Origin of the sequence: Tunturiibacter gelidiferens, assembly GCF_014201335.1 — a bacterium.
GTDB lineage: Bacteria > Acidobacteriota > Terriglobia > Terriglobales > Acidobacteriaceae > Edaphobacter > Edaphobacter lichenicola_E.
The window spans coordinates 1-115343 of the sequence record NZ_JACHEB010000010.1 but is presented as its reverse complement, the minus strand read 5'-3'; the positions used below and the strand labels follow the sequence as shown (position 1 = coordinate 115343).

The 115343-nt window shown below is 53.2% G+C and carries 103 protein-coding genes and 2 pseudogenes; 47 read left to right on the top strand and 58 right to left on the bottom strand.

What is annotated here, in order from left to right; all coding sequences use genetic code 11:
- The first annotated feature begins 282 nt into the window (after positions 1 to 282).
- From HDF14_RS19210 to HDF14_RS27690, 8 genes are all read left to right on the top strand, one after another.
- A complete protein-coding gene (locus HDF14_RS19210; RefSeq protein ID WP_183979888.1) occupies positions 283 to 1302 on the top strand; it encodes a LacI family DNA-binding transcriptional regulator in 1020 nt (339 codons plus the stop codon).
- 392 nt (positions 1303 to 1694) lie between these two features.
- Positions 1695 to 5003: a TonB-dependent receptor gene (locus HDF14_RS19205; RefSeq protein ID WP_183980158.1), complete on the top strand. Its 3309-nt coding sequence runs from the start codon at positions 1695 to 1697 to the stop codon at positions 5001 to 5003.
- A gap of 216 nt (positions 5004 to 5219) precedes the next feature.
- Positions 5220 to 7688 (top strand): glycoside hydrolase family 2 TIM barrel-domain containing protein, encoded by a 2469-nt coding sequence (locus tag HDF14_RS19200; protein ID WP_183979886.1) that lies wholly within the window; start codon positions 5220 to 5222, stop codon positions 7686 to 7688.
- Positions 7689 to 7856: 168 nt separating this feature from the next.
- Entirely contained in the window at positions 7857 to 9035 is a 1179-nt protein-coding gene (locus HDF14_RS19195; RefSeq protein ID WP_183979884.1) for a ComEC/Rec2 family competence protein, read from the top strand.
- Positions 9036 to 9116: 81 nt separating this feature from the next.
- Positions 9117 to 11489, top strand: a complete 2373-nt coding sequence (locus HDF14_RS19190; RefSeq protein ID WP_183979881.1) for a hypothetical protein — start codon at positions 9117 to 9119, stop codon at positions 11487 to 11489.
- Positions 11490 to 11748: 259 nt separating this feature from the next.
- A complete protein-coding gene (locus tag HDF14_RS19185) occupies positions 11749 to 13113 on the top strand; it encodes a tetratricopeptide repeat protein (RefSeq protein ID WP_183979879.1) in 1365 nt (454 codons plus the stop codon).
- Positions 13114 to 13864: 751 nt separating this feature from the next.
- Positions 13865 to 13999, top strand: coding sequence for a hypothetical protein (locus tag HDF14_RS27695; RefSeq protein ID WP_183980156.1), 135 nt, complete (start codon positions 13865 to 13867; stop codon positions 13997 to 13999).
- Positions 13942 to 14160: a flavoprotein gene (locus HDF14_RS27690; protein ID WP_406707250.1), complete on the top strand. Its 219-nt coding sequence runs from the start codon at positions 13942 to 13944 to the stop codon at positions 14158 to 14160. Before HDF14_RS27695 ends, HDF14_RS27690 begins: the two co-directional genes overlap by 58 nt.
- 21 nt (positions 14161 to 14181) lie before the next feature.
- Here the strand turns inward: HDF14_RS27690 and HDF14_RS19175 are convergent, their stop codons facing one another.
- Both HDF14_RS19175 and HDF14_RS19170 read right to left on the bottom strand, forming a co-directional pair.
- Positions 14182 to 16068, bottom strand: coding sequence for a PP2C family protein-serine/threonine phosphatase (locus HDF14_RS19175; RefSeq protein ID WP_183979878.1), 1887 nt, complete (start codon positions 16066 to 16068; stop codon positions 14182 to 14184).
- A gap of 886 nt (positions 16069 to 16954) precedes the next feature.
- Positions 16955 to 20536 (bottom strand): TonB-dependent receptor, encoded by a 3582-nt coding sequence (locus HDF14_RS19170; protein WP_183979875.1) that lies wholly within the window; start codon positions 20534 to 20536, stop codon positions 16955 to 16957.
- A gap of 1434 nt (positions 20537 to 21970) precedes the next feature.
- Here HDF14_RS19170 and HDF14_RS19165 point away from each other — a divergent pair.
- Both HDF14_RS19165 and HDF14_RS19160 read left to right on the top strand, forming a co-directional pair.
- Positions 21971 to 22552: a TetR/AcrR family transcriptional regulator gene (locus tag HDF14_RS19165; protein WP_183979873.1), complete on the top strand. Its 582-nt coding sequence runs from the start codon at positions 21971 to 21973 to the stop codon at positions 22550 to 22552.
- 404 nt (positions 22553 to 22956) lie between these two features.
- A complete protein-coding gene (locus tag HDF14_RS19160; RefSeq protein WP_183979871.1) occupies positions 22957 to 23802 on the top strand; it encodes a hypothetical protein in 846 nt (281 codons plus the stop codon).
- Positions 23803 to 25400: 1598 nt separating this feature from the next.
- Here the strand turns inward: HDF14_RS19160 and HDF14_RS19155 are convergent.
- Both HDF14_RS19155 and HDF14_RS19150 read right to left on the bottom strand, forming a co-directional pair.
- Positions 25401 to 25586 (bottom strand): hypothetical protein, encoded by a 186-nt coding sequence (locus tag HDF14_RS19155; protein WP_183979869.1) that lies wholly within the window; start codon positions 25584 to 25586, stop codon positions 25401 to 25403.
- Between the two features lie 303 nt (positions 25587 to 25889).
- Positions 25890 to 26351: a glycosyltransferase gene (locus HDF14_RS19150; RefSeq protein WP_260698405.1), complete on the bottom strand. Its 462-nt coding sequence runs from the start codon at positions 26349 to 26351 to the stop codon at positions 25890 to 25892.
- On the opposite strand from HDF14_RS19150, the gene HDF14_RS19145 reads away from it, so the two are divergent.
- The 3 genes from HDF14_RS19145 (at position 26350) to HDF14_RS19135 (ending at position 27367) form a co-directional block, all read left to right on the top strand.
- The gene (locus HDF14_RS19145; RefSeq protein ID WP_183979867.1) at positions 26350 to 26622 is read left to right on the top strand and encodes a hypothetical protein; all 273 of its coding nucleotides are present in this window, start codon (positions 26350 to 26352) and stop codon (positions 26620 to 26622) included. The two genes, HDF14_RS19150 and HDF14_RS19145, sit on opposite strands and share 2 nt — an antisense overlap.
- 160 nt (positions 26623 to 26782) lie before the next feature.
- Positions 26783 to 26935 (top strand): hypothetical protein, encoded by a 153-nt coding sequence (locus tag HDF14_RS19140; protein ID WP_183979865.1) that lies wholly within the window; start codon positions 26783 to 26785, stop codon positions 26933 to 26935.
- Positions 26936 to 27202: 267 nt separating this feature from the next.
- Positions 27203 to 27367, top strand: coding sequence for a hypothetical protein (locus HDF14_RS19135; RefSeq protein WP_183979863.1), 165 nt, complete (start codon positions 27203 to 27205; stop codon positions 27365 to 27367).
- A 596-nt stretch (positions 27368 to 27963) separates the two neighbouring features.
- Here the strand turns inward: HDF14_RS19135 and HDF14_RS26810 are convergent.
- Together HDF14_RS26810 and HDF14_RS19125 are read right to left on the bottom strand one after the other, a co-directional pair.
- Positions 27964 to 28233, bottom strand: a pseudogene (locus tag HDF14_RS26810) (DUF763 domain-containing protein).
- A 38-nt stretch (positions 28234 to 28271) separates the two neighbouring features.
- A complete protein-coding gene (locus tag HDF14_RS19125; RefSeq protein ID WP_313899634.1) occupies positions 28272 to 29189 on the bottom strand; it encodes a DUF72 domain-containing protein in 918 nt (305 codons plus the stop codon).
- Positions 29190 to 29382: 193 nt separating this feature from the next.
- On the opposite strand from HDF14_RS19125, the gene HDF14_RS27685 reads away from it, so the two are divergent.
- Positions 29383 to 29733 (top strand): DUF2934 domain-containing protein, encoded by a 351-nt coding sequence (locus tag HDF14_RS27685; protein ID WP_183979861.1) that lies wholly within the window; start codon positions 29383 to 29385, stop codon positions 29731 to 29733.
- 1142 nt (positions 29734 to 30875) lie between these two features.
- Here the strand turns inward: HDF14_RS27685 and HDF14_RS19115 are convergent.
- The 4 genes from HDF14_RS19115 to HDF14_RS27680 form a co-directional block, all read right to left on the bottom strand.
- On the bottom strand, positions 30876 to 31994 hold the full coding sequence (locus HDF14_RS19115; RefSeq protein ID WP_313899633.1) for a Fic family protein: 1119 nt from the start codon (positions 31992 to 31994) through the stop codon (positions 30876 to 30878).
- Between the two features lie 331 nt (positions 31995 to 32325).
- A complete protein-coding gene (locus HDF14_RS26805) occupies positions 32326 to 32970 on the bottom strand; it encodes a tyrosine-type recombinase/integrase (protein ID WP_260698404.1) in 645 nt (214 codons plus the stop codon).
- A 20-nt stretch (positions 32971 to 32990) separates the two neighbouring features.
- Positions 32991 to 33584 carry a hypothetical protein gene (locus HDF14_RS26800; RefSeq protein WP_260698403.1) on the bottom strand — a complete coding sequence of 198 codons (594 nt, stop codon included), beginning with the start codon at positions 33582 to 33584 and terminating at the stop codon, positions 32991 to 32993.
- The gene (locus HDF14_RS27680; protein ID WP_183979857.1) at positions 33581 to 33838 is read right to left on the bottom strand and encodes a helix-turn-helix domain-containing protein; all 258 of its coding nucleotides are present in this window, start codon (positions 33836 to 33838) and stop codon (positions 33581 to 33583) included. Before HDF14_RS27680 ends, HDF14_RS26800 begins: the two co-directional genes overlap by 4 nt.
- Before the next feature lie 692 nt (positions 33839 to 34530).
- Between HDF14_RS27680 and HDF14_RS19100 the strand changes: the two genes are divergently transcribed.
- A complete protein-coding gene (locus HDF14_RS19100) occupies positions 34531 to 35232 on the top strand; it encodes a hypothetical protein (protein ID WP_183979855.1) in 702 nt (233 codons plus the stop codon).
- A 193-nt stretch (positions 35233 to 35425) separates the two neighbouring features.
- Here the strand turns inward: HDF14_RS19100 and HDF14_RS19095 are convergent, their stop codons facing one another.
- Positions 35426 to 36385, bottom strand: coding sequence for an alpha/beta fold hydrolase (locus HDF14_RS19095; RefSeq protein WP_313899632.1), 960 nt, complete (start codon positions 36383 to 36385; stop codon positions 35426 to 35428).
- A 676-nt stretch (positions 36386 to 37061) separates the two neighbouring features.
- Between HDF14_RS19095 and HDF14_RS19090 the strand changes: the two genes are divergently transcribed.
- Positions 37062 to 37706, top strand: coding sequence for a pyridoxamine 5'-phosphate oxidase family protein (locus HDF14_RS19090; RefSeq protein WP_183979851.1), 645 nt, complete (start codon positions 37062 to 37064; stop codon positions 37704 to 37706).
- Positions 37707 to 37717: 11 nt separating this feature from the next.
- Positions 37718 to 38182 (top strand): DUF1348 family protein, encoded by a 465-nt coding sequence (locus HDF14_RS19085; RefSeq protein ID WP_183979849.1) that lies wholly within the window; start codon positions 37718 to 37720, stop codon positions 38180 to 38182.
- Positions 38183 to 38190: 8 nt separating this feature from the next.
- Here the strand turns inward: HDF14_RS19085 and HDF14_RS19080 are convergent, their stop codons facing one another.
- Positions 38191 to 39153, bottom strand: a complete 963-nt coding sequence (locus HDF14_RS19080) for a helix-turn-helix domain-containing protein (protein WP_183979847.1) — start codon at positions 39151 to 39153, stop codon at positions 38191 to 38193.
- A 96-nt stretch (positions 39154 to 39249) separates the two neighbouring features.
- Here HDF14_RS19080 and HDF14_RS19075 point away from each other — a divergent pair, with 96 nt between their 5' ends.
- From HDF14_RS19075 to HDF14_RS19065, 3 genes are all read left to right on the top strand, one after another.
- Positions 39250 to 40032: a DeoR/GlpR family DNA-binding transcription regulator gene (locus HDF14_RS19075; RefSeq protein ID WP_183979844.1), complete on the top strand. Its 783-nt coding sequence runs from the start codon at positions 39250 to 39252 to the stop codon at positions 40030 to 40032.
- A 293-nt stretch (positions 40033 to 40325) separates the two neighbouring features.
- On the top strand, positions 40326 to 41021 hold the full coding sequence (locus HDF14_RS19070) for a bifunctional transcriptional activator/DNA repair enzyme AdaA (protein ID WP_313899631.1): 696 nt from the start codon (positions 40326 to 40328) through the stop codon (positions 41019 to 41021).
- A gap of 129 nt (positions 41022 to 41150) precedes the next feature.
- Positions 41151 to 42611 carry a dihydrolipoyl dehydrogenase family protein gene (locus HDF14_RS19065; protein WP_183979842.1) on the top strand — a complete coding sequence of 487 codons (1461 nt, stop codon included), beginning with the start codon at positions 41151 to 41153 and terminating at the stop codon, positions 42609 to 42611.
- 107 nt (positions 42612 to 42718) lie between these two features.
- Here the strand turns inward: HDF14_RS19065 and HDF14_RS19060 are convergent, their stop codons facing one another.
- Positions 42719 to 42976 (bottom strand): hypothetical protein, encoded by a 258-nt coding sequence (locus HDF14_RS19060; protein WP_183979840.1) that lies wholly within the window; start codon positions 42974 to 42976, stop codon positions 42719 to 42721.
- 8 nt (positions 42977 to 42984) lie between these two features.
- Positions 42985 to 43254 carry a hypothetical protein gene (locus HDF14_RS19055; protein ID WP_183979839.1) on the bottom strand — a complete coding sequence of 90 codons (270 nt, stop codon included), beginning with the start codon at positions 43252 to 43254 and terminating at the stop codon, positions 42985 to 42987.
- 89 nt (positions 43255 to 43343) lie between these two features.
- On the opposite strand from HDF14_RS19055, the gene HDF14_RS19050 reads away from it, so the two are divergent.
- Positions 43344 to 43529 (top strand): hypothetical protein, encoded by a 186-nt coding sequence (locus tag HDF14_RS19050; RefSeq protein WP_183979837.1) that lies wholly within the window; start codon positions 43344 to 43346, stop codon positions 43527 to 43529.
- Between the two features lie 202 nt (positions 43530 to 43731).
- On the opposite strand, the gene HDF14_RS19045 is transcribed toward HDF14_RS19050, so the two are convergent.
- On the bottom strand, positions 43732 to 44616 hold the full coding sequence (locus HDF14_RS19045) for an alpha/beta fold hydrolase (RefSeq protein ID WP_183979834.1): 885 nt from the start codon (positions 44614 to 44616) through the stop codon (positions 43732 to 43734).
- 283 nt (positions 44617 to 44899) lie between these two features.
- Between HDF14_RS19045 and HDF14_RS27675 the strand changes: the two genes are divergently transcribed.
- Positions 44900 to 45211 (top strand): DUF1427 family protein, encoded by a 312-nt coding sequence (locus tag HDF14_RS27675; RefSeq protein WP_406707242.1) that lies wholly within the window; start codon positions 44900 to 44902, stop codon positions 45209 to 45211.
- 44 nt (positions 45212 to 45255) lie between these two features.
- The gene (locus HDF14_RS19035; RefSeq protein WP_183979831.1) at positions 45256 to 46146 is read left to right on the top strand and encodes an alpha/beta fold hydrolase; all 891 of its coding nucleotides are present in this window, start codon (positions 45256 to 45258) and stop codon (positions 46144 to 46146) included.
- 97 nt (positions 46147 to 46243) lie between these two features.
- On the opposite strand, the gene HDF14_RS26795 is transcribed toward HDF14_RS19035, so the two are convergent.
- The 7 genes from HDF14_RS26795 to HDF14_RS19005 form a co-directional block, all read right to left on the bottom strand.
- A complete protein-coding gene (locus HDF14_RS26795; RefSeq protein ID WP_313899630.1) occupies positions 46244 to 46402 on the bottom strand; it encodes a 2Fe-2S iron-sulfur cluster-binding protein in 159 nt (52 codons plus the stop codon).
- Positions 46403 to 46436: 34 nt separating this feature from the next.
- Positions 46437 to 47996 carry an MOSC domain-containing protein gene (locus tag HDF14_RS19030; RefSeq protein ID WP_260698402.1) on the bottom strand — a complete coding sequence of 520 codons (1560 nt, stop codon included), beginning with the start codon at positions 47994 to 47996 and terminating at the stop codon, positions 46437 to 46439.
- 190 nt (positions 47997 to 48186) lie between these two features.
- Positions 48187 to 48687 carry a peptide-methionine (S)-S-oxide reductase MsrA gene (gene msrA, locus HDF14_RS19025; RefSeq protein ID WP_183979829.1) on the bottom strand — a complete coding sequence of 167 codons (501 nt, stop codon included), beginning with the start codon at positions 48685 to 48687 and terminating at the stop codon, positions 48187 to 48189.
- A 2-nt stretch (positions 48688 to 48689) separates the two neighbouring features.
- A complete protein-coding gene (gene msrB, locus HDF14_RS19020; protein WP_183979827.1) occupies positions 48690 to 49148 on the bottom strand; it encodes a peptide-methionine (R)-S-oxide reductase MsrB in 459 nt (152 codons plus the stop codon).
- A 206-nt stretch (positions 49149 to 49354) separates the two neighbouring features.
- A complete protein-coding gene (locus HDF14_RS19015) occupies positions 49355 to 49798 on the bottom strand; it encodes a hypothetical protein (protein ID WP_260698401.1) in 444 nt (147 codons plus the stop codon).
- A gap of 252 nt (positions 49799 to 50050) precedes the next feature.
- Positions 50051 to 50695, bottom strand: a complete 645-nt coding sequence (locus HDF14_RS19010) for a response regulator (protein ID WP_260698400.1) — start codon at positions 50693 to 50695, stop codon at positions 50051 to 50053.
- Between the two features lie 78 nt (positions 50696 to 50773).
- Entirely contained in the window at positions 50774 to 51172 is a 399-nt protein-coding gene (locus tag HDF14_RS19005) for a YkgB family protein (RefSeq protein ID WP_221304777.1), read from the bottom strand.
- Between the two features lie 550 nt (positions 51173 to 51722).
- Between HDF14_RS19005 and HDF14_RS19000 the strand changes: the two genes are divergently transcribed.
- Positions 51723 to 52031 (top strand): GNAT family N-acetyltransferase, encoded by a 309-nt coding sequence (locus tag HDF14_RS19000; RefSeq protein WP_183979820.1) that lies wholly within the window; start codon positions 51723 to 51725, stop codon positions 52029 to 52031.
- Positions 52032 to 52131: 100 nt separating this feature from the next.
- Here HDF14_RS19000 and HDF14_RS18995 read toward each other — a convergent pair whose 3' ends face one another.
- Positions 52132 to 52758: a response regulator gene (locus HDF14_RS18995; protein WP_183979818.1), complete on the bottom strand. Its 627-nt coding sequence runs from the start codon at positions 52756 to 52758 to the stop codon at positions 52132 to 52134.
- Positions 52759 to 53110: 352 nt separating this feature from the next.
- Here HDF14_RS18995 and HDF14_RS27670 point away from each other — a divergent pair, with 352 nt between their 5' ends.
- The 7 genes and pseudogenes from HDF14_RS27670 (at position 53111) to HDF14_RS18955 (ending at position 58916) form a co-directional block, all read left to right on the top strand.
- Positions 53111 to 53947 (top strand): sigma-70 family RNA polymerase sigma factor, encoded by an 837-nt coding sequence (locus HDF14_RS27670; protein ID WP_406707249.1) that lies wholly within the window; start codon positions 53111 to 53113, stop codon positions 53945 to 53947.
- Between the two features lie 46 nt (positions 53948 to 53993).
- Positions 53994 to 54278 (top strand): annotated as a pseudogene (locus tag HDF14_RS27665) (helix-turn-helix transcriptional regulator).
- 189 nt (positions 54279 to 54467) lie between these two features.
- Entirely contained in the window at positions 54468 to 55379 is a 912-nt protein-coding gene (locus tag HDF14_RS18975) for an alpha/beta fold hydrolase (RefSeq protein WP_183979812.1), read from the top strand.
- Positions 55380 to 55453: 74 nt separating this feature from the next.
- Positions 55454 to 56161 carry an alpha/beta fold hydrolase gene (locus HDF14_RS18970; protein ID WP_183979810.1) on the top strand — a complete coding sequence of 236 codons (708 nt, stop codon included), beginning with the start codon at positions 55454 to 55456 and terminating at the stop codon, positions 56159 to 56161.
- Between the two features lie 105 nt (positions 56162 to 56266).
- Entirely contained in the window at positions 56267 to 57973 is a 1707-nt protein-coding gene (locus HDF14_RS18965) for an FAD-dependent oxidoreductase (RefSeq protein WP_183979808.1), read from the top strand.
- Entirely contained in the window at positions 57970 to 58317 is a 348-nt protein-coding gene (locus tag HDF14_RS18960) for a DUF488 domain-containing protein (protein WP_183979806.1), read from the top strand. The genes HDF14_RS18965 and HDF14_RS18960 overlap by 4 nt, the downstream gene beginning before the upstream one ends.
- Entirely contained in the window at positions 58314 to 58916 is a 603-nt protein-coding gene (locus HDF14_RS18955; RefSeq protein ID WP_183979804.1) for a DNA-3-methyladenine glycosylase, read from the top strand. Before HDF14_RS18960 ends, HDF14_RS18955 begins: the two co-directional genes overlap by 4 nt.
- 110 nt (positions 58917 to 59026) lie before the next feature.
- On the opposite strand, the gene HDF14_RS18950 is transcribed toward HDF14_RS18955, so the two are convergent.
- The 7 genes from HDF14_RS18950 to bioB form a co-directional block, all read right to left on the bottom strand.
- A complete protein-coding gene (locus HDF14_RS18950; protein ID WP_221304776.1) occupies positions 59027 to 59992 on the bottom strand; it encodes an isocitrate lyase/PEP mutase family protein in 966 nt (321 codons plus the stop codon).
- Entirely contained in the window at positions 59940 to 60563 is a 624-nt protein-coding gene (locus HDF14_RS18945) for a methylated-DNA--[protein]-cysteine S-methyltransferase (RefSeq protein ID WP_183979802.1), read from the bottom strand. Before HDF14_RS18945 ends, HDF14_RS18950 begins: the two co-directional genes overlap by 53 nt.
- Before the next feature lie 167 nt (positions 60564 to 60730).
- Complete coding sequence (locus HDF14_RS18940; protein ID WP_221304775.1) at positions 60731 to 61723, bottom strand: beta-ketoacyl-ACP synthase III; 993 nt, start codon at positions 61721 to 61723, stop codon at positions 60731 to 60733.
- On the bottom strand, positions 61720 to 62997 hold the full coding sequence (locus HDF14_RS18935; protein WP_183979800.1) for an adenosylmethionine--8-amino-7-oxononanoate transaminase: 1278 nt from the start codon (positions 62995 to 62997) through the stop codon (positions 61720 to 61722). Before HDF14_RS18935 ends, HDF14_RS18940 begins: the two co-directional genes overlap by 4 nt.
- Complete coding sequence (gene bioD / locus HDF14_RS18930; protein ID WP_183979797.1) at positions 62997 to 63635, bottom strand: dethiobiotin synthase; 639 nt, start codon at positions 63633 to 63635, stop codon at positions 62997 to 62999. The genes HDF14_RS18935 and bioD overlap by 1 nt, the downstream gene beginning before the upstream one ends.
- The gene (locus HDF14_RS18925; RefSeq protein ID WP_183979795.1) at positions 63632 to 64777 is read right to left on the bottom strand and encodes an 8-amino-7-oxononanoate synthase; all 1146 of its coding nucleotides are present in this window, start codon (positions 64775 to 64777) and stop codon (positions 63632 to 63634) included. Before HDF14_RS18925 ends, bioD begins: the two co-directional genes overlap by 4 nt.
- A complete protein-coding gene (gene bioB / locus HDF14_RS18920; protein ID WP_313899629.1) occupies positions 64774 to 65793 on the bottom strand; it encodes a biotin synthase BioB in 1020 nt (339 codons plus the stop codon). Before bioB ends, HDF14_RS18925 begins: the two co-directional genes overlap by 4 nt.
- A 129-nt stretch (positions 65794 to 65922) precedes the next feature.
- Between bioB and HDF14_RS18915 the strand changes: the two genes are divergently transcribed.
- Complete coding sequence (locus tag HDF14_RS18915) at positions 65923 to 66537, top strand: GntR family transcriptional regulator (RefSeq protein WP_183979793.1); 615 nt, start codon at positions 65923 to 65925, stop codon at positions 66535 to 66537.
- Between the two features lie 39 nt (positions 66538 to 66576).
- Here HDF14_RS18915 and HDF14_RS18910 read toward each other — a convergent pair whose 3' ends face one another.
- The 4 genes from HDF14_RS18910 to HDF14_RS18895 all read right to left on the bottom strand — a co-directional run bounded on the left by HDF14_RS18910 (position 66577) and on the right by HDF14_RS18895 (position 73337).
- Positions 66577 to 67335 carry a haloacid dehalogenase type II gene (locus tag HDF14_RS18910; RefSeq protein ID WP_183979791.1) on the bottom strand — a complete coding sequence of 253 codons (759 nt, stop codon included), beginning with the start codon at positions 67333 to 67335 and terminating at the stop codon, positions 66577 to 66579.
- A 121-nt stretch (positions 67336 to 67456) separates the two neighbouring features.
- Positions 67457 to 68917 carry an efflux transporter outer membrane subunit gene (locus HDF14_RS18905; protein WP_183979781.1) on the bottom strand — a complete coding sequence of 487 codons (1461 nt, stop codon included), beginning with the start codon at positions 68915 to 68917 and terminating at the stop codon, positions 67457 to 67459.
- Positions 68914 to 70140: an efflux RND transporter periplasmic adaptor subunit gene (locus HDF14_RS18900; protein ID WP_183979779.1), complete on the bottom strand. Its 1227-nt coding sequence runs from the start codon at positions 70138 to 70140 to the stop codon at positions 68914 to 68916. Before HDF14_RS18900 ends, HDF14_RS18905 begins: the two co-directional genes overlap by 4 nt.
- A 20-nt stretch (positions 70141 to 70160) precedes the next feature.
- The gene (locus HDF14_RS18895; protein ID WP_183979777.1) at positions 70161 to 73337 is read right to left on the bottom strand and encodes an efflux RND transporter permease subunit; all 3177 of its coding nucleotides are present in this window, start codon (positions 73335 to 73337) and stop codon (positions 70161 to 70163) included.
- Positions 73338 to 73845: 508 nt separating this feature from the next.
- Here HDF14_RS18895 and HDF14_RS18890 point away from each other — a divergent pair.
- The 3 genes from HDF14_RS18890 (at position 73846) to HDF14_RS18880 (ending at position 75569) form a co-directional block, all read left to right on the top strand.
- Positions 73846 to 74241 carry a RidA family protein gene (locus tag HDF14_RS18890; RefSeq protein WP_183979775.1) on the top strand — a complete coding sequence of 132 codons (396 nt, stop codon included), beginning with the start codon at positions 73846 to 73848 and terminating at the stop codon, positions 74239 to 74241.
- A 52-nt stretch (positions 74242 to 74293) separates the two neighbouring features.
- Complete coding sequence (locus HDF14_RS18885) at positions 74294 to 74962, top strand: antibiotic biosynthesis monooxygenase family protein (RefSeq protein WP_183979773.1); 669 nt, start codon at positions 74294 to 74296, stop codon at positions 74960 to 74962.
- Positions 74963 to 75023: 61 nt separating this feature from the next.
- The gene (locus tag HDF14_RS18880) at positions 75024 to 75569 is read left to right on the top strand and encodes a carboxymuconolactone decarboxylase family protein (RefSeq protein ID WP_183979771.1); all 546 of its coding nucleotides are present in this window, start codon (positions 75024 to 75026) and stop codon (positions 75567 to 75569) included.
- 52 nt (positions 75570 to 75621) lie between these two features.
- On the opposite strand, the gene HDF14_RS18875 is transcribed toward HDF14_RS18880, so the two are convergent.
- Complete coding sequence (locus tag HDF14_RS18875; protein WP_183979770.1) at positions 75622 to 76518, bottom strand: helix-turn-helix transcriptional regulator; 897 nt, start codon at positions 76516 to 76518, stop codon at positions 75622 to 75624.
- 174 nt (positions 76519 to 76692) lie between these two features.
- On the opposite strand from HDF14_RS18875, the gene HDF14_RS18870 reads away from it, so the two are divergent.
- Positions 76693 to 77397, top strand: a complete 705-nt coding sequence (locus tag HDF14_RS18870; RefSeq protein WP_183979768.1) for an ArsR/SmtB family transcription factor — start codon at positions 76693 to 76695, stop codon at positions 77395 to 77397.
- A gap of 147 nt (positions 77398 to 77544) precedes the next feature.
- Positions 77545 to 78087, top strand: coding sequence for a hypothetical protein (locus HDF14_RS18865; protein ID WP_183979766.1), 543 nt, complete (start codon positions 77545 to 77547; stop codon positions 78085 to 78087).
- A gap of 299 nt (positions 78088 to 78386) precedes the next feature.
- Here HDF14_RS18865 and HDF14_RS18860 read toward each other — a convergent pair whose 3' ends face one another.
- A complete protein-coding gene (locus HDF14_RS18860; protein WP_183979764.1) occupies positions 78387 to 79205 on the bottom strand; it encodes an isocitrate lyase/PEP mutase family protein in 819 nt (272 codons plus the stop codon).
- Between the two features lie 555 nt (positions 79206 to 79760).
- On the opposite strand from HDF14_RS18860, the gene HDF14_RS18855 reads away from it, so the two are divergent.
- Both HDF14_RS18855 and HDF14_RS27660 read left to right on the top strand, forming a co-directional pair.
- Positions 79761 to 80831, top strand: coding sequence for a DUF4331 family protein (locus HDF14_RS18855; protein ID WP_183979762.1), 1071 nt, complete (start codon positions 79761 to 79763; stop codon positions 80829 to 80831).
- Positions 80832 to 80935: 104 nt separating this feature from the next.
- Positions 80936 to 81463 (top strand): DinB family protein, encoded by a 528-nt coding sequence (locus HDF14_RS27660; protein ID WP_406707241.1) that lies wholly within the window; start codon positions 80936 to 80938, stop codon positions 81461 to 81463.
- Positions 81464 to 81490: 27 nt separating this feature from the next.
- On the opposite strand, the gene HDF14_RS18845 is transcribed toward HDF14_RS27660, so the two are convergent.
- From HDF14_RS18845 to HDF14_RS18810, 8 genes are all read right to left on the bottom strand, one after another.
- Positions 81491 to 83023: a DHA2 family efflux MFS transporter permease subunit gene (locus tag HDF14_RS18845; RefSeq protein WP_183979758.1), complete on the bottom strand. Its 1533-nt coding sequence runs from the start codon at positions 83021 to 83023 to the stop codon at positions 81491 to 81493.
- 237 nt (positions 83024 to 83260) lie between these two features.
- Positions 83261 to 83872 carry a short chain dehydrogenase gene (locus tag HDF14_RS18840; RefSeq protein ID WP_183979756.1) on the bottom strand — a complete coding sequence of 204 codons (612 nt, stop codon included), beginning with the start codon at positions 83870 to 83872 and terminating at the stop codon, positions 83261 to 83263.
- Positions 83873 to 83944: 72 nt separating this feature from the next.
- Complete coding sequence (locus HDF14_RS18835; RefSeq protein ID WP_183979754.1) at positions 83945 to 84883, bottom strand: aldo/keto reductase; 939 nt, start codon at positions 84881 to 84883, stop codon at positions 83945 to 83947.
- 130 nt (positions 84884 to 85013) lie between these two features.
- Positions 85014 to 85670 (bottom strand): nitroreductase family protein, encoded by a 657-nt coding sequence (locus HDF14_RS18830; RefSeq protein WP_183979752.1) that lies wholly within the window; start codon positions 85668 to 85670, stop codon positions 85014 to 85016.
- 222 nt (positions 85671 to 85892) lie between these two features.
- Positions 85893 to 86285 carry a cupin domain-containing protein gene (locus HDF14_RS18825; protein WP_313899628.1) on the bottom strand — a complete coding sequence of 131 codons (393 nt, stop codon included), beginning with the start codon at positions 86283 to 86285 and terminating at the stop codon, positions 85893 to 85895.
- Between the two features lie 142 nt (positions 86286 to 86427).
- Positions 86428 to 87213 carry an SDR family oxidoreductase gene (locus tag HDF14_RS18820; RefSeq protein WP_183979750.1) on the bottom strand — a complete coding sequence of 262 codons (786 nt, stop codon included), beginning with the start codon at positions 87211 to 87213 and terminating at the stop codon, positions 86428 to 86430.
- A 151-nt stretch (positions 87214 to 87364) separates the two neighbouring features.
- Entirely contained in the window at positions 87365 to 88225 is an 861-nt protein-coding gene (locus HDF14_RS18815) for a ferritin-like domain-containing protein (RefSeq protein WP_183979747.1), read from the bottom strand.
- A 265-nt stretch (positions 88226 to 88490) separates the two neighbouring features.
- Positions 88491 to 89177, bottom strand: a complete 687-nt coding sequence (locus HDF14_RS18810) for a sigma-70 family RNA polymerase sigma factor (RefSeq protein ID WP_183979744.1) — start codon at positions 89175 to 89177, stop codon at positions 88491 to 88493.
- Positions 89178 to 90538: 1361 nt separating this feature from the next.
- Between HDF14_RS18810 and HDF14_RS18805 the strand changes: the two genes are divergently transcribed.
- The 3 genes from HDF14_RS18805 to HDF14_RS18795 all read left to right on the top strand — a co-directional run bounded on the left by HDF14_RS18805 (position 90539) and on the right by HDF14_RS18795 (position 93198).
- The gene (locus tag HDF14_RS18805; RefSeq protein ID WP_183979742.1) at positions 90539 to 91669 is read left to right on the top strand and encodes a lactonase family protein; all 1131 of its coding nucleotides are present in this window, start codon (positions 90539 to 90541) and stop codon (positions 91667 to 91669) included.
- Between the two features lie 230 nt (positions 91670 to 91899).
- Entirely contained in the window at positions 91900 to 92589 is a 690-nt protein-coding gene (gene rpiA / locus HDF14_RS18800) for a ribose-5-phosphate isomerase RpiA (RefSeq protein ID WP_183979740.1), read from the top strand.
- An 87-nt stretch (positions 92590 to 92676) separates the two neighbouring features.
- Entirely contained in the window at positions 92677 to 93198 is a 522-nt protein-coding gene (locus HDF14_RS18795; protein WP_183979738.1) for a beta-class carbonic anhydrase, read from the top strand.
- 501 nt (positions 93199 to 93699) lie between these two features.
- On the opposite strand, the gene HDF14_RS18790 is transcribed toward HDF14_RS18795, so the two are convergent.
- The 6 genes from HDF14_RS18790 to HDF14_RS18765 all read right to left on the bottom strand — a co-directional run bounded on the left by HDF14_RS18790 (position 93700) and on the right by HDF14_RS18765 (position 100360).
- Positions 93700 to 94527: a glycerophosphodiester phosphodiesterase gene (locus HDF14_RS18790; protein WP_183979735.1), complete on the bottom strand. Its 828-nt coding sequence runs from the start codon at positions 94525 to 94527 to the stop codon at positions 93700 to 93702.
- A gap of 103 nt (positions 94528 to 94630) precedes the next feature.
- Entirely contained in the window at positions 94631 to 95026 is a 396-nt protein-coding gene (locus HDF14_RS18785) for a hypothetical protein (protein WP_183979733.1), read from the bottom strand.
- Positions 95027 to 95062: 36 nt separating this feature from the next.
- Positions 95063 to 95872: a hypothetical protein gene (locus tag HDF14_RS18780; protein ID WP_183979731.1), complete on the bottom strand. Its 810-nt coding sequence runs from the start codon at positions 95870 to 95872 to the stop codon at positions 95063 to 95065.
- A 152-nt stretch (positions 95873 to 96024) separates the two neighbouring features.
- On the bottom strand, positions 96025 to 97962 hold the full coding sequence (locus tag HDF14_RS18775) for a carboxypeptidase-like regulatory domain-containing protein (RefSeq protein WP_183979729.1): 1938 nt from the start codon (positions 97960 to 97962) through the stop codon (positions 96025 to 96027).
- A gap of 42 nt (positions 97963 to 98004) precedes the next feature.
- A complete protein-coding gene (locus HDF14_RS18770) occupies positions 98005 to 99750 on the bottom strand; it encodes a hypothetical protein (protein WP_183979727.1) in 1746 nt (581 codons plus the stop codon).
- Entirely contained in the window at positions 99743 to 100360 is a 618-nt protein-coding gene (locus tag HDF14_RS18765) for an RNA polymerase sigma factor (protein ID WP_183979725.1), read from the bottom strand. The genes HDF14_RS18770 and HDF14_RS18765 overlap by 8 nt, the downstream gene beginning before the upstream one ends.
- An 863-nt stretch (positions 100361 to 101223) precedes the next feature.
- On the opposite strand from HDF14_RS18765, the gene HDF14_RS18760 reads away from it, so the two are divergent.
- The gene (locus tag HDF14_RS18760; protein WP_183979723.1) at positions 101224 to 104466 is read left to right on the top strand and encodes a hypothetical protein; all 3243 of its coding nucleotides are present in this window, start codon (positions 101224 to 101226) and stop codon (positions 104464 to 104466) included.
- Positions 104467 to 104764: 298 nt separating this feature from the next.
- On the opposite strand, the gene HDF14_RS18755 is transcribed toward HDF14_RS18760, so the two are convergent.
- From HDF14_RS18755 to HDF14_RS18730, 6 genes are all read right to left on the bottom strand, one after another.
- Positions 104765 to 105757, bottom strand: coding sequence for a nitrilase-related carbon-nitrogen hydrolase (locus HDF14_RS18755; protein WP_183979721.1), 993 nt, complete (start codon positions 105755 to 105757; stop codon positions 104765 to 104767).
- Between the two features lie 19 nt (positions 105758 to 105776).
- Positions 105777 to 106274 carry a cysteine hydrolase family protein gene (locus HDF14_RS18750; protein ID WP_183979719.1) on the bottom strand — a complete coding sequence of 166 codons (498 nt, stop codon included), beginning with the start codon at positions 106272 to 106274 and terminating at the stop codon, positions 105777 to 105779.
- A 22-nt stretch (positions 106275 to 106296) separates the two neighbouring features.
- Positions 106297 to 106623 (bottom strand): DMT family transporter, encoded by a 327-nt coding sequence (locus HDF14_RS18745; RefSeq protein WP_183979718.1) that lies wholly within the window; start codon positions 106621 to 106623, stop codon positions 106297 to 106299.
- Positions 106624 to 106698: 75 nt separating this feature from the next.
- On the bottom strand, positions 106699 to 107160 hold the full coding sequence (locus tag HDF14_RS18740; protein WP_183979716.1) for a carboxymuconolactone decarboxylase family protein: 462 nt from the start codon (positions 107158 to 107160) through the stop codon (positions 106699 to 106701).
- Between the two features lie 51 nt (positions 107161 to 107211).
- Complete coding sequence (locus HDF14_RS18735; protein ID WP_183979714.1) at positions 107212 to 107697, bottom strand: DoxX family protein; 486 nt, start codon at positions 107695 to 107697, stop codon at positions 107212 to 107214.
- Positions 107698 to 107749: 52 nt separating this feature from the next.
- Positions 107750 to 108133, bottom strand: coding sequence for a cupin domain-containing protein (locus HDF14_RS18730; protein ID WP_406707248.1), 384 nt, complete (start codon positions 108131 to 108133; stop codon positions 107750 to 107752).
- Between the two features lie 172 nt (positions 108134 to 108305).
- On the opposite strand from HDF14_RS18730, the gene HDF14_RS18725 reads away from it, so the two are divergent.
- Positions 108306 to 109811: a PLP-dependent aminotransferase family protein gene (locus HDF14_RS18725; protein ID WP_183979710.1), complete on the top strand. Its 1506-nt coding sequence runs from the start codon at positions 108306 to 108308 to the stop codon at positions 109809 to 109811.
- A gap of 130 nt (positions 109812 to 109941) precedes the next feature.
- Here the strand turns inward: HDF14_RS18725 and HDF14_RS18720 are convergent, their stop codons facing one another.
- Positions 109942 to 110547 carry a TetR/AcrR family transcriptional regulator gene (locus HDF14_RS18720; protein ID WP_183979709.1) on the bottom strand — a complete coding sequence of 202 codons (606 nt, stop codon included), beginning with the start codon at positions 110545 to 110547 and terminating at the stop codon, positions 109942 to 109944.
- Between the two features lie 117 nt (positions 110548 to 110664).
- Between HDF14_RS18720 and HDF14_RS18715 the strand changes: the two genes are divergently transcribed.
- The 3 genes from HDF14_RS18715 to HDF14_RS18705 all read left to right on the top strand — a co-directional run bounded on the left by HDF14_RS18715 (position 110665) and on the right by HDF14_RS18705 (position 113770).
- The gene (locus HDF14_RS18715) at positions 110665 to 111417 is read left to right on the top strand and encodes an SDR family NAD(P)-dependent oxidoreductase (RefSeq protein ID WP_183979707.1); all 753 of its coding nucleotides are present in this window, start codon (positions 110665 to 110667) and stop codon (positions 111415 to 111417) included.
- Positions 111418 to 111498: 81 nt separating this feature from the next.
- The gene (locus HDF14_RS18710) at positions 111499 to 111984 is read left to right on the top strand and encodes a DinB family protein (protein ID WP_183979705.1); all 486 of its coding nucleotides are present in this window, start codon (positions 111499 to 111501) and stop codon (positions 111982 to 111984) included.
- An 853-nt stretch (positions 111985 to 112837) separates the two neighbouring features.
- Positions 112838 to 113770: a hypothetical protein gene (locus tag HDF14_RS18705; protein WP_183979703.1), complete on the top strand. Its 933-nt coding sequence runs from the start codon at positions 112838 to 112840 to the stop codon at positions 113768 to 113770.
- A gap of 106 nt (positions 113771 to 113876) precedes the next feature.
- On the opposite strand, the gene HDF14_RS18700 is transcribed toward HDF14_RS18705, so the two are convergent.
- Positions 113877 to 114809: a carboxypeptidase-like regulatory domain-containing protein gene (locus HDF14_RS18700; protein WP_183979701.1), complete on the bottom strand. Its 933-nt coding sequence runs from the start codon at positions 114807 to 114809 to the stop codon at positions 113877 to 113879.
- Positions 114810 to 115343 lie beyond the last annotated feature (534 nt).

Here is a 115343-nt window from a genome sequence, read left to right as displayed (position 1 = left end):
AAATGTACTTAATAGAAACAGCCAGGCGAGCGTTGACTGATAGTCTGGTGCAGGATAGTCGAATTTCTTCGGCAATTTGGTATGAATCGACAGACGCTCCGCTCTTACAGAAGCTTATCGTCAGGCCTGACTAACGAAAAACGTGGGACACACAATGCCCAGCTTTGTGTTACTTAACGGGTATTCACACCATTCGATGGTACGCATATGCAGAACGTCTATTCTTTGTGTCATCGGTAAAATTCTTGCGTGAAACTGATAGCGGGTGATTCACTAATGCGAATGACGGATATAGCAAGGCTCGCGGGAGTATCGACGTCAACAGTATCGAGGGTCTTCCACGGTTCACCACTCGTAAATGAGGAGACCGCACAGCGCGTACGAGCCGTACTCAACGACTCGCGTTACATTCCCGACGGATTGGCGAGGGGCCTGAAATCAGGAATTACCAATATCTACGGTCTAGTGATTACTGACATCACGAATCCATTTTTTCCCGAGATCGTGAAAGAGTTCGAGTCTATCGCGGCCGAACGAAGTCGCGAGATCATGTTGACGAATATAGATTTCCATAAAAACGGAATGGGTGATTCTGTAAGACGGCTGTTGACCTGGAAGGTAGATGGGGTTGCGATCCTCACTTCCAATCCCGATCGCAGGTCTATGGACGATCTAACAGCGAACTCCATCCCCATGGCGACGTTGGACCGTAGGCTTTTGGGACCTGGTTTAAGCGACATTGCTGTCGACAACCTTCCAGGCATGATTCAAGGAATGGCTTATCTCGACAATCTTGGCCATAAGAAAATTGGCTATATAGGTGGCTTGCCGGGGGAAGCAATTTCAAAGCATCGCCGTGGCGAATTCATTCACGCCTTGAAGAAGCAAGGCTTCGCAGTGCGGTCGGAATATATCAAAGCAGGGGACTTCAGGATAAGCGGAGGCGCAGCAGCCATACAAGAGTTACTAGTGCTGAACGATCCACCGACAGCAATCTTCACTGCCAACGATATGACTGCAATTGGCGCGCTGCATGCGGCACAAAAAATGGGGTACAAGGTAGGTGAAGATATCTCGATCATAGGCCTGGACGACATTGCCTTCGCCGAAATGACGACGCCTGCCCTGACCACCTTACGTCTCTCTCGTCCCCGAATGGCCCGGGCGTTTTTCGACGCATTGGATTATTTCGGATCGCGGCCGTCAAGTATAGGGCAGCAATACACCGTAAAAACAAGTCTTGTGATACGTGATTCGACAGGCCCGGCCAAAGTGAAGAAAAACCAACGCTCCAGTCGATGAATGTATGGGGTGGTTCTAGCCCTTTCAGATTGAGACAAGGCTCTTCGGGCACCTTATGATTCCACCTGACAATGTTTAGGCTGATGCAAACCACAGATAAATGAACTTCCAGCTGTTTCATTTCTTAGGATTGTAGACTGCGCAATGCAGTCCTGCATGAGGTGAATGGTGCACTGATTGCGTCTAGAACGCGTAGTAGTTACTTCACAAAAATAGTTTTTGTTCAACAAAAAATTACTTCTTGACAGCCTCTCCTTGAGATCAGTATAAAGTTCGGGTCCAAGACTCTTGCAAACGATTGCAATGATTTCCTCGCATGTAGGAAATCTATCTCGCGGAAGCCTGATTAGAAATTGATAAGGAGATTACTTGTGCGAACAAAACGGTCAGTCATGTTATTGTCAGCGCTTTTATCGGCGGCTTGGTTGGGAGTCGCATTCGCGCAGAGTACCAACTCGGGCGATTTACGCGGTACTGTCACCGATACATCAGGAGCATCTTTACCCGAGGTAAAAGTGACCGTTACGAATACCGCCACCGGTATCTCGAAAAACTACATGACGAACCAAGAAGGTTTATACGACACGTCTTCGATCGTCGTAGGCAACTATCAAATTCTCTTCGAGAAAGGTGGATTCTCGAAGTTTGAACGATCAGGTGTCACGGTCGAAGTAGGAACGACAATGGTGAATGCTCAACTAACGATAGGTTCGGTCAATCAATCGGTCGTGGTGGACAGTGAGAACGTTCCATTACTGAATACGACGGATGCGGAACAATCCACGACCTTAGACGCCAAGACAATGCGCGAACTTCCACTGGTGGGATCACCGACTGTCGATTGGGAGAACTACACCACGCTGATGCCCGGAACTACAACGACGTCCTCCTACACGTATGGAGCAACGGGAATAGAGAACGTGTCATCGAACGGCAATCTGCCTTACAGCAGCATGCTCAACGATGGTGCGTCCGCCATACTCGCCCAGAGCGGAAACGCAAATGCCCTCATCTTTGAGACGATCGACCAGGTGAAAGCGAGCACCTCGACGTTCTCTGCCCAATACGGAGTCGGAGGCATCATTTTTAACCAGATTACGAAGGGCGGAACAGATAGTTTTCACGGCGCAGCCTACGAATTTTGGCAGAATGACGCCCTCGATGCGCGGAGCTACTTTAATTTGAAGACAGTTCCGCTTCTTCGATACAACAACTTCGGCGCTTCTATCGGAGGCCCGATTCTGAAAAAAAGACTTTTTTTCTTCTTCGATTACGATCAGATCGTAGATCACACTCAATCCACCGGTTTCGAGACCGAACCTACGCTGGCTATGCGTGCCGGCGATTTCACTGGCCAGCGAACGGTCTACGATCCTACAACTCAGACCGTCGTTCAAACTGCAAGTGGTCCTGTAGTTCAACGCCAGTCTTTCGCGAGCGAATATAACAACGGCAATAAGATCCCTTCGGGCCTCTTCGATACGGCTGCGGTCGCGACCGCTAACTATTTCCCGCTACCCAATGTTCCCGGTACAACCATAAATGGGATCACAACTAACAATTATTATTACCAAGTTGCGAATACTGCACCTCAAGTGTCATATTTTGTGCGCTCGGACTATAACGTCAACTCGAACAACCGGCTTACGTTCAGCGTCACTCAGCGCCACTCTCCTTCGGCTTTGGTCCCTGGCGACGGCAACTGTCCTGTCAGCTGCTATACCGGCAGGACCGACAGGACAAATGCCCAGATCAGTGATGTCTGGACAATTAGTCCGAAGTTAATCAACGAAGCTCGTATGGGCTATACCGGGGAAGACATTACAGATGCGTCCCAAACGCTTGGCCAAGGCTTCCCTTCCAAGCTTGGCATCGGATACTCGAAAGCCGATATCTTTCCGAACGTCAATATAACGACACTTACCGGCCTTGTTGTGGGTACGAACGCGGCATTTCGACAACATGTCTTTGATCCATCGGATGTGATAAGCATGATCCGCGGAAAACATATATTGCATTTTGGCGGCGAATTGTTGATGTATGAATCCAATTCGGCCCCGTGGAACAACATCAATGGAGCTACGGTGGGATATACCGGAGCTTATACACAAGCAACCATTGGGGATAGTTCCACCGGAGTGTCATATGCTGATTTTCTTTTGGGACAAACCCAGAACTGGTCGGCGAGCGTATCGCCGGAGTATGCCGCACGCCAAAAGGGGCCGCAAGTTTTTATCCAGGACGATTATCAAGTCAGACCGAATCTGACACTGAATATCGGACTGCGGTATCAGATTCAGACAGGTTGGAGCGACGCCAAGAAGAATCAGAGAATCTTCGATCCGACTATTTCTAACCCTGCTTCCAACAACCTCGGCGCGATGTGGTATGCGCAGACAGCTGCCAACGGCCGAACTGCGTTGCAGTCCACAATCTACGATACATTTCTGCCGCGGCTAGGTTTCGCCTATCAGCTACGTCCCGATCTCGTTGTTCGGGGTGGATGGGGACTGTATGCCTATAACTGGAGTCTAGACAGCTACGGCGTCGGTCAGGGCCAGGCATTCAATTCGAGCGGAAGCCTCACTGATCAAACAAATGGTGTTACACCCATACTCATACTATCCGGCAATGGTTCTAATCTGCCCTATAACGCACCGACCACATCGCCAACCGCATTCAATGGACAAAGCGTTAGTTACAACCAGTACCACACCCCGGTGCCCAAAATATACCAATGGAACGTTGAAATACAGAAAGAGTTGGGATCAAACCTGTCGGCAACAATCGCGTACGTGGCTAGTCATGGTGTAAACCTGAACTTCCCGGTCGATATCAATCAGATACCGGAGGCAGATCTGTCTGCACACGATCTCGCCTTTAGGCCTTATCCCCAATTCCAAGGAATCTCCGGTAGTACTAATAATGCAGTCTCAAACTACAACTCGCTACAGATGACGATGCAAAAGCGCACGAGTCACGGTGTGAGCTTCAATGCGAATTACGTCTGGTCGCATTTTTTGGATGACATGGATTCGGGATCTCAGAACGGGCGAGGCGGTGTCCAGCCGTTCCAGAATTCTTATAATCCCAGCGCAAACTATGGGTCGTCAAACTTCGACATCCGCAATGCAGTTAAGGGAAGTGTGATCTATAACTTGCCGTTCGGGAAAAGTGCGATGTTCCTGAACAACAATCAGCTCGCAGATCGGATAGTAGGTGGGTGGCGAGTATCCGCCGATTTCATCGTACAGAGTGGCAATCCTTTCACCCCATTGATTGGCGGCCCCAATAACTCTTTTTCCCAAGCCGGAAATTGGTATCCAAACATCGTGGGGGGTTCACAGTCGCAACATCATTCCCTTACGCAATGGTTCAACAGCTGCACCATTCTGGCCAACGGCAGTCTATCGACGCCCGGTTGCACACCAGCATGGGCAGTTCCAGCACCGGGTACGTTTGGTAACTCTCGCCGGAATAGCTTGATCGGTCCGGCGTTTACCAGCTTCAACGCCTCTTTGGCTAAAACCTTTCATATATGGGAAAGCGTTAACTTTGAGACAAGTATATCTGCAGTCAATGTGATCAATCACCCCAGTTTCGGGCCGCCGAGCCAAGACGTCAATCAGGGTGGCGGAGTGATCAGTACAACTACGGTGGGAGGTCGAACCATGCAACTGTCCGGACGTCTGACCTACTGATGATTGCGCTAGATGACGGAGCCTCCGTTATTGATCCTTATCCATTAGTGGTTAGCCGAATCGACCGCGCCATTTGAGCAGGAGCGCATCGCTTGCATATGAATGAAAGCAGGGGGGATGTTTGCGCGATTAGATTCGCGTGTGAGTTGTTTATCTCAATAGAACGCAAGGGGGAATGACAGATATATGCCATACGAGCTGACGCGAAGAGCGTTTTTGGAAAAGGCATCGATTATCGGGGTCGCGTCGGCGATAGGACTGGACAACGATCCTGTTCATGGCGAAATCCTACTGCACGATACGCCTGCTCGTCTATCGACCTTCGATGACGGATGGAGCTTTTCGAAAGGAGACATCGTCAATGCGCAATCTCCGATTATTAAAGATGGAAACTGGACGCCTACGAGGCTGCCCCACGACTGGAGTATTGCCGGACCTTTCAACGAAGATGAACCTTCAGGGAGTGAGGGTGCTTACCTCCCTACCGGCATCGGTTGGTATCGCAAGTCTTTCCGGCTTCCCCGTAGCTTTAAAGGCCGGCGTATTCTGCTGCAATTTGACGGCATCTACCAGTGCAGCGATGTTTGGATAAACGGCGAGCATCTCGGGATGCGTCCCTACGGTTTCACGACCTTCTACTATGACCTCAGCTTGCATCTTCGTTTTGGCGGGGAGTCAAACGTTGTCGCAGTGCGCGTAGATAACTCACATCAGCCAAATCTGCGTTGGTACTCGGGCTCTGGGATCAACCGTCATACTTGGCTAATCAACACGGGAAGGGTCTACATCGAGCAGTGGGGTACAGGTATCACCACTCCTCAGATCAATCTACAGAGCGCAATGGTCGAGGTTTCCACACGTGTACGGAACGAGCTTGCAAATCCGGCAACTTGTAGGTTGACCACGGCCATCGTCGACCAGAGTGGCAGCGAGATTCAGTCTGCGCAGATTGAATCGGAGATTCCGGCAGGTGGCGATCATGTGTTTGTACAACATATGGAGGTACCGAAACCTCAGCTGTGGTCCACTTCCACGCCCATACTTTACTCCGCTCGCCAAGCGCTGAGTCATGGAGGTGTAGAGGTGGATGGCGTGACTACTCGCTTTGGAATTCGTTCGGTTGAATTTGATGCGGACAAGGGATTTCTTCTAAATGGAGAGCGGGTCAAGCTCAATGGCGTATGTGTGCATGACGATGGGGGGTGTGTGGGAACTGCGGTTCCGGTGAGAATCTGGGAGCGAAGATTGTCGGTTCTTAAAGAAATGGGCTGTAATGCAATCCGTGCCAGTCACAACCCACACGCGCCCGAGTTTTTCGATCTCTGCGACACTATGGGCTTTTTTGTGATGGCCGAGGCTTTCGACGAGTGGCGCGAGCCTAAATCACAGACGCCTGTCTTTGGCTACCATCGGTATTTCGATGAATGGTCGGTGCGTGACCTTACAGACATGATCGCCCGAGATCGCAATCATCCGTCGATTATCATCTGGAGTGCTGGAAACGAGGTTCCGGACCAGGATGTGTCCCGAGGCACAGAAACGTTGAAGGGCTTGGTGGATATCCTTCACAAGAACGATCCAACACGCTTGGTTACTGTGGCGTGCGACCAGATCGCCGCAGAGCCTAATTCGGCGCTCCCGCAGTTTCTCGCTGAACTCGACGTTGTGGGATACAACTACGTCAGCCGCTGGCGTGACCGACGCGAGAAGTTCTACAGCATCGATCGCCACGATTTCCCCCACCGGCGTTTCATTGGAACGGAAAATGGAGCGATGCCCAGCTTCTCACCCGGGCACAACACTTCACCTTACCATGGGAGGCCCTTCTCGAACACACGTATCGAGGTCGAGCAATTGCAACGAATCACGCAAATCAATGATTACGTGAGTGGCGACTTTATGTGGACTGGCGTTGATTACCTCGGTGAAGCAAAATGGCCAGCGAAGGGATCTAGTTCCGGTGTGATCAATACCTGTGGCATGCCGAAAGATGGTTATTACTTTTATCAAAGTATCTGGACGAAGTCCCCTGTGCTGCACCTCTCCCCCCATTGGGACTGGGCCGGCAAAGAAGGAGAGATCATTCCTGTGATTTGCTTTACGAACTGCGACACGGTCGAGCTATTCCTGAATGATAAGAGCCTCGGTGCGCAGGGTTTCATGTTTCCGGAAACCGGGATGGAGGGTAAGTACTCAAATTTTCCACTCCGGACGAAGGCACTGCAAACCACGGGCGATCTTCATCTCGCATGGTATGTGCCATATCAGCCAGGTACCCTGAAAGCCGTCGGCACGAAAGACGGTCAGGTTGTGCTGACAGTGGAACAAATCACCACAGGCGAGCCAGCGATGATTCGGCTGACCGCCGACCGAACACACATCAACACCAGATGGGACGATCTTTCCCATGTTTCCGTTGAGATTATCGACAAGAACGGCCGCGTCGTTCCTACTTCCGACAACGATGTTGTCTTCGAACTCAGCGGGCCAGGACGAATAGTCGGATTAGACAACGGCCAGCAGGACAGCCACGAAAGTTATCAGGGAACCCAACGCAGAGCTTTCCTTGGCCGAGCATTGGCTTTGGTCCAATCGAACGGCCGGCCGGGTGAGATCCGGCTCACGGCGTCGTCGTTGTCGCTTACCGGCGCATCAGTCACGATCACGACAGAGGATCGTGCGTGATGCAGATGGAGGTCGACTGAGTATGATCTGGAGATCTCAAATCTTTATTGCCGAGCATGGTCGCACTCCTCTTTCGAGGAGTGCTGATCTATTAATACAGACAAGCTAAGTGTCCCTGCTTGATCGTCTGGAAATGAAGCTTCAACCGTGAGAGGTGAAGGTGAGCTTATGATTGCAGCGATCAAAAAACTATTAGGTGCCCGGACGTGTCGCATGAGAGCATCTGCACACTTTCAGGTGCGGAGGTTGAAGTCAAAGCGATTCACTCCGATGGCGGCGCTTTGCTTGGTTCTACTGGGACCACTATCTGCTAAGGGAAAAGATGGTCACGGTCGGGCTGCGCTGCGAATCTATTTTGTCGATACGGAAGGCGGCCAGGCGACCCTCTTCATAACACCTAGTGGACTGTCGCTGTTGATAGATACAGGATTTGCGGGCCACGGCAGCCGCGATGCCGATCGAATTGTTGCTGCGGCCCGAAAGGCCGGTGTACAGCGATTGGATTACGTCCTGATTACTCATTATCACGGGGACCATGTGGGAGGGGTCCCCGAACTCGCTGCACGAATACCCATAGGAACATTTTTAGATCATGGGCCAAATCGGGAGCAAGCTCCGGAAAAGGGCTGGCAATCTACGCAGGCCGGTTACGATGCATATCAAAAAATACTCTCCACGATGAACTACACGCACATCATTCTTCACCCAGGACAGAGGCTGCCAGTTCGCGGTCTCGACGCAATGGTGGTCAGCGGTGATGGGGACGTGATTGATCATTCGCTCCCTAGGGCGGGCGCCGCGAATCCTTCCTGCGGAGTAATAGATCAGACTATCGCCGGTCTTGAAGACCCAGATATGACGGAGAACCGGCGATCCCTTGCGGTGGTCATTCAGTTCGGGCGCGTGCGCATATTGGATGCGGGCGATCTGACTTGGGATCGCGAGCGTATGCTGATGTGCCCCATGAACAAGATTGGACATGTCAATATCTTTATTGTCGGCAACCATGGAATGATGGCGAGCACCAGCCCAGCGCTTGTAGACGGCATCGCTCCGCAGGTTGCCATTATGGACAACGGATCCACAAAAGGCGCTACCGTACGTGTGCTCGATCTGATCCGCACTGCCCCTAACAAGCCGGTCCTGTGGCAGCTTCATTATGCTCAGGAAGCTGATGGTCACAACACAGAAGCCCCGCGAATTGCCAATCTCGTGGGTCCAGCAGGATATGGCGCTACACAAACCGACGATAAAGGATTCATGCTCGAAGCGAACGTGTTTCGAGAGGGGCAGTTCAATATAGTGAACGATCGAATTGGAGAAGCCATTACATATATCGCGCGTTAGAAAAGGCCGTGCTTGCAGGCCGACAATAAATAGACCGCTATAAGCGGATGCCATTAGGAGAGGATTCGCGGAGAAATTTACATGTCGGAGAAAAAGAGCGCTTCAGGCGAACCGTTTACACGAAGGAAAGTACTTACGCAAGCCGCGCAAGGCGCAGCTATGGTATCGATTTCATTTCTGAACAACCTGCTTCCGGCGGAAGTTGCTTCGGCGCCCAGCAATAAGACTAGTTATCCGGCAGAGAAGATCATCGAGTTCGAAACTGACAAGCTTAAAGTGACCGTGGATCCTGTTACATGCCGATGGTCCGCTGAATTAAAGGGAAGCGAAATGCAAATCAACAACGTACATTTTCTTCCTGGCGACGATTTTGTGGGATGGAAAGTAAGCAGTTCGTTTCGCAGGAATGAATCAACCAAATTCGGGTCATTCGATAAAGTGACGTTGCATGGCGCGAAGGCGGGGCACCTCGACTTCGAGTTTGAGCTTTCTTGCAGCAAAAGCGGAAGCGATATCTTGGTAAGTCTGGGTCGCAGCAACCAGACCGAGGTGCCGATCGATCTCGAGGATATGGATTATTTTGTTTCGTCGGACGTGCGTCTCGGTGGAACCACGGACAAATGGATCAGCTTCGGCACTCAGTCCCGTAATCGTGATTACTACGATCTCTTGCCAGTGGAGTGCTTGATTACATCCAAAGTTTATGCCGTGAACCATGTGGTACGAGATATGGATACGGGCAATTCTTTGCTGATGGGGCATATAACAACGTCGAAGGGCGCATCAAGGTTCGAAGTGACGCAGGGCTGGCGAGGGAAAGGCCCAGACCGAATGAAGGTTCGAGGATACTGCAGCTATAAAGTGACCGTCCCCAAGGGAGCTAATTTCAAGGGGGAGAAGCTGCTGATCAGCTTCAACTACGATGCGTTGCGTGCGATGGAGCATCAGGCTGACCTGATCTCGATCGCACATGACATTCGGCTGAAGGAGAGACGGCCGATCAATTTAGACGACCAAGAGCTGGTGGCGAACAATTATAGTCGGTATCACGGGTGGATGTCAGGCGGAAGCGCTGCCAATGCCAAGAAGTTTTTTGAGGATAACGGCCTGGGCAGTTTTTACTGGGGCATGGGTGGACCCGGGCAGCAGGGGACATTCGGATTTTATGGTTCTGGCGGAGCAACACAGGGCCGGCCTTCACGAGTCACATACCCCGTCGAGTGCTTCTTGCCTATTCGCACACCAAAATACGGGGGCCAACGCGTCATCGATTTCTCCAATCCCCTAACCATCAGGCTTGAGCGAGAGCGTGCGCTTCAATGGGCCTGCACGGATCCGGGCGAGACGGGTAGGGCAGAGATGGACTTTGCAGATTGGTGGGATAGGTGGCCGGGACAGTTCAATCCCTATATGAGTTCAATGGAGACCTATCACGCGGGCGGCATGCCATGGCGTGAAGCTATCGATCAGAGGTCTCCTCGCAAAGTTGTCCGTTCAAACATGCAACCGGTAGATCATTCTTACGGCATTGTCGATATCTGCCGAATCTCAGAAGATGCTGACCATGGTTACGAGGCTAGCATCTCTCCGCTCACGCAGACCGAGTTCACTGGACTCTTCACCGAATCGGTTTTAGGCTCTGCCAACCGCGCCTTTTACAATGGTCGGGTGTTCTGGAACGATGGTGACGGCTTCCATATTTATAAATACAACTCATCGGATGGAAAGCTTTATAGCTATGGCGAAGCGAAAGTTACAGCGGTGTTTCATGCGATTGCGGGAAGCACTCTTTTCATCTCAGAGGCGTTCGACGTGCCATATCCTGAAGATCGGATTGAGTTGATGAAACGCATCAGCCCGCCCACCATGGACGTGGCTTATCCAGTGGACTTATTCATTCGCAAGCCGGCTCATATCTGGAACATGCCCATAGAGCGGGCGTTTGGGCAATGGAATGTTCTAGCTGTATTCAATTTCACCGGAAAAGTGAGTCGCGATATCTTCGAAGCGAAGTTAGACGCGGCGGACGATCTTCGCCTCGCCCCTGACAAGGAGTACATCGTGTATGAATTCTGGACCAAGAAGTTGATTGGGAGCTTCAAAGGAACGTTCACGATCCGTCCTTTGAATCCCTACGATTGCGACGTGTACAGCATCGTCGAGAGGCAGCCTTATCCGACGCTAGTCTCGACGAGTCGGCATGTCCGTCACATGGCGTTCGACGTGAAAGATTCAAGATACGATGCAGAGAAAAAAGTGCTCCAAGGGATCTCGCGAGCAGTTGCGGGAGATCCTTATCAGCTGCGCATTTATGTTCCAGACGGCTTCAGCGGGAAGTCTGTGAAGATGGGGAACCGCCCGGAGGGCGCGACAATGCGAACGGATGGAAGTCTACTTACGGTGGACTTCACAGCTTCAGTATCCAAGGATGTGGAATGGAATGTGTTTTTCTGACGACGAGTGATTTCTACTTGCATTCGCATGGTCGTCATTAAACGCGGAGAAAGCAGCACGAAAATTCCCGGCGAAATGTTCACTAATTGGCACATCTAAACGATAAGAGCAGGTAGTTCCTATGAACCCAGCTGCCGACCGATTGGGATTTACGACACGCCGAAGGTTTTCTGCGCGGAAAGTTATTACATTAATAATTTTTTTGGTCCAGATGGTTAGACCTTTACAATCTCAAACGGATTTGGATAATCAGCGCCGAGTGGAAGCTCATGCCCTCTCAGCGCAACACTATCTGGCTGAAGGAAAGCCAGAACTGGCACTTTCGGAACTTGATGCAATCATTTCGCTCGATCCAAAGAATATTGTGGCACGTGGAAATCTTGGTGTACTGCTTTTCTTTCGTGGCGACTATGCAGGCGCTTTACCGCATCTACGGGTCGCGTTGGAATTGAAGCCTAACCTGTGGAAGATTCAGGCGTTGCTTGGTATCTCTGAGATGCGCGTTGGGGAGGACAGTGCGGGCCGCAACGACCTTGCAGCAGCCTTTCCAAACCTGACTGATAAAAAAATACAAATTGATGTCGGTAATGATCTGATAACAAGCTACTCGTCGACGGGGGATCTCGATAAGGCCGCCGAGATCATCTCTGCCATGCTTAGTGTAAGTGCCAAGGACGCGAAGCTGCTGTACACAGCCTTCAGAGTCTACTCGGATCTCTCCAGCCAAGCTGTGCTGACGATGGCAATGATGGCGCCCGACAGCGACGAGATGCATCAGGCGGCGGTGCACGAACTTGCCGAGCATCTAATGGCACAGAAATTGGCTAAGCACCCGGATAGCGCAGAGGTTGCCGAACAGCTTCGTCTGTCACTCATTGCGAACCCCCAACCTCCGAGGCCCGATTCAAACAACTACCTCTCTACAGCCTCCGACCCGACGAAGCTGGATAGCAATAGCCTTTTTAAGGTGTACCGGCTGTACTCTGATCTCATTGATCAAACAATTCTCCAGCTGGCGACGTGCTCACCGAACACTCCCGAAATATACCAGGCAGTCGCACATATTTTAGCCAAACAGGGATTCTCAACAGCAGCGATTGCAAGCTACCATCAGGCCTTGAAACTGAGCCCAAATAACCCAAATCTTCATTTTGAACTAGGAGAAATGCTTTACACCTCCGACTCTCCGACCCTCCAGGAGCAAGCGGAGGCGGAGTATAACGCCGCGCTCATTGAAGATCCGAATCAAGAGAAGGCGCAAGTCAGATTGGGAGAGATAGCCGCGAAGAGCGGTGACACTAAAACTGCCTACGCTGACTACTCGCACGCATTCGATCTTCAACCCAAAGATGCAGAAGCGGCGATGGGGTTAGCTAGTGCACTAAAGCGGATGGGCCAGTCCGAGAAGGCACTGGCGCTTATGGAGCGAGCTGTAGAGCTAGATCCTACAAATGCTGGTTCTCACTATAGACTCGGCTTGCTGTATAGAGATGCACGCAGAACCGAAGATGCCAAGCGCGAAGTTGCTGAATACAAGAAGTACAAGATCATGAAGGACAACCTTGGAGAACTCCTTCGCAAATTGCGAATTGCAGAACAGCTCAAACCAAACCAAAGCTTTTGACAACACCGAAATGTACGCGCATGACATCGAGGTGGCAGGCCGCCCAGAAATGCCAGGAATCGCTAAATGTTTACCGATTTACTTGAAGTCCCGTGTTACAGTTCAGCCATCGGCCCAGAGAATAATTTCTTCAGGACGAGTAATCGGGGGTTACCTCTTGAGCTTTACACCCAAATGCTTTCCCTGCCGCTCGCAGGGCGTGCGTGCGGTCTCTCTGCCACGTCGCGAATCATACAGCCCACCTCCCGCGGATCGGCGCGATCAAGTCATTTACTTCATGCTCGTAGATCAGTTCAGTGATGGCCAGTAATTTACGCCGCCTTTGCTGATCAGCCACCGGCTGCATATCGCACTACGGCGAAACTCTCGATCTCGCACAACTGCCGGAAGGCACCTACCGCGTCGTCCTTCAACGCCGCGCGAATCTGATTGATGGCACAGGTTCAAGGCACGAAAGGACGCGATCGTCTCACGCGAAGGGAATGCGTGTGTTGTTGGGTATAGTTTTAACCACACCTCTGAACTGGTTCTATGCCACAGATCCGCGCGAGCAGGCCCCTTATCTTCCGTGGCCCAAACAACGTTGCATGTCAATCTGTTCTAGTCATCCACCATCCTTCCGTCTATTGGTCTCGGTATCGTAAATCCATTCAGGCACGACTCGTCGAGGATTGTTTTCCCGGCAGTCGCGGATCAGGTTGGTAGGTGATACCACAGTGGCGACAGAACTCATTCCCCCAACTACGCTCGCATCAATGGCGTCGTCTCGAATCTCCCGGAGTTTGGAAAGGCCTTTGATGCAAAGCCACGATCGCCGCGGGCACCAGCATTGACCTGCTTACTCGCGCCGCTGACGTATGCCTTAAGGAGCGCCGCAAGCTCGTAGCCGTCACACGCGAGACTCCGCTGAGCCTGATCCACATACGTAACCTGGAGACGGTCACCCTCGCTGGGGCGACCGTACTTCCACCAACCCCGGCCTTCTACCATCAACCAAGACAATCGACGATCTTCTCAACCAGACTAAACATACGACGAGTGCGTTGAGGCAAGGAAATTTTCAGGCCATTAAAGCCTACTCAGAGTAAGGACGGTGATGTCGTCGTCCTGTCCGAAGGCCTGTGCGGCACGCGCGATGGTCTCTGCCGATTGTGTGCTGATGGCCGCGGTGCGGTCGAAGCCGAAGAGTTCGCCGGAGGCGCTGCGAGCTTCGAGGATTCCGTCAGAAAGAAGGGTCAATTGGTCGCCAGGAGCGAGCTGCAGCGTCGTCTCAGAGTATGAGACAGTTTCAAGGATGCCTAGCGGAAGACCGGGATCGCATTGAAGCTCCTTGCCATTGCGATAAGGGGCAAGTTGGCCGGCGTTGGCGAACGTGGCTTGACCGTCGGCACGGACATCGAGACAGAGGCAGGTGGCGAATCCGCCGAGACCGCTGTGTTTGAAGACGTGATTGAGATGGCCGAGAAGGGTCGACGGCGAATCGTTGTCATGGCCTTCGGTCGCGCCAAGCAGCATGGCCGCAGTCATGGCTGCGGCCGCGCCTTTTCCGCTGACGTCGCCGAGCAGGATGCGCTGAGTGCCATCCGGCAGCAGGCGGCAGCGATAGAAATCTCCGCCGACTTCTCTAGCAGGATGGAAGACGGCTTCCATGGTCAGTCCTCGCGCCACTTGCACCGTGGAGTTGACGAGCAAGCCCTGGATCTCCCGCGCAGCCTGCATCTCGCCGGCGAGCAGAGCCCGCTCCTGAGCTACGGCGCGCTGGCTGCGGAAGAGCAGCGCCAGCAATGCAATCACAGCCGTTACGGTGGTAAAGACGCGAGCCTCAAGAAGAGGGTCTTCCCAATACCGATGAAACGCCGCTTGTAAGGAGGTGTTGTCTGCGAGAAAAACGCCAGTGAAAAAGACAGCATCTGCCGTTCCCCAAGCCATGCAGCAGATGGCAACGGCACGCATTTCAGACCCGGACGACGTTCGGTTCCGGAACAGCGGCGCGAATGCAAAGAAGGGTGACAGCGAGATCAGAACTGTGCACAGACCGAGCTTTTCATAGATGGGAGCGAAGCCTGCCTGCAGATGTAGGCTAGCGGCAGCAGGCAGAAAGGCCGAAACGTGCTCCAGTGGGGTGAGAAGTCCTAAAAGCGCCGCGACACGGGTGAACCACGGAACGGGTCTACCTGCAAGCCGGAACATAAACCAGGGCTGCACGACAACTAACGACGCCTGGCCGATCGCTACAATAACCAAGTACGTGACGGAGGAGAATGGGACCCCAAAACTCGTACAAGCTCCTGCAATGCGAAAGATTGCCACGCACCAGCAGGCGATGGCCAGAAGAAGAAACTCGAGACGGCTGCGGTCATTCAAATAGAGACCGAAGACCACGCAACCGGTAAGTCCGACGATCCCGAATATTATTACAAAAAACGAATACTTCTTGATTGCCCCCAATACGAGTGCGTCATACCGTTCGCCAAGGCTTCGCTGCTCCCCCACGAAAAGTTCAATAGGATCGGACGCATCGAGGTTGCCGTACACTGCGTGCACCGCGATGACGTTGTTGTCGCCGGATGGAGTTGCGTTATTGCGGCTTGCCACTGCGAAGGTCTGAGCTCTGGCTTCAGAAAACTGGCCGGTCCTCAGATTGCCGCTGGCGCCGATCGATGTGCCCTCTAGAAAAAGCTCGTAACCGGCGCTCGCGCTGACCTGCAACGCTGGATGAGACAAGCTTTGCAACGTCGCTCCGGCTATATGACAACGAACCCAGAGGGAAGGCTCGTCCGGCGTCAGCTTCCAAGTCTCATAGGGCTTCCATTGCGATTGATCGAGACTCGGATCCGCCCATCGAGGATTGTCGCCAGCGCGGAAGACACACTGCCCCGGAGCGACCAAGTGATAAGACTGAGCGTTGAGCCAACTCATCGGAGCAAGGAAAGGCGTCAGCGCCAAGGCAACCATCAGCGGTCTTCGCATGCTCCGCAACCGCCGATAAAGCCGGCGAACTCCTGTCATCCTCTGAGCGAGCCTGTCTGACGCTGCCTTCGAAAATCGATTTGGGAGTTGGTAAGACCCACATGGTTTCGATGGTTTTTCAGGATATATTCTCATCTTTGGTTACAAATCCTACTGCCATGAGGTCATGATCGGCCCACGGCAGCGCAATGGCCGCGCGCCGCCGATCCTGTAAGGATAGATTTCATAGCGCTACGGGGGCTGTGTCGCAGTTGTTCGATATCCGCCGCGAGCTCTTTGGACTGTAAGAAATAACAGAGCGGCTCAACCCGCAATCTCTATGGTATGCGTCCCGATCAGGCTTGATGCAATTATCAGGGATGGCATCTATCGATCCTTGTTTGCTACGCCACTGCGGTTTATACCGTTCCAACCTCGCTTTTCGCTGGCATCATTATGATGCGTCCCTCGACACGTTTACTAATGTTGTTCCAAACTCAAGGAGAAGGTGTCAGCTAATTGTCTTAAACTATGTCAGACTTTGAATCGAATGCTTCCACGCTGCCCAAACTCTATTTGCGGTCTTAATCTTTTCGGATCGACCGCCTGCAAGCGGCACACGGGATGCTTCCTCAATGTTGGTCAGTGCTCTGCAGTGTCTTGATCTAAGAGACGTTTTATCTTCTTCTTCACAAGCTGTGTTGTATTTTCGAGTGGGTCTGGGAGTGCAGCACTGTGGGGTTTCATAAGCTTCAATTGCGGCCGCCACTTTTACTCTGACAGTAAGCAAGTACCGGTGTCCTGCTGTCGACGCGGTGAAGAACTCTTTGAACAGTGTCTAGGAAAAAAAGGGGAGATCGAAGTCTCCCCTTTGGGGGCAGATGAATAACAATCAGAAGTTCAACTTAAGTTGGAATTCGGTCGTACGGGGACCTCCGATGTCTGACGTACCTGAACCGCGCTGGACGCGATTTTGATCGTGAACATCGAAGCCATTTGGACCATTTAGCAGGCCAATGGAACTGCCGGTTGTGGTGTTTGCCAAGGTGCCATTGCTATAGTCGGTGAAGTTTGAGAAATTACCAACGTTGTAGAATGCGATTGCTGGTACCAGCGACATGCCTTCCCGAAACCTACTTAGTCGGATGGGGTAGGCAGCGTTCAAGTCAAGACTCCGATAAAACGAATTCTGAGGTCCGATCGCTTCCTGTAACGGTGCGATCGGCTGCTGTGTGGCCCGAAGAGCGCTGAGTTGCCCCTGTGTGAACAACCCTGCGGCGACCAGAGCCTGACCCGCCGGCGTTAGCTGCCCAGCCTGCGTTGCGTTGTATTGAGAGATCAACTTATTTAGGTTTCTCCCATTGAACTGATGCATAAACGCCCCAGGATTCGTTCCAGGAACCAGGTCGCCGATGGTACCGTCGCCAGTCACATCGGACATGAAGATGCCAGCCGTAGGATCGCCAGTAATTCCACCGTTGTCGAGGTTCAGATCAGACGCTGCTGCCGTATAAAAATGGCCAATGATCCCGATCTGCGGGCCGTACTTCAAAGTTGCCGAACCGCCGAAAGAAACCTGGTGGGTATGATTCAATCCATTCCGCCCCTGGAATGCTGTGGGATGGTCGTAGTCATACGATGAAGACGAGAAGAACTGATCGCCGATGCCGGTATTACCGTTGTTGATCGCAGGATTTGCCGTGGAAACGATACGCGACAACGAGTATGAGATCTGCACATTGGAAGACATGATTCCGGGAGCCGGGTGTGCCTTCTGTTGACGAAGAACGACTTGCAACGCATCGTACCCTGAACGACCGACAGGAAGGAGAAACAGGCCTTCGCCCAGAAGCGGATTGATCCCCGGAAACGCTGCCCCTGTTGCAACAGTCTCGCCTTTGAAGGAAGCAGGGTTGGCGCTGAGAAAGTTGTTACCCGAATCAAGACCATTTCCGGCAAAGTCAATAATCGAAGCTCCGGCGGCAATAGAACAGTTGATCGCCGCGCCACTTGCTCCTCCGGCGCAGCCCCGGGCGATGGTTGTGGCGGTTATGGCGTTTCGAGCCGCCGTAGGATTAAGTGTACGGGCGGCGCCGTCACGGTTCACATCGATCTGCTGTGGGATCTTAAGCGTTGAATTGTGGACGTAATCGACCGACAGTATTCCCCCCTTAAAGAGTTCGCGTTGAATACCGCCATTCCACTGTTCAGAATATGGGGTTCGATAGGGAGCAGCGTAGGCTGAACTACTAACAGTGAGGGTGTTTCCAACGAAGCTGCCGTTACTGGCAGGCCCCACCGATTTCGTCACAGCTTGGAATCTGTTCTGTAAATTAATAAAGTGCTGACCGGATTGGCTAAGAGGCTCTGAGCAAATTGTTGCGATAGAAACTCCACCATCCTCAGACACTACCGTGCCATCAGGCAAACTCAGTGTATTGGCGCCGCCACAGATGGATAGATCGTTTTCAAACAGGCCCGTCTTGATCATATTTGCGCGCGCGTTAGTAGTATTGTTGAAGACGTCGCTTTCGTAGAAGATACCAAAAGCTCCGCGGACGACAGTCTTATGGTCACCAGGGCTAAACGCGAAGCCAAGCTGAGGTCCGAAGTTCGCGTAGGGTTGGTGCACTTTCTTGCCAAAGCCGGGGAAGAACTGGTCAAGAAGAGGTGCATTTCCGGAACAAGGAGCGGTAAGCGAGGGGGCCACATCGGAGCAAAGCGGAGTCGGCAGATCCTGGTTCGCTCGATCTGTGTCCACGCTCCAGCGGAGACCCGCGGTCAGCGTGAAGCTTGGTCGGATCTTCCAGTTATCGGATATATAGGCGCCCTGACGCCAGTCTTCAGTTCCACCGCCCGGCAGATTAAAGCCCGGTTTCTCTGTAGAGAAGCCTTGACCATTTCCTAAACGTGCTGTCGACGCAGAATACCCATTCAAAGGATCTGAAGGACAGGATCCTTGACTAGGATCCCCCCCACAATTCGCAAGTTGTGTGCTGGTGAGGAGCGTAATACGGGGAGCGAGCGCAAAGAAATTCGCAAAGCCACCGCCAAGAATGCGATTGAAACTATAACCATAGCGAATAAGGTGGGAGCCTTTAGTCCAGCTACCGTCGTAGCGAACCTGCTTGTCCGACTGGAAAGTATTTTGAGGAGCATCGACGTTCGGGCCCGAGAAGAGATTGGCCGTTGCCAGCCGGAAGTTCAAACCAGGGAAACCGTTGTAGACGGCATTGTTTCCTAGGGTTCCGTCGAGCAGGAGGTTATGAAACTTCTCATAGCTGCCTCTGAAAGAGTGGGTGAAATGTCCAGTGGAGAAGTCGGCTCCGCCGGCAAGACCTGGTGTGTTATCCCGATTGTTGTAAATCTCGTAGCCTTGGCCGAAGTTCGAACTGGAACTATTCACGTCGTAGTTGGCGCGAGCGAACAAATGAACCACTTTAGGTCCATTATAGTCGATACGAACTGTCGAATATGTCTCTCTATAGGGAGACGGAACCGACGGAAAAGCAGCCTTGATTGCAGCAAAGGTAGAAGCCAGCGGAACGGCAAGTGGGGACTCCTGCTTAATACGCTCCGCATTTCCGAAGAAGAAGAGCTTGTCCTTGATGAGGGGCCCACCAACACTCCCACCGAATTGATTGCGTTGGAATGGGGTATCGAGGCCGCCCAGAGTTCTCGCAAATAGCGCATCGTGGTCCTGGAATTGATAGAAGGCTTGGCCATGGAAGGCATTTGTTCCGGAATTGGTGGAGACCAGCACTTGACCGGTGGAAGTGACATCACCTGAAACGTCTTGCGTTGAGCGGTTAAGCTGAAAATCTCCGATAGCGCCTTGCGACACATTGAAGATCGTCGTTCCAACAGTTTCGTCTGTAATATCTTGTCCATCCAGAAGGATGCGGGTCGTACGACCCGAAATGCCGCTGGTCGAAATAGCAGAATAGCCAGCTTTCGTCGGATCAAACGACTCACCGCTCTGAAGAATGACACCCGGCTCAATCTGAGCAAGATCTAAAAAGTTACGCCCGTTCACTGGTAGCGAATCGATCTGTTCTTTGGTGATGACGTCACTAACCCCAGCTTGGTCGGTGTTCACCTGAAGAGCGGTGGCGTTCACCTCTATCGTCTCAGTGGTCGAACCGAGCTGCAGCCGAAAGCTGCCGCTCGTGGCCGTGCCAGTACGTATCACCGTCTTAGTAGACAAGCGATTAAAACCCTCTGCAGTCACATTGACCGTGTAGTTGCCTGGATTGAGCGGGCCCACGCTGTAGAAACCAGCTGAGTCCGTCTTTACCGCCTTATTCGAACCGGTATCCGGATCGACAATAATAAGAGTCGCACCGGCTACAACTGCGCCTGAAGAGTCCGTGATCGTTCCTTGGATCGATCCGCCATTTACCGACGTAGCCTGTCCCCAACTGATACCAACCGTAACGAAGAAGAAGACTGCGTGCACTATTAGTTTTTTCATTTATTCTCCGAACTTCTAGTAAGAATTCATGCATTCAATAACCAAGTAGAGAAGATGCTCAATCCCACGCATGTAATTGAGAAGCTATTCTCAAATATTGGTCACTATTTGAGATATCCGATGTCAGGGGTTTAAACACGTTTTGGAAATATCGATTCTGACGATTGGACCAATATGCCTTTCTGTACATCGAATTCTCTCCATGAAACTCCGGGCCACCCAAGAAAACAAGAGCCTCCGCAAAAAAACCAGAGCTCTTCCGACCAGTCGGTTGTTGCAAAAGCAAAAACACCATTAGAACTCAAATGAGTTTCAACGAAAAAGAACAGCTACCTCGCCCTCACTGAACGTTCAGTAATCAGATCCGATCACCGTGATCCAAGTATCCCTAATCGCTATGCCGGAAGTGGTTGCTCAGCTAGCCTGCATTTTGAATAAGCATCGCCCGCGAAAACGGGCAAGAAGTACAGCAGAGCGATCCGTCCAAGACCATAGGAGACGAACCTTCAGATGCCGCAGGCAGGATTGCTGAAAACGCATTCGCGTAGCAGCAAGTCACGTGCTCAGGAAAACCGACTGAATAATAGTATTAACAGCAGGCCGGCTTTTAGTTGTCACGTTTTTGTCTACTTGTATAGAATTATCGAACGGTCGGTAATTATGTATCCGATGCGTTTGAGGCAACGTCTGTGGTGAGGTGCTGAGATCGCGAGATCCTACCGGCGGCAGGATCCGCCAGTTATTCTAGAGGGCACAATCGGCGCCTCTCTTCCCTGTTCGGCTAGAACATCTCTCTTTAGAATTCATACCTGACTGGCTTTAGTCTTCTGATGCTCCGGAGAAACGCGGTCTTGGACCCATAAGCCTCCCGAAACTATAGCTTGACCATGAAGCTCACCAACCCGAGCGCATCCTCGCCAGCACAAGTAACGGTCATGCAGTGTCGTCGAACTCTGCACTATATCAGCAGTGGCGTCCGTGACGAGGCCCGTTATTTCCGCCGCTCGCTCGAATCGCCGTCGACGAGACCAACTCTTTTCCGGCCAAGGTTGTCGATGAACGGCTACGTCTTCTGCGTCTTTCCGTCTCACACAACAATTCCTACGTCATGAACAAAGATCATTTTCTGGTGAGGATTTATTCCTGTATGAATCTGAAGACAGCCCCCGCTACTCTGCGCCGATGCTGCCACCCATTCCGCACGGTTGGATGATAATGTCAGTCTCGGTACAAAAGTTGGGGACGCTGTCGATGGTCTGAAACATCTACCTGAGGTCATTGACATCAAAATGTGAAGTATTAAACCAAGTCGTGACAAATAACGTAGGTACCGCTATATCAAGAGTACGTTCGCCTAACCAGCGTGATTGGTGTCGGGGCGCCTTCATCAAGCCAGTTGTCATGTCACACTAAAAGGAAGAGATTAAGATCGATATGAGCAAGGGAACGGAGACTCGGAGCAGGATCATCGCCAAGGCTGCACCGCTTTTCAATCGCAAGGGATACGAAGGCTGTACCATGCAGGATATTGTGGAGGCGGTCGGGTTGGAAAAGGGAAGCCTTTACGGCCATTTTCCCAATAAAGAGGCTCTTGCTGTTGCAGCCTTCGAATATGCGTGGAACGAAACCAGCAGCGCGCGAATGGCGAGGATGGATAATGTTACGAATACGATCGAGAAGCTGAAAGTCCATGTCGCAAACGTTGTGACACTCCCGTCTTTTGACGGTGGGTGCCCCCTGCTCAACGCGATTACCGACAATGATAACGGCAACCCGGCGCTCAAGAAAATGGCCCGAAAAGCTCTTAAGGAATGGCGCCTGTATCTACAAAAAATCTTTGAAGATGGTCAGGACAGAGAGGAGATAAGGGCGGCAGTTGACCCTCAAGAAGCGGCTACCCTTATAATCGCTCTGCTTGAGGGAGCGATGGCCCTAGACCGAGTAGATGGGAAATCAGGCTTTCTCAAGGGAGCCGGGAGGCACCTCAACTCCTATCTCGATACAGTAGCTCCCTAACCTATTAGTCGGCAGGGCGCTCCAAAGAGCACGAGGTAATTGCCGATCTGCCAATCGTGCCAGCGTTCCCACAAGGCTTGCCTTAGTGCGCAACGCTTCGCAGGTTTGAAGATTGTCTATGACAACTGCAGGTCAGACGGGCGTCGCCAGCGGAGGCTTCTTCCCTAAGGTCTGAGCAAGGCAGGGTGATCGGATCAGTTGACCCAGGAGCAAAGAGATGCTGAAGTAAAGTGAGTAAGCGGAACTAGGAATATAAAGAACGCCTGGCCAAGGATACAATGATATCGAACTTTTGCAATTCTGAGATTTCAAGCTGCTCACGGACGAATACTGAGTACAAAGATAGCAATCGCAATGGTTCTCACAAATCTAGAGCATTTTTTCGATGGACGAGCCGGCGGATTTTGATCGCCGCACTGGGCATCGCCTTGATGCCGTTGGCGCACGCAACGCAGCAAAATTCTCCGCTGAGCGAACCCGTCGGAGTGGAAGCGTTGATGGCCCGAATAGGGCCACCATCTGACGAGGCTGTCGACGAGTTCAAAAAAGCCGGAATGGAAGATGTCAGACCACACATGCTAACTGCCGCCGAGCGAGCTAAGATTGAGGCCGTGCTGGTTTCCCTGCCTACTCTGAACAGGCGGGTGCTCGAGAACGATATGCACCTCCTCGCGTTTGTCGACGGCATTCCGGGTGAAGGCACGGGGCTGACTTCGCAAACTGCAAAGACAGGGTTCTATGAAATTACGCTTCGCGCCAGCATTTTGGAAGAGTCGCTTTCGACTTTTCTAACAACCAAAGAGCGCAGGGTCTTCACAGACGATGGTTCCGGCATTACAGTCACGGTCGAAGGTACAGGCACCGATGCTCTGACTTACGTGCTGCTTCATGAATCCACGCATGTGATGGACAGGATTTGCGGCATCACGACGGAGCCGCGCAGCCGATTTGTTGCCGATATCTGGACGAGTCAAAGAAGGATGGTCCCCCAGCTGGCGTCTTCGGTCGCGGCGACAACGTTCTTCCGTGGAGGGCGCCCGTTTGCGGTTAGGCAGGCTGCAACCTTATACGATGCGCTTGCTCAGACTCCATTTGTGAGTTTATATGCGACGGCGTCAGCCCAAGAGGATTTTGCGGAGCTCGTTGCGTGGCATCAGGTCCTGAAGCAACATCATGGAGATCTGGTCATACAAGTGAACGATGTGAACGCAAAGACCCTGAGACGCTGGGAGCCGTTGATCTTCCCATAAGTACAGAAGCGCTTCGCGGAGGTAGACAAACTTCTTGCGCCGCACACCCACTGTGGCGGTCTGTCGTCGTTCAAGAACGGACCTGGGACAGCCTAGTCAGAATCCCGGGCACGCTCCTTCCCCACCCTCAACCAACCGATACGCGAATATTGATGCTTCACAAGGAAAGACTATTAGCCCTCTGTCTTTTCCACTCGCAAGTCATCAAGCTGAAGGCACAGTGGGTAAAAGTTGGAACCACGTTGGCAAGATATCGGTCGCAGCATCCCTGACATGCGCCATCTGAGTCGGTCAACAGCCAAGGTGACTATCTCAAGGATGTGGTGGTGGCAGGACGACCAAGACTTGCTAACATTCTCGATCGACTCTGACCACTGCATCTCGTGTCACCTCTTAACCCGATGCCTAGGCAGCGTGCTTAAAATCACGACAGTGATTCCGCGCTTTTTCGAGTTCCTGATCTATATCGACGGGCCGGATTTTGTTTCAATAAGGATACGGCCCGATGCTGTGCAGATCGATATCGCCACATATGTATGAGACGGCGGGATAAGTCAGACGCTTTTCAATGGCATCCGGGGTGTCTGTCCAGAACTGACTGGGCTGATCAAAACCAGCGAGCAAACTGCAGAGACAATCTGCTTGTTGGGCCATCGAGACGTTGGTTCTCCGGACAAACAAGCTATCGCATCTCAGTATGCCCCGACTTGATTTGTTAGAGGATAAATGTCGCGCGCGGCGAAACACTTATCTTGTGGGGCCGACTAGTTGTCAGACGGGAAACACGAGAAGTTTACTGATCTCTCGAACATTTCTAAATCGGTTCCATTCATCGGCACTAAGGACAGCAACTTGGCGTATGGAATAAATAGCGCGGACAAGTGTTTTTTTTGCAGAGGAAGATTAAATGCGATCAACCATGATAAAAACTCTACTAACATTCGCGCTCTTCGGCGCGATTGCTGCAGCGGCGGAGACCGATCTACGAGTGAAGTGGCGGGTAATTTTGTGGCTAAGGGTCACACGTTACCAGCCGGCAATTATGAACTCATTGTAGATTCAGGCTTCGTGACCATGGTCAATCAGAACGACCGTAGCAAAATAATCAGAGAGGTACTTCTCTCCGCTGATCCAGCGGAGCATTATTTCAACTTGAAATTCGAGATTTGTGCTGATGCGTATTATCTCCGGTCAATTCAGGCCGGACAGCGGATCACTGAGAATCTCGAGGCATCACGCAGCCGAGGAGCGGCAAGTTGTCCAAGTCCAACTCGCTAAGCTCGTGTCATCCTTCGATAACGACAAGAACAGATCGAACATTTTATGTCATAGGTCAGACTCGGCTGGGGTTGAATGAAAAATGGTCTCAGGGAACTCGCTCACTGTTGGGCTGAAGTTCAACCTCGGTCGGTCATCTTATACACTGCTGGACCTCGGTGACATGCCGCTCTATCCCTGCTGCACTAAGGTGTCGCCCCATAAAAAGCACTTGCTTGTGACGACGTTCGTCGTGCAACAAGTCGGCACTTCCGTCGATTCCTTCAAGTTTCGACTCTATGCCACCGCCGCGGTTATTGTCCTTCCCAAGTTGTTTCCCTTTACTGACGCCCGCTGCGGCGACTCTCCCTCTTCTGAGGCTTCGGCGATTGAGTCGCCCGAACGACCACGCTGTTCTTGCGCTCGATCAAGGGGTTGCCGACCTTCGAGGTTGGCGCATTGCCGACTACAAGGTCGCGGTTAAACTCGCTTCGCTCCTGCTGGCGCTCCGCCGGTCGGCCACGCATTGGTCTTGGGAGTCCTGCTAGCACGAGAGAATGCACCGCAGGGCAAGCGAACCTGGCTTCCCGCAGCTGGGGTGCACCTATCGGTTTCTTCTTTTCTCGTGCCACCTTTCTCACGTGCTGTCAAAAAGGCCCAGCAGCGTGCAGCTCCTAAGACGCCGCTGTCGGCTGCCGTTATTTGCCAGCGGTATCCTCGCTCTGCTCGGCTTCTATATGTGCGTCTCACGATCGTCGAGGCCTAGTCTCGCCGCCACATGTATCGACCTTAGTTTGGCGGGTTTGTTCGTGGGGGCTAAAGGTCTTTCCTTAGGTACGGGAAAGCTCCAGAGGACGGTTCGCAATAGCTTGTTCGAAGGCACGCTCGATCGCTTCGGGGGCAACGTCGAGCCCACGGCGCTTCGCGATCACTTCGCTGAAGTACGGCGCCTTCTCGAGATACGACGGGGTGCGCAGAACTTTTTGAATTGACTCGTGGAGGCTATCGATACTGATGTTATCCACTTCCAGAAACTCGCCGACTCCGTGATAAGCGATGCGGGTTGCGACGCCGGGCTGGTCATAGCTAATGGGAATGGCCACCATGGGCACGCCCTGTATGAGCGCCTCAAGCGCCGTATTGAGTCCGGCGTGCGTAATGCAGAGCGCGGAATGCTTGAGAAGCTCCATCTGAGGCGCTTTGTCGACGACGATGACGTTGGACGGGATGACACCGAGATCGGCGAGCTCGATGTTGCTGCCTTTGGCGAGGACGACTTGGATTTCGGGCATGAGTCCGACTGCCTCAGCGCGAAGATCTGCGAAGAGTCACGCTGCTCAGAATCATTGGATCGCAGAACGCCTACTCGACCGCTCAGGAGTTCCGGTCACCCATCTGCGTCCGACCTTATTTTCTGAATGGATCATGTATATGGCAGGTGCCATCCGGGATAAGAAGATCCTCCCCCTCGCATTTGGCGACGCCCGGTACGCCCCTGCCGCAGGAGAAGACCTCGGCAGAGTCATCGCCGCCATCCTCAAGGATCCAGCCCAACACGCCTGAAAGACCTATCCGCTCTATGGTCCTAAGGAACTGAGCCAGTACGAAATTGCGGACATGCTGACGCAGGTCTTGGGAAACAAAATCACCTACATCCCTATGGAGATAGAAGCGTTCAAGACTCTCTTAAAAGAGTGGATTTACGCCATACTTCCAACAGCACATGGGATACGTCTGCCAGGATTGCCTCGACGGAGTCTTCTCCGGAACCAACGACATGGTGAAGAAGCTCACCGGCCGGGATCCACTCGAGATGATGGACTACATAGTCAAGAACGAGGCGCTGTTTCGCGCGCCTGTTGCCGTACACGAATAATCTTCAAGCTTTATCTATTGGAGAAAACTATGAAGGTAATGGCAGTCGGCACATTGAAGCCTCTCTCGCAGGAACAACGACAGCAATATGAACGTCGACTCGGTCGACGAGGCGGACAAGCTTCTTAAAGGCCTGCCACTTGGGCAAGCTAATCTGTTGACCTTTGAGCTGATGCCGATCGGACCTCTGCTGCCTCTCGGTATGTTGTGACTCCAAAATCGCAATGATGCACAAAGAAGTCGTCTAGATCAGGAATGAGGATTGCAGATGACCTCCGCGCTCTTTCTCGGATTCGTGGCGTTGATGACAGCATTCGTCGTCGCGATGATTGACCGTTACATCAATCGTCGAGTCGCACTTGGCGTGCTGGCTGGCCTCGTCGTATGGTTTCTCTACGCCGGCCTGATGGCACACTTCGGCATTCTCGGGTAATTCAAAAATGCGGCGGCCGGGAATCGCTTTCATCGTGGGTCCTGTCCTTTTGTTCCTCATCTTTGTCATTGTGCGACCGTCTATTAGCGCACAGGGCATACTGGCCTTTCCGCTCTGGCTAATCCTGGGCACGCAATGCTTTCGCGTCGGCGTGGAGTTGTTCCTGCATCAGCTCTGGATCGAGGGCCTGGTACCGAAGATGCTGACGTTCGGTGGAGCCAACGTCGACATTTATATAGGACTGTCGGCACCCCTGATTGCATGGTTGTCGATACGCGAACGATGGGGGCTCAAACTTGCGGGCGCCTGGAACATCCTGGGGCTTCTCGCACTGCTAAATGTTGTCACTCGCGCCGTACTGACAGCTCCCGGACCACTCCATCTTATCCACTCCGAAATTCCCGATCGAATGATAAGTACATTTCCGTTCCTGCTCATTCCAGGATTCTTGGTACCGCTTGCCGTCGTTCTGCACTTGCTTGCAATTCGTGCCATTGGAAGTCGATTACGCACGGGGAATAGAACAAATTCGATCGATGCGTTACGAGTCCGCTCGGGCTCGGGGTCAACATCCGTTTGAAGATCCCGTAACAGTTTTACAAATCTGAGTAACCCGAATTCATTCCTTGCTTTAGCGCGCCGAGCACCGAGGTTGTAATACCGGAGGAGTGCCAGTCCATACCGATCACGGCACCATATGCCTCGAATCAGAACGGATCGCTCAGTCGCGTAAGGAACTCGGATTGCCCGTAGTTCAGGATGACCTGTTCGGCGATGGCAGTCCCCAGCTCTGTCATCCGGCTGGCGAGCCAAGGAGGCACACGTCCGCCGTGAAGTGGAAGATCGGCAGTACCTGAGCGCTTCATATCGTCGCCTCGTTGACTATTTTCGCTCTTTATTCGCTTCAAATCAAGCGACGCTCGATCGTTGTCTGCAGATCCAATCGCCGCTGTACCCGTTCCCGCAGGCTCTTTGCATCAAAAGGAGCCCGCACCTTCGTGTCGTTATCAAAGTAAACATAAATATCGCGTGCCGAAATCTTCCTGCACCGTTCCCCGCAAGCGAACCGGCCACTCGGCGCATCCTCTCCTCCCGCCCAAGCAGCGACACGGTCGGCCCAGAGATCAAGTGCTGCATCGCCGTAGCCGCTGGCGTAAAGCTGTTCCGACCCATGTAGCCTGCAATAGACGAAGTCGGTAGTCACGTCCATCAATAAGGGCCACTCCACCGTGTCGGCCACGACCGAGCAAATGCGATGTCGTCGTAGTAGTTGAATGAACTCCGGGACAGCAAAACTCTCGTGCCGAATTTCGACGCAATGCCGGATCTCCTGCTTTGCGGTTCCTCCTTCGACTGTTGTATGCGCCCGGCCATGCAACTTCGGCCCATGTGCGCCTGCGAGTTGAGCTGCTTGCTTCATCGTCCTCGGTAGCATTTTGAAGAAAGTCTCCAGCTTTACTGGATCGAATACAAACTGTGGCGGAAACTGCCATAGCACCGGGCCCAGCTTCTTCCCAAGACGCAGAACCCCTTGTGCGAAAAAGTTCGCAAGAGCTTCTTCAACGTCCCGGAGCTTTTTCATATGCGTGATGAAGCGGGATCCCTTCACCGCGAAGACAAAATCATCTGGCGTCTCTGCGGCCCATTTTGCGAAGTATTCGGGCTTCTGAAGGGAGTAGTGCGTCCCGTTGATCTCAATGGAGTTGAAGTTGTTCGCCGCGAACGTTAGCTCGCTGCGTTGCGGCAGTTTCGGCGGATAGAACACGCCCCGCCAACCAGCATAGCGCCATCCTGAAATACCAATATGAACTTTACCGGCCACTAATATGGTTTCCTTCCACCCGTTGCGGGGAACACTTCCGCGGTGACATAGCTTGCATCGTCCCACGGATCGATGCCCACGGCGATTCTCCCTTGCCATGCTGTGATGCGCTCACCGCAACAAACGTTCCAGGGTGCATTGTGCAGATACGACTGACCGCTGTACTAGGCCTTAAATCCGCAGTTGTTGATACATGAAGTTCTCTTCATCCACTATTCTAGAACTGGCCATGTACGCGGGAGTCTATCCAAATCAGGAGATCAGCATGAGCACTACCGAAAAAAAGCCAAAGAAGGCGGCAAAGAAAACAGCGGGAGGCGAGGAGAAAACACCCGCCGCGCCAGCGGTTAGGGCCACAAGTACACCAAAGTCTGGCTCTGCCAAGTCTAGCAACGAAGCAGCTTCATCAAAATCGCGCCGGGAGCCAAGTCACGAAGAGGTATCCTCGTTGGCGCATCGGTTTTTCGAGCAACGTGGAAGGCAGCACGGCTCTCACGAGCAGGATTGGTTCCGGGCTGAGCAAGAGTTAGCCGCGATTCCCTAGCGCTCAGCATGAAGCGGCTCTCTAAACTTGAGGGCCGCTGATGATTCTTAGGACGCAATTGTCGACGAGTAGTAGTTGACCCTGGCGGGTAGCTTCGACTCCTTTACCTTATATAGGAGCACACCCTCAATCATTCGTCAGCAAGCAACGCCGACTCCATCGAACCAAATACTCAATACCAATGTTGATGAGCCCGCCAACTCGTGAGAAGCGGAGTCGGCGGCCTCGATTTCCGGTGACCATTTCTCGTATGTTCCTTATGGCAACCGCGCAAGATCTAAGGCTTCGATGCAAATTTCATGCATTTTGTGGGACATCGTACGGTGCGTACGAAAGCACGAGTACCCTTCCTCCGTTCTAGTGAACCGATCTCTGACTGTTTTCGGAGCGGAGCACTGATATTCAAATCTTCGAGCCATGTGCCGTCGCTGATCTCCCCCGCGAAGAAAGTTTTCCCGCACTGAAGCCAAGCATGGACGGCAATCTTTACGTCCCGGCCGCTCGCGTACTCCTCTTTGAATCTGCTATGCCACCGCACTGTGCTGATATGAATATTGCGGGATTGAAAATCCACTGTTTTACCGAACACCAAGGCGCGACGGCGGGACTGGTCGGTCATGTATGAGCCACTGTTTTAAGGAGTAGGATATTTGCTCGAATCGAGAGGACAAAAGCATGAGGAAAGCAGAACCCGCAAAGCTGCCCGATAAAAAGACACCTCCAAAACTGATAATGAAGCGCACGAAGGACGGCGGAACGGAAATCGGTCCAATTCCACCACCGGTCCCCGAGCCGAAGATCCCGAAGAAGTGAGGCTCATGACTCACCCCGCTGCGCTATGACATACAGTCCGCCCAGAACCGCCCGATAACCTTCCTAAGCGCCAATGCTCAACGCCTTCCTCACTCGCTACTTCCTCTCTGGATATAGCGGAACAATCTGCGATGCTAAGCTCCACGGTGGAGCGGATGGGCTGAGTTCCTGTAATCTGTGAGGTTCTGATGAACCGACATATGATCTGACGGCTCAGGAACCCTTTGCTTGAGAATGCCGCTGACCCTGTTCATTTGTGCCACGCAGATTCTCAGACTCTGGTCGCTATTCCTTGTATGGCAAGTTCCGCTGATCGTTCATCAACGGATTTATGGTTGGAGAGCAATTGAATAGCTCGTGCTTCTACCACCCTCGGCATTGCGCTTCAGGACACCTTGGTGGACGAGGGCAAGGATGTCGCGAGTGGCCGTATCCTGTGAGCACTTCGCCAGCTTCGCCCACTTTGACGTCGTGAGTTTTCCCTCAAATCCGTCCAGAAGGCGATTGAGGACGAGCCTCTGGCGCTCATTGAGGGAAACGGCGGCGATGGATTCACAGAAGCGGGCTTTGACAAGTACGGTCGCGAGGGTCGTTTGCGCGCCGTTAATGGCATGACCCAGACAGTCGAGAAACCATGCCATCCAATTCGTGATGTCCATCGTGCCGCGCTGGGCCTGCTCAAGATGATCGTAGTAAGCGCGTCGTTCTTGTTGGATCTGCGCCGACATGCTGTAGAAGCGCCGTGAACTTCGTTCCGACCGAGCAAGACTCATATCTGCGATAGCGCGCGCGATGCGGCCATTGCCATCGTCGAATGGATGAATTGTTACGAACCAGAGATGGGCCAGGGAGGCTTTCACGACCCAGTCTTTTTCGTTGGCTTCGTTGAACCAGTCGAGAAAGGTCTGCATCTCGTGATTCAGCAGCTTGGCGACCGGCGCCTCGAAGTGAACATGTTGCCGGCCTACCGGACCTGAGACTACTTGCATGGGACCTTCAGCATCGTTGCGCCAATTGCCGACAGCGATCTTCTTCATTCCGCTCCGGCCGGTTGGGAAGAGCGAGGCATGCCATCCAAAGAGCCGCTCCCCAGTCAGGGGCTCGTCATATTGGCGCGTCGCATCGAGCATCATCTCGACCACACCCTCGACGTTTCGATCGACGGTCTGGAGGCCGCCGATATCCATGCCCAGTCGTCTTGCGATGGAGGACCGAACCAGTTCTTCGTTGAGCTTTTCGCCCTCGATCTCACTGCTCTTGAGAACGTCTTCCGTGAGGGTCATCAAGAGGGCCTCCTGCTGAAGCCGAAAGCCGAGATTTTCCATCCGGCCCAGTAATCGCCCCTGTTCATGGCGCACGGTAGCTAGTGGTTCAATCAGGCGTTTGCGATCCCAATCGAAGTTGGGACAGGCCTTGAGCTCATGGATGTACCTGCTCAATCTCCGCACCCCTTGCGGAGATTATAGGCCTAATCTCCGCATTAGGAAAGATTGTCTCCGCGGGACATGCGGAGATAACTTGGGCAAATCTCCGCAAAAAATCGCTAACGAACCCACGACCTCTGCCTTAAGGCAGAGGTCGTGGGCAGAGGTCTACAGGAAAGAGGTCGTGGGTTCGATAAGGGTGCAATAAGGGTTACTTTGGGTGTCTCAGGGCGCTAAAGGAGCCATCCGCTACGCCTGTTTCCAATAAGTTACGTATTTCCAGTTCACTGTCACGGCAGAGGTCGCGGGTTCGAGCCCCGGCTTCCCCCGCCATAAACCAAAGAAAATAAAAGGTTTATGGCACAGTGACAAGATTAGTTGTAGCCCGCGAGGGTGCTGAAGGGTGCTGAGAGTTTACGGCACCTTTTTTGCTGCCTTCTAATGAGTGGGCTTCCCGTCGCGAGGGTGCGGGCGAGGGTGCTGAAAGCCTGGTCTTGCCGGCCTCAATCACCATCTCCATGACTTTATTGTTGGCCTCACGTTTGGTCGCTGAGATCGCCCGTGTATAGATGTCGAGGGTGATCCGCGAGTTCGCGTGACGCACGAGTTCCTGGGCTGTCTTCAGATCCGCACCAGCCGCTCTCAGGTTCGTCGCCAGAGAGTGACGGAAGCTGTGCCATCCGATTCTCTTCCCTGTAATCTTCGCCCGGACGAGTGCGGGGCGAATGATCTTTTTCAGAATCATGTCGGGAGTCACCGGCGTTCTTCCCTCATTTCGAACTGACGGAAAGAGAAAATCGTCGTCGCCGTTGTACAGCGACTCCCTCCTCCAGGCGTCGAGACACTCGACGACTGACGTGTGCAATGGAACAGGTTTTGGGCTCGCTTCGGTCTTGGTATCCCCGAAGCGGCCCCGAACGCACGAGCGAAGGACGTTGACCTGCATCAGGAGCGTGTCGACATCTCGCCATGTAAGGGCAACAAGTTCCGACCGTCGCAAACCCGTACTCCCCGCCAAAATCACCATCGCTTTACGCGAAGTGGCAGTTCGTCCACCAAGGCTGCGAATTCGGCGGGCGTCAGTACATCTGGCTCCCGAAGCCGCATTGACGAAGCCCGAACCTTGGTGATGGGGTTGCGAAGCATCCATTCATACCGGATGGCATGGTTGAAGACCGCAGACATGATGTTCCGAATTTTGCTCCTTGTGGCCGGAGCGTATTGGAGAGAGTGTAGCCACTCTTCGACTTCCACGGTTCGAACATCTGACAACCACTTCTCACCCCACTTCGGAGCGATGTGGTTGGTCAGATAGATCGAGGTTGATGCAATCGTGGCGAATGCTTTCTTATTCTCGGTTAACTCGTGTTTGCGATAGTGGGCGATGAGTTCAGAGACCGTAAAGGGAACTCTGACCTCGACGTTGATGTTTGCGCGAAAGTCGGCCACGGCCTGCTCCGCATCCCGGCGTGAAGGAAGATCCTTCACTGTGCCGAGGTTGCGTTTCTTGCATGTGCGCTTACCGCTGGTCTCGTCATACCAGCGAAACACCCATACGTCCGGACCGCTTTTACGCTTCTGTTTCAAGAGACTTCCTTGTTGAAAACGGCTCATGCTGTTCTCCTCGCATGAGCGCTGATGACTGTCTCGATGGTACTCCCGGGCGGTCGCCGTTCCGAGCTGATTGTACGGGCTTCAACCCACTGTAGAAGCTCATGTTCTACGAAGCGCCAGAGCTTCCGTTCGCCCTCTCCCATAGGATGAGCCGGGACTTGGCCGAGACGTGCCCATCGAACTAGCGTCCGCCTATCCATGCGGAGCATTTGTGCAGCTTCGTGTGCATCGAGAAGGTAATGCGTCTGTGCCATTGGGCCACTCCAAAGCCAAGCGTCGAAATGCGTCATCATCAAGACTTCTGAGGTCTGCCGCTCAACACTCGAATTGAGCCAATGATCGTGACAAGTGTGGCTACACGTCCAATGAAAATCAGGGTGAGCGTTATTCCAACTAGGAATACGAGCTGTGCCGAGCAGCGCAATCCATAGCAAGCAGCACCGCAAACGTCCTAGAAGGCTTGGGTCCTAATTGACGATTGACTGCCGTCCATCTGCTTGCCGTCTCCCACTGATGAGTTCGAAGAACGGTCATAGCCCTCCTATGTACAAACTCGGCGGCGCGGGATTGAGCCATGCCCATTGAAGAGGTCTCCTGGTTGGTAAAGGAGAGATTGTGCCATACACCACCTTCGGACTAACCGTAAAAACTACAGGTCTAGAGCCGTGAAATTATCCGGTACAGTCTGGTAACAACTGGGAAGCATCGCTTCATGACCTGGCAATCCCGCCCGGACTATTTGCAGGAAAGTGATTCATTTCTTGTGAAGAATAGACATTGATAGTTGTAGGCTGATACCGCACGATCGCTCCAAAGCGGCGCATTCGACAAGACCACTCTCCCCATGGGGCGTACCCTCTTTAGGAGAGAGCCCTTTGTTGCTGTCGCCTATCGTTTTAGATTAACTACTAAAAGCAAGTGACCAGCCAGGCGGCTGTAGGAGAGTATGACAACAAAGCGAACGAGCGTCCTGGAACGCTATTTCTATCTCTTCATGTCGTTGTTGATTACGGTCGTTGTTGTCTACGGCTTTAGCTATACCATCAACGAAAATCTGCTCCATCCTCGTGTCCGGCCTCCGCAGATCGTTTATCTGCACTCCTTTGTCTTCTCTGCGTGGTTGCTTTTTTTCATCCTGCAATCCGCCCTTGTACGCTCGCGCAATGTGCGTCTGCATCGCACGCTGGGCTGGGTAGGCGCTGGGCTCGCGGTCTCCATCGTCGTCCTCGGCTATACGACGTCGACCGCCGTTCTGAAATTGGCGATTCAGCGCCAAGTTCCATTTCCAACCGTATCCTTCTTGATTGTTGAAGTGATGGAGTTGGTCTGCTTTGCGGTTCCATTTGCTTTGGCGATCTATTGGCGCAGGCGTCCAGATTTTCATCGCCGTCTTATGCTGATCGCCACATGTGCACTCACGGAAGCAGCTTTCGGACGCATTCCAAGTCTGCCCAACCTCTTTGCTCCAGCTGGGGTGGATGCTTTGATTCTCTTAGGCGTACTCCGAGACATGATCGTGGAACGCCGTATTCACAGGGTCTATCTCTATGCTCTCCCCACGATGATCTTCATGCAAGTCATCGCAGAGTATACGTACGCTCACCAATCAACCTGGTGGATCGAAATCGGCAACTACCTCGTACGATGATGCAGTTGACTTTTAGCTTGGCGCGATATCGCCTGGCCGCTGCGGAGCGTGAAGAGGAGGCTGACCCAGACGAGTGGTAAGGGTTACTGCGTACCCAAGCGACATCGGGAAGATCAAAGCTGCGACGAAAACTTCCCCCGTTTTGTTACTATTCCATGGTTCCGTATCGGAATCTGACGGACCGCCAATCATGTCAGGTCAGCTTGGCGGCGAACTGCTGTTGAAGCAAGCTTGCAATGTCTTGAGGGACCTCGTCGGCCAAAAAGTGTGCATGTCCGGGGAGCTGGACAAACTGATACGGCCCAGAGCAGAAGTTCGCCGTATTTACAGCCGACTCTTTCAATAAAAATGGATCCTGGCTTCCCCAGATATAGGTCACCGGCGCAGTGACAACCGTGCCATCCTCAGCCGTGAAGTTCTCGGCGCGATACCAGTTCAATGCGGCAGTCAATGCGCCAGGATCGTTCTGAAACCGACTTACAAACAACGTTGCATCCGGCACCACTCCGCCATAGGAACCGTAGAAATTGGCCAACATGAATGCTTCCCCTCCACTTCCTTGCAATACGGAAATGTAGCTAGATGCCGCCTGCTGGGGATTTCCGCTCATGTTATACGCGGCCGCGAAGGCGTTTTTATGTGGCGTCGAAAGTACTGTCGTAGAAATCAACAGCTCCGGGTGCTGCTCTGCAACAGCCCACGTTACCGAACCACCCATATCGTGACCGACGAGATGAAACTTCGTATTGTTCCCAGTTTGGGTTAAGAGCGTAGCCGCCATTCCCACAATATCGGAAACAAGATTGGCAATGGCATAGTCCGCTATTGAGTCTGGACGAGCTCCCGCTGAATAGCCTCGCTGATCGACAGCCACCGCGTAATATCCAAGCGCTCCCAGTGACTCTAGTACCGGTATCCATGCTTCCTTGAATTCTGGAAATCCATGGAGACACAATACCAGCTCACCAGTCGTTGGACCGCAGGTAATCGCGTAAAATACAAAGGGTCCAACCGGGAGAAGGAGGTTTTGTATCGTAGGTGCAGCGGCATTCAATCTTGTAGCCGCACTGGCAGATGTCGTGGAAACGGATCCGAGTCCGAGTGCGCCTGCGAACAGTCCAGTCCCTTTTAGCAATACTCTCCGATTGAACACGTGTCCTCCCAACAATCGCTAACCTTCGACCAACGAACACCAAAAACTCCACGCCTTTTGTGCAATGGCGGCTAGCCTATTAATGTCAATGTGACAAGTTGCCTTAATTTAAGGCAGGCCTTAGCTGTGAGTTTGAGGTACGGCCGCGTAGGCTTCGTACAGTATCGCCGCATTTTACGGTCTGGCCAATCTTGAAACCATTAGGCGTCGACCTGCAAAATATGCAGGTATCTCACTTTTCTCTTACCTACTCTATTGGCGCCACGTTCGATCGGCGATCATTCTCTATTGTTCACGCATTATCCAAGTACAGAGTGCCCTTGTTCGAAATAAAACCAATCGAGCTTCGTTCTTTTGAAAAACGCGCATAACGCAAATTGTCGCGCGTCTATTCACAAATCCAATCAATCCTTTCAAGCAATTCCAGGATTGTTATGTCTCGCATCATTCGAGAGGATCGCCTTGCGAAGCCTGTTGGGAACAAACATGAGCGGATGCTGAGGCCGCACGATCATTCTAAAGTGGCCGATTAGACAAGACCATCCTTCCCTATCGAGCATAAGCTTCTCAATGGTGGGTCTTCTGCAGCGTCTCGCGCCGTTGCCGCTGCAATGTGGCGGCGTGCGAGCGTCGAGGACATTACAGGCCTGATAGGTCATTATGGATGGAGAGATGCATGGGGCGGCGATTCGCACAGATTGCTTTTACTCCTCAAGTGAAGCGCAACCAAGAGATGCATGGGAGTCGGCGACAATATCAGCGTGTCGAGGACTTCGCGGAGGATGGGAACGTCCTAAGTCCTTATGAAAAGGAATTCATCATGGAGCGCGATGGATTTTACATGGCATCCGTCAGCGAGTCCGGATGGCCTTACATTCAGTATCGAGGGGGTCCAAAGGGTTTTCTGCGCATCCTTACCGACAATACGATTGGATTTGTCGATCTGAGAGGCAATAAACAATACATCAGTGTCGGGAATCTCCAGACCGATAGTCGGGTAGCGTTGTTCCTCATGGACTACGTTCGCCAACAACCGTTGAAGATACTCGGTCATGCGCGAATCGTTGAAAACACATCCGAAGCCGATGAATTGATTCGCACGTTAAAGACGGCTGAGCGTTCCGCCGTACCGGAGAGAGTGATTACGATCCAGATCGATGCCTTCGATTGGAATTGCCCTCAACACATCACACAACGCTTCACCGTCGACGAAATCCTGCAATTCCTACCTCTGGATGAACTTGCACAGATGAAAGCAGCGAAGAATCCGCCGAAGTCGAGAAGAACACCACAACAACAATCCAACTCAAAAACGAAGTGAAGGAGGTTTCCATGGATACGCCACTAGTCCCACCATTTACCTGTGAGACTGCGATCGCCAAGGTGCGCAAAGCGGAAGATGGATGGAATTCGCGCAATCCGGAGCAGGTTGCTCTCGCATATACAGTCGACAGCCTCTGGCGCAATCGAGCTGAGTTCGTGAATGGGAGAGAAGCAATCGTCGCTTTTCTCAAAAAGAAATGGAGCCACGAGCTCGACTACCGGTTGATCAAGGAGCTTTGGGCCTTTGGGGAGAACCGAATTGCCGTACGTTTCGCGTACGAATGGCGTGACGACGCCGGTCAGTGGTATCGCTCGTATGGAAATGAAAACTGGGAGTACACCGAGCAGGGCATCATGCGTCACCGCCACGCCTCCATCAATGATCTGCCGATCAAGGAAGACGACCGGCTCCACCAGTGGCCTCTTGGTCGACGTCCCGACGATCATCCGGGACTTTCGCAGCTAGGTCTCTAGCGATGAACTTACCTCTTTTGGTCTCTTCGCCACGTCGCGGGCGTCGCCCCCACTGCTCTTCGGAATGCTTTGGTCAGATGGCTCTGATCGGCAAAACCGACTTGGATCGCGATCTCCGAGAGCGGCGTGTTTGTGTTCGCTAGCAGTTGTTCAGCAGCTGCAATACGGCGTCGCAGAGCCCACGAATAAGGTGGTATACCCGTGGAAATCCGGAATGCACGTGCGAAACGTGATTGCGAGAGCCGCGTCAGCTTCGCCAGCTCTGCCAGGCTAATGTCTTGTCGGAAATATTCTTCGATATAGGACTTCGCGAGCCTTAGTTGCCACGGCACAAGGCCGCTTTCGTTTGAGGTTGCCTCTCGACTCAACTCCTTGTGAGTCGCTGCGAGAAAGGCAGTCACAAGACTATCCCCATATAGTGTGTCCTCCGCTCCCGCCAGACATGCGTTTGAAAGCAAATCGGCGCAGGTTGTGATTCGCTCGTCGTGACGCGGGTCGCTCGGGCGGTTGATCCGCTTTAAATCAAGATCATCGCCGAGAATCCGTTCGAGCTGCTGAAGGTCAAATTGCACCTCGAGATATCTTAGGGCTCGAACCTTCTCTGCCCAACTCCAATAGGTCACGTTGGGCGGAATCCAGAAGAAGAACCCCGGTCGCTGACTCGCCATAGGAAGCGGTTTTTTGGGATCGAGCCTTGGGCTAAGTCTGCCTCCCGCACGCCCCAATAATGTAACTACTTTGAAAGTATTGCAGGAGAGATCCAGGCACGAGAGCTCTGCGGTTGGAAGACAGTGGTTGTAGCGGATGCTGACCTCGTTCCACGTACGATTGAGCATGTAATACTCCCGATCTCCGATCAGCTCATGGCTGGTGTCAATGCTCTTCGGGATTCGTGAAATCACGCTCATCGTCTTCTTATTCCATCCGCATACTCTGCTCTCGAAGATTGGCTTCCCTGAGCCGTTTTCCATCGATCTCCGAGTTTAGACCCCCTGGCAATCTCAATTACCAATTATTGCACGTTTCTGCCTGTTGCTGCATGTTCTTGCCTGGGATAGAGTTATGGTATGGCCCAAATGGACCTCATGGCCGCCGAACGTCAGGCCGCGATTCTTGAGCGGGTACGCCGAAACGGCCGTGTCCTGGCCAACGAACTTGCGATCGAATTCGAGACCTCGGAGGACACGATTCGGCGCGCTCTTCGTGAACTAGCAGAACGAGGGCTCTGCAAACGCGTCTACGGTGGTGCCTTAGCAATTTCGACAGGTTCCGAAGCAATCGCGGTGCGAAATGCAGAGAATACGGATCGGAAAGCCGCATTAGGAACGGCACTGGCAGGACTAGTGACAAAAGGACAATTTGTATTCATCGATGGCGGCACAACGAATCTGGCTGCTGCCCGTAAGATCCCTAAACACTTCGGCTTGACGGTGGCGACACAAGACCCAGCCATCGCCGCAGTTCTCGCTACGCGAGAGGATGTCACACTGATCTTGATCGGTGGACAGATAAAGCCTCACCTCGGTTCCGCCGTGGGAGTTGAGGCGACACGACAGATGATGGATCTTCGGCCTGACCTGTTGCTTTTGGGACTATGTGCGATGGACCCCAAAACTGGAGTATGGGCTTTCGATGCCGAAGACGCTGCGTTTAAGCAGTGTCTGGTAAAAAACTCGCGGCAGACGGTGACGGCCGCCTTGAATGAAAAGCTCGATGCGTCAGCCCCCTTTCGTGTCTGCCCGGTTAAATCGATTACGGTATTGATCGTCGAGCCGGATGCACCACGAGGAGCGATCAAACCTTTCGTTGACCGTGGGATTCACGTAAAAAAAGCCAAGCGACTAGGCTGAGCGCAACCCAAGCGACCAAAATAGTTATTCTCTGGCGAACTAAGGGTGGTGAGCCTCATAGAGTCCGGTATAGCGCGCTTTCGAAATGATCTTTGCTTCTCTACGGTACGTCTCAAATTCCATCCTGCACTGTCCCCTTTCGATCATTGAATTCAAAAGCAAGAATCGGAGTGTGGCGTTCTAAGAACGTCGCTAAAGTTGGTTATGTAAGCAGAAAGGAACCTCCGATGAGCAAGGCAGCGACAAACCTTGAACTCGCAAACAGTACTCAGCAGGATCCACGATGGCACTCCGTGGTCGATCGTGACTCCAAGGCTGACGGAAAATTTTTCTATTCGGTCAAAACAACCGGAGTGTACTGTCGCCCTTCCTGTGGTGCTCGCCTTGCTCGCCCCGAAAACGTGCAGTATCACTTATCGTGCGAAGACGCGGAAAAAGCTGGATTTCGAGCATGCAAACGCTGCAAGCCAGATCGGATAGGGTTGGCTGCAGAGAACTCACTCAAGATCGCCAAAGTATGTCGTTTGATCGAGAGGTCCGAACAGGTGCTGACGCTGAAACATCTTGCGAAACAGGCTGAGATGAGCCCGTTTCATTTTCACCGAACCTTCAAGTCAATAACCGGACTTACACCCACGGCCTATGCGAAGGCGCACAGGAATCAACGGGTGCGAGCCTCATTAGAGAGGAGTACCACCGTGACAGACGCTATTTATGACGCAGGTTTTAATTCAAGCGGTCGTTTTTACGAGACTACAAACCGCGTCCTCGGGATGACGCCGACCAAGTTTCGTGAAGGTGGATCCGACACAGACATTTTTTTCGCGATCGGCAAAGCTTCGTTGGGCTCGATCCTGGTGGCCCAAAGCAACAAAGGTGTTTGTTCGATTCTGATGGGGGAGGATCCGGAAGCCCTAAGAAGGCCTACCCAGCCAATATTCCAAAGGCGCAACAGGCGCTCTTCGACTGTGCAAGCCAAAACAGACTAGCCCGTCGCGGAGAGTACGATCCGCCCCTGGACGCTGACTGATATATCCCCCAACTTTGGGGTGGTCCCAACCATCTCAGCGATCTTTCCAAGACAAAGGCGATTGTGCCAGGATTTATGAGGATTTTCCATGGATTCAAGGAGTCAGGAAGCTCACGTTACGTCGACGGCCGTTCAGACCACGCCTGAAGTCTCGCCTGAAAAGTACGATCTTGTCATCATAGGCAGTGGTACGGGAGCCAAACTTTCCGCATGGACGCTTGGCAAGCTGGGATGGCGCATTGCAGTCATTGAACGTCAGTACATCGGAGGTGCCTGTAACAACATTGCTTGTCTTCCTTCAAAGAACCTGATTTACACAGCGCAGATATCTTCGTATGCGCATCGGCTCAAGGAATTCGGGATGGAGGCCACAAACCTCACAGTTAATATGTCCGGAGTCCGCGAACGAAAACGGCAGATGGTCAATGGCGAGATCGAAGGGGACTCGAATCTGTTTCGCTTGACAGGAGGTGAGCTCATCCTAGGAGTCGGGCGCATGGTCGGTCCGAAGCTGGTAGAAGTCATCACTAATGACGGCAAGAAGCGCCTTCTCGAGGGAACTCAAATATTGATCGGTACGGGTAGCCGCGCTGTCATCGATGAGACGCCTGGGTTACGGGAATCGAATCCCCTAACCCACATTGAAGCACTCGAGTTGGGCATTATTCCAGATCATCTCGTGATTCTTGGAGCTGGTTATGTTGGGTTGGAATTTGCACAGGCTATGAGACGCCTCGGCAGCAGAGTTACCCTCATCGATCGGGGCGAGCGGATCTTGAAGCAGGAAGACCCGGACGTCAGTGAGGCAGTCCTTGATCTGCTGCGCTACGAGGGTATCGAATTGCTTCTTGAGGCGACAGTTGCCTATGTCTCCGGTGAATCAGGGAAACAGGTGTCTCTCACGATCGATCAGAGCGGCAGACAAGTAACCCTCAATGCGACTCACATCTTAGTTACGACGAAGAGGATCCCAAACACAGACGGACTTGGACTGGACTCGGCAGGCGTCGAGACCAATGCGGAGGGATACATCCGGGTCAACGAACACCTTCAGACGACGGCCTCCGGCGTCTGGGCAGTGGGCGATGTTGCCGGAACCCCAAAGTTCACTCACGCGGCCTTCCACGACTTTCAGGTATTCACGGACAACGTCAGCGGCGGCCACAAGAGTACCGAAGGAAGACTGATTCCTTTCTGTCTCTTTCTTGATCCGGAGCTGGCCCGTGTCGGATTGAATGAGACGGAAGCCAAGGCCCGCGGTATCAAGTATCGTCTTTTCAAATTGCCGATAGGTGTCGTACTTCGCGCACGAGCAACGATGGAGAAACGAGGGTTCATGAAGGCCCTGGTGGCACCCGACTCCGGTAAGATTATCGGCTTTCTGTCGTTCGGTGCCAACGCAGGCGAAGTCATGGCAGCGGTACAGATGGCAATGATTGCTGGACTTCCCTACATCGCGCTTACGGATGCCATTCTTACCCATCCGACGATGGCAGAAGGGCTGAAGTTCCTATTCTTGTCGCAGCTGACCGGTAGCGAAATAACGTAGATCATGTCGTCGCCAGATTCGCAAGGGTCATCGCTTCTATCAGACTATCCAGCTGTCTAGCCATTCACGCGGCAGGCTAGGCTTGAAGACCCACCCTGTCCCGATGTTTAGTAGGTAATAGATTGTTCCAGTTCCTCGAGTGACAGCGGGGTAGCATGACGCTCGAACCGGGCGAGGAGTTGCTGCTCATCGAGTGTGCGTTCTGCCAATAGATAGTCGGCGAGATGATCAATTGCAGCTTCGTCCACTCTGATGAATCGCGAAGCGAGCTTGTAGCCGACATGAGCAAATGGGTTGGTGTCTCTGAGACTGGGAACAAGCCCCCACTGCACTGCAGCTTCACGCGCCTCCTGCGCGCTCGTCATGTCGGAGTTCAGTGCTTCGAGATCGACTCCGATAGCGGTTCCGTCTGTTTCTGATCAACGATCGTACCGACATAGACGAAAGCAAAGCCTCGTTGTATCAGCTTCATATCGTTCCGATAAGGCTCCCTCGCCTGCGTCCAGTCACAAGTGATTCCGCTTGTTGGTTCGCCCGCGTCGACTACGGCAATGCGTTCAACGCGGAAGTTCGCACGCAGAGCGACCAGGGCGCGTGCAGCAAGATGTCTGGCAATCTGTTTATGTTGATCGATATCGTTCATATTGACTCCGTTCTGGTTCGTTATTGCTACTGCTGTCTCGGATAGGATGCCGCTGATCTGGCGAATATGTTTGTGATACTCTCGCTCACATGAGTGCCAGCGACGACAAGATCATCATCCGCAAAACGATACTAGCCCTCCAGTCACAGATCGCAGATCTCGACATTGAAATTGACGAAGAAGGTAGCGGAAATTCGACTACTCTTCAAAAAGTAGAGGCCATCTTGCAGGATGCCGTGAAACACCTCGAAGATGAATTCGCCAAACTAAGCTGACTGGCCGGTAAGAGTGCAGCCTCCTGTTTGCTTCCAACAATATCCTCCGCCCCTTGTTAGAGCTCGCTCGGGATGCGTTGAAATGATTGCCTGCGATCCAGTCGAACGACCAGAGGCCGCTCTGAAACGTCATTTCAGAGCGCCCTCGGAACACCTTTGGTCGTCCGTACACGCCTTTATCGCAGGATCTTTCGCGTCGATCTTATATCTTGGCTGATTCGAAGAAACTACGCATTGCTTCCGCAATCTCCACAACATGCGTTTCGAGCGCGAAGTGTCCTGCGTCAACAAATTGAACTGTGGCCTTTGGAAGGTCCTTCTTAAAGGCTTCTGCCCCTGCAGGTATAAAGAAAGGGTCGTTCTTGCCCCAGACTGCAAGGAACGGAGGCTGATGTGTCCGGAAGTACTCGTGGAACTTCGGATAAATCGTTACATTATTGCGGTAGTCGAAATGAAGATCTAGCTGGATGTCGATATTCCCAGGACGCTCAACGAGCGCGATGTCGAGGGTGTAGCTCTCTGGCGAGACCCGGTCTGGCTCAGGCATACCGGTAAAGTACTGAAATCGAATTCCGTCCGCCCCAAGAAACCCTCGAATCACGTCGCGATTCTCAGCCGTGTCTTCTTTCCACCACTTCTTAAGAGGTGCCCATGGCTCGCCCAGGCCTTCCTCATATGCATTTCCGTTTTGCGAAACGATCGCGGATACTCGCTCGGGACGTGAGAGTGCCAGACGAAGTCCGGTAGGCGCGCCAAAGTCGAAGATGTAGAGAGCATATCGCTGCAAGTTGAGCGCATCTGTAAACGCTTCGATTGTCTTCGCGAGGGAGTCGAACGTATAGGTGTACTTTCTCTCGGCTGGTACTTCGGTGAATCCGAAACCGGGAAGATCCGGAGCGATCACCCTGTACTTGTCCGCAAGACGGAGGATCAATTCCTTGAATTGAAATGAGGACGTTGGAAATCCGTGAAGCAGCAAAACGACCGGGCCATCAGCCGGCCCCGCTTCACGATAGAAAACGGAAACGCCGTCCGCTGACACCCGGCGCAGGGATGTGTGAGGGATCATGCTCTTGGAAGTTGACATAGTAGAAAGCCCCAATCGAAAGTATGTTGTGCAATACGGTATGAATTGCCCAGATAAGAGCCTGGAATAGGTGCGCGGGTTACAAAATCTTTGAGTTGATCCGAAGCAGTCCCAGAGAGACTCGACAGTTTCGGGATCTGGTTTTTGAATCTTGAAGCGATTCTGGTCATTCCATGTCCGAGAGCTAACGTGAAAATTCGCAAATAAAATGTAACCCCGCATCCAACGTGGAGCTCTCATCTCGGACAAAAGATTCAGTAATCGGTGACGGAAGTCTGTGCCCATGAGAAAGGGAGTTACGCGCCGGAACCTGGATATTCAGTCCACGATGGGAGCACGAATGATAGGGAAACTTGCAATTGGATGTGCATTGTCGCTCGCGATTGGAGCGATGTGCCGCTGGGTCGATATTCCATTACCTAGTCCGCCAAAGATTCAAGGGGCGCTTCTCGTCGTAGCCATGACCCTCGGCTATCTTGCCACTGATTGGGTCATTTCCAGAAAGATCCTCTCCAAAGGGGCCGCGACAACGCAATCCCTTTGTGGCGGGCCGACGGGAGTTTCCTGTGCGCCGAAACAACCGCAAGAGCAGTAGTTTTTGCGTTGACCATAACCAACAGCATCCACCGGAGAAGCCTAATGACGACCACTGCCACACCATCATCCCCAACCAAGTCTTATCCCGTCCACTACAAGACCGTAGCCATAGATGAGCAGGAGGTTTTCTACCGTGAAGCAGGATCACCCGATGCTCCGGTGATGCTCCTTCTGCACGGATTTCCAACCTCCTCGAACATGTTTCGGAACCTGATTGCGAAACTCTCCCCGAACTTCCATGTAATTGCGCCCGATTACGTCGGATACGGACTCAGCAGCATGCCTGATCCGAAGAAATTCGCTTACACCTTCGAAAACCAAACTAACTTTGTCGAGAAGCTTGTAAAGCATCTTGGACTCACAAAGTTCTTCATGTACGTTATGGACTACGGCGCTCCAATCGGCTATCGGCTTGCATTGCGCCATCCTGAAAAGGTCGCGGGCTTCGTCATTCAGAACGGGAACGCCTATGACGGTGGTCTTCTAGAATTTTGGGACCCCATCAAGAAGTATTGGAACGATCATTCCCCCGAGAGCGAAGCTGGTATTGCGCATCTCGTCAAACTGGACGCGACGAAATGGCAATACCAGAATGGCGTCTCCGATACTTCCCTACTCGATCCAACGGCCTGGATACTGGATCAATACGGACTTGATCGGCCCGACAACGACAGAGTTCAACTCGACATGTTTTACGACTATAGGACGAACGTTCCTCTTTACCCCCAGTTTCAGGAGTTCTTTCGCAAATACCAACCCCCGACATTGATCGTCTGGGGGGAGAAGGATTTCATCTTCCCGCCGCCGGGTGCCGAAGCCTATAAGCAGGACCTGAAGAACCTTGAGACGTATATGCTCCCCACCGGGCATTTCGCGCTTGAGACGCACTGCGACGAGATCGCGGACCACATCAACCGCTACTTTCACAAGTAGGCGTAACCCGACGATATGGCCGCAATTGCTCGGCCCACAACGTTCTGAGAAGACATACTTCTTTGAGCGCCTTCATCCGGAGGCGCTCGAAGAAGCCTCACAAATCCAACTCGATATCTGAAGTCGGACACGCGCAGCAGATAAGAGCCCGATCAGAGGAGGGTGGATCGATTGGCTCCGGCGAATACTTCAACTCGCCACTAATGACGCCACTCTCGCAGTTATGACAGACTCCCGAACGGCAAGACCACCGCACAGGAACGTCACATGCTTCCGCTGCCTCAAGCAGATTATGAAACTGCGCAGCCCAATGAAAGGAAACGCCACTCTTGACGAAAGTTACGAGTGGACCGGATTCCCCCGGGTCTTGAGGTGGATGGTTTGGAGTGCGCGGACTGACCGGCTGGTGCGGCAGATGGCCCGAAGGCTTCGACGTGGACATCAGAGTTCGCAATGCCGCATACGAGAAGGAGTTCTGAAAGACTCGTGAGATAAGCACCAGGTCCGCACATGTAAAAAGCAGCGTTCTTCGGCACCCCGAGCCTCTCGAGCATCGACATATCAAGATGGCCCAGTTCTTCGAAATCGCGTCCCTGGAGTTCTTCACCGGTTGGCCGACTAAAGATCCGGGCAAAATGCACCCGTGTGATGCCGGCGATGAGATCGGAGACCTCCTTCGCGAAGGGATAGTGACTGGAATTCTGTGCCGAATGAATCCACCAGATCTCCCGTGACATTCGAGAGAGGTTCGAGACCGCCGAATGCAGCATCGCCAGCATTGGCGTAATCCCAACGCCCGCGCTTAAAAGGACGAGTGGATTCGATTCTTCGACGAGGACAAATGTTCCCCTTGGTGCACTTGCTTCGATCAGATCGCCAGTTTTCACGCTCTGGTGCAAATACCCGCTCGCCACTCCCTGTTTTTCGCGCTTTACTCCGATTCGATAGATTGGGTCGCCCACTGCTCCGCTTAAGGAGTACATACGGGTGATAGGTGAGCTCGATGCAGTGATCCGCAACTTCACTGCGATGTGTTGTCCGGGAAAGAAATCGGGAACGTGGGTACCATCTTCCATTGCCAGTTCAAAGGAACGAACGTCTTCACTCTCCTGTTTCACCGCTTGCACTCGTAACTTACGAAACCCAGTCCAGGCTGGAGGAGCAAGAGGCTGCGCGACCAGATCCGCATTCCCCGATGTTTCACCTGAGGCAGCGGAATTCAACAGATCCTTGAACGAATTCTGCCATCCCTGGCTCAACGAAGGGATACTGAGGGCCTTCGCGAGGGAAACAGCCGGATGGTCTGCGGTGTAGAGAAGTGAGTCGATCTCGGCCACTGTCATTCGCTCGGGGCCGTCCAAAATCTTCTTAATCAAATCTCCGGCCTCGATTATCCCCTCTTCAATTACGCGGAAGTAGAAACCCGGACGCCGATGCGCTACCAAGAGTGCGGGCATCCGAGACTCATTCATCCGGATGCCGACTTTGTAACAGGTGACCCTGGGCTGTGTAATCTCAAAAACGGCACCTCCGATGCGAAACCGGTCACCAATACAGACTTCGTTGTCTGCCAAACCGTCGACGGTGAGATTCTCTCCGAACTGGCCGAACACGAAATCGCTCCGTTCCAAATGAGCTTCCCAATAACGGTAGGATTCGAGTTGATAGACCATTAAGGCGCGATGTTCTCCACCATGCCCTACCAGATCCGCTTGTCCATCTCCTTCAAGTCCGTGCTTTCCCGCAAAGACACGCCCACTGACGGCAACTTTCCAAATTCCCGTCCTGACTATCTTGCCTCCCCACTCCACATCGCGAGGAAGACCAGCGTTGATTGATACCAGCTTCATCGCATGTATTACCTTCCAACAGGTTTGCGGCAGATAGCTTAGCGTTCTTATCGCGATGAACGCTACCCGTAAACCAAGAGTTTTGAGGACGCCCGCATTACGAGTCCATTTTTCATCGAGGTCACACTCAGAAGCCGTGAGCGCGCAAATGGACTGCCCTCTGCTTCGCTGCTGAAGCTCTCCAATGTGCTTAGCTGGCTATCTTCCATGCCGGTCGAATGAAATGGCACGTGTAACCGTTGGGATGACGCTCGAGATAGTCCTGATGTTCTGGCTCCGCTTCCCAAAAGGGCCCCGCTGGAGCGATCTCGGTGACGATCTTGCCCGGCCAGATTCCAGAGGCTTCAATGTCTGAGATCGTCTTCTCCGCGATCTGCCGTTGTTCCTCATTGCGATAGAAGATGGCAGATCGATAGCTGGCTCCCTGATCGTTGCCCTGCCTGTACGGCGTCGTCGGATCGTGGATCTGGAAGAAGAATTCAAGGACGTTCCGATAGGTTAGCTTTTGGGGATCAAAAATGATCTCAATGGCTTCCGCGTGGGTGCCATGGTTGCCATAGGTCGCGTTAGCAACATCTCCTCCGGTATATCCCACCCGCGTCGAGATGACTCCAGAGTAACGACGGAGCAGATCCTGCATCCCCCAAAAACAACCTCCGGCCAAAATTGCGGTCTCATTAGCTTGATTCATGTTTAGACTTTCCCTTCGGATGATTCGAATAGCTTGTTGAACTTTCCGTAACCCTCGCTCTCGAGCTCGTCGAGGGGGATAAAACGAAGAGAAGCGGAGTTGATGCAATACCTCAATCCACCGGCTTCTCGGGGCCCATCAGGGAAAACATGTCCGAGGTGGCTGTCCCCGTGAGTTGAGCGCACTTCAGTGCGCGCCATCCCCAGACTTGTATCCGTATTTTCGATGACATGATCGGAATCGATAGGTTTTGTGAAGCTCGGCCATCCGGAATGGCTTTCAAACTTGTCGGTCGAGGCAAAGAGTGGCTCGCCAGATACAACATCCACGTAGATGCCAGGCTTCTTGTTATCCCAATATTCGTTCTCGAATGGGCGTTCCGTACCATCACGCTGCGTGACACGATACTGTTCCGGAGACAATTTGGACAGGGCGTCTGGATTCTTCTGATATTCGGGCATATTTTCCTTTCTCTAACGGTTGATCTATCTTGAAATGGCTCGAAGCACGATCCGCAATCGAGGTCTTGACAAGTTCACAGTTCTAAGCTCACGAGGCGAGTAAACGTTCAAGGGCATTTGGATTGTGTCTCGAAGCGTTCCGGTTCACAAATCTAAAGATTCAGTACATTTGCTGTAGTTTTCATCGGACCCTTCCTGATACCGACCTAAAGAATATTGATTGCGCGAGCCGCAAGTAGTGCCACCGTGGTGAAAGAAATCAGAGCCTGAATCATCACCAAAGTCTTTGCCCAACGCGAGAGAATGGGCGAATCGCTGGGCGAAAATGCTGTACTTACGTTGAACGCGAGAAACAAATAATCGATAAAACCTGGACTCCACTGATCCTCGCCCATATCTCGCTTTGCGTCCCGATCGAGCGTCATCTGCGGAAACAGGAAAGCCCCATCGGTGTGAACACCACGCATCTCGCGTTCGCGAGGGCCACCCGCATCGAGGCGCCAATACCAGGATGCGAAGACAAGGATATTAGCTATCCAGAGAGCAGCAGCGGAACGAAGCATCTCCTGAGGAGCGATTTTGCGATCTGGAATTGTCGTGATCAGCAAGGATAGGGACCAGATCATGTCGGCCGTGACGATCGAGGTCACTAAGTGGCCAAGGATTCTGTTGAGAACGTCCAGACCTCCGTAATGAGCCCAAACGATAGGAACAACCAACAATCCGACCACCACAAGGAGCACCCAATTTGGACCAAACGAAAAGGCCCTGGGTAAGATCAGACGCAACCCGCCCACTGAAAGGAGAGCAATAGATGCAGGCCATCGAGGCTCCAATCGGTTCACGGTGGATGTCATACGTGGACTCATGCAAGTTCGCCAAGACAGACTCGAAGATAGTGACTACATCTCAAGCAAACCTCTACGGACCGCCAACGTTACAGCATGCGTCCGGTCTCTCGCCTGAAGCTTGTCCGCGATGTTTTTGATATGGAAGTTGACTGTCGTCTCCGAAATACCCAACTGACTTCCTATCTCTTTGTTTTTCGTGCCATCCCGGATGAGCGACAGCACTTCGGTCTCGCGGAGAGTGAGTTCTTCCTTTCCCCAATGTTCAGCCACCATACCGGCAACCTCGGGAGGGATATATTTCTTCCCTTTCGAGACGGTTCGGATGCTCTTGATCAACTCATCTTTAGATGTGTTCTTCAGGACATAACCAGCGGCTCCGGCCCGTAGCGCACGTTGAATCTCGATGTCTCCTCGTGAAGTTGTCACGATGATAATGCGACTGTCGCGGGATAGCTTACGGATCGCGAGCAGAGTTTCTGTACCGTTCGTACCTGGAAGCCTCTGGTTCATGAGAACAACATCTGGCTTGAGACGCCTGTATTCACTGAGTGCCCCATCAGCTGTTTCTGCCTGGGCAACCAGTTCCATATCCGGTTGAGAGGATATAAGCGTTTCGAGACCACTCCGAAAGATGGGGTGGTCCTCAACCGTCATGACTCGAATTGGCTTCTTGCGGTCATCAAGTTGTTGCATCATATTCGTGAATCACGAACCGCTTTCTAATTGTCTACGCCAACCCTGTCCTCGTTCACAGTGGGGGACATGGCATCGAAGCTAGAAGCTGCTTCTTGTATCTGCCGGCAGAGAATAAGCAGCCCTTAGGGAATCAGCTAAGGTCCAGATCGCGGCGCCAAGCAAAACAAAATCTTTAATCAAAAACTCGCCGACGCCACCGGACAGAGCTGGAAATCCGCCAAGGCTTGGTTCCCAACCTGGTGTCGTGAGGATGAAGGAAAGCGTTGTCAGAAACATGCATATGGCACCCAGGCTTCCAAGTGCCGAAGCGCGTGGGAACCATGGTCTTACCGCGAGCAGCGCAACAATGATGAGTTCTGTCGCCCCAATAATCATCGTAAAGTGATCCAAGCTCCAGATGCTGTACCCCCAACTCAGAAGGGGGCTGTGGGCAATCAATGGCTGGATTCCAACCGCCTCGTAGTGCGTGATTTTCACGCACCAATCCACCCGATCGCGACAACAAGTCCATAGCGTAGGAGCAACTTGGCAATCAATTCGAATCGAGCTACTCTGCGCGCCATGACGTACGATTCTGAAGCTGATGTATTCATTGAGGTCCTTTCGTCTGGGAGAGCCATATCTAGCCGCCATCTTATTCTTGATCCGAAGAATGCCAGTTCGGTATGAGCCGAGTAAGCCCCTTCTCTCCTTTCGTATTCTGCCGACTGCTCATGGCAGACGTCTTCCGAAAAAGTGCAGTAATCAACCTGCAGTTTCTTTAGGATTCATTGAGGGTCTAGCGAGGACGATTGAGCGAGGAGACAGATCAACGTAGGATACACCTGCATAAAAACACAGGTCCAAACCTGCAAGAAGTTCGATCTACGATCTTTAGGCTTGAAGTTAAATAGAAGGAGGAATCCGTCATCTTTGCGTAGATGATGACGTCACAGTCAGGTAGAAGACTCATCTGACTACTACACGCCTAAGTCGCGCTGATGAATCCTGAGGTTCATCAGCGAAAACACAAGTCCCAGGTACCTTTATGGCTGAAACGATGGAAGCAACGAAGGGAAGATTTGAAATCGAACGAGATGGCGGCATCTCATATCTCGCCTACGAAACCGACGGAGAAGGATGGATATCCCTTCTCCATACGGAAGTTCCTCCAGTACTCCGCGGTCATGGCATAGCCAATGAGCTTGCTCAGATGGGACTCGAATATGCAAAGGCCCATAAACTTAAAGTGGATATCGTCTGCCCTATTGTCTTCCATTTCCTCACCAAGAATCCCGAGTACAGGCCTCTGGTAGGGAGACGTGGCTATCAACCAGCCAAGCCCCAGTCGGCGTGAGTACTACCGGAACGATGATTGATGTCACATCAGCCGTAGCATTTGCGGTGGCCGCGCGGCCTCAATGTACCTCAGAACGGCATGCCATACGCTGATGTCTTCACATATGCAGCAGACCTCTTCGTAGTGCCACCGTTACCGCATGGGTCCTGTCGTTTGCCTCGAGCTTATCGACTACATTTTTGATGTGAAAACTCACGGTTGTTTCGGAGATTCCGAGGTCACTGGCAATTTGTTTGTTGCGCAGGCCAATGCCAATAAGCCTAAGAACATCCAGTTCACGAGCCGTCAGGCTCTCATGTCCCATGTGTTCCGCCAATCTGGTCGCAATATTTGCAGGAATGCATCTTCGGCCACTGTGCACCTTGCGAATAATATCGAGCAGCTCGTTCTTCGCAACACTCTTCAGCACGTAAGCGAGAGCACCTGCTCGTAGGGCCTGTTGGATCTCTATGTCTCCATCGAAGGTCGCAAGCATGATGATCTTTGCTTTTGGAAATTCGCCGCGAATGGTGGACATTGTTTCGATTCCAGAGCAGCTCGGCAGACGAGGATCGATGAGCGTTACATCTGGCTGATGTCGACGATACTCCGCAATCGCCTCAGCCGAGTCGGAAGCCTGAGCAACGTTCAACATGTCCGGCTGCGTCGCGATGATCATTCCCAAACCTTCCCGATATACGGGCATGTCATCGACCGTAAGGATTCTGATTTGTCCCGACATCATGCCACCCCCCCTTCTTGATTCCTACCGCTCGTCCAACCTCCTAGACCTGCACAAATTGCAGTGTGATACCTAATGATTTTCAGGTGTGCCGGTTCCTGATCTCAGCGCACACTCAGAAAGTGTTCCTAACCAATTCGCTTGGATCGTTGCTGAACCGGTTTGACGAACGGAGTAACAAGCAGTGCCAACTCAGAGTTTAGTGGAGATAAATACGCTCCGGAGTAACTGACCATGACGCCACAGCAAAAACAGACCAAACGGCAATTTGAGACAAAAACGGAGAAGCGCGACTCAGCTATATCCCTTGAATCGTCGAAACCAAAGATCACGAGATGTCAATCCAGTTATCACTATGAGAGTAAGCATGTGCATTGAAACACCCACGGTAAGCGATGAAATCAGACTCATTTCGCTTATCGTTTCCGGTGAGACGAATCTCTTCTATGATCTGATTCGCCCCCATGAACACCGGCTTCGCCGCGTGGCGCTCGCAGTAGTCAGGAATGAGACAGATGCAGAAGATGTAGTTCAGGAAACGCTCGTGAAGGCGTTTCAGAATCTGAGCGGTTTTCGAGCGGACTCGAGGTTGAGTACCTGGCTCATCAGCATTACGCTCAACGAGGCAAAGGGTCATTTACGCCGTCGCGGACTTCTTGCGTTCGAACCAATCGAAGCCTATTGCGAGCGGTTTTCGAGTGTCAGAGATGAAGCGTCCAACCCGTATTACATGGCCGAGCAAAGCCAGACCAGGGAGATTGTTTCGCGAGCGCTCTCAGGGCTTCATCCTCGCTATCGTAATATTTACTTCCTGCGCGAAGTTCACGAGCTCTCGACGCAAAAGGCCGCTGAACAATTGGGCATATCCCTTTCCGTAGCGAAGACTCGGCTTCACCGTGCACGCCATCTCCTTCAGGAACGTTTGGAAGTGATGATGAATCTCCCGGTGACACGGAGAGTTCATCCGTCCTCGATCTCCGCTCCTGACGCTCAACCCTCTAGTTCTGCAGCAAACCGATGTGAGATAGTTCCATGCGATGCCCCGGACAAGGAAGAGCGCGATACCGTTGCATCCGAAGCGTGCCGCAACCATCAAATCGGGGTTAAGGACTGCCTGCACGCTCCGATCATGAGTGATATCGGATTTCAAACAATACGAACAGCTTTTTCGAGGGATACAGCACATGTCTGATACGGAACGGATGATTCTTTCAGCGCTTCAATCGTGGAGCTAGGTTATTGCTCGTCTTGGTCAGAGGCTGCTCGCTGAAGTCGCGAAGATTGCAAAACGTTCTCAATCCCAGTTCGCCCGCGCATTTCGTGACTCGACCGGTATGCCGCCTTATCGATACATCCTTCAGGCACGTATTCAACGAGCTCAACAAATGCTTTAAATAACGAATCTCACTATCTCCGAGATGGCCATAAGCGTAGGCTTCGCGGACCAGAGTCACTTCACCAGAGCATTTCGCCAATTCGTTGGAGCGATGCCAAAGAGGTGGCGACAGGACTGTCAGCGTTAAAACGAAGTCAATGCCCTTTATATGGCTAACTGTGACCTCCTTGTTCACTTTGCAATGGTGCAAATTGTCCCTGTAAATGGAATATTTTGTAACGTTGAGTCGGCCCGCAACTCCAATCTGCGTCTCGGCTGTCTGGTGAAGCCGCGAACAAAAGAGATTTGCCTTCTGGGCGAGGAGATGGGAACCAATATGCGCATTGAATACGATCCTTCTGTTTCATCGAAAACGGTGTCTTTCAAAACAATCGAGATCGATGGGCTCAACATTGCTTATCGAGAGGCGGGCGACCCCAAAAGTCCTAAACTTGTGCTCCTGCATGGCTTTCCTTCGTCGTCGCACCAGTATCGCAATCTCATGCGCGAGCTATCGGGGAGCTTTCATGTCGTTTCCCCCGATTATCCGGGTTTCGGTAACTCCGACATGCCCGATCCAAAGTCGTTCGCATATACCTTCGACAACACGGCGGCGATCGTCACCAAGTTTCTTGAGAAGACCGGCTTCACTCGGTTTGGCCTCTACGTTCAGGACTATGGGGGCCCGGTCGGCTTCCGCATTCTCGATAAGCATCCTGACTGGCTGGAATGGCTCATCATCCAGAACACCAATGCCTACGAGATCGGCTTTACTGAGGTTTGGAGCGGGCTGCGGAACAGCTACTGGAAGGGTCGCTCGCCTGAAGCTGAGAAAGCGATCGCCGGTTTTCTCGAGCCGCCCACCGTCCACGCTGTTTACACAACCGGGCATCCCAAACCAGAGCTGATCAGCCCCGATAACTGGAACATGGACAATCATTTTCTCGAACGCCCGAACGCAAAGCAGGTACAGCTCGACTTCTTCTATGATTATCGGACCAACGTAGAGCTTTATCCGAAGTGGCAGGCGTTCCTCAAGGATCACCAGCCCAAGACGATTATCTTTTGGGGCCAAGGTGATATCTTTTTCACGCCGGCTGGTGGTGAGGCCTTCCTCGAGATCCTGCCCAAGGCGGAAATGCATCGGTTGAACTCAGGTCACTTCGCTGTTGAGGATTGCCTGAACTATATCGCGAAGCATATGCAGGACTTCTATCAGACGAACGTGGTCGGCTCCCTGAAACGCTGAGGAACCGGTCCTCGATACATCCGCCGGGTCTTCTCCTTTATGGCCCGGCGGTACTTCAGGCTTGAGGGTTTTGCATGGAATCGTGTTTTGCAGAAAGAGCAACGGTCGTCCTCGTTCACGGCCCCTGGCTTGATGCGGGGATGTGGAATAGCGTGATTCTTCCGCTTCAACAACATGGTCTTCAGGTCGTTGCCGCCCAACTTCCTCTTACATCCTTCGAGGATGATTTAGCGGCGATCGAACGAACGTTGGAGCTGACAGACGGTCCGCTTATGCTAGTGGGACATTCCTATTCCGGCGCCCTCATTGCAAACGCAGCACTACGCTCAGAGCTTGTACAGGCTCTGGTATTCATCTCCGCTATTACTCCGGATAGCAATGAAACCGTAGCGGATGTATTGAAATCGGATCTCTCGCCCGCGGAATCGCCACGAATGATAGCGGATCGACACGGATTCATCTGGATGTCTGAATCTGAATTCAAGACATTACTCGCTCCCCATGCGGCTGCGCACCAATGGGCTCTCATGACCGCCGCACAAAAGCCGATCTCAGTACGATGCCTCAACGGTGGTATTCCGAATCCTTCCTGGCAGCGTCTTCCATCTAGCTACTTGATCGCGGAACAGGATCATGTTCTTAGCGCAAAGACGCAAAGAATGATGGCGCAGAGGATGAACGCGCACATTTATACCCATCCCCTCGACTACGCCGCAGCGATGACCGAACCCGAAGTGGTGTTGGACGTTATTCTCGAAGCTGCTCACGAACATCTGGCTTAGCAAACAGTTCAAGCGTGCGGCAGCCAACTCGTCTGTATAAGGGCGCCTACGCTTTGTTCCGGGGCAACACAACGGCCATTAAATAACTCTGCGGATATCTCTCCTATGTATGAAGAACTTAATAACGCGCTACCAGCATCGAGTGTTCCACCCTTTCGACCCGATCTTGCCTACCCCGACCTCACATACGAGATGCTCGATCGGCTACGAGCATATGGAACTGTTGAAGCTGTCCCCGATCGAACAACGCTCTTTGGGCGCGATGAACGTCAGGTCGATATGTTTGTCATCATCGAGGGCAGCATAGAGGTTTACACGCGGGCTAAGCAAAATCATGAGTGTTTCCTGCAATTGCTCACCCCACGACAGTTCTCAGGAGAGCTGGATCTGTTTAACTACCAGCGGACACTGACCGGATGTCGAACCAAGGGCGATAGTGTCTTGATTCGGATCACTCGGCCACAGCTTCAACATCTCATGCGCGCTGAAGACGATATCGCAAATCTGATCATGCAGGCTACGATCTGGCGCAAGCTGCGATTGATCGAAGAACAAAAGGGTGGTGTCATCCTTGTCGGTCAGCCAGACAATGCCGACTATCTGCTTCTGGAGAGCTTTTTCATCCGGAACGGCTATCCACATCAAACGTTGGAGGTGCACCGGGATTGCCCAGTGATGCCATCTGTAGTGCTGGCCGATGGGCGTGTCCTTCAGAAACCAGCAATTGCCACCCTGGCAGATGATCTGGGAATCACTGAACTTCCCGATCCGAAGTCGGTTTACGATGTTACTGTCGTCGGTGCTGGACCTGCCGGCCTTGCGGCTGCGGTTTACGCGGCCTCTGAAGGGCTTTCAACGCTCGTGATTGAAGGCATCGCCCCGGGCGGACAAGCCGGCACCAGCTCCAAAATAGAAAACTATCTGGGTTTTCCAACCGGAATCTTCGGCCAACGCCTTGGACATCGCGCCCATGTTCAGGCACTTAAGTTTGGTGTTCGTTTTGCCATTTCGAGAAATGCAATCTCGGTGCGCCCGAATGGTGGACTTCACATGCTTGTGCTCGAAGGCGGCCTCGAAGTGCAGACTCGCGCCGTCGTCGTCGCGAGCGGCGCAAGGTATCGGAGACTCGATCTCGACAACTACCTTCGCTTCGAGAATCAAGGGATCTACTATGCCGCAACTGCAATGGAGTCGCTCCTGTGCAGGGATCACGAGGTGATCGTTGTAGGCGGGGGAAACTCCGCTGGGCAAGCCGCGGCGTTTCTCGCGGGCGTTTCTGCTCACGTGCACTTGATTGTCCGGGCGAAATCACTAGCGAAAACCATGTCCCAGTATTTAGTTTCACGAATTGAAAGCTCCGCGCGCATCACGCTCCACGTTAATAGCGAGATTGAGAGACTCGACGGAGATGAAAAACTCGAAGGCGTCTCCTGGGTCGATCGGAGAACAGGCGCGAGAACAACGCGTCCAATCAAAAACGTGTTCGTCATGATCGGTGCCCAGCCAAATACGGGATGGCTCTTCGGAACTTTGCGACTCGACCGCAAGGGGTTCGTGGTAACAGGTGAGTCGACCGGCTTTGAGAACTCACGTTACGCGACGAGCGTTGCAGGAATATTTGCTGTCGGAGATGTGCGCTCGACCTCCGTAAAACGTGTCGCGTCCGCAGTAGGAGAAGGTTCAGTTGTCGTCTCGGACGTGCATCGCTATCTCGCTGACCATCGCGACCTTGTGGCCGCTGCCCCCGATTCCGCGCTGGCCGCGATACAGTCGGCAAGCAGCGCGCCTCACAACGATGAGATAAGCCTATGACAGTCAAGATCAAGCGGATTTATGAAGTTACCGATGTGGAAGATGGCACGCGGATTCTCGTAGATAGGCTCTGGCCCAGAGGTGTCAAGAAGGAAGATGCCCGGATCGATTTGTGGCTCAAGGACATAGGTCCAAGCTCTGATTTGCGCAAGTGGTTCGGGCATGATCCAAAACGCTGGCCGCAGTTCAGGGCAAAGTACATTCAGGAGCTCGGGTTCAAAAACGAGGACCTGTCAGCCATCATTCGCGCTGCGACCGAAGGTCCGGTTACGCTTATCTACGCTGCCAGGGACGAAAGCCATAACCAGGCGGTGATCCTCCAGGAAATCGTGAGCCGGGCTTGAAAACAAGGCCAAGTTCCACACAAATCGTCCCGCGTTCGTTCTACGCTCGCTCACCCAAGATCGTCGCGAGGAATCTGATCGGCAAGGTCTTGATCCATGACCTGAATGGGGAACGATTGGTCGGACGCATCATTGAGACCGAGGCCTATCTTGGTTTGGCCGACCCAGCCTCCCATGCGTTTCGGGGCGAGACTCCGGCCAATGCAGTATTGTTCGGCCCACCTGGCTTTACACATGTCTATCTGATCTATGGGATTAACGATTGCCTTAGTATTTCGAGCCATCTCGATGGGAAGGCTGGCGGTGTCTTGCTTCGCGCCCTGGACCCGATTGCCGGCTTGGAGACCATGACACGACTACGTGGACTATCGGGAACACAAAATGCGACGGCGCTCACGGGAGGACCGGGGAAACTGTGCAAGGCTCTTGGAATTAACCGCATGCATCACAATAATATGGACGTGACCGATAGCGGCTCTCCGGTTCGAATTCTGGACGACGGGTATCGTCAGAACAAGATACAAACTTCGATTCGAATCGGAATCACTAAAGCCACGGAAAAACTTCTCAGATTCAGGGCAATCATCGAAAAACCATGAGGATGGAGAATCGCACTTTCGTCCTCTCATTCTCGGACATGCATGCCAATAGAAACGGGTCAGACCCGGTTGGGAACCCGAATCTAACCCGTTTCCTGACAGCATCGAAGCTATTCAAACTTTGCAAAGATTTCGTTGAGCTGACCGCCAGAGGTCGCGCCTCCTAAACCGTCGAAAAATCCTGCCTTGAGTTTTTCACTCGCTGCAACCATGCCCCCCCATCCTGATAACGAAAGGGCTCCACCTACGCTGATCCTACGAACGCCGAGGTCTTCCAATTCTCTTGCCGTCGTGCCCGGTCCCATAACTAGAACATTCACAGGTTTGGGCGCTACCGCTTTCACCATCGCGATGATGTCTTCTTTCTTGCCTACACCCGGAGCGTACAGGCAGTCGGCGCCTGCGGCAGCGAACGCGACCAATTTATCGATAGCTTTCGTGATGGCTCCAGAGTCAATGAGTAGCCCTTCGGTCCGTGCTACCAGGATGACATCCTCACCTGTCTCATCAATCGCAGAACGAGCGGCCTGAATTCTGGCAACGGATTGAGAGACGTCGTAAAGATTTGAGAGATCCCCCATCTTGCGATCCTCGATCGAAACACCCGCGATACCCGTCCCGACCGCAAGTTTTACGTTTGCCGCGACGCCATGCGGATCTGCGGCGAATCCGGATTCGAAGTCTGCATTGACGGGAAGATCGGTCGCATCGCAGAGCGATCTTAAGTGGCCTAATACGTTATCCATCGTCATCGCATAGTCGGGTTTGCCCATTGTCCAGGCAAAGCCTGTACTTGTTGAAGCGAGTGCGGAAAAGCCCAAATGTTGGAGGACACGCGCGCTTCCGATATCCCATGGGTTGGGCAGAATGAAGCAGCCATCTTTGTGAAGAGCGCGAAATGCTAAGCGTTTTTTGGCGGTTGTTTCTTTCATGGGGATCTCCTTTATTCTGTGCGTGGAACGATTAAATTTCGGCTCAAACATAGCTGCTGATACGCGTGAGCAGGAGCAGATAGCGATAGTTTTACCGTTTTGTGACTCTTGCTTCACGGTCGACCATGGGACGTTGTCGATCATTTCCACGGTTGGGGCTAAAGGAGAGCGCGCGTTCCTTATGCAAGACTCGATGGCACGGAACTGCAAATGCAAAGGGATTGATCGAGCACGCATTGGCAACGGCGCGTATAGCTTTCGGGGCTCCAATAGAACGAGCAAGATCGGTGTAAGTCGTCGTTTCACCTATCTTTATCTTGCGCACGGCCCGCCATACCTTTCTCTGGAACTCTGTACCTCGCAGATCCAGATCGAAATTGACATCCTCTTTTGCAGATTCGATGTAGTTGATTAACTGTGAAATCTCTATTGCGTGCATCTGATCGTCACGAACCAGATGTGCCTTGGGGAATCGCGTACGAAGATCATCCATCACCACCGTCGGAGATTCGCCGATCAGGACGGCAACCACTCCTTTGTCCCCGCTAGCGACGAGAACGTGCCCCAAACTTGATTTCGCGATTCCATAGGTGAGCGACTCGTAATCATTATTTCGATGGCTCCCTTCGGTCTGTTTGCTGGTCGACTTCTGTGCACTCGACGCCGCTCTACGCTTTTGCATGGTCCGGATTCTCCCTTCTTTTGAGAGCTTCAATTGGAATGCTGACGAATGAGATAGGTGACAAATTATTTCAGGGTCTTAGAGTTTGTTGGAGCTTTCGGCCGCTGGTAGGGGCGGCGCTAAATGCATAAGTGTGCTCGAGGGGATGTCGAGCAATTCGCGGTCATTAGCGCACTACCAGTAGCTACCGGACCTGACAGCTAGCCTATTCCTAAAACGACACTTCCCCCGGCCAGGCCCGCTCCCGCCGTAGTCAAAAGAAGCCGTTCACCGGTGGCGAAAGGGCGACTTATGTTCGATAGGGACAGGGATAACGGGATGGTAGCTGCGGAAGAGTTTCCGAATTCTTCAATGGTGTGGACCGTTTTGCTGCTTGCAATACCGAGGTTTTCACAAACGGCGTCGAAGATACGGATATTGGCCTGATGTGGAACGAAACGATCGACCTCCGCCGCAGCCATATCCGCCTGTTGCATGGCGCGCATAGAGCATTTCGTCATCATGCGTACTGCCTGGGAGAAAACTGATCTGCCATCCCTCATTGTCATCAATAACTCTCGCGGGTCCATGCCTTCAATAAATGGTCTCCTGCTCCCACCGGCAGGAATGGAGATCAGATCATAGTGGCTTCCGTCAGCGGCCAGATCGACTCCGAGCAACCCACTCCCTGCAGAATCGGAAGGTGCCAGAAGGACCGCCCCCGCAGCGTCTGCAAAGAGGATAGCGCTTCCCTGCTCCTCGGGATTGATTCGTCGGCTCAATATGTTCGCTGCGACGATGAGCACGGGCTTACCCTGTGTCCTCACAAAACCATCTGCCAGGGTCAGAGCGTAGAGAAATCCAGAGCAAGCACCGGTGAGATCGAGCGCACCCGAGTTTGGAAGGCCCAGGCGATGGGACAGCAAAGGACCAGATGGAGGCAGAAGGTGGTCAGGAGTGGAGGTTGCCAGAAGCGTTAAACCCACATCGGCTCGCGCCATACCAGCATTGTTAATCGCCATAGCTCCCGCTTCGACAGCCAGATCCGTCAGTGCCTGGTGAGGAGCAGCCCAGCGCCTCGCCCGGATGCCCGTGCGCCTCTCGATCCAACCGGCCTCAAGACCAAGTCTCGTTTCAATCTCTCCATTCTCAACACGCCTTTCTGGAACATAGTGGCCCAGACCAGCAATGCGGCTCGATCGGACTAGCATCATTTATTTGCCTTGCGAATCATGTCAGCGACTTCGTCGATCGCCGCGTAGGCACGATCGAGTTCGTTTGGGACCACGCAGTAGGGTGTCATGAGGTAAATCACATTTCCGAGTGGGCGGATGAGCAGATCTCGGTCTCGGAAGAAGCGTCTGAGCTTCGGCCCGACGTCCGAGAGATAACCTGCAGTCGAGACGTCGAGATCGAGGGCAGCGATGGTTCCAGTTTGCCGGACGTTAGCAAACCGCGGATCAGTCCGGAATGGTTCTAACCGTTCCTGGTGCAGACGCCCCAGCTCCTCGATGCGTTGTGCAACTGGCTCAGTCTGCCAGATCTTGAGATTCGCTACGGCTGCAGCACAGGCAATGGGGTTTGCCGTGTAAGAGCTCGAGTGGAAGAACATTCGGCTTCGGTCGGTGGAGAAGTGAGCATCGAAGATTTCGTGGGAACACAGCGTCGCCGCCAGTGGCAGCGCGCCGCCAGTGATCCCCTTGGAGGTGCAAAGGATATCCGGGCTGATAGCTGCCTGTTCGCAGGCGAAGAGCGTCCCCGTTCGCCCCCAACCGGTCATCACTTCGTCGACGATCAGCAACGTATGAAACCGCTCCGCGATTTGCTTCAGCTCGGTGAGAATACGAGCCGAATACATCTTCATGCCACCCGCGCCCAGCACCAAGGGCTCGACGAGAAGCGCCGCGATCTTGCGGTCCCTGCAGAGTCGCTCGAATGCATCGAGTGTGTCTTGCTCCCGGCTGGCCTCAGGGAATGGCACCCTGTCCACATCGAACAACAATGCCCCATAGGGCGCATTGAAGACCCCTCGTTCTCCCGCGGACATCGTGCCAATAGTGTCCCCGTGATAGCTGTGCTCCATGACGGCAATGCGCGAGCGTGGGTCTCCTACATGATGAAAAAAGCCGAGTGCCATCTTCAATGCCACTTCCACTGCGGTAGAACCGCTGTCGGAGTAAAACACGTGTGCCAGGCCGGGTGGGGCAACGCGGAGCAGACCCGTTGCAAGTTCTTCCGCCGCCTCATGGGTGTACTCGGCGAAGATAACCTGATCGAGGGTCTCGGCTGCCACTTGAATCGCTTCCGCAATGGCCGGATGTCGATGACGATGAGTGATGACCCACCAGGACGAGATTGCATCGAGAACCAAACGGCCGTGTTCATCGATCAGATAAGCGCCTTCCGTCCTAACGATCTTAGTAGTTACAGGATCGAGGCCGTGCTGGGTAAATGGATGCCAAACAGGAGACTGCAAATCGGAATGCATTACGTGATTGCCTCTCTGATCGATGGAACGTCGAAGCGCTCTCGCATGGCTTGTCGTAACGCCTCCGCCGTCAAAGGATTGAGATATGGCAATCTCCCAAGAATGCGGACATCTCCCATCTCCACAATCGTTCTTTGTGTATCGGGGTAATCCTCCCCAATGAATGCGATGCCCAGCACCGGAATGAGGCGACGTCGCATAGCCTCCAGGGAAAGCAACGTATGGTTAATCGTCCCGAGACTTGTACGGGCACATAAAATTGCCGGGATCTGCCAGCGCGCGAAGACATCGGCGAAAGTACTCTGGCGGGTTAGAGGAACTAGTAGACCTCCAGCCCCTTCAATAACGAGAGGCAAGCCCGTAATCGGCGGCTGGAGCACCTCCGGAGCGAGCATCACGCCGTCGTTCTCCGCCGACAGGTGGGGAGACACCGGGGTATTGAGCCGCCACACTTCGGGAAGAATCCGTTGAGGTGATATATGTCCGAGCCGGGCTACAATCTCGCTGTCAGTCTCTTCATCCAGTCCGGACTGGATAGGCTTCCAATAGCAGCCACCAAGCGCGTCAGTCAGTCCAGCAGAGAACACCGTCTTGCCGATTCCTGTGTCAGTGCCAGTGATAACGATTCGCAGGCTCATTGCTGGGTTTCCGCGATCACCGTTGCCAGACGATCGAACATACGAGAAATGGTTGACAGATCCACGTTGAGTGTCACGGAGACTCGCAGCCGAGCGGTATTTGCTGGAACTGTCGGGGGACGAATGGCTCGAATGTCGAATCCATCCGCCTGCATCTGCTCCGCGACGCGTAAAGTACGAGCATTGTCGCCGAGGATGACTGGCAGAATCTGAGAGCCGCTAGATTCGCGTCCGAGAACACTGAGGACCTTCTCATTCGCGCAAGCGATCATGCTGTGGAGCTTTCGCCGCCGCTCCGGTTCGTCAGACAGGATCTTCAACGCTTCACGTACAACCGCTGCCATAAGTGGAGAAGGCGCAGTGGCGTAGATGAAGGGCCGTGCGTGATTTATAAGGTAGTCACACAATATGCCACTTGCTCCTACAAGCGCACCCTCCGCCCCAAGTGCTTTCCCGCAGGTGTGAAGTACGACGACGTTGTCCCGGCCTTCCAGTTCGGCGGAAAAACCGCGGCCGTCTGTGCCGTGAACGCCTGTTGCATGTGCTTCATCGACGAAAAGAAATCCGTCATACCTATCGGCTAATTCCATTAGCCCGGCAAGCGGAGCCTTGTCTCCATCCATCGAATAAAGACTTTCAACGACGATCCAGGGATGCCCCTTGCCGTCCGCCTGCCGCCATTTACGAATGACATCTTCCGTCGCATCGAGATCGTTGTGTGGCACACTCGCCGACGAACTCCGCCCGGCCGCTATCCCTGCGTGTGCGCTCGTGTGGATCAATTCGTCGTAGACAATCAGGTCATTGCGCTGCGGAAGCGTGGCAAGAACCGCGAGATTGGCTGCATAGCCGCTCCCGAAATACATCATGCGTTCGGAACGGAAGAAGGTGGCACCTTCTGACTCCAGCGTCTCGTGCTCGGAATGATTGCCGCGAAGGAGCCGCGATCCGCCCGCTCCAACAGGAACGCCTCTTTCGAGTGCCGAGACTACGCTCTCGCGCAGCCTCTGCGATTCGGCAAGGCCAAGGTAATCGTTCGAGGTGAAGTCCTTGCCTTGTTGTGCAGAAAGCTTGCGACGCCTTCCCTTCCCTTCGAGTTGATTCAGTATGGCCTCATAGCGACCCAGTAACTGCTTCATCATTTGGCTGTTGCCATGGGCTCCGGTGACATCCCAAGCCTTTGAAGTAGACTCGTATCCCGATCGCTTCCAGGATTCGCAGCCGTGAGTAATGTATCCCCAACGAATATCGAATTCGCACCTGCAAAAAAGCAGAGCGCCTGCAGTTCGTCGGACATGTCCTTTCGTCCTGCGGACAGGCGTACATGAGATTTCGGTATGAGTATCCGCGCGAGCGCGATAATCCGAATGAATTCGATCGGATCGACCGGTGCTGAATCGGATAGTTTTGAGCCCGGAATTGGAATGAGCATATTGACCGGCACGCTCTCAGGCGGCGATGGCAGGTTAGCTAGGGTCAAAAGCATGTCGACGCGATCTTCCGGGTTTTCCCCCATACCGATAATGCCGCCAGCGCACACCTTCATCCCAGCCTGTCGGACATTCTCTAGGGTTTCGATACGATCCCCGAAAGTTCTGGTGGTGATGATCTTCGGGTAGAACCGCTCGGAGGTATCGATATTGTGGTTGTAGTAATCAAGCCCGGCTTCGGCTAAAGTTGCGGCCTGCTGCGTTGAGAGCATGCCAAGTGTCATGCACGTCTCGAGATTCAGCGCTTTTACGCCCTTTACCATCGCGATCACAATATCCATATCGCGCTCTTTCGGACTGCGCCAGGCTGCCCCCATGCAATAGCGAGTAGCGCCCCCATCCTTCGCCTTGCGTGCCTCGTCAATGACCTGGTCGACGCCCATCAACTTTGAAGCGTTGAGACCTGTCGCGGAGCGTGCAGACTGACTGCAATAACCGCAATCCTCAGGACATCCGCCAGTCTTTATGCTCAGCAATTTGCTGAGCTGAACTTGATTGGGATTGAAGTTCTCGCGATGAACGGAATGTGCCCGAAAGAGAAGATCGTTGAACGGCAATTCGTATATCGCGCGGGCGTCAGCCCCTGACCAGGTGCTATTCGCAGGTGAACGGTAGGGTGTGGAGGCAGGCCTTGCGGACGGCATTATTAGCTTTTTTTCCAACAGCACAGTATGTCTCCTCTGATGGGAGCAAATCATAGATAATGATGTTGCATCCGAGGTTATTTCTGTCTCAATGTAACAACGAGAGCGGTATGGAAACCACAGATCGTAGATTATCTATGATAAAAGTGACCGATGGCTGAAACTACGGCAGAACGGATCGCGCGCATCCTTGCGGAGCGCATTGTCTCTGGAACGCTCGTCCCCGACGCTCCTTTGCGGCAGGACCGGATTGCGGAAGAATTTGACGCGAGTCACGTTCCGGTGCGAGAGGCATTCCAGCTCTTGCGTGCCCAATGGCTGGCCGTGAGCGAACCGCGTCGTGGCATGAGGGTGGCTCCTCTCGATCATGTCTCCATGCAGGAGATCGTTGAGGTTCGTGCTTCGCTTGAAACATTGGCACTTTCTCATGCGGCTCCCAGGTTGAATGCAGCCTGCTTCGAAAAGATCGAACACGCCATGCTGAAAGGTGATCAGGCACAAACGATGACCGAGTGGGAACAGGCGAACAAGCTATTTCACCGGGAATTGGTTGCGCCTTGCAAGATGCCAAGATTGCTCGAAATGATTGATCAACTCCAACTCGCGAACTCCCGCATCATTTTGTCCGCAACCCGCTCCGGCGGCTGGAAGCCCACGTCCAGTCACGCTCATCGACAAATTGTTGACGCTCTAAAGGTGAAGGACTTTCCAGAGGCCATAGAGCTACTCCGGCGCCATATTCGCGGCTTAGAACGCGTGACGAGGTAAGACGCTCGGGGGCTTTAGAAATAAGCCTCCGAGCATGAATCAAACACCCTTCACTGAGGGAAGAATCTTTGCCAGATGAATCAGGTCTTTGGCAACGAAGTTTGGCTGAGGCAATCCGGGAGTTGGCAAGAGTGCATTTCCCGGGCGCGTGATGAGTGCGGCCGAGAATCCTGCGCTTTGAGCTCCGATTGTGTCCCATACATGAGCCGCAACCATGCAGCACGAGGAAGGTTGGACATCGAGCTCCTGCGCAACCATGTGATACACCCCTTGAGAAGGTTTATAAGAGCGTACGGCTTCGATGCTGAATTGACGCTCGAAATATTCGGCAAGACCGGCCTGCTCGAGTGGACTCTTGCCGTTGGGATTCGGTGGCGAGTTTGTCAAAGTCACCATGCGATACCCCAGCTTCTTCAAATGCTTCAACCCTTCGACGACATCCGAATGTGTCGGCATGGTCATCATCGCGGTTTTGATCTCTTCATGGTCCTCGGGACGTATGTTAACCCCTTTGATCGAGCCAATCATTTGGAGCAGCCCCTGTCCCAGGGAATAGTAGTCCACATAGAGTCCCGATAACGTAAGTGTCATCGAGTACATGATCAGATGGCCTAGCCATTCGCGCATCACGTGTTTGTCACCGTAGATCCGTTCGAACAGCGCATTCATTGATTCGAAGTTAATCAGCGTCTCATTGACGTCGAACACAAGCACTGAAGGCTTTTCTGAGTTCCACTGATATTTCGGGTTGATCTCGTCGATTTGGTCAGATGGTCCTTTGTTGGGTTTGGTGGTCATTGGTCGTGTTCCTCTCGCTTCTATTTGCGGGCGCGCATCAGCGATTGTTTAAATGATCGCGAATGCAACTTCGAATGCCACGATCTCTGGCGCGGCGGATTTTCACCGATATCTCAGCAAGTTAGTAATTAGGAAGCTGAGTAGCGTCCCAACCCCCTCCAATAGCCTTAATCAGCAGGACACTCGCGTCCATCTCGCGCTGACGTAGATCGATATCGTTTCGCTCATTCTGTAAGGCGGTTGTCTGAGACGTCACGACCTGGAGGTAGGTATCGACCCCGTCCTGATAGCGTTTTGTGAATAAATCGAGTGCTTTTTCCGCGGAGATCGTCGCACTCCTTTGTTGTTCCACTTCCTTGGCTAGAACATTGAGGACAACAAGATTATCTTCGACCTCCTGAAATGCAGTAAGGCTGTCCTGTCGATAAATGGCGATCGTAGCATCATAGTTGGCACGCGCCCCCTCGGAGATTGCACGGCGCCGTCCACCGTCGTAGATCACTTGAGATACAGACGGACCTACGGCCCAAAGCCTGCTGGGCCAGCTGAACCAATTGGAAGCCTGGGCAGACTGAAATCCTGCAGCCGCACCGATGGTCACCTGAGGGAAATAAGCCGCCTTGGCAATACCGATCTGTTCATTGGCTGCGGCTACTCTACGTTCTGCCGCCGACACATCTGGCCGGCGTTCAAGAAGGGTTCCGGCGACTCCAACGGGTATCTGAGGTGGTTGAAGCACAAAATTCTCGTCGAGGGCGATCGAGAACTGGGCAGGAGTCTTTCCGACCAGAACTGCAATCGCGTGCTCATAGTTAGCCCTGGCTTGAACGATGTCTGTCTCTAGAACTTGTGCTGACTGAAGCTGAGTACGGGCCTGCTCAACATCTGCGCGAGGTGATGCCCCGCCGTTGTATCGATCTTCAGTAACCTTTAGCGCGTGTTCATACGTTTTCACAGTATCTCGAAGCAGCCGCTCCTGAAGATCTGCACTTCGCAGGCCGAAATAATCACGAGCAAGCTCCGCATGAAGACTCAACTTTGAAACTTCCACATCGCCGGCTGAAGACTGTGCTTCCTCTTTCGCCGCAGTCACCGAACGGCGAACGCGTCCCCAGAGGTCTACCTCGTAGGAGAGCTCGAGAGGAAAGACGAAGTTGCCTGTACCGTTGTTGACCAGAGCCTGATTGAAGTAGGGCTGGTTAGCTGAGTCTCTCTCGTTCAGAATGCTTGGAGACAAACTGATGGACGGAAACTGAGAAGCGCGGTTGAACCGAATGGCTGCCCGTGCCTGCCGAAGACGCGCTTCCGCGAGTTGGAGGTTCTGGTTCGCCTGAGTGAGCTGGTCTTCATAGTCATTCAGCCGGGCATCACCAAAGACCATCCACCACTTTCCTCGCTCTACCTGATCATTAGGACTGGCTGTCTTCCAATCTGATGAGTCAGTGACATTGGAAGGCAACGGCTCCTTAATAGCTGGTGGCGATGGTGGTGCAGATGGTTTGACATACTTCGGGCCAACCTCGCAGCCTGTCGCGAAGAGTCCGCCTAACGCCAGAAAAATAGCGACCCGCTTATCGATCATTTCCCGCCCTCACGATTCTCCGGGGCAATCCTCACTGGCGTTCCAGAGGTGAGGGAGTCAGAAGGATTCAGAATAACCTTGTCCCCCATGGAGAGCCCTGATGTGACCTCTAAAGTCGAACCAAAGTCTCGGCCGATTGTTATTGGAACCAGTTGCGCTTTGCCGTCGCGAACCACAGCGGTTCGCATACCTTCGGAGCGGAACAGAATTGCATTGGCAGGAACGGTGAGAGGCCCCGCCGCTGGATCTTTAGCGTTTGAGGCCTTAAAGTGTGCCAGAACATAGGCCCCAGTCTTGATCTCATCCTTTGCGTTGTCGATGTCGATCTCGACATTGAGAGTTCTGGTTGTCTGGTCGATCGCATCCGACGTCCGAGCTATCAACCCCTGAAACGTTCGGTTTGGATATTCATCGAGAGTAAGTTCAACCGGAGCCCCTAACCGTACTACGGAGGATTCTGCCTCGGGGACAGAGACGAAGATGCGGAGGCGCGACACAGACGCCATGTGAAATAGCTCCTTGGGACCACCGGATCCGGAGTCGATGAGGGCGCCAATATCTGTATTGCGCGCGGTAATCACACCATCGAAGGGAGCGTAGACCTTTTCAAACGACTGGAGTTGCTGCAATCGATCGAAGTTAGCGGAGGCGGAGCTCGTCGTAAACTTTTTTGCTTTGTAATCGCTCTCGTATTGTTCGGCTTCTTGCTTCGACACGGCATCATCATTTACCAGTCGCTGCCACCGAACGGTGGTCGTATAAGCGAGCTCTTCGTTCTGCTTAGCCGTGAACAAGTCCTGCTGGGCTTGTTTTAGCTGCTGGTCAAGTTCAGGCGTTTCGATTTCCACCAGCAGCTGTCCCTTCCGAACGTGCGCGCCGATATCGAAGTACCACTTTTTAAGATAGCCGTTTGTGCGGGCGTAAATCGGCGTTTCAATAAATGACTGCGTCGTCCCAGGCAATATCAGTTCGGTCGCTCCTTTAGCTGGCGCAATCGAGGTCACATTGACGAGTGGAACCGCCGCGCGATTCGTCGTCTCAGTGAGTTCGGCCGAAGCCGACTTGCGGCTTAGAAGTCCGATGACAACGACAATCAGCACAATTACCGCCGCAGCGATTGCGAACAGCTTCTGTACGGCCGAGAATGGTTTGCGTTCAACGGCCAGAGTAGACTGATCGATCTGGTTTCCACTATTTGTGTTTGCGGAGCTCACGTTTTCCATTTCTTGGTTACTCCCTTTCGCTACGTACGCGCTGACAGTTCCTGTTCTGGATGGTTTTCTTCAGGGATCTTCTCGATCCGTTTATGGACGAGACTGAATACCGAAGGAACAAAGACAAGCGTGGCAACGGTAGCGATGAGAAGGCCTCCAATCACTGCGCGGCCGAGAGGAGCATTCTGTTCTCCACCGTCGCCAAACCCCAACGCCATTGGGATCATTCCGATGATCATCGCGAGGGCGGTCATGAGGACCGGGCGAAAACGCGTACTGCCAGCCTCGATCGCCGCGGCGACCGGATCGCCGTGATGGCCTAACCGCTCCTTCGCGAACGAGACCACCAGAATGCTATTTGCCGTCGCTACACCCATACACATGATGGCTCCCATCAGAGCGGGGACGCTCAGCGACGTGTGCGTGATAAACAAGAACATAACGATGCCCGCAAGCGCCGCCGGCAACGCCATCACGATGACGAATGGGTCCAGCCAGGACTGGAAGTTGACGACGATCAGCATATAGACCAGCAGAATCGAGAAGATGAGGCCGCCGATGAGACCCATGTAAGCGCTTTGCATGGTCCCAAACTGCCCCCTGAGTGTGACAAAGCTTCCTCGCGGCAGCTCTTTCTTGTGGCCATCGACAATTCGGTTGACTTCGCGCCCGACAGCCCGGAGGTCTCTGTCCTGGACCGCGGCGTAGATGTCGACAACCCGTCGAATGTTGTAGTGGTTGATGGACCCAGGCTCCATCGTCCGGTGAATCGTCGAAACATCGGTCAGGAGCCCCTGGTGAGCTTGATTAGAGCTTGATACCGGAATGTTCTTGATGTCCTGATCGGACTGGACCCCATATTGAGGGTTCTGAACGACAATACTGTACTGAACTCCATTCTTGGGATTCAGGTAGTACATGGGCGACACCTGGAAGCTGCCACTTAGCGCGACGAGCATACTGTTGACGACATCATGTTCGGTAAAACCCGCCTGCGACGCCTCGGTCCGATCCACATTGATATGCAGTTTCGGATAGTCCTGTTGTTCCTGTACCCGAATGTCGGTGAGTCCAGGGACGTGCCGCAGTTCAGATAACATCGCTCCCGCCACCTTGGTGTTCCCTGCCACATCAGCGCCTTCTATCTGGATGTCAACAGGAGCCGGGAGACCGAAGTTCAACGTCTGGGTCACAATATCTCCCGGTAGAAAATAGAAGACATCTCCCGGAAATCTATTTGCCAGGTTTGCGCGGAGGCTTCGGACATATTCCTTGGTCGGTCGATGCTTCTCTTTGAGCGAGACCAAAATATCTGCATCGGCTTCTCCGGTTAAACCAGAGGTGTTGTACATGTAATTGATAGAACTGAATGGAAGCCCAATATTATCGAGAATATTGTCCATCTCATCAGCAGGCACAACCGTTCGAATGTACTGCTCTACTTCGTCGGCCAGTCTCGCTGTTTCTTCGACACGCGTTCCTGTCTTAGCTCGAAGGTGGACGATAAAGTGTCCGCTGTCGCTCTCCGGGAAGAAGTCCTGCCCAAGAAAAGGAATGAGAACGAACACACAGATACAGAGAAGAAGGAACGTCGGAACAAAGATCTTCCTGCGAAGAACTAATTGTTCTAGAAGCGAATGGTAAGCGCCGCGGAAACGCAGAAACAGTTTCTCAAACCCTCTTTGAAAACGAGAGAAGATGTTGTTGGAGACCTTCGCGTGTTCATCATGCGGCTTGAGAAGGAACATGGCCAGCGTCGGAACGAGAGTTCTCGAGAGGATGTACGAGGCGATCATCGCGAAGATAACCGCTTCGGCCAACGGGATGAAGAGAAACTTTGGAACTCCCTTCAGAAAGAACATCGGCAGAAATACGATGCAGATGCACATGGTGGACACAAGAGCTGGTGTCGCGATCTGCGCTGCACCTTCAAGAATGCCATCATGGAGATTGGCGCCCTCTTCGAAGTGCCTTTCAATGTTCTCGATCGTAACCGTCGCATCATCGACCAAAATTCCGACCGCAAGCGCCAATCCGCCAAGCGTCATAATATTGATCGTTTGATGGAGAAAACTCAATGCGATCACTGAGGACAGGATCGAGAGCGGGATGGAGATCGCGATGATCACCGTGCTTCTCCAGCTTCCGAGAAAAAGCAGGATCATCAGGCCAGTCAGCGTTGCCGCAATGATCGCTTCTCTGACCACTCCGTTGACAGCGCCACGCACGAAAATCGATTGGTCTGTCAGCGGTTGAATGCGGAGTGCTGGAGGCAAGGTCTGCGCTACCCTGGGAAGCAGCTGACGGGTCTTCTTTACGATGTCAATGGTTGACGCGTCGCCGGCCTTGAACACCGTCAAAAGCACGCCACGTTTTCCGTCCAGGCGGACAATATTTTTCTGGGGAGCAAACCCATCACTTACTGTCGCAACATCACGGACGTAGATGGTCGTGCCGTTGATAGTCTTGATGGGTAGATCGTTCAATTCCGGAATCGTCTCGGCATCTGAGTTGAGATCGACGTCGTACTCGAACTGGTCGATCTTTGCGGTTCCCCCCGGCTCGATCAGGTTCTGGGTCTGCAGCGCCACGAGAACGTCATTCGCAGAGAGCCCCTTTGACTGAAGTCGTTGCTGATTCAGGGTCACCATCGCCTGTCGGGTCTTGCCCCCATAGGGGTATGGGATAGAGGCCCCCGGAACTGTGACTAATTGGGTACGCAGAAAGTTGATCGCAAGGTCGTTCAGTTGGGGTTCGGATAAGTTATTGCCCGACAAGCCAAGTTGGAGGACCGGTACTGCAGAAGCGCTGTAATTCAGGATCAACGGAGGAAGAACACCCTGCGGCATCTGCCGAAGGATCGCTTGGGAGATTGCCGTGACCTGCGCATTTGCTTTGTCCACGCTTGCATTCGGCTGCAGATAAACCCTGACAACTGCAGTTCCGTTAATCGTGGTGGACTCAATGTGCTCGATATTGTCTACAGTGGTCGTGAGTACGCGTTCGTAGACCGATGTAATACGTCCTTCCATCTCTGCTGGACTTAGACCCGCGTAATCCCATGACACCGCGATGACCGGGATGTCTATGTTTGGAAAGATATCAGTGGGGGTCTGGAGAATCACGACCGGACTCAATATCAAAATGAGCAAGCCGAGAACGATGAACGTATATGGCCGACTTAGGGCAATCTTAACAATCCACATGAAGCTTCACACCCCTCGAAGAACAACCGTTGTCGCCGTCAATCAGAAGAAAATAGGACGAGCCGGGAGATCTCGTCCAACCCGACGTGCGAAAAGCGTAAGAGAGACCGTCGACGTAGTGTGGCGCTCAATCCAACTCAACGCGTCTAGACCTAAGAGAGCGGCACCACGATGACTCCTGCCTTGTTGAAACGACCACCTTGTATCTACTGGTCGTCGACGAGATCGACAGGAACTTTAAGACTGCGCCAAATGTGAGTTCAGGAACACCTAAAATCTTGGAACTGCTTCCTATAGTTTTCTTCAGGTGCGAATGCTACCTACTACATACAACCCAATCTTGAGATCGATTGTTTAGATCGCTGGCGGTTGTATCAGACCAAAGTGTCGTTTATGACAAGGCAGACGGCATCCTCGAGGACTAGAGTAATTGTCTTAGGAGAGGGATCTTCGGCATGCCAAACAGAATCGACAGGTGTCGAATACGCAACAATCCCTGGAGAACACTATGAAGAGAGAGATCATACGGGTCGAGCCTCTATCTACCTACCTTGAGAGATGGAAGGCGCCTACCTCTGCAGTGACGCGACACGGCGATACCGTCTACGTCTCCGGGTTTCCGCCCTTTGATCAGGAGACAGGCGAAGTTATCCTGGCTCCGATCGAACGCCAGACGGAGATCGTTCTGGAGCAGATGAAGCTTTGCCTCGAGACTGCAGGCTCTTCTTTAGAAAACGTCCTGAAATGCCACGTCTATTGCACAAGCGTCGAGATGTTTCCTCAGGTGAACGCGGTCTATGCCCGGTATTTTCCGAACGATCCCCCGGCTCGCACCTTCGTCAACGTTCCCGCATGGCCCGGCTCGTTCGACATCGAGATCGATTGTATCGCTGCGATTGACTAGCATTGCCAGCCAAACTTAACGATGAAGACACACTGAAACGAGGAGGAGATCAATGTTCTCAGTTCTGTTCGAAGTACTACCGAAGAGTGATCAATGGGACGCGTATCTCGGCTATGCCAAGATGCTCAGGCCCGAATTAGAGCAGGTCGACGGATTCGTGGACAACATTCGCTATAAAAGCCTTGGCCGTGAGGGCTGGATCCTTTCGCTTTCCAATTGGCGCGATGAAAAGTCGGTTGTGCGCTGGAGGACGACAATGCGCCATCACGAAGTGCAGGAGATGGGCCGAGGAGAAGTCCTCGAGGACTATCACCTTCGAGTAGGCCAGATCACCAGGGACACTCGTATTCCGGAAGGATATGAGCTCCACGAGCAGCGATTAGATGAAACCGAAGTTGGCGAAGGAACGACTGTTACTCTGATCGACGCAAAGCGGCCCGCAGAGTGGAAAGAGACGACGAACCCGGCTGACTGCTCAGAGTGGCTCGGCCTACGGCCTCTGCATGGTTTCTTGTCATGGGATCTGTTCGAAGCGGTGCTGACACCCGGCGACATCATCCTCGTGGTCTCGTGGAAAGACCAGGAAGCAGCAGAATCGTTTGAAGACTCTGTGGACCTTCCAGAGGGGGCCCGCTCTCGTCGAGTCCGCATTGTCCGTGATTACGCCATGTTCGACCGCAGAGAGGCCCCCCAATACTATCCAGATGTCAAACGAGACTAGATCCCCTCGAGACGCTCATGCCATCACAACCTAAACCACATCGATGTAAGGAGATTTGCAGATGTCCCGATTTAACATTCCCAGTCGCGAAGATGCCAATGTTGATACACACTCCACGTTGGACGCAGTGGGGAAGCGTTTAGGGTTTATCCCTAACCTTCACCGCCTAATGTCTATCAGTCCAAACGCTTTTGCCGGCTGGGCAGCACTTCAGGATGCCTTGAAGCAAACGCTTGATGCCAGAACCCGCGAAGGAATGGCCATGGCTATTTCTGAGGTCAATGGGTGTGACTACTGCATCGCAGCGCATAGCTATGTAGTGACCACCTTCACCAAGGCAACACAGGATGAGTTGGCGCTAAACCGCAAAGGTACATCATCTGACCCGAAGAGAGCCGTTGCCATTGGCTTCGCGAAGTCGTTGGTCGAGAAGCGCGGCAAGGTTACTGACGAGGAACTCGATGCAGTTCGCACTGTGGGCTATACGGATCAACAGATCCTCGAGATGGTCGCTCTCTCCGTTCAGTTCTTGTTCACGAACTTTATGAACAATGTGGCTGAGACACACATTGACATTCCGGACGGAGTTGCAGCGACTGCAAAATGACGACCTGTCTGGGCTTATGACCGTCCGCATGCTTCAAAAGCGAATTGAGCTTTTAAGATTTCCAGATTTCCCGCCATTCACGGGGCGTAGCACCCGCATAGCGGCGAAAGATTTTGGTGAAATGACTTTGATCCGCAAAGCCAACAAGGGTAGCGATAGTCGCGATCGGAGTTTTAGGGTCGAGCAAGAGTTCCTTTGCTTTTCGCACCCGTATCTGAAGGATAAATGCGTATGGGGCACTTCCCGTCGATCCTCTGAAACCGCGGGCGAACCAAGATCGAGAAAGGCCGGTCAGTTTTGCAACTTCTTCGAGTCCCACGTTTCGGTTGAAGTTGTCTTCCAGATAGTCTTTTGCAAGTCGGAGTTGCCACGGCAACAAACCATTAGCGGGCGCACGTGCCGGCCACTTCTTGGCGGATTCGAATATCAAAGCGAGGAGTGCCATGGTAATACTCTCTCCGAACATCCGATCGCACGGTTCATCCTGCACAAGCACGTCCGCGAGCAGTTTCGCGCAGTCTCTTACCCGAGGCTCGTAGACAAGTAATCGGGGTTCACTGAGCGTCGAATGGTCGTAATCATCGCCCAAGATAGATTTGAGCGCATTTTCATCGAAGGAAATTTGGAGGTCACGGAGGAATTGAGCATTATCGCTAAAACACCACACTTGCTCCTCTGCGGGAATCCAGTTAAAAAAGCCTACGTCGTGTCGATCTCTCGGAGTTGGTTCGTCGGCTTTAAATCTCGGCTCGCACAACCCACCGCGCTGGCCCAAACGAACAAGCAGCGAATGGCGATCTGATCGCATATCAACACAGGACTGTCCTTTGATTGGATACTTTTCCAGGTAGCGGATATCAAGTCCGTTCAATGTCCGCGAAAGTATCTCAACCTTCTTGTAACCCGGAGAATTTAGGAATAATGGCATTTTCTTTTTCAGTTCCCACAATGGGTGTCCTCGTCGCTACCGGGACTTAAATCGAGGCTCTTGCTGTCGTAAAATCGATGTTTTGCGTTTGCAGAGCGCCATCAAGTAATGGCTCAACCTTGTTCCTTGTAGTGTGGCACTTGTCTCGTAACAACACTTCACTTTTGCTCGAACTATGGATGGAGCCCGGAAAACATGGATGAAACACCAAAAGTAGATGAGGGCGTACATACGATTGCGGCGGCCATAGGGGATCCCGGACGGTCGAAGATGCTCTTTGCGCTTCTCGACAGTCGCGCTCGCACCGCTACCGAGCTTGCAATTGTTGCTGACCTGCGTGCGTCTACGGCCAGCGCGCACCTCACTCGGCTGAAAGAAGAGCGATTAGTCAAAGTCGTAAAGCAAGGCAGACATCACTACTACACCCTCTACAGCGCAGACGTAGCCACGGTGCTCGAAGGATTACTCGCCTTATCGGGGGCGACGATGCCGCGATTTGTAACAAAATATCCTAGTCAGCTCCGTCACGCGCGGACCTGCTACGACCACATTGCCGGCACTTTGGGCGTTGCTCTACTCGACACTTTTGTCCGAGAAGAATGGTTGATGGCTGATGATCCAGATAATACAGAATCCTATTCACTTAGCCCCAAGGGCTTGGAAGCGTTGAGCAGTCTGGGTATCGATCTCGCCGAACTTGAGACACAACGACGGCAACTTGCCGTTCCCTGCCTGGACTGGAGTGAACGTCGGCCTCACCTCCGTGGATCCCTTGCGGCTGCGGTCCTGACGTTGGCCAAAAAGAACAGGTGGGTAGTTGGGGAGATCGACAGCCGCGCTTTGACCCTCACCGCGAAAGGCCGCCGGGAAATGTCTACGATCTTCGGATTGAAACTTTAACAAACCATCGTGTCCATGAAAAGTGAGCCCATGTCACATACTAACGACACGATCTTAAGCGAACCCCCAAACATCGGTCGCCGTCGAGGGTCATTGGAGTCGTTTAGACAAGCGATGACGCGATATCGACCTGATCCACTTCGACTCTTGTTTATCGCTGAGGCGCCTCCTGCCTACAAGGTGAACCGCCTGTTCTACTTTCATGACATTAAGACAGGCGATGCGTTGTTCCTTGAGATGATGAAAGTGCTCTATGGTACTTTTATCGGATTCAGCGAATCCGAGGGATTCTTGAAGCCGTTGTCCATAAAGGACGTACGGCGACGCAAACCCGAGCTCCTGAATCGTTTCGTGTCGGACGGCTATTTCCTGATTGATGCAAGTGAGCGACCCATGCCGGACGGTGCCACTGCCCCCGCCAAACTTGAGCTGCTTCGTCAATCTCTTCCAGGACTCAAGATCAGAGTTAAGGCACTTCTCGGAGAGCAGTCCGTCCCTATTGTGCTGATCGGAGGGGTGACTCATAAAGCGTGTTTTAGTCCACTTAAGGATGAGGGATATAACGTGATCAACGAAGAAATGATCAATCACCCCGCTCGTGGTGGCCAATTATTCTTCAGGAAGAAGCTCCGGAACACGCTGAACCAAATTGGACGAACGCAATCGACCTCTCTCCAAATGGGAAGCTAACATGCGGCTCAGTTAACCGAAGTTTGCTCGTCCACGCATAGCCATCTGACTCGTGATTCCATAACCGATGAGGTGTCACCTATGACCAATAAGCATTCCGTGCCCTTGCTAAACGAAGTCGTTCCCCGTTCGGGGCTCGAAGACCCTATTCCTGGACCAGAAACAATTGGGCCTTCACTGAACTGCCCTGACGAGGGAGTCTATCAACACGAAGTGAACTTAGATCCGTCGTCTTCTCGTCGAGAATAAGACTGTTGTCCTGCACAGGGGTCACTCTGCAGTATTAAGCGCCTGACGCCCTAAAGAAATTTACCGAAACGATCGTCGAGGTCAGATCCCGATGTATTGCAGCTCAGCCCATCGAAGGAACTATTCTGCATCCTGCGCGCCGCTGAGAGCAGAGCATCCCATGCAATCCGAGCGAGACCTCCATCTACACTAATCCTGCGAACACCGAGGTCGGCCAACTCTGCTACTGTCAGGTCCAATCCCATCATAAGAACGCTCAGGGGTTTGGGTGCCACGGCTCGCACCATTGAAGCTATATCCTGTCTGTTCTTCACGCCGGGCGCACAGAGACAATCAGCTCCAGCGTCGGCAAACGCAACAAGCCTGTCCGTTGTGGAGGCGACGGATCTGGGATCAACCAATAAGCTATCAGTTTGGGCCACAAGGATAACGTCATTCCCACAATGATCGAGGGATTCACGCGCGGCTTGAATACGTTCGACTGCAAGGCGCATTTCATAGAGGGTCCTATCTCCCTTTGCATCTCGATCTTCGATAGAGAAGCCAGCTATGCCCGTGTCGACGACGACATCCACATTGATACCTACCCCCTCAGGATCTCTTGCAAAGCCTGATTCGAGATCAGCTGTTACTGGCAGATTCACCTTCTCGCAGATCGATGAAAGGTGTTCAAGCACGTCATCGAAGGTGGTCTCATATTGAGGTTTACCGATTGACCATGCAAATCCTGCACTTGTGGTGGCAATGGCGCGAAAACCAAGCTGTTGCATCATACGAGCTGTGCCAATGTCCCAGGGACTAGGGAGCACAAAACAGCCAGTTTCATGCATGGCGCGAAACCTCTTTCGCCTTTCCATAGTTGCCGACATCTCATCCTCCCTCGACAAAGACGAACCAGGCACTGGGACAATCTGCAATCACGTTCAACAGCAAAACAGGTGGCTTGCGCAGTGCATTCATCTCGGTTCTTGTAAGAGTTCTTGATTCACTCGCGAACTGCTTGTGGCACGGCGCTTACTTACCTACAAAAACTTCCGATACAAGCCTTTTACACCTCTGCCTTCTCTCTGTCTTGTCAGATCGTGCTGTTACTGAACACATGGTAAAACTAACTCGTTACACAATCTCCTTTCGAGAAGGTGAGAGCGAATGGCAGCTGTGTTTGTCCCGTCAACTATGGCCGTCATTTTTGTCAAAAACTGCTCTTTGTGACGATCTCGCTGTCATGTGTCTTTCGATTGCGATAAGGACGCTTTATCTTCTATCCAAATCGATACAATTTCAGTGTTGGAATTGTGGGTCACGTTCAACGCAGAACCTACTTTCGCGAATAATGACTGCCGTGGGACGCCCTATACATCGGCGCGTTGTTGAAAAATACAGCCGTAATCAATAGCCAGCAATGAAACGAAAGGTCGCACAAAATGTCCCATCATTTTGATACAAAACTCGCTAAAAAAGATCCGAGCATGAACATCTGTGACATGTATCTGTTTCCGGGTACGCCTGGAAATACCGTTATGGCTATGACGGTGAACGCAGACGCTGGGCTTGGCTCCTCAGACGCTCTGCCGGACGAAGCTCTGTATGCATTTCGTTTTGATCTCGATGGAGATGCACACGAGGATGTTGTATTCAAGTTTAGATTCGGTCACCCGAAACACGCTGATGGTGATGAACATAGGCATATTCAGTCATTTCAGGTCAGAAGGGCTGTAGGAGAACAGATCGGAGGAGATGCCGGCGATCTTCTAGTTGAAGGCTCAACCGGGAGCGTCTCTTCGGCAGCGGGTGTGAGTGCTTTCGTTGGCGTTGCGCCAGAGATGTGGGCTGCGGACGCGATCGCCTTCTTCAATCTCCTAAACGCGCTTTATAAAGAGGATCGGTACGATGGCGAGGTCTTTCTGCATCGGAAGAATTTCTTTGCGAAGAGAAACGTCATAGCGATGGTGCTCGAGGTTCCCAACTCGATGATTGGAAATGGGCAGGTCCGGTCATGGGCAACCGCTTCCCTCTTCGGACATGCACCTGAAGTGCAGATATGTCGATGGGGTCTTCCTCTGATCACCCATTTGTATCTCTCAGACCCAGCGACTTCGGAGCTCGTCGATAAGTTCCATGCCAACACACCCTCGCACGATGTGGAGTCGCTCGGACCGGCAGTGGCGGCCTTCACCGCTCGATTCTCTGGGCACGCCAATCCCATATCAGATCCCGTGGCATACGGCAGCAAGATTGCGGCTCGCCTTTGCCCGGTAATGCTTCCATATGAGATGGGAACGCCCGCGTCATTTGACGTTTCGAGCTTCAATGGACGCCCAATGAATATCGATGCCTATGACGTGATGCTGTCGATCGGTGCGAATACACCAATTGCTGACGGGGTCTCTCCGGACATCACCAGAATTGTCGGAACTTTTCCGTATTACGGTATGCCATTCAGCAAAGAAGAGCAGGCCGATCTGGAACCCATTTCGACAGGGTTTTACGAGTAAACTCAGTAGTGTCATGCCTCTGGGATGCGTTTCCACGAACGAATCCCGAGGCATTCAAACGGCAAGCCCCCAGAATTCTGACGTCGTAGAGCCTCGGTGTTTGGGTGAACAACGTGCATGGTGCCGAAGGAGCTTTGTCTAGGTCGACGCGGAAAGAGATAAAAGCTCTTCTACGTGGTGGCTATTCCCATGCAAGATTTGAGAAGGTAATGCGGGAGTTTCCGATTGACCTTCGCGGGGTCGTTGTCGACGGGTTACCGTATTCGGCTTGGCAGATCCTAGAGCACATGCGCATTGCACAGCGGTCCATGCTTGACTACGCCCTGCAGCACCTAATCGATACAACAGTAAGATCTCCGAAACAATTGCGGTGGCCTCGGGACTATTGGGTTAGGCAACAAACTCCTCGCGGCAACGAGAGCTGCGAACATTCCGTACGAAGCATTCTGCAAGATCGGACTGATTTTGAAGCCCTCATTAACAAGGCTACGGACGACGGCCTTGTGACGCCTTCTGGACCTCGCAATCGAAAAACGCTTCTGCGGCTCGCGCTCCAGATCGCGGACCACAACTCCTACCACATCGGGCAATTAGTCATCATTCGACGTCTATTGGGATCCTGGAAGAGGTAAGGTGGAAGCCTGAGATGGTCTGAATCTTCACGGATAAGATTTCAGGTCAGCGTTGAGTGACGCTGGAATTGTCTCGAGTTCCTGGCTAGACTCGCCCCACCAAAAGATGACAGGCAGAGCCGCCAGAAGCATTCCTAAACCGGCTGCATACATGACTGCACTATACCCATTGGTGAAGGCTCGATCGACGATCCTACGTCCCTGACGTTCTGCTTCGTTCCCGAAGTCTGATGGAACCCGCACGGCGGTCATCAGTGCATGATCCGCGTAGATTTGACTCTTCATTTGCGAAGGAAGCGGTGAGACTCTCAACTGCGCGCGGAGAGACCTGTCAAATCCATGCGAAAGGAATATCGTTGCGATCGAAAGAATCACGAGGCCAGCAATGCGGGAGATGGAATTATTAACGGCTGAAGCTATGGCCGCTTCTTCATCCGGAACTGAAGACATGACCACATTGGCCAGAGGCGAAAGAGCGATGGTGATACCAACTCCTAAGAGGAGCATTCCTGGCAGGAGTGAGGCTATATAGCCTTGGCGGTGGGAGGAGAGTCCGAAGAGAACCAATCCACCCGCGCCACAAACCGCGCCAACGACGAGGAAAGAGCGTTCCCCTAACTCTGAGCTGATTCGCCCAATTCTCGACGAGAACAAGAACATCACCGCGATGCATGGCAGAAAAGCAGCTCCAGTGGCAAACGGGCTGAGATGTTTAATCTGAATCGAGAAGAAAGGAACGATGTAAAACGCGACTCCGAGCGAGCCATAGAGGAAGAATGTCAGAAGGTTCACTGCAAGAAATCGACGGTTCGAAAACAATGACAAAGGCATCATTGCATGTTCATTTTGCCGTTGTGAGTACAGGAATGCGCCGATCAGGCTAACTCCCGCCACCATCGAGAGGACAACCCTAATATTTGTCCAGCCGAGTTGTGGCCCGAATGAGAGAGAGTAAACAAGTGAACCTAAGCCCAACGTATTGAGAAACGTCCCCCGGAGATCAAATGTTGCAAGGCTCAAAGTCGACAATTCGGTATTGCTTTCGCGCACTTTAGGGAGCAGAAGCAATATCCACATTGCTAAAGGCAGGTTGAGAAGGAAGATCCAGCGCCAGGAAGATGCCTGGATGAGCAACCCCCCCACCACGGGGCCGAGGGCCGCAAAGACACTGGTCCACGCCGACCATGCGCCGATCGCAGAGGCACGTTCGCGCCCGGGGAAGGCCGCTGAAAGAATAGCTAAAGACTGTGGGATGAGAAGTGCAGCCCCAACTCCCTGGATTGATCTTGAAACAACCAGCTGAGACAGCGACATCGATAAAGCCGCGCCCGCTGAAGCCAATGTGAAGAGGCCGATACCGACTGCAAAAATTCTCTTTCGCCCTAGACGATCCCCCAGAGTGCCGCCAAGCAACAGGAGAGCGGCACAGAAGAGTGCGTAACTTTGAACCACCCACTGTACCTCCGACGAGGTCGCGTAGAAGGTACTTTGAAATGTCGGCAGTGCCACACTGACCACAGAGCCATCCATGAACGCGAGGGATGAGCCCAGGATGGTCATGAGTAGGATAGATTTGCGATCAACTGGCCGGCACGGTTGATAGTCTGATCCGGACACTACCGAAGATAGACATGTTACCGTCTGAGGCGTTTTTGCGATATTCAGCTTCATGGCTTCAGCTCTTTGCAATGGATTAAGACAAGATCACCGGCTGCCCATGCCTCCCACCGAGAGACACAGGCAGTCCGGACTTGATCATATTTCCCGTGAACCGACATCCTTGACAGGTATGAAAGCTCAGTCGCGGGACCAGCCGATTCGGTACACCTTGCCTGTTTGCATTCCCTCGACGCTCTTCACGTACCCGCGAGCCGCTTCGGACGCCGGCACAGGCTTTTGCCCTGGGAAGAATGGCCCGAATGCTGACCACGACTCCTCGGTCACCGTTGGGCTGACGATGTTGATGCGGAGTCCGCGGGGGAGCTCGATCGCGGCGCTACGTGCGAATGCCTCAAGACCGCCGTTGACCATAGCTCCCGAGGCTCCCACACTGATTGGGTCTTCATTGATTTGCCCGGTTGTCAACGTGAACGATCCTCCGTCACGGATATGTTTTAAACCAAAGGCAACAAGATTTACCTGGCCCATCAATTTGCTGCGTAAGCCAATCTGGAATTTATCCTGTGTAAACTCTGCAAGTGGGCCGAAGTGTACGTCGCCCGTCGTACTCACCACGGCGTCGAAGTCGTCGACCTTCGAGAAGAGCTGTTCGATCGACGCGGTATCTGTGATGTCTACTTGAAAGTCGCCACTTTTGCGGCCGACCCTGACGATCTGGTGCCGGGTGTTCAACGCCTTGTCTACAGCACTGCCCAGTGTGCCGGAGGCGCCGATAAGAATAATCTTCATGATGAACTCCTTTTTCGAAGAGACTTGCCAGTCAACTCGAATTGATATTTGAAATTCTGCTTCCGTGTTCGTTTAACGACCTCTGGGAATGAATCCGGGGCGACCGGTCTTCACCACCGTGTTGTACCGTTCTCTTGTTTGAATGCCATTGATCTCGTCAAACGCATCTTGCGGAAGAGGCGCTATATCGAAATTTTCTTGTGCGTGAGCTTGAGTCTTAGGGGTAGTCAGCAATGCAGTTCCACGTTGAATCGCCCACGCCAGAAGGACCTGTGCTGGCGTCTTGCCAACTCGCTTCGATACGGCCAAGACGACGGGGTCTTCAAGCGGACCGGGCCTTATTCCGTGACCCAGGGGTGCAAAGGCTAGCAACACAATTCCCTTCTTTCTGCAGAATTCAAGAAGCTCAGTCTCCGGAAGGTATGGATGAGATTCCACCTGAATTACGGCGGGCTTGATCCTTGCTGCGTCGTAAATAGGCTCAAGGTCCTCCAACCCCACGTCCCCTAGTCCGATAGCACGACATTTCCCTTGATCTACAAGGCTCTCCATCGCCCTCCAGGTGTCGAGCAGCGTTATGCCAGTGTCGTAAATGACATTGCCATCATGATCCCGTGGATCCTGCTCTTCACCCGGCTGGAAAGCGAATGGAGTGTGACTGAGATAGAGATCAAGATGGTCCACCTGGAGCCGCTTACGACTTGCTTCGAACGCCGGTTCCACCCGTTCAGGCCGGTGATTCGTATTCCACAACTTCGTGGCCAGAAAGATGTCCTTACGCGCAATGCCTGCAATGCCGAGTCCAGCTTGCAAGCCTTGAGCCACCTCGGGCTCATTACGGTAACGCTCGGCACAATCGAACTGGCGGAACCCTGCCACGAGCGCATCCCTTGTGGCAGTGATTGTCGTTGCGGGATCGGGAACAAGAGTTCCGAACCCGAGGGCGGGTATATGACCCACTCCGTTGTTGAGCGGTATCTTCGTTGAACGGAAATCAGCAGCTTCCATCATGATCAGACCTCTGCGGTATGTTTTTGGGACGTAACTCGCCCTTGAAAGAAGATCGGAAGAAGTCGACTCTACTCGGTGCTTCCCACGGAGTTGCAAATCAAAACGGCTTGATATTTTGCCTTCAGCACCCTTATTTCAAAAAACTGAAATGACGATCCATGGGGAGACGTGATTTAGGAGTCTTGACGTAAGAGTCGGACTCGTCCCGATATCCAAGCACGAGTAGGACAGTGACCGTAAAACCCTTTTCCCTCAAGCCTAGTTCGGCATCGAGTGTTCGGGAATTGAACCCTTCAAGGGGGCTCGCATTGATCCCCAACTCTTCGGCAGCCATCAAGCTCATACCAAGTGCGAGATATGTCTGCTTTTCCATCCAGTGCTGCAGGTCTTTCACGTCGTAGCGGTGCAGATCGATCCACATCCGCACAGTGGCCTTCCATTGATCGGCTAAAGCCTGATTCGGAAACTTGCCATCGGCAAGCTCCTTGGCATGCAATTCATCGAGATATTCGTTGGAAAGCGTCTCACGAGTAGCAAGCACGATGACATGAGATGCGTTCCTCACCTTTGGTACGTTGAACTCAAAACCTTCGCCAATGTGGTCCGCGATTCTCGAACGCGCTTCTGGAGTTGACGCGACAAGATAATGCGTGCTCTGCGCATTGACTGAAGTCGGAATGGAGTACATGAACTTCAAAAGCTCATCGAAGATGTCTTCGGGAATACGTCGACTTGGGTCGTAGACTTTAGGGAAATGTCCGGATTCTATTAATCTGCTCAGGTTCACAGTCAGTCCTTCTCTATTTTTTTTGTCTTTTGTCGAGACCCGCTCATCGCGGATCGCTAGTAAGTAACATCCTTTAACTAGGGCTTAACCGAAGTGAAAAGATTGATCATTTACACTACCCGACATCGATTATCGAGCCTCTTAACATAGTTATTGCAGCCGGATCGTTACGCGAATGCGCAATCGTTACAAACGGCACGATATGACAAATGTTATGAAAATTTACTTTGCCGGTATATGTGTGGGAGCTCCTTTGTCTTTCACAAAAAACGCAATGAATTTCGCAGGCTCCGTCTTACTCGCATTTCGACCGATCACGTGAACGTCGCTCGGGCTTTCATAGAATGTTTGGCCAGCGGCTAGGGTCATTTCCCTTCCTCCACGGACCTGCATTATGACGGTCCCTTCCAATACGTAGACAAACACATGAGCATCGTGGCGATGTATGGGTTCAGAACCACCTGGAGGGTATACAACGGTGATCATCGTGCCTTCTTTTCCTGGGAACCCGGTGAGATCCCTCGACAGCAAGGGCGTTACCTTAATCTCTTGCCCTACAAGCCAACTGGGAGATAACCAGGCCACGCACAGGATTAGCTTTGCAATCTTCATCATTTGTCTCCTCGATTGTTTTTAGTTGAAGTAGAAGCCGTGTCCAGTTGGCCTCAGGCTAGTTTCTTCCCGGAACAGATTCATGGCTGTCGTCGCCAACAACATCTGTCACGCGAACACTGACCAGCTCTTTTGTGGCACCGGCTCAGGACGCCCAGTTCTTACGGAAGTCCGTGTGCAATGTCAGGCCTCCGTCTACGTACAAGGTCTGGCCGGTAATGTAATTGGCATCATCACTGGCGAGAAAGGCAAATGCGGCTGCGATTTCATCGGACTCGGCAGAACGCCCCAAGGGAATGTGCTCCTCAACCATCGATCGTTTCGTAGCATCGTCTTTCCACGACGCATTGATGGGCGTAGTCGTAGCTCCCGGTGCTACTGAGTTAGCGCGTATGCCCCGATCCGCGTATTCGAGCGCAATGGTGCGCATAAGGTTTCCAAGGCCTCCTTTGCTCACGGAATAAGCCACAAAATTAGGCTTGGGTACGATTTCATGATTAGACGAATTCATAAGGACCAGGCCCGATCCCTGCCGCAGGAAGATGTTCAGCGCGGCCCGGCTACAGAGAAAGGCTCCACGGAGATTAACATCGACTACCTCGTCAAAATCCCTCAGAGTGAATTCGTGGGTAGGACTCTGACGGTTGATGCCTGCATTGTTGATCACCACGTCGAGGCCTCCTAGAAGATCTTTCGTCCTGCCAAACACATCACGGACTTCGATCTCATGAGTTACGTCTAGGTGTTCGACAATGACTCGCCCCGGATACTCCTTCTGAAACTCCTGTCGTACCCTGAGCAAGGTCTCATCCGCGACAACGTCGGTAATAACCACCTTCGCCCCCTCGGAGGCAAAGCGTCGTGCCGTTGCCAGTCCGATGCCCTGTGTTGCTCCCGTGATCAGAACTCTTTTGTTCATTAGGCCGGTCATCGTATCCCCTCCAGCTAGCAGGTTGCGAAAACTATCGAGGGAAAATTTTGTTCCACCGACAACTAGCGCACGGATGTGTCTGCGAAAGAACAAAGGGCCTGCCTCTGATCGAGGCAGGCTCGCCTGCGTCCTCTTCTTCATTAATCAGCGATTACGCCAGATTCGACTCGGTTGCTGGACCATCACTCATCGTGATCTTTCCGTTGAGCCCCGTCGGGAAGAACCCTCCCTGACGCGCATTTGCCTGCATTCCGAAGGCTAGATACAACACCTGTCCGGCAGTTCTGGTCGCGGCCAAACCGTTGTCGAGATTGATCGAAAGATACTGCGTTCCCTTTCCGCTGGGGGGCGGAATAAGATCGGCACCATCGACGGCCGAGGAAGCGATCTTCAACTTAGCTACCTGCGTATGAATACTTCCCGCGTGTTCAGCTTCCGCAGCGAGGAGGCGAGCCGCGGTGGTGATCACGCCCGGGCTTTTCAGCATTCCGGCAGCGCCCGTATACGCGGTAACCCCAATGTCCTCGAGAATTCGTGCCACCGTCAGAAAGTCGACCTGATTGCCGAATCCAATTCCCAAAGCGTTCAGCTTGATGTTGGGTTTCGCAACGGCAGCAATTCCTAGCGCATTTCTTAGCAGAATAACGTGAGCCCGTTCGTCCGACCCGATTTCAGCAGCGATGTCTCGGCTAAAGATTTCGTTGTTATCGAAGACTACCTTCGCTCCTCCAGTGGTCTCGCCGCCAGAGGCCGGGTTCTCACCGGTTGCCTTACCGTCGATACCAATTCCGAAACTAGTGATCGATTTACCTTCTACGGCATAGGTGTAAAACTCTGCTTCGAGATATTCGAGATTAAGAGCGAGGTTGAGGATATCTGTCTCAGTAATGGCCTCCGTCGCACTGGAGGGTGAACCTCCGCCAACCGTGGCGCTGGCGGCGTCCATCTTTCTCATAAAACGTTCGCGATTCGGGGACGCGGATGCAAGGTCGTCGAACAAATTCTTCGGCATATCATTCTCCAATTATGCTAGTTGCGGTCGTCTTAGGTTGATCTCGGGACAATTGGCCGGCAATCATGTCCGGAGTTGCGAATACACAAAAATCATCACCCTTAGATATTGTCGATAGATCACAGTGCTCCTCGTACGGAAGAACAGAGCAGATGAATTATCGGTCCAAAGCCATCCACTTGTGATCCGAAAACATGCAGGGTTGAGCCTGTTGTTTCCTATAGGCAAGTGTTGCGATTTCCCCGTGCACTCGCGCTGAGAAACTCTACCGAACAGCCCGTTCAACTCCGATTGACTCGCCCGACGAGACTGGGAGAACCTCCTGGGGCTCTCCATTCGTACGAACAGACGGCGTCAGACGAGCAGCGGCTTTAGCTATGACGAGTCGTTTGGCCCTCAGCAGCCGGGTCTTCGTGGCAGGGAGGGAGAGATGCAGGCGATTTGCAATTTCGTTCAAGGACAAGTCGTCGCTGAGGCGTATCTGCAATCCCTCCTTGAGCGACAACGGCAAGGAATTAATCGCACATCGAAGAATTTCGTATTCTCGCTTAATCCGCAACGTAGTCAAGGGATCGGGACGCGGGTCAGCTATAGCCACGAGCAACAACTCATTCTTCTCAGCGTCGCCTGTAACCTCACATCCGTTTTTATATTTTCGTCGCATCATGAGCGCAGAATTGATCGCGATGCGAGTGAACCACGTTGAAAACTTCGCTCTGCCGTCGAATGTGGACAGCTTGAAATAAGAACGGATAGTCGCATCCTGCAAAGCGTCTTCTGCGTCAGCCTCGGCTCGAAGGATGTTCCGAACGGCGCGACGTGCTGTGGGCAAAGCGCCTTTGATAAGGTCAGCATAAGCATTCTCATCGCCTGCCTTGGCGAGAGCGACAAGCTTCGCATCCTCCGACGGAGGAGACGTTTGATTCGACCGATTGCCGCAATGTAAGGCCATGTCGCTATGATCCTGCACGACAATGTAGCCTTTCACAATCTCGGAATTAGGGGTCCCAGACCTGTATTTTCTGCAGGTCTGGCGCCGCGGACTGCGAACGGTTTCCGATTGAATATCGTTCAGATCAAGGAAAAAGCGAGTCCGGCAGGAGCATTAGAGTACGTTCAAAAGCGGCACCGTTTCCAGCCGTTCGGGCAAAGATCAGAGAACCCTCGATACCGATGAGGGGTTCTTGTGCCCTAAAGCGGAGGTCCACGGCATCCAGGCCGCTCTCTGTGGCGATCCTGGTAAACGCATCGACCCACGTCTGCGTCATTTTGCGAAGCACGAGCTGTAGTTCCTCTGACCCGACTGGATCGATAGAACGTTGAGAATGCTGGCTTTCACACCACTCGAATAGTATTTATTCAGGCGTTCGGCCACCAACGAGACGCGCGCTCGTGGAGTCCCCGTTCCATCCAACAGTTTGAATATGTTGGACTCGAACCAGGCAGCAACAAACTCGGCCACCGTCGTCACTATCTGATCTTTGCCTGCAGGATAACGATACTACAGACTTGCCTTTTCAAAGGCCGGTCTTGTCCGAAAGCATCTTGAGACTGACTCCATCGAAACCGTATGTGCGAAAAAGATCCTGAGCGATTTCCAGAAATGCGTCATCAATAATTACTCGATGGGCCATTTAGGATGTCCTCGCTCTCCTTCTGCCGAGCGTCCGGTAAAGAATCATTTCAATAGTCTATCGATAGATCTTGCTCAAGCAGCACGCGCACAACACCGAGCGCAACTTTTCAGGCGTATTGGACAAAACAGCCGTTTTGTAACAGCATCGTGGCAGCACGACATGCCGATGCATTACTTCCACAACCAATTCGGAAGATTTACCGCATGATCACGATTGTCTTGCTTTTGCTGTCGGCGCTCTATTAGCTTCATAGCGTTGGCTTGATCGCCAGGCGTTCCGTCTCAACGAATTGTTCCAGCACATTCTGCAAAATCTTCTCGATAACCTTCGGACCCCTGTCTACCTCATCCCCTCTTCTTATTGCCTTCGGTCGAATCTGGTCTCGAGCGGAAAGCGGAGTCAATTCATTCCGGTTCGGAGCTGTGGGAATTGGATTTCTCTACTGTCGTATACAGAAAGCATCGACTCGATTTACTCGGTCTCAGCTCGCGATATTCTAGGGCGCTGCCTATAGGTTCTTACGGGGACTTTTAACGTTAAGGCAAATAGTATTCGATTACCGGACGAGGAACCAAGTCACAATATCTTCTTGATCCCCAGCGGGTTAGCCCTATAGTCAGGCGACTGTTACCAGCGCCCTCCCCCTACGAACGGCCTCACTATATAAGGAGCTTAAATGTTTAAGGTCACAGGCGGCCTGGCAGCCGCTGCTATCACAATTGGAAGTCTTCTTTCCGTCACTGCGTTAGCCGAGTCTAACGCGAAGTCCGGAGCAGTATTCGTCATGACGAATGCCGCAACAAAGAACGAGATCGTTGCATTCGAGCGCTCCGCAAACGGGTCTCTCACCGAGACCCAACGGTACGACACCCAAGGTAGAGGCAGTAGTGGAGTTACGGATCCTCTTGGTTCCCAGGGATCTCTGACATTGAGCCAAGACCATTCCCTGCTGTTCGCTGTAAACGCTGGAAGCGGAAACATCTCCGTATTTGGTGTCAGACGTTCGACCTTAGCTTTTCTCGACAAGGTGCCCTCAGGAGGCAGCGAACCAGTTGCCATAGCAGAACGTCAGAACCTTGTTTATGTACTCAACGCAGGTGCAGCTGGAAGCTTGGTTGGATTCACTCTGGATTTCGGCGGCCATCTCAACCAAATCAAGAGTTCCACTACATTCCTGACCGCTGCTGCGAGCGGCGGAGCATCCTTAGCCTTCAGTCCGGACGGCCAGTTTCTTGTAGTAACTGAGAAGATTCCTAACAACATCGACGTGTTTCGGGTCAATCTTGACGGGACGTTGGGACCCATCGTCGTGAATCAAGATGCTGACCCAGGCATCTTCTCTGTCTCATTTGCGCCAAACGGCACCCTTATCGCCTCAGAGACGGGAACCCCTGGAGTCACAAATAGTGCGACTATCTCTTCGTACAGCACTCCGGCTAGCGGCAATCTAACACCCGTGAGCGAACACGTTCCCACATTCGGGACCGCAAACTGCTGGAACGCAATCACTCCAGACGGAAAGTTCGTCTACGTCTCGAATGCTGGAACAGCATCGATCTCTGGTTTTACGATTGGTAAGAATGGTTCTTTGACGCCAATATCCGGAACCATCGTAGGCAGCAATCCCCAGGGGAGCACCAACCTGGACATTGCGATTAGCTCAGACGGGAAGTTTGTCTACACATTGAATTCCGGTTCTGGCGACATTGGTGTCTTCGAAGTCGAGTCAGACGGCACGCTCAACAATCTTGGTATTGCCGGTCAATTTCCGAAATCCGAGGGCTACAACGGTATCGCCGCCCTTTAGTCGGATCAAACGGGGTTGTGGCCTTCGCAACCCCGTTTGATCTATAGCAATTGTGCGGAACACAAGGTCTCGGATGACGCTCCCAAACAGCTGGCGAAACACCTTGGGATTCCTTCGACACAGTAAAGCACTGACACGAAATTGCGCGGGGTTCAACTCGATCAGAGATCGTATTGAGTGAACCGATCTTTCAGCAGTTGCGACTCGAAAGAGAACTTTAGGACAACCCAATGACGCAAGACGATGCGAAAAGACTAGTCGGTGAACACGGTGCTGAGCCTATAGAGCCAGACATGACGGTCGGTCTAGGTACCGGCACGACGGCGACGCAGTTCATCCGCGCATTGGGGGCTCGCAATGCACAGACGAAATTGAATATTCGCTGTGTTGCATCCTCTAAGGCAAGCGCTGATCTCGCTCGCAGTCTTGGACTCGATGTCGTTACGTTAAACGAGCTTCCGAGACTGGACCTTTACATCGATGGCGCGGACGAAGTCGACTCACAGTTGAATCTCATCAAGGGCGGAGGAGGCGCGCACTTTCGAGAGAAGATTGTTGCTAGTTGTTCGGATCAATTTGTCGCTCTCGTTGACTCCTCCAAGGTCGTCGCCACATTGGGCAAGTTTCCTTTGCCCGTTGAAGTTGTGAAGATGGCGTATGTCCCCGTTCAGCGCAAGCTCGATGCGCTAGGCCTAAATCCGGTCCTCCGCCATGAGAAAGGCACAGATGAACCGCTGCTCATCGACGAGGACAACTATATTCTCGACTGTCATTGTGGCCCAATTTCCGATCTGGAAGCGGTCTCCAGTGAAATCAGAAACATTGTCGGAGTGATCAAGCACGGACTCTTTCTAAATATGACCTCCGTGTGTCTCGTGGCTGACGACGACGGGGTCGTTCAACTAAAAGTTTCAACGTAACGAGTCGCCCAATCCCCTCTCTCATGGCACTGAACGTTATGTGCCATTTAACTCAAATCCCAATACCTAACCAAACCGAGGAAACCGATGAGTCTCATTGAAAAAGCCCTAGAAGCAAACCGTAGTTATGCCAAGATACCGAATCCAGCACGTGCGGAACGTCCAGCCCCCAAACTTGCGGTTGTTACCTGCATGGATCCTCGCGTTTCAGACCTTCCAGCGATCCTCGGGCTACAGCATGCGAATCTCGATGTAATCCGAACCGCCGGGCCGGCAGTAACCGACGACGTTCTCGGAGAGCTTGTGGCGTCCAATCGCATCATCGGAACAACTGAAATCATGCTTCTAAACCACACCGGATGCGGATTCACAACCTTTACCGACGAGGAGCTTAATACAAAATTAGCTACTTCCACCGGCGATTCGTCACCTGCTCCTATGCGGTTCTTCTCTTTCAAAGACCCGATACAGCATACTCGAGAGCAAATCGAGAAGGTGCGGTCTCATCCGTGGATCGCAAAAGAGGTTCCCGTTCGTGGCTTCGTTTTAGACATGGAGACGGGCCTCCTCAAAGAAGTTGAGGCTGTTCCCAGGCTATCTCCCGAATAGTCGTTAAGGACCCAATCCCAGGGCCGGTGACTCCTGTATTAATGGCCTGCCCCGACGCAGGAGTCTACCGGCACGAGGTCCGACTGAACGGGCTACGCCTCCTCGACAATTGGTAGATCAAGGTCTGTCGTCAACGTGTACCGACAACGGCAGAACCCATACCCTTCTGTTCCCAAGTCAGATCACCGAGGTTTCTGCTCTGCGCGCCCGCCACTTCCAGATAAAACCCAGGGTTCTGACTTGCTATGGGTTGGAAGGATCGGCAGGAAACTAACCGAGTAATGACCTCTATCGTCGATTCGCGAATAGGGAAGAGACGATGTGTTTGCTTTAGTATTGCGCCCGCTCGCGTTCGCCGATCACGATCCAGGGAGCCATGGTGTTGCCGGTGGTGATGCGCGGCAGTAAATGCGACGTTCAAGTTTGTCCGGTTCATCAGAACTGATAAGGTCGGTCTCGTTGAGAAGAATGACGTCTGCTAAGGCAATCTGCTTCTTCACCTCATCGATGCAATCCTCGGGCACGCAAGTACGCCGTGAGCTCCGCTGGAAAGTTGGTCTGAATCCCGACGGCCCCGTTATCGATCGCATCCTGCCACTCTTTTTCCGTCTGACGATCGACAAAAATGCCTACATTGACCTCTTTCGCAGCTGCTATCGTCACAGCATTGAAGTCGCGCTCATCAGCGCCCAGCAACTGTGGATGAAGCCTGTCGATCAGCTTATGCACATTCTGCGGATTGAACGCCTCCGGCATAAGTACCCAGCTCGGCTGTAAGGTAGCGATCTGCTTCAGAAAATCAGGATGCTCCGACCAGAACATCACATGCTTTCCCATATCGTGCCGCTCAATTGCCGCGACCAGCGCCTCAGGTGCAGCATCCTTCGTATCGACGTAGTTGCCGATCTTCCCCCTGCAGAACTCCAGCACCTCGTCAAACGTAGGCACCTGCAAGCCGGGAAACTGGCCAGGAAAACGAGCGCCCAGATCGAGCTTCTTGATCTCCGCAAGGGTCATGTTTTTCACCAGTCCTTTGCCGTCAGTCATGCGATTGACCGACGGATCGTGCATCAACACAAGCTGGCCGTCTGACGTGGTGCGCACATCGATTTCGACATAGTCCATACCCGCATCAACCGCGCCCTGGATAGCGGGGATTGAGTTCTCCGGATGATGCGTGTGTTCGCCGCGATGGGCGCTCGTCATAATCGTTCGGGGGGCGCCATTCGTTGCAGTTGCCTGCCCAAAGCACGGAGCCGTAATTACGAGCGACGCAAACAGAACCACCGCAGGGACCTTCAGATAAGAATTGGAAAAAGCAAGAAGCATGATCGACTCCATTCGAAATTGTTAACTGTTTCCTTGGCTGGTAAGTACCGGGGTAGCCCTCAGCGTCGCCGTATAACGCATGTCGAAGGCTGCCCGGCCTGCACTAGAACATGTACTTCAAGCTGAACTGCACCTCACGCTGGTTGTCAGGCAGCGTCGAGGATATCGAAGCTCCGCCCGGGACATCCGGCGCAGTGCTCGGTATCTGGAACTGCGCATGATTGGCTACGTTGAAGATCTCCGCCCGGAACGTCAGCTGCTGCCCCTCGACGATACGGAAGCTCTTCATTAATCCAAGATCGAAGTTGAGCTGCGAAGGACCAACAATCGAACCCGCATAGCTGTTGCCGAAGTTATGGGCAAAGGTCTGCTCCGGTGCGAGTGCGGGGATCGCGAACGCGGCCGGGTTGTACCAACAGGCCAGTGTCCTCTTGCCCGGCGTACATCCAAGCCGTGCCTGATCCGCCTGATCGATGGAGAAGTCCGCGGGGTTACCCACTTGATCGGGCCGCGGACCAAAGCTACCCGTGTTCGTCTAATCGATCGAGGTACCTTCTTTCGCGTGCTCGCCCGTGCGTGCCACGGTAATCCCACTCAGCTCCCATCCGCCAAAGGCCAGATCGGCACTCCGTCCCGTGTTGCCGCCGAACTGACGTCCTTTACCGAACGGAAGCTTGTAGGTATAGCTGATGGTGAAGCGATGACGGAAATCGGGCTCCACATAGCCCCGCTCGCCATTGGTGTTATAGGAGTCCTGCACAGAAGTGCCCGCTGTCCCGTGGCTTGTTCCAATGTCCTTGCTCCATGTATAGGAGGCAAGCATGGTCAGACTATTCGAGACCTTCTTCTGTAGCTTGCCTTCAAGAGCGTTGAAGTGCAGGTTGAATCGCGGATAGTCGATCGTAAGAATATCGCTCAGGCCTGGATCGGTGCTGAAGTAAGGGCGGCCATAGTTAGGAGCAGGGCCGAAGTTGGAATCGAGCGGCACAGGAGCCTGGTTCAGATCACTTGCCTCGTTATCCCACAATCGCTGCCCCTGCGTGCCTACATAGGCAAGACCCATCACCCAACTTCCGGGCAGTTCCTTTTCAAGACCCAGATTCCACTCTGTGATGCGCGGAAGAAGCCGCTTCGGCCCGGTCGTCTTCACCTGCCCGGTCGGATGGAGAGGATCGATCGCCGGGAGCGTTGCTGGGAATCCGGACCGCAATAGCTGTGCCGTCTGCGGAATCTGCGCCGGGTTATAAGCAGCCGAGTAAAGCTCCAGCAAAGGTGGGTTCTCGCCAAGGTCGTTGAAGATGTTGCCCTCAGGCGAGTAGAAGATGCCGAACGCGCCGTGGACCACGAGGGTCTGCTGGCTCTGAGGCGAATAGGCGAACCCAACGCGCGGACCAAAGTTGGTCTTGTCATACGCTACGCCGGCGTTGGGGATAGCATTCGGCCCGTAGTTATTGTCGACAACCCCCGTCTGCAGGTTGAAGTTCCCTACCCTGCCCCCTACAGGCGAGTAAAGATCATAACGGAAGCCAAGGTTGAGAGTAAGCCCGGAGCTATCTTCCAGTCATCCTGGAAGAAAGTATCGAACTCCCTCATTTTGGTCTTGTCCATGCTGGCCAGGTTGTCCTGCAACTTGCTCACAGGAATACCCAGGAGTAAGTCCGCAATCGCGCTGCCGCCATCTCCCGTGGCAACATTTTGCGTGTACTGGCCAGAGAAAGAGAATGTTCCAAAGGGTGCCTCCGCCTGGAAGAAATCTCTGGATAGATAACGGAAGTCGCCACCGAACTTGAAGGCGTGACGTCCCTTGAGCCACGTCACAATATCGGCGATCTGGTACGTATCGTCGGTAGCGATCTCAGGAACATAACTCGAGTCGCCGAACGAGGTGTAACCGGAGAGAGTGAACAGCGAGAGACCGCTGGAGTAAGGGTTATCTCCACGGTTCGCATTTGGAATTCCTAACTGCTGCGAGCGATCCTGCCCCGCATCCAGATGCTGCGTATTGATCTGCCAGCGCAGGAAGGCAAAGTGAGCATCATTCGTAATGTTCTTGCCAAAGGCATGGTATTCGCCAAGGGCATAGCTTTGTTCACGCCCATCAATGTTACTTCCGAACCCCTGGCAGCAACCTCCGGCCTCCCCCAGAGGTGCAGGCTTCAAGAACCGGACATCTTGCAAGGCCGCATGTCCAAATAGTTGGTCCGTCTGACGGATAGTGTGGTCGATGCGAACATCGAACTGGTCTCCATTTGTGACCTGCTTCGGGGTATACACAAAGTTATTTACCGTGCCGGGCAAATTCGGCAACGGCAGGACATTCAGAACGGCCTGTCCAACGCTGTCGATACGGTTCGCGGGAATCACGAACGGATTGCTCGGATTCAACAGAGTGCGTTGCGAACTCACCGGGTTCGTTGTCTGCGGATCATAGAGGTTTGTCTTCAACTCACTGAAGTCGCCATTGTGCATGAGACTCGTGGGCACCGAGCTCACGTATGAGACACCCTGCCGAATACGCTCTCCCTCGTAATCAGCGAAGAAGAAGGTGCGGTTACGAATGATCGGACCACCCAGCAAAGCTCCGAACTGGTTTCTCTGGAATGGCGGCCGTTGCGGATCAAAGTAGTTACGCGCATCGAGTTTATCGTTACGAATGAACTCATAAACACCGCCGTGAAACTTGTTCGTGCCCGACTTGAGCAACACATTGACTGCAGCACCACCACGCCCGAACTCCGCACGCATGGAGTTCTCCTCTACGCGAAACTTCTGGATCGCGTCCGGTGCGGGCTGAATGACCAGGGTGCCCTGTCCGAACTCGTTGTTATCGACACCATCCAAAAGGAAGTTGTTATCGAAGCTAGTAAGGCCGTTGACCGCTACCTGAATTCCCGGCCTGTTGTTGTCGGTCGTGCCGCGGAGGGCACCGTTATTCTGCGCACCCTGGTTTGCTCCGGCTCCCAAATACGCCAGTTGTAGGAAGTTGCGGCCATTCAAAGGAAGATCGACGATACGTTGTGTCGTCTCGATCGTGCCCAGCGAGGAGCTTGTCTGATCAATGATCGGCACGCTGGCTGCGACGTCCACCTGTTGCTGTGAGGACATCAGGCGCAGCTGCACATCGAAGCTCAACGACTGACCCACGTTGATCGTGATCGGTTCGCTCGAGGTCGTTGAAAATCCATTGGCCTGCACAAAGATTTGGTAAATTCCGGGGTTCAGGAACGGTACCGTGTACAGGTCGTCATTGTTGGTCACCATCCTGCGTTCCACGCCGGTGGCCTGGTTCACGACACGAACCTCCGCGCTTCGGACAATCGCCCCTTGCGGGTCCGTCACTCGTCCGGAAAACTGGGCCGTCGTCTGTGCAGCCGCCGAAAAACCGCAAACCAACAGGAAAACAGACGCCATGATGCGCACGACATTCTTAAGCATTGCTTATCTCCATGGAGTTAGCACTTCTGGAAAGGTTGTTTGTTAGTGACTGGAGTTTGGTTCCAAGGCGAGTAAGACTGGATCTCTGCTCAGTAAGTGAAGGGTCTTGGCCATTTCAGAGGCTATCGATTGCGCCGTGCGGGGAGAGGATTCACTCGAAGATATAAGCTCCCTGCATAGGCTTACGTTGCGAGTACTTTGCTCCGTAAGGCCTGCAGCTGCGGATGTTATGGTGTGTCCATCTTCGGTGCTCTGCTCAGGCACGAGCGAGAACGACTGAAGTATCTCGATCTCTGAGCGCACAGCGGCTCGAAGCAACGAAGAATGGTTGGTGAGTAATTGCGTCAGGGCAGAGCGCCCCAACGGGTCCAACTCATCATTCCCATGGAAACGCCGGTTGAGCTCCGTAAGAGCATTTCCCTCTCGCTGAATCTCAAGAGACAGGCTGAGCAGCTGGTTGGAAACCCTGCCCATCTCCTCCGAGCTTTTGGAGTTTTCGTGAAAGAACTCTTCAAGAGGAGCAGGCTGTGCCGCCACGGCGCTCTCACGAATCGAAGCCGTACCGGACCCTGCATTGCGACGCGCGTTGAGCTCCTCCAGACTTAGAATCGACGGAACGACATGAGCTACCTGCCGCAGCCCAAGGTTCAGAGCGTGCTGCCGCTCGGTGGTATCCACAATGCCTTCCACATGCACCGCGTTCCTCGATCGCTTAATCTCAATCTGCTCGTTGGCATCGGCGTTCAGCTTGTTCAGCACAAGCCTTGCTTCCAGCTCGGCCACATCGAGTTGCTCGTCAGTCAGGAGGCTTCTCTTTGGCAGGTTGAGGGTGGGCTCGCCCTCTTCATGCAACATTGGAGAGAGCGGCTCCCACAACGCTTCATTCGCCTCGCTCCACTTCAGCTCGGTGTAACTCAGCTCGGCGATCTCCACCGTGTCCTGGCTGCGAGTCTCAATCGTGCGGCGCACCGGATGAAGGTCCGAGGTTCGCATCGTCAACGACTCCTGCCGGATCGGCCCGTATCGCACGCTGGTGACCACGCTCACCAGTCCGTCTCCGGCGGACTTTACACGGTCCGTGGCAGAGTGTTGGCTCTCTCTCCATCGGTTGTAGTCTATAGCCGAAAGCGGTTCATCCCAGCTCACGCCGCCGGCCTCGACCGCCTGCTTCATCGCCGTCGCGGCGGCATCCAAATGCTGCGCTTTGGCCACACGCTTTCGTTGCAGATCGCTGTAAACCGTGCGCTCTATACTGTGCGCACCGCGCCGCATTACCAGCTTCTGATAGACCACCCCAGGCTGAGCACGCTCGGCCAAGGCCTGCTCGTTCGCCATCGCCTTCCCCAGAAGATCCGAGGCACTCAGCGATGGTGCAGCCTGCTTCCAGATGAAGAACAGCGTGATCGACGCCAGGGTAACAACAAAGATGCTTGCGAGAACCGGATTCATAGTGGACGGCAGGAGCGAGCGAAGACCATATATCAATGAGTTTTGTGAGGGTTGTTCCTCTCGGATGCTTTGCTCGTTCAGCAGTGCAACCAGTCGCCCCTCCGCACCGGTTGAAGGTGGAAGGTGAGGACGTAATCGCCGTTCGCGCCGCCCCACCAATGCAAAGACCGTCTCCTCCATCTGCTTCTTCTTTGCCAGGCACCGCCAGCAACCGTCCAGATGATGAGCAACCGCGGCATGCTTACGAAGGGTAAGTTCTCCATTAATGAATGCGACCATCTGTTCGTCGCTCGGATGCTTGTCTTCACTCCGCAGAAGCGAGTTCGTAAACTTATTCATGAAGCGCCCCCGTTAAGCGAACTATGGCGCGCTGCATAAGCTCGGAGACGCTAGAGATACTGATCTGCATCACCGCAGCAATCTCGCGGTACTTTAATCCTTCAACTCGTAGCTGCAAACACTGTCTCTGCTGTTCGGTAAGCTGGGTCATGCAATGGTCTAGTTTTTGGTCCATCTCTTTTTGCAGATAGGAGTCTTCCGGCGTCGGCCCTTTGCCCGGCTCCTCCTGTATCCTCGCGACCGTCTCTTCTTCCTCGCTATGGAGGAAGCGACGTGACGACCGTTGCAGGTTGACCGCCAGATTATGTGCTACGCGAAACAGCCAGGAGCGGAAGTCCGCGATCTTTGTGCCTTGGCTCAGCTGCTGGTGCAATAGAAGAAAACTCTCTTGGATTACGTCCTCTGATTCGGGCGGCGTAAGGCCGATGCAGACAAGGTAGCCATAGAGCGGTAACCGCAGTTCGCGAAACAGCTCGACCACGCGGGTACGATGGGCGGTCCCCTTGCGCTCTTCTGTAGCGAAGAGGCTTAGGTGAGGCCGTAACAATGCGCTGTTTTCGTTCTCCATGCCGGGGACAGACTCTTCCTTACTCCAAGTTGCCAAGCTCAATTGGGCCTGTTACTGGAGAGACAAATCAACAGCATCAAAGTTCGGGTCTGTCATCGAACTTTCACAGAGCGATCGAGCGGGGCCCCACATGCCCTGGAAGTGACATAGCTCACGTGCAGAAGGATTGAAACACCGTCATTCAGGTTGTTTGGATAGCCTTGAAAATAAACGCAGTAAGTTGGGCATCATCTGGATGGAAGACGGACTAGCTGGATACACACCCTTATCGGTGATGCGCATTCGATTCGCTTGAGCGGCGTCCGTGCTGCAGTAGCAATCTGTTTTTTCTTGAGGCTGTAACATTCTTCGGCTCTCACATGACTGAGTTTCGTTGGGACGAGACCCTTCGCTTGCCGAGTGCGCCCTACACAGGCGTTGATGTAGCTGGGTGGCTCTTGTCTACGAACGGAGGGTCAACGGCCTGTTTAGCTTTGTGACAGTCGTAAGCTTCGATCTATTGTGCTGCCAACGCTCGGTTTCTACCGCATTGCTGTTCGAGAACGGCAACTGTGCATGGGACAAGAGTACATCCAGTTCAGCGCGCAATTAGAGAATGCTTCCCACAATAAAACAGCACAGCCCTTAGCATAAACAGAAACCCAAGCCCTCTATTTATCATGATGTTTGAATGACTTCGTCGAACAAGAGCACGCGTTTCCCCGGACTTCCCTTCGATCGTTTGGGGGACAAGACGAACCCTGCGTCGGGTGTTCGCAAATCTCCTTACGACCACTCGGCCGCACTCTATTAAGCCCCGCAGCGACTTCGCAATAAGTGACGAATCCCTGTTAAAGCTTCTTCAGTCCGTGGATTTCGTTCGCACCGCAACCCTGACGAACGCTATAACAGAGTACGAACGGCGAATGCAGGCTGGGGCCCCGTCCTTCGAGAATTTGAGATCGCAAGGCTGGATTCAAGTCATCCAAGATCGGGTAGTCATTCCCGTTGACTACGTACGCGCGTTCCAGCGAGAGTATCCCGGTTATGCAGAGGCCTTCGACTGGCTCCAGAAAAAACAATACTCGGTCCGTTATCTGCCACGAATGCCAGTGGATTCAGAGATTGAACCCGTTATCGAGTCCCTCAACACCGGGAGCCTTTCGCTAGACGAGCTTCGTAGCCCGAGGCCTGACTGGGTAGCATCCCGACGCTGGGAACAGCTGTGCTCTGAGCAACCACTGAACGCGCCTCTCGCTCGGTGGCTGGAAGACTGGAAGTTGCTGCGCTGGCCCAGCTTTGTCCCGCAACGAACGTGGAGTGCTTACGCTCTTGAGCGCTTCCATTCGGCGGTATTCTCTCTGATCGAGTCTGAGCCGCTGGCGGACTGGGATCACATTCACGAAGAAATTGCCACTTATATGGCGCACCAGCAGGGTGCAAGCATCGAACTCGCCCGCAAGAGTCTGCCCGCGGTACCTTCCACGCTTGTCGAGCGGTACATTTGGTCGAACACCTATGGGCTTGAACGGTTCTTTCTCGCACGCATTTGGCCTCTTGAAGGCCATACGGCTCTGATCTCGCTTTTAATACGAGACATCCAGGACACGGAGAACTGCCCTGCTCCTCATCCACTGTGGGCGCGTCTCTATCCACTCATCGCACGAAAGACAGAACTACTGTTCCTTTTCGGGCTTCAGCCTTCTGCTCGATCGTTGCCAATCGCAGACATGTTACTGCTTGGATCCTCCACTGCGCTGACGTGTCTGCTCTTATGGCAATGGTCGCTTCCAGGAGATGCTCTGGCAGGAAATGAACTCAGGGAATCGAGCGAAAGGCTCAAAGAAGATGCTTTCCTCAATGCCGCTGAGGTTCTTCGCTATCTAGGCGATAACGACGAAGTTGAGGTGGCAGAGGTTGCTGCGCTCCTTCGTGTCATCTTCGGCGACGGGATCGCCCGGACGGGATCGTCGGAAGAAAGCTCCGAACGCATGCGACAAACTCTGATCCAGACACTCTCAGAAATCGGCCGTACTAAATTGATTTCCATCCTTGAGGGTGCCGCGCAAAGTGGCCTCGGCGGACCGGCTGAGGGAATGTTCACGGGATTGCTTTCCCTAGTGGATGCCTCCGGCGATGTGAATGGTATCAGCGGTGCGCCATTCGTCACGGCTTACGGCAACGCAGTGGTTACCGGTCATTTCCGGATCTCCGCGCGGCAAATGGACAAGGGGCAGTCGCTAAGCCTCTACAATTTGGCGCGACAATCGGGAGCCGGGTACATTTCGAGCTTTTTTGATCCTCTGAACCTCGCGTCGCGCTTTGCGGCAGTGTCAGCAGATCCCAACTCCATCGAGGCGCTACAAACTCTGGATTCCATCAAACGCTCAATTCGTGTTCACGTTCGGGTTCTGTGTCGTATCGTCGCAAGGCTCGACACTGAAGTCCCGCAGGATCTGGTTGCGGCTCTTGTCTCAGCAGTGAGATCGGGATCATCGAATCGGCTGGATCGAAAACAGGTGGATGCTTTCGCGGCTGGCTTCGACTCCGAGAGGCCTGGAAAAGACCGAGATCGGCCAATTAGCGCTGACCTTGGTGAGGCACTCACCGCGTTAAGCGACGAACAACGGCAACAGCTTCTCACGACAATCCTCATGATTGAGGAGCCTGCGACACTAGCCCAACTTCTCTCATATGTACCATCGGTTCTCCAGACCTTGATTCGAGACCGGATCAAAGTCCTCACCCCGGGCTATTCGAGCCGCCTTTTGATGCTTACGGAGGAACAAACCCGTATCGAACACCTTCTCAACGCGGGCGTAACGGATATCGCAGCGCTCTTTCTCGATAAAGAGAACGAACTAGAAACGTTAGGCAAGGTTCCGGGACGTTCATTGCAACGTCTGCGGTTCCGCCTGCGCTTGCTGCTCCAAACAGAGCGTTGGGAGGAGTTGGACAATCTGCCGGTCCCGGACGATATTTCGGACTTGGACAAAGCTTCAGCCCAAGATGCCCTCGAATTCTATCGGGGCCTTTCCCTTCTCGCGCGGCGCCAGCCCGTCCAAGCAGCCGACATCTTCCATCGTCTTCACGTCCGTCATCGAGAGATTCCCGCCTATTTCACTAATCTTCATGCCGCGAAGACCCTGGCCCTCGTCATCGACAACAACTTCGGATTCCTTGATTCGGATCGACGCCAACAGGCGAGAGAGCTGATAGCCGCCGGTCGTCGACAGGTGAATTCACACCGCAATCTTGCAGAGACCGATCGAACGCCGATCCTCCTGAACAGTGCTCTTCTGTCGCTGGCCATCCAACGCCCGAATCAAGCTTTGGATCTCTTGTCTGCGATCAAGAGCGACCGGCCAAGCGAGACCTTGTACGCCTACAGGGCACTCGCGCTACATCGTTTGGGGAATCCTGGCGCGGCCCTCGGCACACTCCAAGAGGCCGAAAACAGGCTCGGCAAGACGCAACTCGTAGAAGCCGTAGCAAATCAGATCAATGCCGGCACTCCGTTCTTTGGTCCAATCAGTAGCTCGACGGACGAGGATCCTGTCCCATGGATACGCAGGGCGACCGAAAAATTACTCACATTGGACGCGGTTGATCAAGCCCGTGCACTCAGCCCCACCGACGCCACCATCGGCGATTTCCTCTTGCGGCATCTTCGAAAGGCCTCTGCGGGTGTGACGCAGTTGAGACCGATGATGCGCAAACTCGGTCTCGACTCCTCGGAAGATGATGTAACCTCCGTATTGCAGGGGATATTGAACGCACGGCTTCGCCTTGTGAGTTGGGCATTAGGTGATCAGTCAAAGGGTGGATGGACCGCGCAAGAAAATCCGGGAGAACGCGATTTAATCGTCAAACGCGACACAGCTAATCTGTTGCGGCAGATCGAGGTCGCGATCGCGAACGGGAAAGCGGCCAGGTCGTTCGACTTCATCCTGTCGACCGTGTCCGCTGACCTACCTTGGGATGGATACGTAGCCGCGCTTCGCCCTCAGGGGCAACTCTGTATTGTCGGCGTTCCCGAAAAGCCAATTGCCTTCTCTGCATTCAATCTGATGTTCGGGGAGAAGGCGGTTGTTGGAGGACAGCCTGCTCCGTTCACGAGATACAACAAATGCTCGCGTTCGCAGCGCAGCACAGGATCAAGCCAATGATCGAGAGGTTTCCGATGGCTGACGCGAATGCGGCACTGGATCATATGCGTCAGGGCAAAGCTCGCTTCCGCGCCGTGCTCGTCGCCTGATCTGCTTACAGATGGGAGGTGCCGCCAAAGTAGCGGCGTCTCCTATCTGTGATCAGCTACACAGTTCAGGAATCTTGTCCCAGGCCACTGCTCGCAGTTCTATATGCGAGCGGCGTACCTCTCTCTGTAGAGGCGGCATTCGCAGCGGCAAACACTCCCCTACATTAGAAGCTAAATGGAGAGTGGTCTTGGCTTGAGGTCGCGATGAACTATGCGGTCTCTATCCTGGGCTCGTCAGCAAACTTTGCGACAGTCGAGAAAGGATGCGCGGACCGCTCATGGAGGTGAGCAGTCGGTGTGCGGTCGATGACCAGGCTGAGCAACTCTGGACGGCTGTAATGGCCGCGTGAATCCATCAACTGTTTGCGCCTATCGATCAAGGTGAAATCGAGGTCGGCAATCACAACGCCTTCGCCGGAACGGATGGGCTCGCCAATCAATTGCGCTTGGGGTGAAACGATCGCAGTGAAGCAACCGCCAGAGATCGGTCCAATGTTGCATCCGGTGTCTTGCACGATCTGGGCCTGCTGATCGGGATCGAGCCAGGCAGTAGCATTGACAACGAAGCAACCGGCCTCAAGTGCATGCTGGCGGATGTTGACCTGCATCTGCTCGGCAAACAGGTCGCCTGCGAACGACCCCGGATACATCGCCGAATGAATCTGCTCGCCATCGGCCATAAGAGCATAGCGGGCAAGTGGATTGTAATGCTCCCAACACGCCAGCTGACCGATGCGCCCAACCGCACTGTCGACAGCACGAAGTCCACTGCCGTCGCCTTGTCCCCAGATCAGGCGCTCATGATAGGCTGGGCTGATCTTTCGACGACGCTGGATTAAGGTGCCGTCTGCATCAAACAACAACTGTGTGTTAAAGAGCGTGCCTCCGTCGCGTTCATTGACGCCAATAGATACAACCATTTTGGCCTGCCGCGCAGCCCCTCCAATAGCGTGCGTGGTGGCCGAGGGTACGATCACTGCTTGATCGAGCAATCTGAGATGTTCCTTCCCGGTTCGGATCTCGAATGGAGTTTGCACAAAGGAGAAGTAAGGGTAGTAGGGTACGACAGTTTCCGGAAAAGTGGCGAATTGCACGCCCAATTTACCGAGTTCGTGGATTTTCGCTATTATCTTGTCCACCGTGCCCTCTCGGCTGTAGAGCACGGGACTGATCTGAACTGCTGCTGCTTTGACGATGTTCACGGTTTTCTCCTTTGATCGATCAAGTGATGAGTGACCCAGCAACGTCAGTAAGATCGAGTTGATGGGAATGTTGGAGAACCTGTCCAAAATGGTGCTTCCAGAGGCGCATCCCGAGCTCACCGGAGCGGTCTAATGACGAACCAACTGTAAGCCACTCAAGAAGTGTCGGATGTAAACCAGCATCGAAAAGTGCGAAACCGGCTGCAAGAACGCACGTGTCCGCTTGTGTACCACAAACTAGTATCCGGTCCACTCGTAGATCCCGAAGATATTCGATAGCTGCCGGAGGCGGGAGGTAGCCGTGTTTGATGAAGACGCGGCCAGCGGGTACGAGACTCTCGTCAGCCTCTCCGGGTTTCCATCCTAGCTGGCTTTCAAAAGGCGTCACAGATTCATCGTGTTTCTCGACTGTTGCAACGCTGGGGAGGAGGGTGCTGAGTTTCCTGATGCCATGCAGAATTTCTATCGGTATCGGAAAGCTCGGCTGAACATCGACAATAAGAAGAGCCTGTCTCATGGTGTGATGCCGTCTTTGCATATTATTTACCAAGCAGCTTCAGTCCCAGAACGCCTGAAACGATTAGCCCCAGGCAAGCCAACCTGCTCAAAGCTGCTGACTCTCCAAACAAGCCAATACCCAGTGCCACAGTGCCTACAGAACCAATGCCAGTCCATACGGCATACGCTGTGCCAAGCGGTAAACTCCGCGTTGCAACTCCAACCAAGCCGAGACTCAGTACGATCATGACGACGGTCGCTATAGATGGCCAGAATCGTGTAAACCCTTCCGAGTACTTCAGCCCAATAGAAAAACCTGTCTCAAACACACCGGCAACCACAAGGATTGACCAGGCATACTGTTTCATTCCAAAGACCTCCCTGCCCCACATCGTCTCGCGATCCGGGCCCACTATCTTTCACGGGCCCATATCGTCCAAGTCCTACTTCTTTCCTGGCTGGTACTCACCCGGCACGTAGCGAAATGTGATCGCTAGCCGGTTCCATCCGTTGATGGTGATGATTGCCAGGGTCAGGTTCACTAATTCTTCCTCGGAAAAGCTCTTCCTGCCCTTTTCATATACTTCATCGGGGACATGCCCTTCCCGTACTAAAGTGATCGCTTCTGTCAACGCCAGAGCAGTGCGCTCGCGATCCGTAAAGAATGGCGTCTCCTCCCATGCCGAGAGAGCATAGATTCGTTGTTCCGACTCACCCTCTGCCCGTGCATCCTTGGTATGCATGTCGATGCAGAAGGCACATCCATTGATCTGCGACGCGCGTATCTTCACCAGTTCAATCAGAGCAGGCTCCAGCTTCGACTGTTTGCGAACAAACATCCCCATTCCGAGCAGGGCCTGATATGCGGCCGGGGATACCTTCTGTGCGTCTAGTCTTGCTTGCATTGTCGTCTCTCCTTGAAATCAATATCTAGTTAGACCGGTCATCATTCAGGGTCAGGATTTGGAAATTCGATGAGTAGCTCGCCGGGACAGAAACTCATCCACGCTATATGGAAAGCTTTCGCAGGTTGAGAGAAGCAAGGACCCTCCTATTCCAGTAAGCACGGCAAAATTCAGCGGTGCTTTGACTCCCAGTGCAAGCGTCATCGCGGCACCGAAGACCAACATAAGAAGTGCACTTAACAACGCAGTCACACGTGTGCGCCAGCCGACAAGAAGAAGAAAGCCCAGGAGGATTTCTGCACCAGATGCGATGATCCCCAGCGGAAGGATCATCGCATCTGGCAGATACCAGTTGAGAGTATGGGTGTATTCCAGGAACCGAGAGAAAGTTCCCCACTCGACATTCGGCTGCCCAAATGCGCCCCAAAGTCCAAGTCGATCAGCCACGGCCGACAGAAAACCAACGCCGAGCCCAATTCGTAGCAACAGGGATGCATAGCCTGCGAATTTCGAATCCTTCATTGGAATTGCGTTCATATAGATCCTTTCGAATGGAGTTCTGGGCCCAGAAGAGTTCGCCATTGCTGGCTCACTTTGCTGGTATCACCAGGGGAGCACCCTTCTTGTTAATCATGAACACCAGAAATTTTGCTGGCTTTGTCTTGCTGGCGTTACGGCTAACGGTATGAATATCGGCGGGGTCTTCATAAAAATCCTGGCCTGGCCGCAGTGTGACTTCTTTCTGCCCCCTCACCTGCATCACTACGGAACCATCCAGGACATAAACCGATACCTGTGCATTGTGACGGTGGATGGGGCTCGAAAATCCCGGCGGAAAGTCTACGGTGTACATCAAAACCTGCTCGCTCGCAGATCCTGCCAGATCTTTCGTTATGAGGGGTGTAATGGTCTCCTGCGTGGTCGCCGCATTCTGTGCCCTTAGAGTCCCGGTTGGTACCAATGCGCCAATCATCAAAAGTGCGAACGCCAATGCCGCTATTGAACTTTTCAGCAACTTCCGTTTTACTTGCATCTGTTTATCTCCTTGCAACCAACACTAGGCCCTATGTGGATCGGAAAGAAGGTCCATAATGCAATGATGAGTTGGTCCACTTTTTCAATTTTAAAAGTTGGTGACTGCATCGATGTCTAAAGAAGAAACGTTCCAGGACCTTTCCCTCGCTCCGCGTTCTGGTAAACAAAATCGTTGGCGCTGGCTTTACGCGGAGCTACGCGGCGCCATTCTCGACGGGCGCTTGAAGCCAGGTGCTCGTATGCCCTCTACGCGTAACATCGGAAAGCAGTATTCCCTCTCACGGGGGACCGTGGTCGCCGCCTTTGACCAGCTACAGGCAGAGGGGTACACGCGCACTGTAGTCGGATCAGGAACGTACGTCGCCTCGGGCATTGCGACGGGACCGCCGTATGCCGCGCGCAAGCCTGCAACGCTCGCTCTTCACAGATCAAAAGCTGCACTCTCCAAGCGGGCACAACAATTTTTAAAAGATGTAGAAGTGATGCCTGCGTCTCACTCCATTGGCAAAGCTTTCCGCTCCTACGAACCGGCCATTGATCTCTTCCCAGTAGACCTCTGGGCACGGGTTGCCTCCCGGGTATTACGCCGCGCTCCTCGCTCCCTCTACGGTCACGGCAACGCTGCGGGCTACCAGCCCCTCCGTCGAGCGATTGCTGAGTACGTTGGATCGTCACGCGGGGTGCGTTGCTCTGCTGAACAGATCATCGTCACGGCAGGCACGCAGCAAGCCCTCGACCTCATCGGTCGTTTCCTGCTTTCCGATGGCGATCAGGTCTGGATGGAAGATCCCGGCTATTCACGCGCTCTTCAAACACTTCGGGCTGCGGGTGCTCGTATAGTCGCGGTGCCTGTAGATTCCGAAGGGGTTATCGTGAAGGCTGGACGCAGGCTTGCGCCCAACGCAAAGCTCGTCTACGTCACACCAGCGAATCAATTTCCGATGAGCGTCACCATGTCTGCTGACCGCCGGATGGAACTGCTTCGCTGGGCCGCCAGCGCGAACGCATGGATCATCGAAGACGAATACGACGCGGAGTATCGCTACTTCGGTCACCCCGTTGCGGCGCTGCAAACGCTCGACAGTTCTGGTTGCGTTATCTATGTCGGCACTTTCACCAAGATGCTTTTCAATGCGCTGCGTCTAGGTTTCATGGTATTGCCCGAGCGCCTCGTAGAGAAGTTCGCATCAGCCCGAACCCTCGTCGACCTCCATCCTCCTACACTTGATCAAGCCATCCTCGCCGAGTTCATCACGGAAGGTCACTTCGGCCACCATCTCCGCCGCATGCGCCAGAGCTACGCAGAACGTATCGAGGTCTTGAAAACGGCTGCCGACAAACATCTCGATGGAGTGCTTGATGTCGTGTACGCAGGCTCGGGCATACGCACACTTGGCTGGCTCAAAACATGGGAATCTGATCAGGATGCGGCGCGACAAGCGCAGGAGTTCGGGCTTGAAGTGACCCCGCTGTCGATGTTCACCATAAAATACGAGCATCCTCCGGCACTCATGCTGGGCTTCGCAGCCTGTAGTCCAGCAGAGTTGCGCCGCGGCGTTTCTGTCCTTGGAGTTGCTTTGCGTTCGCCCAAGACTCTATCAGGCCTTCCGAGATAATCTTCTGCCCGCAGGAGGAGTAACGGGTCCAGAGCTCCGCGCAAGGTCGTGTATCAAATTGCTAGTCAACGATAAAACTTCCTCCGTTCCCTAACGAAGATTCAATACTGTACCTGATCCTGCTTCCCTCTTACAAAGGCAGCGTCCGCAGTGTCATGTCGACTACGCGGTTCAGGTCGGCTTTCGTATCGCCATTCGCAGCCATAATGCCGAGGCCATAAACGACTGAGGACAGATATCGAGTGAGATCTCCAGGGTTTATATCTTCCGGCAGGTCCCCTTCTGTCCTTGCCCGCTTGAATCGCTTTTGAATCTCTGCCTCGGCGCCTTTGCGCCATTCGATAAGTGCGTTCTTGATGGGCTCGGCGCCAAGTCCTGTTGCTAGCGCTCCTTGTGTGGACAAGCATCCACGAGGATTCTTCGGATTCCCCAGAAGGTCGACTACCCCTTTGAGGAGTGTTTCGACTACTCTTCGAGCGGTCGGTGCTTGCAGCGCCACCTTGAGATAGGCGGCTGGCCCTTCCCCATAGCGAGCAAGTGCTCGGCGAAACAGAGTCTCTTTGTCACCAAAGCTTGAGTAAAGGCTGGCGCGATTGATCCTCATCGCCTCTGTCAGGTCCGTGAGTGAAGTACCTTCGTACCCCTTCTCCCAGAAGACACGCATGGCCGCTTCCAGCGCTGTATCTTCGCAGAAGCCACGCGGGCGACCCAACTTCACCGTTGCTGTCTCAGTCATGTTCATAGAATATGTGATGCAGATAACTAACTGAACAGTCCAAAATATCTGAAACCTTTCCTGTGAACCCACATCTATGTTTTAGATCGAACAGTACAAAATAGATCCGGAGACGTTATGTCAAAGAAGCTTGAAGGCAAGATAGCAATCGTCACAGGTGGCAGTGCGGGCATCGGCCTCGCCGCTGCTCAGCAGCTGGTTTTGGAGGGCGCATACGTCTTCATCACAGGCCGACGTCAATCGGAGCTCGATGCCGCGGTGAAGACCATCGGATCGAACGTCACCGGCATTCAGGCCGACTCGTCCTCACTTAGCGACCTGGATAAGGTCTATGGTCAGATCAAACAACAGAAGGGCCGTGTTGATATCGTCTTCGCAAACGCGGGCGGCGGTGATTTTGCCCCCTTGGGCGCGATCTCCGAAGAACACTTCGACAGGATCTTCAATACGAACGTAAGAGGCCTGGTTTTCACCGTTCAAAAGGCGTTGCCGCTGATGCCTGACGGAGGCGCAATCATCCTCAATGCCTCCATCACTTCGATCAAGGGCACGGGAGCATTCAGTGTTTATTCTGCGAGCAAAGCGGCTGTCCGCTCATTTGCTCGCTCCTGGACCGTCGATTTGAAGGACCGCAAGATCCGCGTGAATGCCATTAGCCCCGGACCAATTGAGACCCCGGGACTTGGTGGGCTCGCTCCGGATGAACAGCAGCGCAGTGGTTTGTTCGCCCATCTCGCGTCAACGGTGCCGCTCGGTCGCCTGGGCCAGCCAGCGGAGATCGGTAAAGCGGTCGCATTTCTCGCCTCCGACGACGCCAGCTTCATTACGGGTATCGAGCTCTTCGTGGACGGCGGAGCCGCTCAAATTTAGTTCATCTGTCATGTGGGGTGCGTCGCGGTCTGGGCGCACTCACTTCTCACTGTTGTCCATCTCAGAAGGAGTTGTAGCCCATTGAGCACTGAAGATGCTTTTGTAGATATGGCGCTTCGCGCCTGGAAGCTAAATGTAGACCGAACTGGAAAGTTTTTCTCTAGTCTCACTGAGGAGCAGCTGCTCCATGAAATCGCCCCAGGGAAGAACAGGCTCATGTACTTATGGGGACACCTTACTGCAGTGAGCGATGCTCTAATTCCGCTGCTCGGATTCGGTGCGCGGCTTCATCCCGAACTCGACGCCATGTTCATTTCGAGTCCTGACCGCGCCGTGGTGCAGACTCTTTCCGGTGCAGAGCTAAAGGACATTTGGAACAAGATTAACGAGGCGCTCTGGCTCGGATTCAGCAAATTGTCGGCCTCGGACTGGCTAGCCAAACACACCACTGTTTCGGATGAAGATTTTGTGCGCGAACCCCATCGAAATCGATACACCATTCTGTTAGCCAGAACTTCGCATCTCGCTTACCACTTTGGCCAGGCGATCCTGACGCGCAGCAGATAGCTCGATTATTCACGCCGCCTCTTCATTCAAGACAACAACCGTTCTCAAAAGGAGATTCGTCAGTGTCTACCAAGTGTGTTCTTCTTCTTCGATATAAGCTGAAGCCCGGCGTGTCCCAGCAGTTCCGAAAGCTATTGAAGGATGTTCTCGAGGAATGCATCAAGGAACCTGCCTTCCTCACGTATACGCTACACACCTACCCGGTCATTGTTTCATGCCTATCTGGCATCTCCAACGGCAAACCATGCCAGAAATTCTCCGTTCTTTTTCGGGCCGCTATGCGGCTTTGAGCCCTCTATTCCAATCGGGATTCTTCTTTGAAGGCGGCGAGTATCAGTCAGCCGCAGCGGCCTTCGTGAAGCATCCTTGGGGTATGCAGACGCAACAAGAGTTCGGCGCTGCTCTTGGCACAGACATACTGGGTTAAAAGAATAGTACTCGATTGCGTCCGTTCTGCCGCTACGCGGAATCGATGCCATGTCCATAGTTCCACACGCGACACGAACTCTGGCGCGATGCTTCCAAGATCGAGCACGATGGCACCCAATCCGCCGGCCTGGAGGATCAAGCCGGCGCTCTTCAGACCCTGTTCGATCCGCCGGTAGGGCCGAGTATGGATCGCCTCCGAACTGGAGAGACCATCGGCTGAGAAGCCGGAGCGTAGGTGACCTGAATGGGGCCGTGTCTTTGGTTGCTCCGCACACCGTGGGTTCAGCGCCTCTGTCTGGAGCAGACCGCTGACAGCAGAAGAGAGATCCGTGGCTTCATACCGAGGATGAGTGCCACAGCTATAGACCAGACTGGCTAGCCAAGCTCGCTTCCGAGGGAAGTCTGGCAGGCCGGCGCTGTGTGATTGACTCGTTCCAATCTCTTCGACCTGCTTGGTCTGCGCGTTCGCTACGCTCGGGAGGCTCCGGGCTCGCTTCCCCGGTTTATCCTCAGTGAGCAGATGTGGAAGCGGCGGTTTGGCGGCAATCCTCATATCTTCGGGCGGCTTATCCAAGTGGGGTCGGAGTCCGCCATGGTGAGTGGAGTGGTAGATCCTGGAGAGTGGAGGCTACCCGGTCAGACCGATGCCTGGTTGTTACTGCCGCAGGATCATGATGGCTTCTCTGGGCGGCTGGGATTTGTGGTGGCGCATCTCCAGACACCGCACGCGAGCTGGGGAGAGGCATGGCATATGTCTGCGCCGACACCGGCGGGCACAGCGGACGACTTTTTCTGCCAGTCTCTTACTGACAGAACGCGTGGGCCGGGAGATGTGTTTCTCTTCGCGGTTCTGCTGGCATGCCTGGCTTTGCCGGTAACGACTTCGCTTCCGCTTGGCGAGTACCGGGCTAGCTCGCGACGGCTTTCGTGGTTTACAAGAGTCCGCCGCTGGGGTTTTCTCGGCTGCAAGCTGACGCTCCTGTTGCCGATCGTCTACTTCGTGTCACTGGATCTTGCTCATCTCCGCAGCGGGATGGATCCGGTTACGTCAGAGTACATTCAGCTGATGTCTGCGTTCTCATTGTGTCTTTTTGGACTGCGCTGGAGTCTACGTGACCAGCGGCAACGGTGTCCGGTGTGCCTTGGGAAGCTGACGAATCCGGCTCGGGTAGGCCAGCCCTCGAGAAGCTTCCTGGCATGGAATGGAACGGAGCTGATCTGCATCAGCGGTCATGGCTTATTGCATGTTCCCGAAATGGCTACGAGCTGGTTTAGCGAGCAGAGGTGGTTGTATCTAGATGCGTCCTGGGAGATTTTGTTTACCGAGCCCGCATTTGAAACAACAGGTTACTTCTAAAGATCATGGTCGCGGGCGTTACTTGTTTCTCGGCAACTGGACAAGTGGCACGACCGGGACACCTTGGGTTATAAGACGGAGCAGGGTACTAAGACGGTTCAGCAGATCAAGAGGGAATGTGGATCTCTATCCCATCCAGGTTGGCGTCAGTCACCCTGATGTTTGTGGCAGCAAACTTCCGAAGCACCTTCGTGCGGCCATCTGGCCCTGGTGGTGCGAACTCCCAGACCTCGACCGCGTAATCGCCTGACTGCACCTGATGTTCAAAGGTTCCATCCTGCTCCACCTTAGGTCCGCCACTTCCGCCGACGCCGTCAATTGTTCCCATGGTTCGCGAGAACATCACATTGATTCGATGAGGTCCTTCCGGTAGATCTCCTGTTACTTTGCCTCGAACCGTATGCCAGATCGGACAAGGAATTTGTATTTGTAATCCCGAGATCATCTCGCCGAGTTCAACGTCGAATCCTGTCGCGTCCGAGATTTCCTGAGCGTCGGGATACAGAAAATCGAAGATGCGCAGTTGCGTGGCGAGGTGACGCGGTTCGGTTGGGGCAGCGTCTGATGGCTTACGAAGAATGCCAGCGAAGCGTAGAAAGTATCGAGCCGGAGGGAGGGGCGGTGAGCAGAAGGTGCCGTCGTTGGAGACTTTGTGGTCACCCGAGTCGCTGATGTATCCTGACTCCTCCCTTCTTTCCCCCGCTCGGATCAAGGTGAACCAGCAGCGCTCCGGCGGCTGTTGTTTCTCGTCGAAGATCCTCCCGGACAGGAACCCGCCACGTCTGAGAGCGATGTGCAGGGAGGGCATGATTTCACCCTGAGCAAGAATCAGACGTTCATACCGAGGAACGTAGTTTCCATCGTAGAACGCTAAGGAGTATTCACCCTCGGGCAGGTCCGGGAACGAGAAGCAGCCATGCTCGTTGAGCGCGTTGCAGGCCTCGCCAGAAACCCCGATGCGATAAAGCCTTACATCGGGCGAAGTGAGAGGTTCGCCCGTTGTTTCGTCGACTACGCAGCCAGTGACGGATTGATTCATCGCTCCTCCGACGTTCGTTCCAACCGATTTTAGGAGCCGTTTCATTGGACGCACAACGAGATTTTCGGATTGACTGCGAACCGTCAGCGAAGTCACCTTTTCGCCAACTGTGTGGAGAGCTGGTGCGGACGACTAGATCGAACTAGCGACCTCACTAACCCCAAACCTCGGATTGACGCAATCTGAGTAACTTAGCGCTATCCATCAATGCGTTAGAGAGCGGGAAACAACCCGTCGAAATGCCTATTGGACCCATATCGGACCCACGTTTGGACCGATGCTGGCACTCGCTATAACGCGACACGAACGGCAACCAGCGAGCGTTATCCTGGCTCCGGCTACGACTGCGGAACTCTTCCCCAATTGGACGGGTTCAGTTCCTAGGTGAGCGTTTAACAGAATTAATCCAGTGGAAGACGGCCTGTGGAAGGTTGACCGCTCGATGAGTGCATTGGCCTTCCATGAGAAGGCCGGTCCGTGTCAAGGGCATGTAGTTGGGCAAGTCATACTATTTTCGCCTTTCGCGAATCTGGT

Bases quoted from the DNA above. Each gene is read 5' to 3' on its own strand.
- HDF14_RS19210 (WP_183979888.1), top strand. From the start codon at position 283: ATGACGGATATAGCAAGGCTCGCGGGAGTATCGACGTCAACAGTATCG.
- HDF14_RS19205 (WP_183980158.1), top strand. From the start codon at position 1,695: ATGTTATTGTCAGCGCTTTTATCGGCGGCTTGGTTGGGAGTCGCATTC.
- HDF14_RS19195 (WP_183979884.1), top strand. From the start codon at position 7,857: ATGATTGCAGCGATCAAAAAACTATTAGGTGCCCGGACGTGTCGCATG.
- HDF14_RS19190 (WP_183979881.1), top strand. From the start codon at position 9,117: ATGTCGGAGAAAAAGAGCGCTTCAGGCGAACCGTTTACACGAAGGAAA.
- HDF14_RS19175 (WP_183979878.1), bottom strand. From the start codon at position 16,068: ATGGTTGCCTTGGCGCTGACGCCTTTCCTTGCTCCGATGAGTTGGCTC.
- HDF14_RS19170 (WP_183979875.1), bottom strand. From the start codon at position 20,536: ATGAAAAAACTAATAGTGCACGCAGTCTTCTTCTTCGTTACGGTTGGT.
- HDF14_RS19165 (WP_183979873.1), top strand. From the start codon at position 21,971: ATGAGCAAGGGAACGGAGACTCGGAGCAGGATCATCGCCAAGGCTGCA.
- HDF14_RS19155 (WP_183979869.1), bottom strand. From the start codon at position 25,586: ATGCGTGGCCGACCGGCGGAGCGCCAGCAGGAGCGAAGCGAGTTTAAC.
- HDF14_RS19145 (WP_183979867.1), top strand. From the start codon at position 26,350: ATGAGTCCGACTGCCTCAGCGCGAAGATCTGCGAAGAGTCACGCTGCT.
- HDF14_RS19150 (WP_260698405.1), bottom strand. From the start codon at position 26,351: ATGCCCGAAATCCAAGTCGTCCTCGCCAAAGGCAGCAACATCGAGCTC.
- HDF14_RS19140 (WP_183979865.1), top strand. From the start codon at position 26,783: ATGGGATACGTCTGCCAGGATTGCCTCGACGGAGTCTTCTCCGGAACC.
- HDF14_RS19135 (WP_183979863.1), top strand. From the start codon at position 27,203: ATGACCTCCGCGCTCTTTCTCGGATTCGTGGCGTTGATGACAGCATTC.
- HDF14_RS27685 (WP_183979861.1), top strand. From the start codon at position 29,383: ATGAAGTTCTCTTCATCCACTATTCTAGAACTGGCCATGTACGCGGGA.
- HDF14_RS26800 (WP_260698403.1), bottom strand. From the start codon at position 33,584: ATGAGCCGTTTTCAACAAGGAAGTCTCTTGAAACAGAAGCGTAAAAGC.
- HDF14_RS27680 (WP_183979857.1), bottom strand. From the start codon at position 33,838: ATGGCACAGACGCATTACCTTCTCGATGCACACGAAGCTGCACAAATG.
- HDF14_RS19100 (WP_183979855.1), top strand. From the start codon at position 34,531: ATGACAACAAAGCGAACGAGCGTCCTGGAACGCTATTTCTATCTCTTC.
- HDF14_RS19090 (WP_183979851.1), top strand. From the start codon at position 37,062: ATGGGGCGGCGATTCGCACAGATTGCTTTTACTCCTCAAGTGAAGCGC.
- HDF14_RS19085 (WP_183979849.1), top strand. From the start codon at position 37,718: ATGGATACGCCACTAGTCCCACCATTTACCTGTGAGACTGCGATCGCC.
- HDF14_RS19080 (WP_183979847.1), bottom strand. From the start codon at position 39,153: ATGGAAAACGGCTCAGGGAAGCCAATCTTCGAGAGCAGAGTATGCGGA.
- HDF14_RS19075 (WP_183979844.1), top strand. From the start codon at position 39,250: ATGGCCCAAATGGACCTCATGGCCGCCGAACGTCAGGCCGCGATTCTT.
- HDF14_RS19065 (WP_183979842.1), top strand. From the start codon at position 41,151: ATGGATTCAAGGAGTCAGGAAGCTCACGTTACGTCGACGGCCGTTCAG.
- HDF14_RS19060 (WP_183979840.1), bottom strand. From the start codon at position 42,976: ATGACGAGCGCGCAGGAGGCGCGTGAAGCTGCAGTGCAGTGGGGGCTT.
- HDF14_RS19055 (WP_183979839.1), bottom strand. From the start codon at position 43,254: ATGAACGATATCGATCAACATAAACAGATTGCCAGACATCTTGCTGCA.
- HDF14_RS19050 (WP_183979837.1), top strand. From the start codon at position 43,344: ATGAGTGCCAGCGACGACAAGATCATCATCCGCAAAACGATACTAGCC.
- HDF14_RS19045 (WP_183979834.1), bottom strand. From the start codon at position 44,616: ATGTCAACTTCCAAGAGCATGATCCCTCACACATCCCTGCGCCGGGTG.
- HDF14_RS27675 (WP_406707242.1), top strand. From the start codon at position 44,900: ATGAGAAAGGGAGTTACGCGCCGGAACCTGGATATTCAGTCCACGATG.
- HDF14_RS19035 (WP_183979831.1), top strand. From the start codon at position 45,256: ATGACGACCACTGCCACACCATCATCCCCAACCAAGTCTTATCCCGTC.
- HDF14_RS19030 (WP_260698402.1), bottom strand. From the start codon at position 47,996: ATGAAGCTGGTATCAATCAACGCTGGTCTTCCTCGCGATGTGGAGTGG.
- msrA (WP_183979829.1), bottom strand. From the start codon at position 48,687: ATGAATCAAGCTAATGAGACCGCAATTTTGGCCGGAGGTTGTTTTTGG.
- msrB (WP_183979827.1), bottom strand. From the start codon at position 49,148: ATGCCCGAATATCAGAAGAATCCAGACGCCCTGTCCAAATTGTCTCCG.
- HDF14_RS19010 (WP_260698400.1), bottom strand. From the start codon at position 50,695: ATGATGCAACAACTTGATGACCGCAAGAAGCCAATTCGAGTCATGACG.
- HDF14_RS19000 (WP_183979820.1), top strand. From the start codon at position 51,723: ATGGCTGAAACGATGGAAGCAACGAAGGGAAGATTTGAAATCGAACGA.
- HDF14_RS18995 (WP_183979818.1), bottom strand. From the start codon at position 52,758: ATGATGTCGGGACAAATCAGAATCCTTACGGTCGATGACATGCCCGTA.
- HDF14_RS27670 (WP_406707249.1), top strand. From the start codon at position 53,111: ATGAGAGTAAGCATGTGCATTGAAACACCCACGGTAAGCGATGAAATC.
- HDF14_RS18975 (WP_183979812.1), top strand. From the start codon at position 54,468: ATGCGCATTGAATACGATCCTTCTGTTTCATCGAAAACGGTGTCTTTC.
- HDF14_RS18970 (WP_183979810.1), top strand. From the start codon at position 55,454: ATGGAATCGTGTTTTGCAGAAAGAGCAACGGTCGTCCTCGTTCACGGC.
- HDF14_RS18965 (WP_183979808.1), top strand. From the start codon at position 56,267: ATGTATGAAGAACTTAATAACGCGCTACCAGCATCGAGTGTTCCACCC.
- HDF14_RS18960 (WP_183979806.1), top strand. From the start codon at position 57,970: ATGACAGTCAAGATCAAGCGGATTTATGAAGTTACCGATGTGGAAGAT.
- HDF14_RS18950 (WP_221304776.1), bottom strand. From the start codon at position 59,992: ATGATCGACAACGTCCCATGGTCGACCGTGAAGCAAGAGTCACAAAAC.
- HDF14_RS18940 (WP_221304775.1), bottom strand. From the start codon at position 61,723: ATGATGCTAGTCCGATCGAGCCGCATTGCTGGTCTGGGCCACTATGTT.
- HDF14_RS18935 (WP_183979800.1), bottom strand. From the start codon at position 62,997: ATGCATTCCGATTTGCAGTCTCCTGTTTGGCATCCATTTACCCAGCAC.
- bioD (WP_183979797.1), bottom strand. From the start codon at position 63,635: ATGAGCCTGCGAATCGTTATCACTGGCACTGACACAGGAATCGGCAAG.
- HDF14_RS18925 (WP_183979795.1), bottom strand. From the start codon at position 64,777: ATGATGAAGCAGTTACTGGGTCGCTATGAGGCCATACTGAATCAACTC.
- HDF14_RS18915 (WP_183979793.1), top strand. From the start codon at position 65,923: ATGGCTGAAACTACGGCAGAACGGATCGCGCGCATCCTTGCGGAGCGC.
- HDF14_RS18910 (WP_183979791.1), bottom strand. From the start codon at position 67,335: ATGACCACCAAACCCAACAAAGGACCATCTGACCAAATCGACGAGATC.
- HDF14_RS18905 (WP_183979781.1), bottom strand. From the start codon at position 68,917: ATGATCGATAAGCGGGTCGCTATTTTTCTGGCGTTAGGCGGACTCTTC.
- HDF14_RS18900 (WP_183979779.1), bottom strand. From the start codon at position 70,140: ATGGAAAACGTGAGCTCCGCAAACACAAATAGTGGAAACCAGATCGAT.
- HDF14_RS18895 (WP_183979777.1), bottom strand. From the start codon at position 73,337: ATGTGGATTGTTAAGATTGCCCTAAGTCGGCCATATACGTTCATCGTT.
- HDF14_RS18890 (WP_183979775.1), top strand. From the start codon at position 73,846: ATGAAGAGAGAGATCATACGGGTCGAGCCTCTATCTACCTACCTTGAG.
- HDF14_RS18885 (WP_183979773.1), top strand. From the start codon at position 74,294: ATGTTCTCAGTTCTGTTCGAAGTACTACCGAAGAGTGATCAATGGGAC.
- HDF14_RS18880 (WP_183979771.1), top strand. From the start codon at position 75,024: ATGTCCCGATTTAACATTCCCAGTCGCGAAGATGCCAATGTTGATACA.
- HDF14_RS18870 (WP_183979768.1), top strand. From the start codon at position 76,693: ATGGATGAAACACCAAAAGTAGATGAGGGCGTACATACGATTGCGGCG.
- HDF14_RS18860 (WP_183979764.1), bottom strand. From the start codon at position 79,205: ATGTCGGCAACTATGGAAAGGCGAAAGAGGTTTCGCGCCATGCATGAA.
- HDF14_RS18855 (WP_183979762.1), top strand. From the start codon at position 79,761: ATGTCCCATCATTTTGATACAAAACTCGCTAAAAAAGATCCGAGCATG.
- HDF14_RS18845 (WP_183979758.1), bottom strand. From the start codon at position 83,023: ATGACCATCCTGGGCTCATCCCTCGCGTTCATGGATGGCTCTGTGGTC.
- HDF14_RS18840 (WP_183979756.1), bottom strand. From the start codon at position 83,872: ATGAAGATTATTCTTATCGGCGCCTCCGGCACACTGGGCAGTGCTGTA.
- HDF14_RS18835 (WP_183979754.1), bottom strand. From the start codon at position 84,883: ATGATGGAAGCTGCTGATTTCCGTTCAACGAAGATACCGCTCAACAAC.
- HDF14_RS18825 (WP_313899628.1), bottom strand. From the start codon at position 86,285: ATGATGAAGATTGCAAAGCTAATCCTGTGCGTGGCCTGGTTATCTCCC.
- HDF14_RS18820 (WP_183979750.1), bottom strand. From the start codon at position 87,213: ATGACCGGCCTAATGAACAAAAGAGTTCTGATCACGGGAGCAACACAG.
- HDF14_RS18815 (WP_183979747.1), bottom strand. From the start codon at position 88,225: ATGCCGAAGAATTTGTTCGACGACCTTGCATCCGCGTCCCCGAATCGC.
- HDF14_RS18810 (WP_183979744.1), bottom strand. From the start codon at position 89,177: ATGGCCTTACATTGCGGCAATCGGTCGAATCAAACGTCTCCTCCGTCG.
- HDF14_RS18805 (WP_183979742.1), top strand. From the start codon at position 90,539: ATGTTTAAGGTCACAGGCGGCCTGGCAGCCGCTGCTATCACAATTGGA.
- rpiA (WP_183979740.1), top strand. From the start codon at position 91,900: ATGACGCAAGACGATGCGAAAAGACTAGTCGGTGAACACGGTGCTGAG.
- HDF14_RS18795 (WP_183979738.1), top strand. From the start codon at position 92,677: ATGAGTCTCATTGAAAAAGCCCTAGAAGCAAACCGTAGTTATGCCAAG.
- HDF14_RS18790 (WP_183979735.1), bottom strand. From the start codon at position 94,527: ATGCTTCTTGCTTTTTCCAATTCTTATCTGAAGGTCCCTGCGGTGGTT.
- HDF14_RS18775 (WP_183979729.1), bottom strand. From the start codon at position 97,962: ATGCTTAAGAATGTCGTGCGCATCATGGCGTCTGTTTTCCTGTTGGTT.
- HDF14_RS18770 (WP_183979727.1), bottom strand. From the start codon at position 99,750: ATGAATAAGTTTACGAACTCGCTTCTGCGGAGTGAAGACAAGCATCCG.
- HDF14_RS18760 (WP_183979723.1), top strand. From the start codon at position 101,224: ATGCAGGCTGGGGCCCCGTCCTTCGAGAATTTGAGATCGCAAGGCTGG.
- HDF14_RS18750 (WP_183979719.1), bottom strand. From the start codon at position 106,274: ATGAGACAGGCTCTTCTTATTGTCGATGTTCAGCCGAGCTTTCCGATA.
- HDF14_RS18745 (WP_183979718.1), bottom strand. From the start codon at position 106,623: ATGAAACAGTATGCCTGGTCAATCCTTGTGGTTGCCGGTGTGTTTGAG.
- HDF14_RS18740 (WP_183979716.1), bottom strand. From the start codon at position 107,160: ATGCAAGCAAGACTAGACGCACAGAAGGTATCCCCGGCCGCATATCAG.
- HDF14_RS18735 (WP_183979714.1), bottom strand. From the start codon at position 107,697: ATGAACGCAATTCCAATGAAGGATTCGAAATTCGCAGGCTATGCATCC.
- HDF14_RS18730 (WP_406707248.1), bottom strand. From the start codon at position 108,133: ATGATTGGCGCATTGGTACCAACCGGGACTCTAAGGGCACAGAATGCG.
- HDF14_RS18725 (WP_183979710.1), top strand. From the start codon at position 108,306: ATGTCTAAAGAAGAAACGTTCCAGGACCTTTCCCTCGCTCCGCGTTCT.
- HDF14_RS18720 (WP_183979709.1), bottom strand. From the start codon at position 110,547: ATGACTGAGACAGCAACGGTGAAGTTGGGTCGCCCGCGTGGCTTCTGC.
- HDF14_RS18715 (WP_183979707.1), top strand. From the start codon at position 110,665: ATGTCAAAGAAGCTTGAAGGCAAGATAGCAATCGTCACAGGTGGCAGT.
- HDF14_RS18700 (WP_183979701.1), bottom strand. From the start codon at position 114,809: ATGAATCAATCCGTCACTGGCTGCGTAGTCGACGAAACAACGGGCGAA.